Here is a 91,142-nt window from a genome sequence, read left to right as displayed (position 1 = left end):
CTCACAATGACGCCCTTGCCTCCGGCTCGGGGTTAGCACCACCTCTTCCCCCAGGGGACTTTCACCCCCAAGCAATCGCCCATGCTGGGCGCACATACGCCGAGGGCCGTCGCACCGAGTCGGTGCGACGGCCCTCGTTTCACGTGAAACACCTCACTGCGGATGTTTCACGTGAAACACCCCGTGGAGACAGCTATCCGGTTGATCATCCGAAGATGCCGCCATTGCCATTACCTCTGGTATTGCCTGGATCTTCGGATTCCGTGGGTGAGGACGTCACCCCGCCGTCTGTGCCGCCGGTCTCGGTTCCGCCCGTTTCGGTCCCGCCGGTGTCCTCGCACTCGAAGGTGCCAAAGGGGCCACAGGTCTCGCTCGCGGAGGGCGAGGGAGTGGTCTCCGTCTCGCTGGGCTCCGTACTGGGCTCGGGCTGCTCCTCTTCGGACTCGGTGGGCGTCGGGGTCACGCTCGGGGTCGGAAGGTCGTTGACCACCACACCGATGGGCTCGGCCTCCGGGAACTTCTCGGGCTCCGTGTCCTTGAGCGCCTGCTCCATGTAGTCGTGCCAGACCTCGGCCGGGAACGAGGCACCGTGGATGGTCTTCTGGCCACCCGTGCCGTACATCTCCAGGAACGGACGACTCTTCTTGGTCTCGTCGTCGTCCATGCGGTACATGCTGACCGCGGTCGACAGCTGCGGCGTGTACCCGACGAACCAGGCTGACTTGTTGCCGTCCGTCGTACCGGTCTTACCGGCCACCTCGCGGCCGTCGAGCTGGGCCGAGGTACCGGTTCCGTCCTCGACGACGGTCTTCAGGACGTCGGTGACATTGTCGGCGACCTGCTCGGTGAAGGCTTCCTTGGTCTCGGACTTGTGCTTCCAGACGCTACCCCCCTCGTACTCGACCTCCCTGACCGAGAACGGGTCGTTCTGCTTCCCGCTGGTCGCGAACGTCGCGTACGAGCCGGCCATGCGGATCGCGCTGGGGTCGGAGATGCCGATGGAGAAGGACGGGAAGGTGGTACCCGTCAGGCTGTTCGGCCTGAGTCCGGCGTTTTCTGCCGCCTTCTTCACCTTGTCCAGACCGACGTCCATACCGAGCTGTACGAAGGCGGAGTTCGCCGAGACCTTCATGGCTTCACGCAGGTCGATCTGATAGTTCGGCGGAGTGCCGTACGACGCGTCGTCGTCGTTGGTCTGGAGCCACTCCTTGCCCTTGTCGTTCTTCCAGATACTGCCGTCGTAAGTCTTGATCTTGAGTTTGTTCTTGCCGCTGTAGAAGCTGTCCGGCGAGACCTTGGTGCGTTCGTCCTGGGCCTGGGACTCCCCGAGGTCGGGGTCGCGCTTGCCGTCCTGCATGGCGGCGGCCAGAACGAACGGCTTGAACGTCGAGCCGACCGCGGCACCGGTCTCGTCCGCGTTGTTGGTGAAGTGCTTGGTCGCGGACTCACCGCCGTAGATGGCGACGATGGCACCGTCCTTGGGATCCACGGAGGCCCCGCCGAACTGGACGTGCGTGTCGGTCTTCGGCCGACGCTTCACGTCGAGGTTCTCTTTGCGGACCTTCTTGACGGCCTTCTCGAGCTCGTCGACCTTCGTCTTGTCGAAGGTCGTGTGGATCTCGTAGCCGCCCTGCCGGAGCTGCTCCTCGGTGATGTCGGTGTTGTTGATGACATAGCCCTTGGCGAGATCGACGAGATAGCCGATCTGACCGCCCAGCTCGGAGCTGGACCGCGGGTTCTGGAGCTTGGGCAGATCCTTGTACTCGGCTCGCTCCGAGGCCGACAGGTGCCCGTCCTTGACCATCTCGTTGAGGATCCAGTTCGTGCGATCCGTGGCCCTCTTGGTGTTGGCCTCGCGCGTGGCACCCGGATCGATCGCCGTCTGTCCCGCGGGGTCGTAGTACGTGGCTCCCTTCAGCACAGCCGCAAGGAAGGCGCACTCGTTCGCCTTGAGGTCAGTCGCGTCCTTGCCGAAGTACGAACGCGCCGCCGCCTGGAGGCCATAGGAGCTACGGCCGTAGTAGGCGGTGTTCAGGTACCCCGCCATGACCTCCTCCTTGGGCTCGGTGCGGCCCACCTTGATGGAGACGAGGAGTTCCTTGAACTTCCGGGACACCGTCTGCGACTGGTCGTTCAGCATCGCGTTCTTCACGTACTGCTGGGTGATCGTCGAGCCGCCCTGCGTCTCGCCGCCCTTGGCCATGTTGAAGAGCGCGCGGCCGATACCCACGGGGTCGATGCCCTTGTCGGTCTCGAACTTCTTGTTCTCCGCCGACATGACGGCGTACCGCATCGCCTTGGGGATCTGCTCGTACTTGATGTTCTGACGGTTGGTCTCACCGCCCGTGGACACCATCGGCTTGTTGTTGGCCCAGTAGTAGACGTTGTTCTGCGCCTTCGCGGCGGCAGCGACGTCCGGCACGCCCACCATGGCGTACGCGATGCCTGCCACGGCCATGAGGCTGCCGCAGAAGCCGATGAACGTACCCGTCACGAGCTTCCACGAGGGCACCCAACGTGCCCATCCGTACTTGCCCGCGCGCGGATAGTCGATGATCCGCTTCTTGTAGGGGTCGGGCCCACGCCCTCTGCCCCGCCCAGGGCCGTTCGGCCCACCGGGACCACCACGCCGGCCGCCACCACCGTGGCCGCCGTGCCCTGCACCGTCGGCGGCTCTGCGCCTGCCACCGCTGGTGCTGCCTCTCTGTGCCGCCCGTCGAGCCTCGGCACGGCTGCCGAACGGGCGATCCTCACCTCCCGAGTCATAGGAGTCGGAAGGAGACCCTGTGGCGCTCCGCGGCGCCGCACGGCGGCCGGAGGACGACCCGGTCTGGCCGCGTCGGGCCGCGGCACGTCCGCCGCCCTGCGGCTGCGGCGGTTTGCGACGGTGCTCGCTCATCGAACGATTACTCCTCGGGCAGGCGCACCTGAGCGCGCCTGGAAACGGCGGCTGGTTTCCGGTCCCCCCGAAGTACGGATGCGGTCGTTCTTACATTCATCCGTACCGCACCGAGGACGAGGACGTCCCCATGCGTCACTCGGTTCCCGGTGGTTTGCATGGCGCACAGACTACGCACCGTCAAAACCTCCCTAGCACCGAAGTTCATCCCAAATCAGGCAACTTGCTTCCTACGAATCAGTGATGTGACCCCGTTCACGATGCCCCCTCTTGTCGCCTGCGACGGACCGATCTATCGTTCAGATGTATCGAGTCGATACATCAGCTCGGCATAAAGACCGTCACGGCAAGACCGCGGCAGAGAGGAGGCGACGATGAGCCGGCGTTCCGGGATCCTTGAGTTCGCCGTCCTCGGCCTGCTCCGCGAGTCCCCGATGCACGGCTATGAGCTGCGCAAACGCCTCAATACGTCACTGGGTGTGTTCCGTGCGTTCAGTTACGGAACGCTTTACCCCTGCCTCAAGACGCTGGTCGCCAGCGGCTGGTTGATCGAGGAGCCGGGGAACACCACCGAGGACGCGCTCGCGGCGCCACTCTCAGGGCGTCGCGCCAAGATCGTCTATCGGTTGACGGCCGAAGGTAAGGAGCATTTCGAGGACCTGCTCTCACAGACGGGTCCCGACGCGTACGAGGACGAGCACTTCGCCGCTCGCTTCGCCTTCTTCGGCCAGACGTCACGGGACGTACGGATGCGGGTCCTCGAGGGCCGCCGCAGCCGTCTCGAGGAGCGCCTGGAGAAGATGCGTGCCTCTCTGGCACGCACTCGGGAGCGCCTCGACGACTACACCCTTGAGCTCCAGCGCCACGGAATGGAGTCCGTGGAGCGCGAAGTGCGCTGGCTGAACGAGCTCATCGAGAGCGAGCGGGCCGGACGGGACCAGCGGCGTCCCGGATCCGACGGCTCCGCTCAGCACGACAGCACATCTGGGGAGTCGGGCGGCCTGCCCCGGCCCGGGGACATTCCCGGGCCGGATCCGTCCGATGACACTGCCACGTGAAGTCCCCTCGGGGCTTCACCGAGTACACACAGGGAGCAACCGGAATGGGTTCGGTTCGCGTAGCCATCGTCGGCGTGGGCAACTGCGCCGCCTCGCTGGTGCAGGGCGTCGAGTACTACAAGGATGCCGACCCGGCGTCCAAGGTGCCCGGCCTGATGCACGTCCAGTTCGGCGACTACCACGTGGGTGACGTCGAGTTCGTCGCCGCCTTCGACGTCGACGCGAAGAAGGTCGGCCTCGACCTCTCGGACGCCATCGGTGCCAGCGAGAACAACACCATCAAGATCTGCGACGTCCCGAGCAAGGGCGTCACGGTCCAGCGCGGTCACACCTACGACGGTCTCGGCAAGTACTACCGCGAGACCATCGAGGAGTCCGCCGAGGCCCCGGTCGACGTCGTCCAGATCCTCAAGGACAAGCAGGTCGACGTCCTCGTCTGCTATCTGCCCGTCGGTTCCGAGGACGCGGCGAAGTTCTACGCCCAGGCCGCCATCGACGCCAAGGTCGCCTTCGTCAACGCTCTGCCGGTCTTCATCGCCGGCACCAAGGAGTGGGCGGACAAGTTCACCGAGGCGGGCGTCCCGATCGTCGGTGACGACATCAAGTCGCAGGTCGGCGCCACCATCACGCACCGTGTGATGGCGAAGCTGTTCGAGGACCGCGGTGTCCGTCTCGAGCGCACGATGCAGCTCAACGTCGGCGGCAACATGGACTTCAAGAACATGCTGGAGCGCGACCGCCTCGAGTCCAAGAAGATCTCGAAGACGCAGGCCGTCACCTCGCAGATCCCGGACCGCGACATGGGCGCGAAGAACGTCCACATCGGTCCCTCGGACTACGTGGCCTGGCTCGACGACCGCAAGTGGGCGTACGTCCGCCTCGAAGGCCGTGCCTTCGGTGACGTCCCGCTGAACCTGGAGTACAAGCTCGAGGTCTGGGACTCGCCGAACTCGGCCGGTGTCATCATCGACGCCCTGCGCGCCGCGAAGATCGCCAAGGACCGTGGCATCGGCGGCCCGATCCTCTCCGCGTCGAGCTACTTCATGAAGTCGCCGCCGGTCCAGTACTTCGACGACGAGGCCTACGACAACGTCGAGAAGTTCATCAAGGGCGAAGTCGAGCGCTAAGACGCTTGATGTGCCGCTCTGTTGAGGGTCCCCGGGTCGCAAGCCCGGGGACCCTCCTCGTATGTGAGGCTGTGCCCCATGGCTGTCGTGCGTGACCTGCGCGTCCTCCTGCGCTTCGGGAACTTCCGGCGTCTGCTCGCCGTCCGGCTGTTGTCACAGGGTGCCGACGGCGTCTATCAGGTCGCGCTCGCCACGTACGTCGTCTTCTCACCGGAGAAGCAGACCTCGGCGCCGGCGATCGCCTCCGCGATGGCGGTCCTGCTGCTCCCGTACTCCCTCGTCGGCCCCTTCGCCGGCGTCCTGCTGGACCGCTGGCGGCGCCGCCAGGTCTTCCTGTACGGGAACCTGCTGCGGGCGGCGCTGGCCGCCCTGACAGCCGTCCTCATGCTGAGCGGCGTGCCGGACTGGCTCTTCTACGTGTCCGCTCTGTGCGTGACCGCCGTCAACCGGTTCGTCCTGGCGGGCCTGTCCGCCGCACTGCCCCGTGTCGTCGACTCCGAGCGCTTGGTGATGGCCAACTCGCTGTCGCCCACGGCCGGAACGCTCGCCGCGACCGTCGGCGGCGGCCTCGCCTTCGTCGTCCGCCTGGTCGCCTCGGACTCCGATGCGGCGGTCGTTCTCGTCGGAGCGGCCCTCTACGTGTGTTCCGCGCTCGCCTCGCTGCGCCTGGCACCGGAACTTCTCGGTCCCGACCGGGAGTTGGTACATCCGCGGTTGAAGGCGGCACTGGTCGGCACGGCACGCGGCCTGACGTCAGGCGTACGTCATCTGGCCGAGCCCGCACGACGGGAGGCCGCCCGGGCCCTGGCCGCGATGACGCTGATGCGGTTCTGCTACGGCGCCCTGACGGTCATGGTGCTGATGCTGTGCCGGTACGCCTGGTCGTCGGGCTCGGACGACGACGGGCTCGCCCTCCTGGGCCTGGCCGTGGGGATCTCCGGAGCGGGCTTCTTCGCCGCGGCGGTCCTGACCCCGGCGGCGGTCGGCCGACTCGGGCCCAGCGGCTGGATCATCGCCTGTGCCGGATCCGCCGCGGTCCTGGAGCCGGCGCTCGGGCTGCCGTTCGCCGAAGTCCCCATACTGGTCGCGGCCTTCGTCCTCGGTCTGACCACCCAGGGCGCGAAGATCGCCACGGACACCGTGGTCCAGTCGTCCGTCGACGACGGCTTCCGTGGCCGGATCTTCGCCGTCTACGACGTTCTCTTCAACGTGGCTTTCGTCGGCGCCGCCGGGGTGGCCGCTCTGATGCTGCCTCCTGACGGCCGCTCAGTCCCGCTGGTGGTCACGGTGGCCGTTATCTACGGGGCGGTTGCTGCAGCTATGGCCCGCTTTGAACGGCAGTAAGTGTCACATCAATGCCACAGAGCCCCTGTGGGCTACAGAGTTGTCAGTGGCGGCCGGTAGCTTACGTGCGTCTTATTTCGCGCCACGCGCTCCTACGTCCAAGGGGGACCCTCAAAGTGACCACTCCGCCACCCCAAGGCCAGAACCCGTTCGCACAGGGGCAGCCGCCTCAGGGCCAGAACCCCTACGGGCAGCCCCCGAGTGGGAACCCGTACGGCCAGCCGCAGCCCGGAGACCCCCAGCAGTCCCCGTCCCCGTACTTCAACCAGGGAGCACCGGTTCCGCCGCCGGCCGCTCCGGCGCGTAGCGGCTTCAAGAAATACCTGCGCTTCATCATCCCGGTGGCCGCGCTGTCCATAGCCGCCGGCACCTATTTCTTCGGTGGCGACGACGCCACGAAGCTTCAGGCGGGCGACTGCCTGCGCAACACGGGCTCCGACTCCAACGCCACGGTCGAGAAGCTCGACTGCAGTGACTCGAAGGCCACCCACAAGGTTCTGGCGAAGAAGGACGGCTCCAGCCTGGCGCAGCTCGCCTGCCAGTCCGTCCAGGGCACCACTGCCGCTCTCTCCTGGCAGGAAGGGTCCGACTCCTTCGTGCTCTGCCTGGCGGACAACAAGTAGGAGCGGTACGGACGCGAGGGGCGTTGTTTCACGTGAAACAACGCCCCTCGGCATGTCCGGGTCCAGGAGAGCGGGTCATGTTTCACGTGAAACATGACCTCACCACACGTCCTCAGCTCTGTGCGGCCCACCACTCCTTGAGCGCCGACACCGCTGCGTCGTACTCCATCGGCCCGTTCTCCAGACGCAGTTCCAGCAGGAACTTGTAGGCCTGCCCGATGACCGGGCCGGGCGCGACTCCCAGGATCTCCATGATCTGGTTGCCGTCGAGATCGGGCCGGATCGAGTCCAGCTCCTCCTGCTCCTGAAGCTGAGCGATGCGCTCCTCCAGGCCGTCGTACGCACGGGACAGCGCGGTAGCTTTCCGCTTGTTGCGCGTCGTGCAGTCCGAGCGGGTCAGCTTGTGGAGGCGGTCGAGGAGCGGGCCCGCATCCCGCACGTACCGGCGGACCGCGGAGTCCGTCCACTCCCCGGTGCCGTAGCCGTGGAAGCGCAGGTGCAGCTCGACCAGACGCGAGACGTCCTTCACCAGCTCATTGGAGTACTTGAGCTCGGTCATCCGCTTCTTGGTCATCTTGGCGCCCACCACCTCGTGATGGTGGAAGGAGACCCGCCCGTCCGTCTCGAAGCGACGCGTGCGCGGCTTGCCGATGTCATGCAGCAGGGCGGCCAGGCGCAGGGTGAGGTCGGGACCGTCCTCCTCCAGTGCCATCGCCTGCTCCAGGACGATCAGCGTGTGGTCGTAGACGTCCTTGTGCCGGTGGTGCTCGTCCCGCTCCAGACGCAGCGCCGGCAGCTCGGGCAGCACCCGGTCGGCGAGCCCGGTGTCGACGAGCAGTGTCAGCCCCTTCCGCGGGTGCGCGGACAGGACCAGCTTGTTCAGCTCGTCGCGCACGCGCTCGGAGGAGACGATCTCGATGCGTTCGGCCATGGCCTTCATCGCCGCGACGACGTCCGGTGCCACCTCGAAGTCGAGCTGCGCGGCGAACCGCGCGGCCCTCATCATCCGCAGCGGGTCGTCGGAGAAGGAGGCCTCGGGTGTGCTCGGAGTCCGCAGAACACGCGCGGCAAGATCGTCGAGCCCGCCGTGCGGATCGATGAACTCCTTCTCGGGGAGCGCCACGGCCATCGCGTTCACCGTGAAGTCACGGCGCACCAGGTCCTGCTCGATCGAATCACCGTACGAGACCTCGGGCTTGCGCGAGGTTCGGTCGTACGCCTCCGAACGGTAGGTCGTCACCTCGATCTGGAAGCTCTGGCTGACGTCCCCGACGCGGGCGTCCTTCTGCCCGCCGACCGTGCCGAAGGCGATCCCGACCTCCCACACGGCGTCCGCCCAGGGCCGCATGATCTTCAGTACGTCCTCGGGCCGGGCGTCGGTCGTGAAGTCCAGGTCGTTGCCGAGCCGGCCGAGGAGGGCATCCCGGACCGAGCCGCCGACCAGGGCAAGGGAGAACCCGGCCTCCTGGAAACGGCGGGCGAGCTCATCGGCGACGGGGGACACCCGCAGCAGTTCGCTCACCGCGCGGCTCTGCACCTGGTTCAGGGCACTGGGATTGTCTTCGTTGGCGTTCGGCACAACAGAAAAGGGTACGTGGCCCGGACCCCCGCGGACGCCTCCATTAAATGTGCATCGAAGCCTTCTCCCATCCCTGCGGAGACCTCACCACTGATAGGCGGACATAGTGGGACAGCATGGTCTCGTTCCCGATCTTGTGGACCGGACCGCGGCACTTACCCTCAGCGCGCATCGTTACCATGCGTGGACGCACATTCCGACGACCACTGACGACGACGAGGGACGGGCGAGCGCGTGGCCGAGGCGGCAGACTTCCAGGGGATGACTCCCTCACCTGCCCGCCGCTGGCTGCGGCGCACCGGAGCGCTGCTGGCCGCGGCTCCCCTGCTGGCCGGCTTCTGCCAGCTGCCCGTGGCGCCGTCCGCGCACGCGGCCGAGCGAAGCGCCGCAGCGGAGGTCTCCGGCTCCCGTACGGTCGATGTCTCCCTGGACACGCTCAGCCCTCGCGTGCCCTCCGACGGGGACAAGCTCACCGTCTCTGGCAGGATCGTCAACAAGGGCAAGCAGACGATCACCGCCGCGCACGTCGGTCTCCGGGTGGGCCCGACCATGGACGGCCGCTCGGCGATCGACGACGCCGCACAGAGCAACCCGTACGCAGGCACGGACGTCGGCGGCAAGTACGTCGCGAAGTTCGCCAAGCTGGCGCCGGGTGTCCCGCAGACCTTCAGCATCTCCGTCCCCGTCGACAAGCTGCCCCTCTCCTCCGACGGCGTCTACCAGCTCGGTGTCACGCTCACCGGCCGGACCGCCGCCGCGGCGTACGACCAGATCCTCGGCATCGAGCGGACCTTCCTCCCGTGGCAGCCCGACGCCGCGGACACGAAGACCCGGACCACATACCTCTGGCCGCTCATCTCCACCTCCCACATGACGGCCGAGACGGGTTCGAACGAGCAGCAGACCCCCGTCTTCAAGGACGACGACCTGGCCGCGGAAATCGCCCCCGGCGGGCGCCTGCAGCAGCTCCTCGCGCTCGGCAAGAACCTCGAGGTCACGTGGGTCGTCGACCCGGATCTGCTGGCGTCCGTCGACGCGATGACCCGCAGCTACCGCGTCCAGGTGAACGGCTCCAGCACGACGACCACGGCGGGCACGCACCAGGCGGTGGCCAAGCAGTGGCTCTCCGAGCTGGAGAACACGGTCGAGAACGAGGAAGTCGTCGCCCTTCCCTTCGCCGACCCGGATCTGGCGTCACTGGCCCGCAACGGAAAGACCGCCACCGGGTCGCTCAGCCGTCTCAAGGACGCCACCACGGTGGCCGCGACGACGGTGGAGTCGATCCTCCACGTGACGCCCAGTACGGACTACGCCTGGCCCGCGAACGGCGCGATCGACCCCTCGATCGTCAAGGTCGCCACCTCGGCCGGCGCCGATACGGTGATCTCCCGCAGCGACAGCCTCAAGGAGACCGGAAGTCTGCCGTACACGCCTTCCGCGGCGCGTCCGATCGGCGGCGGCATCACCGCGGTGGTGTCGGACGCCCGTCTGTCGACGGCGTTCCAGGGCGACATGACGGTGGCGGGCAACTCCACGCTCGCCGTGCAGAGGTTCCTCGCCCAGAGCCTGATGTTCTCGCTGCAGGTCCCGGCCAAGCAGCGCAGCGTCGTGGTCGCACCGCAGCGCATGCCCACCGCCAGCCAGGCCCAGGCGATGGCGCAGGCGCTGACGGCGCTCCAGGACGGAAACTGGTCGCAGTCGGCGGACCTGTCCGCGGCCACCAAGGCCAAGCCGGACGCGGGCGCCACCACGCGGGTCCCGTCGGCTGCCTCGTACCCCTCGTCGCTGCGGAAGCAGGAGCTGCCGCAGACTGCCTTCGATCAGATCGAGCGCACGCAGGACGACCTCGACAGCTTCCAGGTGATCCTCGCGGACAAGTCCCGCGTGGTCACCCCTTTCGGACGGGCCATGGACCGGTCGATGTCCACCTCCTGGCGCGGCCGTAGCACCGATGCGACGCTCTACCGCGACGGTGTGGAGGCGTACCTCACCCGGCTCACCGAGAGCGTCGGACTGATCGACAAGTCCGAGGCGAAGCTGTCGGGCCGCAGCGCCACGATCCCCGTCACGGTGCAGAACAACCTCGTCCAGGGTGTCGACCGCCTGACGCTGCGCCTGACCTCGACCCAGCCGAGCCGCCTCAGCATCGGCGACGGCGCCTACGACGAACAGCCGGTCGCGGTCTCGGGCGGCCACAGCCAGTCGGTGAAGTTCACCACCAACGCCCACGCCAACGGCCGGGCGAGAGTCGTCGCCCAGCTGTTCACGGAGGACGGCCGGCCGTACGGTCCCGAAGTCGCCTTCGACGTGAAGGTCACCGAGATCACCGCGACGGTGATGCTGGTCATCGCCGGTGGTGTCCTGCTGCTCGTGCTCGCCGGATTCCGGATGTACACCCAGCGCAAGCGCGCGGCCGCCCGCCAGGCCACGCACGAGTCGGAGAACGCCCAAGCGGACGGCGAGGACGAGGACACTCCCGAAGCATCCGCAGCCGAGTCGGGGGCACACGAGCCGGAGCACCCGAGTGACCGTTCACCGGACACCGCATCGGAAATCACGGACCCGTCCGGCACTGGTGAGAGAGTGGACCGTTGAGCGATGTCGCGGCCGGTGGGCCCGGGGACGATGAGGTGGGGTAACCATGAACGCGCCGTACGACGGTGACCGCGGTCAGGGCGCGGGCGGCTCCGGCCACCACGACGACCCTCCGCAGGGCCCGCCGGAGCCCGGCGAGGTGCCTCAGCAACCCGCACCCGACGTGTACCTCCAGGACGCCTACGCCCAGGATCCCTACCGGGCGCAGGATCTCGCCGCCCAGGACCCTGTCACCGAGGCCCTCTACGACCGCGCCGCGCATCCCCCACCGCCGCCCGGCACCTACCAGCCGCAGCCCCCGCTCTACGCTCAGCCGCCCCAGTCCCCGTACGCCCCCGACCCGCGCGTGTGGGCCCAGACCCCTGCCCCCGAGCCGGAGGGCCCCACCCAGTACCTCCCGTACGGCGACGACCCCCGTACGACCCAGTTCGTGGGCGTCGACGACCTGGTGACCCAGGCCGGCGAGCAGCGCCACGAGCCGGACGCCTTCGCTCATCTCTTCCGGGACCAGCAGCAGGGTGGCGCCTATCCGCCCGCGGGTGGTCCGCCCAGCGTGCCCTCTCCCACGCCGGAACCGGCTCCGGCTGCCGAGCCGCCTTCGACGCCCCCGCCCGCACCCGCTCCGGCGGCCGCGAAGAAGTCCGGTGGCCGTGCGTCCGGCCTGCTGAAGTCCAGTGCGGTCATGGCGGCGGGCACCATGGTGTCCCGCCTCACGGGCTTCATCCGCTCCGCGCTGATCGTCGCGGCGCTGGGCGTGGGCCTCCTCGGCGACACCTTCCAGGTGGCCTACCAGTTGCCGACGATGATCTACATCCTGACCGTCGGTGGCGGCCTCAACTCCGTCTTCGTACCGCAGCTGGTGCGCGCGATGAAGGACGACGAGGACGGTGGTGAGGCGTTCGCCAACCGGCTGCTGACCCTCGTCGTCGTGGTTCTCGGCGCGCTCACCGCGCTCGCGGTGCTCGCCGCTCCGTTCCTGGTGCGCGTGCTGTCGACGCCGGTCGCCAGAGACGCGGCGGCCAACGACGTCGCTGTCACCTTCGCCCGCTACTTCCTGCCCACGATCTTCTTCATGGGCATCCACGTGGTGATGGGCCAGATCCTCAACGCGCGCGGAAGGTTCGGCGCGATGATGTGGACCCCGGTCCTCAACAACGTCGTCATCATCGTGACGCTCGGACTGTTCATCTGGGTGTACGGCACCGCGGAGAACTCCGGCATGGAAGCCGCGACCATTCCGCCGGAGGGCGAGCGGCTGCTCGGCATCGGCGTCCTGCTCGGCCTCGTCGTCCAGGCCCTCGCGATGATCCCGTACCTCCGGGAGACCGGATTCCGGCTGCGGCTGCGCTTCGACTGGAAGGGCCACGGGCTCGGCAAGGCCGCGATGCTCGCCAAGTGGACGGTGCTCTTCGTCCTCGCCAACCAGGCCGGCGCGATCGTCGTGACCCAGCTGTCCACAGCGGCGGGCAAGGACTCACCGGTCGACGGCACCGGCTTCGCGGCCTATGCCAACGCCCAGCTCATCTGGGGTCTCCCGCAGGCCATCATCACGGTCTCCCTGATGGCCGCCCTGCTGCCGCGGCTCTCGCGTTCGGCCCATGAGGGCGACAGCGGCGCGGTCCGCGACGACATCTCCCAGGGCCTGCGTACGACCGCCGTGGCGATCGTCCCGATCTCCTTCGGCTTCGTCGCGCTCGGCATCCCGGTGTGCACGCTGATGTTCGGCTCCTCCGGGACCAGCGAGGCGACGAACATGGGCTACATGCTGATGGCCTTCGGCCTGGGCCTGATCCCGTACTCCGTGCAGTACGTCGTGCTGCGCGCCTTCTACGCGTACGAGGACACCCGGACCCCCTTCTACAACACGGTCATCGTGGCCGCCGTCAACGCCGGGGCCTCGGCACTCTGTTTCTTCCTGCTTCCCCCACGCTGGGCGGTCGCGGGCATGGCCGCGTCGTACGGTCTTGCCTACGCGATCGGCGTCGGGGTCGCGTGGAGCCGGCTGCGCAAGCGTCTGGGCGGCGACCTGGACGGTGGCCGAGTCCTGCGCACATACGCACGGCTCGGTATCGCGTCGGTGCCGGCCGCGCTGCTCAGCGGTGCGGCCTGCTACGGAATCGGCCACACACTGGGACAGGGCGTCGGCGGCTCGTTCGCCTCCCTGCTCGGCGGTGGTGTCGTACTGCTCGGTGTCTTCTACGTCGCGGCGCGGCGGATGCGCATCGAGGAGCTGAACGGAATGGTCGGCATGGTCCGCGGGCGCCTTGGGCGCTGAGACAGGGGTAGGCGCACAACCATCGTGCGCGACCGCGTGTCGTGCATAGGGGCGGACTGTGGGCACAATTGGCTTTGGCGTCGGACAGCGCGCAATGGATGGGGAGGCAGGAACGACGGTGGTGGAACGGAGCACGGCTGCCGTCGACGTGGCAGACAACAGCGGCGACGAGCCGCTGACCGCGAAGGCGGACCAGTCCACGGCCGACGGGGTGGCCCAGAACCGGGAGCGGGACACGGACAGCTCGGAGAGCGAAGAGGAACAGGGGAGCGGGGGGAACGAGAGCCCTGGCAGGACCTCGCCGCCCGAGCTGCACAGCGGTCACAAACTCGCCAGACGCTACCGCCTGGAAGAGTGCGTCACCCGTGTGGACGGTTTCAGCAGTTGGCGTGCGGTGGACGAGAAACTCCGCCGCGCCGTCGGTGTGCACTTGCTGCCCGCCGACCATCCACGAGCGCGCTCCGTCCTGGCGGCGGCCCGTTCCTCCGCCCTGCTGGGCGATCCGCGGTTCGTCCAGGTGCTGGACGCGGTCGAGGAGAACGACCTCGTCTATGTGGTGCACGAGTGGCTGCCGGATGCCACGGAGCTGACAGCGCTCCTGGCCGCCGGCCCGCTGGAGGTGCACGAGGCGTACCAGATGGTCAGCCAGGTGTCCCAGGCGATGGCCGCCGCACACCGCGAGGGGCTGGCGCATCTGAAGCTGACCCCCGGCGCCGTGCTGCGCACCTCGTCCGGACAGTGGCGTATCCGCGGCCTGGCCGTGAACGCGGCGCTGCGCGGCATCAGCTCCGACACCCCACAGCGCACGGACACGGAGGCGATCGGCGCGCTGCTGTACGCCACGCTCACCCAGCGCTGGCCGTACGAGGACGACGCCTACGGCCTCTCCGGACTGCCCAAGGGCGTGGGCCTCATCGCCCCCGACCAGGTACGCGCAGGTGTGCACCGGGGCCTTTCGGAGCTCGCGATGCGCGCGCTCGTCAACGACGGCGCGACCGCTTCCCGCCAGGAGCCTCCATGCACCACGCCGGAGGAACTGGTGAAGGCGGTCGGCGAGATGCCTCGCATCCGGCCGCCGGAGCCCGCGTTCACGGCGCCGCCGGACTACCAGCGCACGACGTACCAGCAGGGCAACTACGGCCGCCCCGCGTCCCACCCGGGGGCCACCCAGCCGGTACCGACTCCCCTGCCTCCGCTGCAGACACGTACCGGCAAGGCACTCAAGTGGGCGGTGTCCGCCCTTCTGATCGCCGCACTCGGTCTCGGCAGCTGGCAGCTCGCGGACGCTCTCATGGACCGCGGGAAGTCCGACGACACGGGCAACACCAAGACGACGGACGGGAACGACAAGAGCGGCGACAACGCGAAGCCGGTCAAGCCGATCACCATTGAGGGCGCCGAGGAGTACGTCGCGAAGGGTGCGGCCCAGGCGGCGGGGGACGTGGCCAATACCTACGACGGCGACAGCTCGACGTACTGGCGGAGCAAGAGCTTCCTGGACGGTCCGGAGATGAACCCGGCATTCAAGCCCGGCGTCGGCATCGTCTACGACCTCGGCTCGAAGCAGGAGATCTCGGCCGCCTCGATAGGACTCCGGTTCAGCGGTAACCACACGACGGTCTCGCTGTACGCGACGGATTCCATGAGCTCCTCGACGTCGCTGAGCTCGATGCAGAAGCTCGGGACCCTGACCACGAGCGGGTCCACCGCGAAGGTGAAGACCGACAAGAAAGTGAAGACCCAGTACGTGCTCGTGTGGTTCACTGCGCTGCCGTACGCACCCGGTGACCAGTTCAGCGACGCCGGGTACAAGCAGGCCGTCACCGATGTGAAGTTCACCGGCTGAGCATCCACCGGAGGGGGAGGGGGTTCGATGGCGGACGGCGCCGGATTCAGCGAAGTGAGCGATCAGGACCTCCTCGCCCGTCATGTCGAGGGCGATCCCGACGCCTTCGGGGAGATCGTGCGGCGTCACCGTGATCGGCTCTGGGCGGTGGCGCTGCGGACGCTGGGCGACCGCGAGGAGGCCGCTGACGCCGTCCAGGACGCCCTCGTCTCCGCCTACCGGGCCGCCCACACCTTCCGGGGCCAGTCGGCCGTCACAACGTGGCTGCACCGGATCACGGTGAACGCCTGCCTGGACCGCGCCCGCAAGGCGGCTTCCAGGAAGACGTCCCCCGTGGACGACACGGAACGCCTCGAACAGCTCCTGGAGCCTCACGAGTCGGCCGCCGCTCCGGCCGAGCGCAACGATCTGCATCGCGAACTGCTGGAGGCACTGGGCACTCTGCCTCCCGACCAGCGGGCAGCCCTCGTCCTGGTGGACATGCAGGGCTACCCCGTAGCGGAGGCGGCCGGCCTGCTCGATGTGCCGACGGGCACGGTCAAGAGCCGCTGCGCGCGTGGCAGAGCCAGACTTCTCCCGCTGCTCAAACACCTGCGTACGGACAGCGGGAGCGACAGAGCGAGCAAGAAGTCGGGTGAGGGACGGAACCGCACGCAGGGGGCATCCGTCCCACCCGCAGCGGGAGAACACGATGGACCAAGCGATTCAGCTGCTGTGAAGGGCGGAGGTGGGCGAGCGTGACATCCACGACTGACAAAGCCGGGCACCCGGACGTCGAGGAGATCTCCGACCTCGCCGAAGGTCTGCTCCCTCCCACCCGCACGGCGGACGTGCGACGGCACCTGGACGACTGCACGCTCTGCGCCGACGTCTACGACTCGCTGGAGGAGATCCGAGGCCTGCTCGGCACGCTCCCGGGCCCTCCCCGCATGCCCGACGACGTCGCGGGACGCATCGACGCCGCTCTCGCCGCTGAGGCCCTGCTGAATGCCACGGTTCTCGAAGACGACGCCACAGGCGCCCTCGCGTCCGTCGGCGCTGCGCGCCCCCTGCCCGATGAGGGCGACGACGACGGCAGGCATGTTTCACGTGAAACATCGGCTGCGGGGGAACGCCCCGCGGGACGCCCCCGCGCGGCCACCGGCCCGGGCCGCGCTAACCGCCCGCGTCGTGCACGCCGCAGGACTGCGGTCCTGAGCGCCATGTTCACGGCCGCCGCGCTGGGACTCGGCGGACTGCTGTTCCAGTCGCTGGGCAACAACGCCTCTGACAATGATTCCCCGTCGGCCTCCCCCAATCAGAGCGACTCAGCGAATACCTTCGCCGAGGGCAAGCTCAAGGGCCAGGTCGCGGATCTTCTGAGTAAGGCCGACAAGAAGAGGGACGGCGGCCCTCGCACCTCCAACCCGTACGGCACCCAGTCCACTGAGGAGCCGCACATCTTCAACACGCCCTCGGCCTCGGTTCCCGGGTGCATCACACAGGGAATCGGTCGCGACGCGGAACCGCTCGCCTTCAAGGAAGGTTCCTACGAGGGCAAGGAGGCGTATCTCGTGGTCCTGCCCGACGCCTCCGACACCACGCGCGTCACGGCCTACGTCGTGGATTCCGCCTGTGTGGACAAGCCGTCGATCTCCGCCGGCAAGGTTCTGCTGGAGCACACCTACGCGCGGAGCTGAGCCGGTCCGGCTCCGCCGCGGACCGTCCTGAGCACCGCTGTGCCATCCCTGGCGTCCCCGCGCGGTGACGCGTCTTCGTGTGCCCGGACACAGTGGGAATGCGCGCCCCTTAGGATCCGTTGGGTGGGGTGAGGGTTCTGAGAGAAGCTCCCACCAGTCGTACGAAGCAGTCTCCAGAGACGAGGAATCAATCCGTGAGCGACGTCCGTAACGTGATCATCATCGGCTCCGGGCCCGCCGGCTACACGGCGGCGCTCTACACCGCGCGCGCGTCGCTTAAGCCGCTGGTGTTCGAGGGCGCCGTCACCGCAGGCGGTGCGCTCATGAACACCACTGAGGTGGAGAACTTCCCCGGCTTCCAGGACGGCGTCATGGGCCCCGAGCTCATGGACAACATGCGTGCGCAGGCCGAGCGCTTCGGTGCCGAGCTGGTACCGGACGACATTGTCGCGGTCGACCTCAGCGGTGAGATCAAGACGGTCACGGACACAGCGGGCACTGTGCACCGTGCGAAGGCGATCATCGTCACCACGGGTTCGCAGCACCGCAAGCTGGGTCTGCCCAAGGAGGACGCGCTATCCGGACGTGGCGTCTCCTGGTGCGCGACCTGTGACGGCTTCTTCTTCAAGGACCAGGACATCGCCGTGATCGGCGGCGGCGACACCGCCATGGAGGAAGCGACCTTCCTTTCCCGGTTCGCCAAGTCCGTGACAATCGTCCACCGCCGCGACACCCTGCGTGCCTCCAAGGCGATGCAGGAGCGTGCCTTCGCCGACCCGAAGATCAAGTTCGTCTGGGACAGCGAGGTCGCCGAGATCCAGGGCGACCAGAAGCTCTCCGGTCTGAAGCTGCGGAACCTGAAGACCGGCGAGACGTCCGAGCTGCCCGTCACCGGCCTGTTCATCGCGATCGGCCACGACCCGCGCACCGAGCTCTTCAAGGGCCAGCTCGACCTGGACGGGGAGGGCTACCTCAAGGTCGAGGCACCCTCGACCCGCACCAACCTGACGGGTGTCTTCGGCGCCGGCGACGTCGTCGACCACACCTACCGTCAGGCGATCACCGCGGCCGGCACCGGCTGCTCCGCCGCCCTCGATGCCGAGCGCTTCCTCTCCGCCCTCGCGGACGGCGAGGCCGCCGCGGAGCCCGAGAAGACCGCTGTCTGACCTCCTCCATCCCGCCCCACCGCACCAACCAGTTAAGGAGCCCGCCGTGGCCGGCACCCTCAAGCACGTGACCGACGATTCCTTCGAGCAGGACGTTCTCAAGAGCGACAAGCCCGTCCTGGTGGACTTCTGGGCCGCCTGGTGCGGGCCGTGCCGCCAGATCGCTCCGTCCCTTGAGGCAATCGCCGCCGAGTACGGCGACAAGATCGAGGTCGTCAAGCTCAACATCGACGAGAACCCGGGTACGGCCGCCAAGTACGGCGTCATGTCCATCCCGACCCTGAACGTCTACCAGGGTGGCGAGGTCGCCAAGACCATCGTTGGTGCCAAGCCGAAGGCCGCTATCGTGCGGGACCTCGAGGACTTCATCGCCGAGTAGTTCGACATACCGCCCTCTGCAGGCGGCGATGTTTCACGTGAAACACGGATGGGCCAACCCGGACGGGTTGGCCCATCCGCATGTATGGCCGATGGCGCAGACTCCGCGTCGACTGACTGGGAGCGCCCCTACAGCGGACGCAGTACCGGCTCCTTCTGTACCGCCCCCAGCAGACGGTCGAGTGCCAACTCCACGTCTTCCTTCCAGGAGAGCGTCGTACGCAGCTCCAGGCGCAGTCGCGGGTACGTCGGGTGCGGCCGGACGGTCTTGAATCCCACGGCCAGGAGATGATCGGCGGGCAGGACGCAGGCTGGCTCCTTCCAGCGGGCGTCCCCAAAGGCCTCGATCGCCTTGAAGCCCCGCCGGAGCAGATCCTTGGCGACCGTCTGCACCATCACACGTCCAAGTCCCTGCCCCTGAAAGCCCGGCGTGATGAAGGCCGTCATCAGCTGGACCGCGTCAGGGGAGACCGGGCTCGTGGGAAAGGCTGTCGCCCGCGGCACATAGGCGGGCGGCGCGTAGAGCACGAAGCCCGCCGGTACGTCATCCACGTACACGACCCGGCCGCAGGATCCCCATTCGAGCAGGACGGCGGAGATCCACGCCTCTTTCTCCAGCTCGGGTGTTCCTGCCTTTACCGCGGCCTGACCGCTGACTGGGTCCAACTCCCAGAAGACACACGCGCGACAGCGCTTGGGAAGGTCCTGAAGGTTGTCCAGCGTGAGCGGTGCGAGCCGGCGCCCCATGAAGGCAGTTCCTCACTTTCCTCGCTCGCAGCGTCGCGAGCGGCTGTCAGAGCGCTCCGTTCCCTGAGCAGGCTGCCGACGAACCCGCCGACCGCGCCGAGCCCCAGGCCCGCGCTCACCAGTCCGGTCCGGCTCACCGTTCGCATGGCCCCTCGCCTCCCCATAAAGGTGCTGCCAGGTGGATGCGCCATACCCGAACGCATCGTATCCACGATGCGATTCCATCGATACCGCCTGAAAGCAAAGAGCGGGCCGTGTTCCGGTACACACCGGACAGGGCCCGCTCCACTGGTCGGCCGGTCGAAATCGACCGGTCGACCCAGGCCTCAGGCTTCTGTCTCCTCGGAGTCGTCGTCCAGGAGGCTCTTCTGTAGAACCGGTCCCTCACCCGGGGCGAGCGAGCCGAGGATCCGCTCAAGGTCATCCATCGAGGCGAACTCGACGGTGATCTTGCCCTTCTTCTGACCGAGGTCGACCTTCACCCGAGTCTCGAAGCGGTCCGAGAGACGGGTCGCGAGGTCGCTCAGCGCCGGGGAGAGCCGCGCGCCGGCTCGCGGCCCCTTGGAGCGTGTGGCCGACTGCGGCCGTGAGCCCATGAGCGTGACGATCTCCTCGACCGCTCGCACCGAGAGCCCCTCGGCCACGATCCGGTGAGCCAGGCGGTCCTGCTCCTCCGAGTCGTCCACGGAGAGCAGGGCTCGCGCATGTCCGGCGGAGAGCACCCCGGCGGCCACGCGGCGCTGAACCGACGGCGACAGCTTCAGCAGACGCAGGGTGTTGGAGACCTGAGGACGCGACCGCCCGATCCGGTCGGCCAACTGGTCGTGCGTGCAGTTGAAGTCCTTGAGGAGCTGGTCGTAGGCGGCCGCCTCTTCCAGCGGGTTCAGCTGAGCACGGTGCAGGTTCTCCAGGAGCGCGTCCAGGAGAAGCTTCTCGTCATCCGTGGCCCGCACGATCGCCGGGATGGCGTCCAGCCCCGCCTCACGGCAGGCCCGCCAACGCCGCTCACCCATGATGAGCTCGTAGCGCGCCGGACCCAGCTGCCGTACGACGACCGGCTGGAGAAGGCCGACCTCCTTGATGGAGGTGACGAGTTCAGCGAGAGCGTCCTCGTCGAAGACCTCACGGGGCTGGCGCGGGTTCGGGGTGATGGAGTCGAGCGGCAGCTCGGCGAAGTATGCGCCGACGGGTGCCGACGGAGCCTCCCCGAATACGCTCGCCGACGGCTCCTCTGTTTCATGTGAAACATGGGCCGACGGAAGTGCGGCCACCTTGGCCGCCGCCACGCCGCGCTCAGCGGTGAGCACGGGCACGGCTCCCGGCGATGTGGACGCGCCGCCCACCGCGGGTGGTGCCGCCTTCTCTCCTGTCGGTGCAGCCGGGATCAGTGCGCCGAGACCACGGCCCAACCCCCTCCGTCGCTCGCTCACTGGATCCCCTCCACCATGCTCTGTTCGTTGTGTGCGCCCAGGTGGGCATGCTGCGCGTCGTACGCCACTCCGACTCCGCGCAGCGCGATCTCTCGTGCCGCCTCCAGGTAGGAGAGGGCACCGCTCGACCCCGGGTCGTAGGTCAACACCGTCTGACCGTAACTGGGGGCCTCGGAGATACGGACCGAGCGCGGAATGCTCGTCCGCAGCACCTCATCGCCGAAGTGACTGCGCACCTCGTCGGCGACCTGGGACGCGAGGCGGGTCCGGCCGTCGTACATGGTGAGCAGGATCGTCGATACATGCAGGTTGGGGTTGAGGTGGCCCCGCACCAGATCGACGTTGCGCAACAGCTGGCCCAGGCCCTCCAGCGCGTAGTACTCGCACTGGATCGGGATGAGCACCTCGGCACCGGCCACGAGAGCGTTGACCGTCAGGAGGCCCAGCGAGGGCGGGCAGTCGATGAGGATGTAGTCCAGCGGCTGCTCGTACGCCTGGATCGCCCGTTCCAGCCGGCTCTCTCGTGCCACCAACGACACCAGCTCGATCTCCGCACCGGCGAGATCGATCGTGGCAGGTGCGCAGAAGAGACCTTCGACATCAGGTACTGGCTGGACGACCTCGGAGAGTGGCTTGCTGTCGATCAGCACGTCGTAGATGGAAGGAACTTCGGCGTGATGGTCAATGCCCAGCGCGGTGGAGGCATTGCCCTGGGGATCGAGGTCGACCACCAGGACGCGCCCACCGTGCAGAGCGAGCGAAGCGGCAAGGTTGACCGTGGTCGTTGTCTTGCCCACCCCGCCCTTCTGGTTGGCGACCACCATCACGCGGGTTTGATCAGGCCGTGGCAGGCCCTCGCCGGCGCGGCCGAGAGCCTCCACCGCCAGTTGGGCAGCACGACCGATGGGAGTGTCGTCCATCGGGGGCGGTGTTTCACGTGAAACATCCTCCCCCATCGACTCGGTACGGGGACCGGGGACCGGATCGGTCATCGGTCCCGCGATGTTGGCGTCGGACCGCAAGGATTCACTCTCCTCGACTTCAGGCTCGCAATGAACAGAGCCTCCCATGTCTTCGGGGTCGTGAACCAGCGAGGCCCGTTGTTCTGTGGAGAAATCCACCTCTGTGGACAACTCCGTGCCCTCTTCGGGGGACGCGTGGCCGCCACGAGAGGGTCTTTTTCCGAAGGATCCCAGGGATCCAAGAGGGTTTCGGTCGCGGGGTTCGGCCGCGGCGCGTCCGCGACTGATGATGCCGTGCAGCAGTGAGCGACGTTTCACGTGAAACACGATGCACAGCGCGTGCGACCGTGACGGCGCGACACTCCGGCATGCGTAGGTTTGGCAGCTTGTGTGGAGTACGTCTCGTCGTCAGGACGGATCAGTCAACGAAACCAGTCAACAAGCCCCGCCCCGACAACACACGTCCCGAAATGGGTCGCTCCCCTCGGGAAACGGTCAGCGACGCCTCCGGGTTCGCCCCGTCCGGGCCGCCTTCGCCCGCTTGGCCGCGAAGCGCACGCCGCCCGGGCTCTCACCGACCTCGACGCGCACCACCGTGGCGAGAGGATCCACCACACCTTCACCGACGTGAAGCACGGAGATGTCCACGGCGCCCAGCTTGCTCAGGGCGGCCCCGGCGTTCTTGACCTCTTCCTCCGCGGTGTCGCCCTTGAGGAGAAGCATCTCGCCGTACGGACGCAGCAGCGGCACTCCCCAGGCCGCGAGGCGGTCCAGTGGCGCCACGGCCCGCGCCGTCACCACGTGGACCGGAGGCAGCTTGCCAAGGACCTCCTCGGCGCGCCCACGGACGACGGTGACGTGGTCGAGACCGAGCAGTTCGACGACCTCGGTGAGGAAGTTCGTCCGGCGCAGCAAGGGCTCAAGGAGCGTGATCTTCAGGTCCGGTCGGACGAGGGCGAGCGGGATACCGGGCAGTCCGGCACCGGAGCCGACATCGCACACCGTCACGTTCTCGGGAACGACCTCCGAGAGCACCGCACAGTTCAACAGGTGCCGTTCCCACAGGCGAGGCACTTCACGGGGGCCGATCAGACCCCGCTGTACTCCGGCGTCCGCCAGCAGTTCCGCGTAACGAACCGCGTCCGTGAAGCGATCGCCGAATACCGCCCGGGCCTGCTCGGGCGCAGGGGGAAGCTCCGCTGCCTCCGTCACGGGGAACCGTCCTTCCGTACCGCTTGAGCGCACTGCGCGCTGACTACCAGGACTATCAGGAACCATCGGGGACTATCAGGCTCACAAAGTTCGGCCCCGCCTGCGAACACAGACGGGGCCGGAGAACGACGTGCTGGTTCAGGCGGGGAGCACGACGACGAAGCGCTGCGGCTCCTCGCCCTCGGACTCACTGCGCAGGCCCGCGGCCTTGACCGCGTCGTGTACCACCTTGCGTTCGAAGGGGGTCATCGCCTTCATCTTCACGGGCTCACCGGAGCTCCTGACCTCGGCCGCGGCCTTCGCGCCCAGCTCGGAGAGTTCCTCGCGCTTCTTGGCGCGGTAGCCCGCGATGTCCAGCATCAGCCGGCTGCGGTCCCCGGTCTCCCGGTGCACGGCCAGCCGTGTGAGCTCCTGAAGGGCTTCCAGGACCTCACCGTCGCGGCCGACCAGCTTCTGCAGGTCACGGCCGCTGGAGTCGCTGATGATCGAGACCGCCGCGCGATCGGCCTCGACGTCCATGTCGATGTCGCCGTCGAGATCGGCGATGTCCAGCAGACCCTCGAGGTAGTCGGCCGCGATCTCGCCCTCCTGCTCCAGGCGGGTCAGGGTGTCGCCACCCTCAGGGGCAGCGGAGGTGGTGCCTTCCGTCACGGGATGGACTCCTTCTTACTTCTTGGACGGGGACTTGGGCCGCTGCGGGCCCTTGCGCTGTCCGGACTGGGCCTTGCTGCGGGTGCCACCGGACGCGGACTTGCCGCCCGTCGGCTTGGGGCCGGGCTTGGCGTCCTCAGGTTCGTCGGACTTGCTGAGTGAGGTCTTCGGCGCGGACTCGTCCGCCGCCTTCGGGCCGCCATGAGCAGCGCTCGACTGACGCTGGGACTTGCTCTGCCGCTTGGGCTGCTGGCGCTTGGGGGCGGCGGCGCCCGTCGCCGGGGTGCCGTCCTCGGTCTCGACCACTGTCGAGGCCTCGCTCTTCACCACCGTGCCGTCGGCCTGGGCCGCCAGGCCCGCCTTGCTCAGACCGTTGATGAACTTGCGCTCGAAGTCGTTGCGGTCGCGGCCCTTGGCCACGATGGCCTTGACGATGGCCTTCTCACCGCGGCCACGCGTCTTGCCGTGGTGCGTGACGCGCTTGTGCAGGCGCTCCAGGTAGGAGGCCTGAGCCTTGGAACCCGGCGTCGGGTTGTTGTGGATGACGTACATCTGCTGGCCCATGGTCCACACGTTGGTGGTCAGCCAGTAGACGAGGACACCGACGGGGAAGTTGATGCCGAAGACGGCGAACATGATCGGGAAGACGTACATCAGCATCTTCTGCTGCTGCATGAACGGCGTCTTCACCGTCGTGTCGACGTTCTTCGTCATCAGCTGGCGCTGCGTGTAGAACTGCGAGAACGACATCAGGACGATCATGATCGCCGTGACGACGCGCACGTCGGTGATCGAGGAGCCCAGTTCCTGGACCTTGGCGCTGCTGTCCGTGAACTTCGCGGCCAGCGGAGCTCCGAAGATGTGCGCCTTCTGCGCGCTCTCCAGCAGCCGGTCGTTGATCACGCCGATGGTGTCGTTCGACGCGATGCTGTTGAGCACGTGGTACAGGGCGAAGAAGAACGGGGACTGCGCCAGGATGGGAAGGCACGAGGAGAGCGGGTTGGTACCCGTCTCCTTGTACAGCTTCATCATCTCTTCGGACTGGCGCTGCTTGTCGTTCTTGTAGCGCTCCTGGATCTTCTTCATCTCGGGCTGGAGCGTCTGCATCGCCCGGGTCGCCTTGATCTGCTTCACGAAGAGCGGGATCAGGCAGATACGGATCAGGATCACCAGGGACACGATGGACAAGCCCCAGGCCCAGCCCGTGTCGGGGCCGAAGATGGCGCCGTACACCGAGTGGAACTGGACGATGACCCAGGAAACGGGTGTCGTGATGAAGCTGAAAATACTGGCAATCGTGTCCACTAATCAGGCTCCTTGAGCATGGGACGGGGTCTCGGCGGCCGGGCTCGAGGGATGGTTGGACATACCGTGCCCCTCGGTGGCCGGTTCGGCGGCGGAGGTCCCGCCCTTGCGTGCACGCCAGGCGTTACGCAGCATTTCGTGCCACCGCGGACGCTTGCGCGGCGGGACATGGTCCACACCGCCCAGCGACCACGGATTGCACCGCAGGATGCGCCAGGCGGTGAGTGCCGTTCCCTTGATCGCACCGTGACGGTCGATGGCTTGGTACCCGTAGTGGGAACACGACGGGTAGTACTTGCACACCGGCCCGAGCAACGGGCTGATGGTCCACTGGTACAGCTTGATGAGAGCCAGCAGCGGGTACTTCATCGCGCGCCCCCTCCCAGTAGCCGCTCCAGGGCGGCGTCCAGGTCTCGGGCCAGCTGTGCATGGTCGGCGTCACCCGCACCGGGCAGCGCTCGTACGACTACCAGGCTACCGGGGGTCAACAGAGCCACTCGGTCACGCATCAGATGGCGAAGCCGACGCTTCACCTTGTTGCGTACGACGGCCCCGCCCACGGCTTTGCTGACAACGAAACCCGCACGCGTCGGGGGAGCGCTCTCCCCAGGCGCGTGCGGGTCCGGTGCACCGCTACGTAGATGGACGACAAGGAGCGGGCGTCCGGCCCGGCGTCCTCGGCGTACCGCGGTCGCGAAGTCCTCGCGCCGCCTCAGCCGATGCTCGGTAGGCAGCACGACGTCATGACCTGTAAGTAATCAGGCGGACAGGCTGGCGCGACCCTTGCCACGACGGTTCGCGAGAATCGCGCGGCCGGCGCGGGTGCGCATCCGCAGGCGGAAGCCGTGGGTCTTGGCGCGACGACGGTTGTTCGGCTGGAAGGTGCGCTTGCTCACTCGGGGGCTCCAGAAGAAATCGGTAGTTTCGGGGTGCCGTCTTGGCTGTCACCGTGCGCCCACGAGTAGCTCGCTTACGCCCGAGTGCACCGCTTCCCGATCACTCTTCGCGATCTGTGCCCATCGGAGGCAGGCGGCAGCAGCCATCGACAACTCGACCTGGTTACGGTACGCGCGGCTACGCCATCCGGTCAAACCAGCGCTGCCCGGGAGACACTATCCACAGCCTGGGGACAACAACTTGAACCGCATGGGTCGCCCTGACTACCGTGGCTGGACTCCGGTTCGTTCCCTTCTCCCCGCTCCATCTGGTTCGTGCCGTCCGCCCCAGCTGCTTCGTTCCACCCGCCCACCCGAGCTTCAACCCAATCCGTCCCAGGAATCACACGTTCGTGGGACCCGTGAGAGAGCGTGCCCTGTGGCTGACGTACCTGCCGATCTTGCCGCAGTGTGGCCACGAGTATTGGAGCAACTTCTCGGTGAGGGGCGTGGGCAGGGTGTCGAGACGAAGGACGAGCACTGGATCAAGCGCTGCCAGCCGCTGGCACTCGTAGCGGACACCGCGCTGCTCGCGGTCCCCAACGAGTTCGCGAAGGGTGTTCTGGAAGGGCGCCTGGCACCGATCGTCAGCGAGACCCTGAGCCGCGAGTGCGGCCGCCCGATCCGTATCGCGATCACCGTCGACGACTCCGTCGGCGAGAGTCCGGCCCCGCCGGCCCCGCCCGCCCAGTCGCAGCAGCGCTACGACGAGCCCGAGCGCCCCTCCGCACAGGGCCGTGACGGATACAGGGGATACGGCCGCCACCGCGCGGACGACCACATGGACGACCACCCGCAGGGCCGTCCCGACCAGCAACAGCCCCGTGGGGACCAGCTCCCGACCGCCCGTCCTGCGTACCCCGACTATCAGCGCCCCGATCCCGGGGCCTGGCCGCGGCCCTCGCAGGACGACTACGGATGGCAGCAGCAGCGGCTCGGCTTCCCGGACCGGGACCCGTACGCGTCGCCCTCCCAGGACTACCGCCAGCAGCCGCCGGACCGCTCTCCCTACGACCAGCAGCGGTCCGACTACGAGCAACAGCGACCCGGGTACGACCAGCCGCGCTCCGACTACGACCAGCGCCCGGACCGCCGCGACCGCCGTCCCGAGCCGCCGTCGCAGCCCGGGACCGGGCATGTCCACCGCGGCGGACCCGTCGGCTCGAATCTACCCGCCTCCAGTGGTGCCCCGGGCCCGCTTGCCGCGCAGCCGGCGCCCGCGGCCGGTCCCGGCGAGCCCACCGCGCGTCTCAACCCGAAGTACCTCTTCGACACGTTCGTCATCGGCGCCTCGAACCGCTTCGCGCACGCCGCCGCGGTCGCCGTCGCCGAGGCGCCCGCCAAGGCGTACAACCCCCTCTTCATCTACGGGGAGTCGGGGCTCGGCAAGACGCACCTGCTGCACGCGATCGGGCACTACGCGCGCAGCCTCTACCCGGGCACGCGCGTGCGCTACGTAAGCTCGGAGGAGTTCACCAACGAGTTCATCAACTCCATCCGCGACGGCAAGGGCGACAGTTTCCGCAAGCGGTACCGCGAGATGGACATCCTGCTCGTCGACGACATCCAGTTCCTGGCGGACAAGGAATCGACGCAGGAGGAGTTCTTCCACACCTTCAACACGCTCCACAACGCGAACAAGCAGATCGTGCTCTCCAGCGACCGGCCGCCCAAGCAGCTGGTGACCCTGGAGGACCGGCTGCGGAACCGTTTCGAGTGGGGCCTGATCACCGACGTGCAGCCGCCCGAGCTGGAGACGCGTATCGCGATCCTCCGTAAGAAGGCGGTGCAGGAGCAGCTCAACGCCCCGCCCGAGGTGCTGGAGTTCATCGCGTCCCGCATCTCGCGGAACATCCGTGAACTGGAGGGCGCGCTGATCCGGGTGACGGCCTTCGCGTCGCTCAACCGGCAGCCGGTGGATCTCGGTCTGACCGAGATCGTCCTCAAGGACCTGATCCCCGGCGGCGAGGACTCGTCCCCGGAGATCACCGCGCCCGCCATCATGGCGGCGACCGCCGACTACTTCGGTCTCACCGTGGACGACCTGTGCGGCTCTTCGCGCAGCCGCGTGCTGGTCACCGCACGCCAGATCGCCATGTACCTGTGCCGTGAGCTGACCGACCTCTCCCTGCCGAAGATCGGCGCCCAGTTCGGCGGCCGCGACCACACGACCGTCATGCACGCGGACCGGAAGATCCGCGCGCTGATGGCCGAGCGCCGCTCCATCTACAACCAGGTCACCGAACTCACGAACCGCATCAAGAACGGCTGACAGCCACGGCGGTACCACGCCGAAGGCGCCCCGGGACACGCTCCCGAGGGCGCCTTTCGTCGTTCCGGCGCCCATCCACCGGCATTCCGGAGCGTGCCCAGACATCGTTCGGCATGCCTCCGAAGGCGGCTCCCGCTTCTCTCACACGCCTTCCAAGGGCTCTCGTACCGCCTTCGTTCGGCCCCCAGCCGCCCCCATCGGCCCTCGTACGCCCTTCCCGGCCGCGCCCGGAGTCGCTCCGCCGACACCCGAAGACCATCCGTTGTTCGAATACGGGCCCTGGTTACGGCCGCCCTCCACAGATTTGGGGACTTTCTCGCGTCCACACCCTGGGGACTGGGAGGTTGTCCAGATCGTGTCCACAGGGTGTGCTGCTGAAAGGGCATCAGACCAGGTCAACCGGTTGTGGATTCGTGGACGAACGATCTCCACAGACTGTGGACGACGAAAAGATCCACAGGGTGTGCAGAAAGTTGTCCACCGGCGGCCCCACAGGCTGGGGGCGGTTGTCCCCAGCGATCCGAGGCTTCTCCACACCGCTGTCCACTGTTCGGCAACGCGACGCGCCTTCTCACCGTGTCGAGTGAAAGGCGTCACACGAAGGTGCCGGGTTGGGCTGTGGGGAACGTGGGTAAACCTGGGGACGCCGCTGGGGAGAAGTGCCCCGAGTCTGTGTATCGAGTGTGCAGAACTTTTCCCCGTCCACAGCGGACCCCGGTTGTCCACCGCCTCCACCCACAGGGCCGGTGGACAAAAAACCGCCTCTGACCTGCGAATACGGGGTTATCCACGGTATCCACAGCCCCTACTACTACTCCCAACTAGAGAGAGTCTGGGAATCGATTCGAAGAGGGGGCTGTGCACAACTCGAGCCCGGCGCCTCAGCTGCCGCTCGGAACGACTTGACCCCGAGGGGCACCGACTGTCAGCGCGGTGCGTCAGACTGTTCCCCGGTGTCCTTCCCATGACCGGGCTGAGCGACACCGAGTCAGACGACGAAGGCAGCAGGGCGAGAGCGCCGGCAACAGACGGAGGCGGCAACGGTGAAGATCCGGGTGGAACGCGACGTACTCGCGGAGGCAGTGGCCTGGGCGGCACGCAGCCTCCCGGCCCGTCCGCCGGCGCCTGTGCTCGCCGGCCTTCTGCTGAAGGCCGAGGAAGGCGCGCTGAGCCTCTCCAGCTTCGACTACGAGGTCTCGGCACGGGTGTCCGTGGACGCCGAGATCGACGAGGAAGGCACGGTGCTCGTCTCCGGCCGCCTGCTCGCCGACATCTGCCGCGCTCTCCCCAACCGGCCGGTGGAGATTTCCACAGACGGTGTACGGGCGACGGTGGTCTGCGGCTCCTCGCGCTTCACCCTGCACACACTGCCTGTGGAGGAGTACCCGGCACTGCCGCAGATGCCGTCGGCGACCGGCACCGTCCCCGGTGAGGTCTTCGCCTCCGCCGCGGCCCAGGTGGCCATCGCCGCGGGCCGTGACGACACGCTGCCCGTCCTCACCGGTGTGCGCATCGAGATCGAGGGCGACACGGTCACGCTGGCGTCCACCGACCGCTACCGCTTCGCGGTCCGTGAGTTCCTGTGGAAGCCGGAGAACCCCGAGGCGTCCGCGGTGGCCCTGGTGCCCGCCAAGACGCTCCTGGACACCGCCAAGGCCCTCACAAGCGGCGACAGCGTCATCCTGGCGCTGTCCGGCTCCGGTGCGGGCGAGGGTCTGATCGGTTTCGAGGGCGCGGGACGGCGGACGACCACGCGTCTGCTGGAGGGCGACCTCCCGAAGTACCGCTCGCTGTTCCCGACGGAGTTCAACTCCATCGCCGTGATCGAGACCGCCCCCTTCGTGGAGGCCGTCAAGCGCGTGGCCCTGGTCGCCGAGCGGAACACCCCGGTGCGGCTCTCCTTCGAGCAGGGCGTGCTGATCCTGGAGGCCGGTTCCAGCGACGACGCACAGGCTGTGGAAAGGGTCGACGCCCAGTTGGAGGGCGACGACGTGTCGATCGCCTTCAACCCCACGTTCCTGCTCGACGGCCTGAGCGCCATCGACTCCCCGGTCGCGCAGCTCTCCTTCACGACGTCCACCAAGCCGGCGCTCCTCAGCGGCAAGCCCGCCCTGGACGCCGAGGCGGACGAGGCCTACAAGTATCTGATCATGCCGGTGCGGCTCAGCGGCTGACGAAGGCCGCAGGTGGGGGCGTACGTCTGAGCGGCTATGCCCACAGGTGTGCAGGAGCGTCCGGGTTTAGGCTCGGACGCAGGTACGAAAGTGCCCTCCTGCCACATCGCTAGTGAAGGAACAACCTGATGGAGCTCGGTCTCGTCGGCCTCGGCAAGATGGGCGGCAACATGCGCGAGCGCATTCGCCGCGCAGGCCACACCGTCATCGGATACGACCGCAATCCGGCCGTCGCCGATGTCCACAGCCTCGAGGAGCTTGTGGGCAAGCTCAAGGGTCCGCGTGTGGTGTGGGTGATGGTCCCGGCCGGTGCGGCGACCCAGTCGACGGTCGACGAACTCGCCGAGCTCCTGGAGCCCGGCGACGTCGTCGTGGACGGCGGCAACTCGCGCTGGACGGACGACGAGAAGCACGCCGGGGAGCTGGCGGCCAAGGGCATCGGCTTCGTCGACTGCGGCGTCTCGGGCGGCGTCTGGGGCCTGCAGAACGGCTATGCGCTGATGTACGGCGGCGACGCCGAGAACATCGCCAAGGTCCAGCCGGTCTTCGACGCCCTCAAGCCCGAGGGGGCGGCCGGCGTCGGCGCCGTCCACGCCGGCAAGGTGGGCGCGGGCCACTTCTCGAAGATGGTCCACAACGGCATCGAGTACGCGATGATGCAGGCCTACGCCGAGGGCTGGGAGCTCCTGGAGAAGGTCGACTCGGTCACCGACGTGCGCGAGGTCTTCCGCTCCTGGCAGGAGGGCACGGTCATCCGTTCCTGGCTGCTCGACCTCGCGGTCAACGCGCTGGACGAGGACGAGCACCTGGAGAAGCTGCGCGGTTACGCACAGGACTCCGGCGAGGGCCGGTGGACCGTGGAAGCCGCCATCGACCACGCGGTGCCGCTGCCCGCGATCACCGCGTCGCTGTTCGCGCGGTTCTCGTCCCGGCAGGACGACTCCCCGCAGATGAAGATGGTCGCGGCGCTGCGGAACCAGTTCGGCGGCCACGCGGTCGAGAAGAAGTGAACCCGCCGAAATGAATCCGTCGAGTAGCCGGAAAAAGTAATCCACAGGTCCGCACCGCGGATCCACAGCCCTGGGGGAGGTCGGCGAACGACCATGCACGTCACGCATCTGTCGCTGGTCGACTTCCGCTCGTACGCCCGGGTCGAGGTCCCGCTCGACCCGGGCGTCACCGCGTTCGTGGGGCCCAACGGACAGGGCAAGACCAATCTCGTCGAGGCGGTCGGCTATCTCGCCACCCTCGGCAGCCACCGCGTCTCGTCCGACGCGCCCCTCGTGCGGATGGGCGCCGACCGGGCGATCATCCGGGCCAACGTCCGGCAGGGCGAGCGTCAGCAGCTTGTGGAGCTGGAGCTGAACCCCGGCAAGGCCAACCGCGCCCGCATCAACAGGTCCTCGCAGGTCAGACCCCGTGACGTACTCGGCATCGTACGAACCGTGCTGTTCGCGCCCGAGGACCTCGCGCTGGTCAAGGGCGATCCGGGCGAGCGCCGGCGCTTCCTCGACGAGCTGATCACCGCGCGCTCCCCGCGCATGGCGGGTGTGCGCTCGGACTACGACCGCGTCCTGCGGCAGCGCAACACACTCCTGAAGTCGGCCGCACTGGCCCGTCGCCATGGCGGCCGCACGATGGACCTGTCCACGCTCGACGTGTGGGACCAGCACCTCGCGCGCGTGGGCGCCGAACTGCTCGCCCAGCGCCTCGACCTGGTCGCCGCGATCCAGCCACTGGCGGACAAGGCGTACGAGCAGCTGGCGCCTGGCGGCGGTCCCGTGGCCCTGGAGTACAAGCCCTCCTCGCCCGAGATCACCGGCCACGCGCGCGAGGAGCTGTACGAGCAGCTGATGGCCGCGATGGTCGAGACGCGGAAGTCGGAGATCGAGCGGGGCGTCACCCTGGTCGGACCGCATCGAGACGAACTACTGCTCAAACTTGGCGAGCTGCCCGCGAAGGGATATGCGTCACACGGCGAGTCCTGGTCGTACGCGCTGGCGCTGCGCCTGGCCTCGTACGACCTGTTGCGGGCCGAGGACAACGAACCGGTGCTGGTCCTCGACGACGTGTTCGCCGAGCTGGACACCCGTCGCCGCGAACGCCTCGCCGAGCTGGTCGCCCCGGGCGAGCAGGTGCTGGTGACGGCCGCGGTCGACGACGACGTACCGGGCGTACTGGCGGGGACGCGGTTCGCCGTGTCCGGGGGCACGGTGGAGCGCGTATGAGCGAGAACACACCGGAGCCGAAGCCCGAGCCGGCGAAGGGCCCCGAACCCTCCGGCGTCGACCTCGCGCGCGTGGCCCTGCGCGCCGCCAAGGAACAGGCACGCGCGCGTGGGGACGCGGCGCAGCAGAAGAAGCAGGCGCGGCGCGGCGGTCTGCGCTCGGGCGCGCGTGCCGACGGGCGCGACCCGATGGCGCTCGGCTCCGCCATCAACCGGCTGATCACCGAGCGCGGCTGGGAGGCCCCGGCCGCCGTCGGCGGTGTCATGGGCCGCTGGCCTGAGATCGTCGGCGACGACCTGGCCAACCACTGCGTACCGGAGAAGTACGACGAGGACGAGCGCGTGCTGATCGTGCGGTGCGACTCGACGGCCTGGGCGACCAACCTGCGGCTGCTCGCTCCGCAGCTGGTCGCACGCCTGAACGAGGACCTCGGGCACGGCACGGTGAGGCTGATCAAGGTGCTCGGCCCCAGTGGTCCCGTCCAGCGTTTCGGCCCCTTGCGCGCCCCTGGCAGCACGGGCCCCGGTGACACCTACGGGTGAGCCAGACCGGACGGTACGCCGTTCGTAGCGGGGGGTTGACACCTCGAAGCGCTGAGTGGCGCTCTGCGCCTCTTTGGGCCCGGGTCCGCATATGGGGAGTCGGTGGAGACCGGTTCAGGGCGGCACATGCGGACTCAGGTACCGGCAAACCCCCATCACTGTCGGCGCTACCGGTAGACTGGAGGCTAATCCCGCCCCACTTGTGGGACGCACCGAGCAACGCTGACTAAGGCTTACCAACGCAACACGCCGCAGCCGCTCCGGCCACCCGCCGGGAGCTTGGCTTGTGCTGTGCCAGAAAGGGCGCTTCGTGGCCGATTCCGGCAACCCCAACGAGAACATCCCGTCCATCGACGCCGGCGCGAACGGCGGGGCCACCACCTCGAACGGCGAGGTCACGGCCTCGTACGACGCCAGCGCCATCACCGTCCTCGAGGGTCTGGACGCGGTCCGCAAGCGACCCGGCATGTACATCGGCTCGACCGGTGAGCGTGGCCTGCATCACCTCGTGTACGAGGTGGTCGACAACTCCGTCGACGAGGCGCTGGCCGGGCACGCCGACACGATCGAGGTCACGATCCTCGCCGACGGCGGCGTCCGCGTCGTCGACAACGGCCGAGGCATCCCGGTGGGCATCGTCCCCTCCGAGGGCAAGCCCGCCGTGGAGGTCGTCCTGACCGTGCTGCACGCGGGCGGAAAGTTCGGTGGCGGCGGCTACGCGGTCTCCGGCGGTCTGCACGGCGTGGGCGTCTCCGTCGTGAACGCGCTGTCCACGAAGGTGGCCGTGGAGGTCAGGACCGACGGATACCGCTGGACGCAGGACTACAAGCTGGGCGTCCCGACCGCCCCGCTCGCCCAGCACGAGGTCATCGAGGAGACCGGCACCTCGGTCACCTTCTGGGCCGACGGGGACATCTTCGAGACCACCGACTACTCCTTCGAGACGCTCTCGCGGCGCTTCCAGGAGATGGCGTTCCTCAACAAGGGTTTGACCATCAAACTCACTGATGAGCGCGACTCGGCGAAGGCCACGGCGGGTGCCGACGAGGCCGGTGCGGACGAGATCCAAGAGGTCAAGACCGTCACGTACCACTACGAGGGCGGCATCGTCGACTTCGTGACGTACCTCAACTCCCGCAAGGGAGACGTGGTGCACCCCACCGTGATCGACATCGAGGCCGAGGACAAGGAGCGCATGCTCTCCCTCGAGGTCGCGATGCAGTGGAACAGCGGCTACAGCGAGGGCGTGTACTCCTTCGCCAACACCATCCACACGCACGAGGGCGGTACGCACGAAGAGGGCTTCAGGGCCGCTCTGACGGGTCTGATCAACCGGTACGCGCGCGACAAGAAGCTGCTGCGCGAGAAGGACGACAACCTCACGGGCGACGACATCCGCGAGGGTCTGACGGCGATCATCTCGATCAAGCTCGGGGAGCCGCAGTTCGAGGGCCAGACCAAGACCAAGCTGGGCAACACCGAGGCGAAGACCTTCGTCCAGAAGGTCGTCCACGAGCACATCAGCGACTGGCTGGACCGCAACCCGAACGAGGCCGCGGACATCATCCGCAAGTCCATCCAGGCGGCCACCGCGCGCGTGGCGGCCCGCAAGGCCCGTGACCTCACCCGTCGCAAGGGGCTCCTGGAGACGGCGTCCCTGCCCGGCAAGCTGAGCGACTGCCAGTCGAACGACCCCACCAAGTGCGAGATCTTCATCGTCGAGGGTGACTCCGCCGGCGGCTCGGCCAAGTCCGGCCGGAACCCGGAGTACCAGGCGATCCTCCCGATCCGGGGAAAGATCCTCAACGTCGAGAAGGCGCGGATCGACAAGATCCTGCAGAACCAGGAGATCCAGGCACTGATCTCCGCCTTCGGCACCGGAGTCCACGAGGACTTCGACATCGCGAAGCTCCGCTATCACAAGATCATCCTGATGGCGGACGCCGATGTCGACGGCCAGCACATCAACACCCTGCTGCTGACCTTCCTGTTCCGCTTCATGCGGCCGCTGGTCGAGGCCGGGCACGTGTTCCTGTCGCGCCCGCCGCTCTACAAGATCAAGTGGGGCCGGGACGACTTCGAGTACGCGTACTCGGACCGCGAGCGCGACGCCCTGATCGAGCTCGGCCGCCAGGCGGGCAAGCGCATCAGGGAGGACTCGATCCAGCGCTTCAAGGGTCTCGGTGAGATGAACGCCGAGGAGCTGCGCATCACGACCATGGACCAGGAGCACCGCGTCCTCGGTCAGGTCACGCTCGACGACGCGGCCCAGGCCGACGACCTGTTCTCGGTCCTGATGGGCGAGGACGTCGAGGCGCGCCGCGCGTTCATCCAGCGCAATGCCAAGGACGTCCGCTTCCTCGACATCTGAGTCGGTCTCAGCTGACCGCGCCAGAAAGGATCTTCACCAGCAATGACCGACGAGAACCTTCCGATCACCCCTGAAGAGGGCGAGATCGCCCTGCGCGTCGAGCCCGTCGGGCTCGAGACCGAGATGCAGCGCTCGTACCTCGACTACGCGATGTCCGTCATCGTGTCGCGCGCGCTGCCCGACGTACGGGACGGCCTCAAGCCCGTCCACCGACGCGTCCTGTACGCCATGTACGACGGCGGCTACCGGCCCGAGAAGGGCTTCTACAAGTGCGCCCGCGTCGTCGGCGACGTCATGGGCACCTACCACCCGCACGGCGACTCCTCGATCTACGACGCGCTGGTCCGCCTCGCGCAGCCGTGGTCGATGCGGATGCCGCTCGTGGACTCCAACGGCAACTTCGGCTCTCCCGGCAACGACCCGGCCGCCGCCATGCGGTACACCGAGTGCAAGCTGAAGCCGCTGTCCATGGAGATGGTCCGCGACATCGACGAGGAGACCGTCGACTTCACGGACAACTACGACGGCCGCAACCAGGAGCCGACGGTTCTGCCGGCGCGCTTCCCGAACCTGCTGATCAACGGCTCGGCGGGCATCGCGGTCGGCATGGCGACCAACATCCCGCCGCACAACCTGCGCGAGGTCGCGTCCGGCGCCCAGTGGTACCTGGAGAACCCGGAGGCCTCGCACGAGGAGCTTCTGGACGCCCTGATCGAGCGCATCAAGGGCCCCGATTTCCCGAGCGGCGCCCTTGTGGTGGGCCGCAAGGGCATCGAGGAGGCGTACCGCACGGGCCGTGGCTCCATCACGATGCGCGCGGTCGTCGACGTCGAGGAGATCCAGAACCGCCAGTGCCTGGTGGTCACCGAACTCCCCTACCAGGTCAACCCCGACAACCTCGCGCAGAAGATCGCCGACCTGGTGAAGGACGGCAAGGTCGGCGGCATCGCGGACGTCCGCGACGAGACGTCGTCCCGCACGGGCCAGCGCCTCGTCATCGTCCTGAAGCGGGACGCGGTCGCCAAGGTCGTCCTGAACAACCTCTACAAGCACACCGACCTGCAGACGAACTTCGGCGCGAACATGCTGGCGCTGGTGGACGGCGTACCGAGGACCCTGTCCCTGGACGCGTTCATCCGGCACTGGGTGACGCACCAGGTCGAGGTCATCGTCCGGCGTACGCGCTTCAGGCTGCGCAAGGCCGAGGAGCGCGCGCACATCCTGCGTGGCCTCCTGAAGGCCCTGGACGCTATCGACGAGGTCATCGCGCTGATCCGGCGCAGTGACACCGTGGAGATCGCGCGAGAGGGCCTCATGGGCCTCCTGGAGATCGACGAGATCCAGGCCAACGCGATCCTCGAGATGCAGCTGCGCCGGCTGGCCGCTCTGGAGCGTCAGAAGATCGTCTCCGAGCACGACGAACTCCAGGCGAAGATCCGCGAGTACAACGAGATCCTGGCCTCGCCCGTGCGTCAGCGCGGCATCATCAGCGAGGAACTGGCCGCGATCGTCGAGAAGTTCGGCGACGACCGCCGGTCCAAGCTGGTCCCCTTCGACGGCGACATGTCCATGGAGGACCTGATCGCCGAAGAGGACATCGTCGTCACCATCTCGCGCGGCGGCTACGTCAAGCGCACCAAGACGGACGACTACCGCTCCCAGAAGCGCGGCGGCAAGGGCGTACGCGGCACGAAGCTCAAGGAAGACGACATCGTCGACCACTTCTTCGTGTCGACGACGCACCACTGGCTGCTGTTCTTCACCAACAAGGGCCGCGTCTACCGCGCGAAGGCGTACGAACTCCCGGACGCCGGACGTGACGCGCGTGGACAGCACGTCGCCAACCTCCTGGCATTCCAGCCGGACGAGGCGATCGCCGAGATCCTCGCGATCCGCGACTACGAGGCGGCGCCCTATCTGGTGCTGGCCACGAAGGGCGGACTTGTGAAGAAGACGCCCCTGAAGGATTACGATTCACCGCGTTCGGGCGGCGTCATCGCGATCAACCTCCGTGAAACAGAGGACGGTTCCGACGACGAACTGATCGGTGCCGAACTCGTTTCGGCAGAGGATGATCTGCTTCTGATCAGCAGGAAGGCCCAATCGATCAGGTTCACGGCGACGGATGACGCGTTGCGTCCCATGGGCCGTGCGACCTCGGGTGTGAAGGGCATGAGCTTCCGCGAGGGAGACCAGCTGCTCTCGATGAATGTTGTTCGACCCGGTACGTTCGTGTTCACTGCCACAGACGGTGGGTACGCGAAGCGGACCGCTGTTGACGAGTACCGCGTCCAGGGTCGCGGTGGCCTGGGTATCAAGGCCGCCAAGATCGTCGAGGACCGTGGCTCGCTCGTCGGCGCGCTGGTGGTCGAGGGGACCGACGAGATCCTCGCCATCACGCTGTCGGGCGGTGTGATTCGTACGCGAGTCAACGAGGTCAGGGAGACGGGCCGTGACACCATGGGCGTCCAACTGATCAACCTGGGCAAGCGCGATGCCGTCGTCGGTATCGCTCGAAACGCCGAGGCCGGTCGCGAGGCCGAGGAAGTCGACGGCGCGGTCGACGACTCGGACGAGGTCGAAACGGTCGCCGGTACGGACGAGGGCGAGCCGTCCTCGGACGAGTAGCGCGAGGAGTGAGTCATCGTGAGCGGAGCCACGGGCGCCGGTTCGACCGGTACGGAAAAGGACGGCGGCCGTGGCCCCGCCACTGAGTCGACCGACTCCCATGACTCTCATGGATCCCAGGGGGGAACTGTGACGGACACCAGAGGCCCGCAGACGCCGCAGTACGCGGCGGGCGCGGCCCCAGGCTCGCCGGTGCCTCCGGGCCCGGCGCCTTCTCCGGGGCAGGGACCAGCCCCGGGCCCGGCGGCTCCGGTGGGGGGCCACACGCCGCCTCCCGTGGGCCAGCCTGCTCCCGTGGGCGCGGCGCCGCCGCCTCCGGGATCGCCGCTGCCGGGGGAACGGCAGCCGCAGCAGACCGCTCAGCCGTACCACCCGCCGCAGGCGTACCCGGCACAGCAGGCGGCCGCCGGCGCTGTCCGCAGGCCGCGCACCGGCGCCCGTACGACGCCGCGCACGCGCAAGGCGCGGCTGCGGGTGGCCAAGGCCGACCCGTGGTCGGTGATGAAGGTCAGCTTCCTGCTCTCCATCGCGCTCGGCATCTGCACGATCGTCGCGGCCGCGGTCCTGTGGATGGTCATGGACGCCATGGGCGTCTTCTCCACGGTGGGCGGCACGATCTCCGAGGCCACCGGCTCGAACGAGTCCAACGGCTTCGACCTTCAGTCCTTCCTGTCGCTGCCGCGTGTGCTCATCTTCACGTCGATCATCGCGGTCATCGACGTCGTCCTTGCCACCGCGCTCGCCACCCTCGGAGCGTTCATCTACAACCTCTCCGCGGGCTTCGTCGGCGGTATCGAGCTGACGCTCGCCGAAGACGAGTAAAACGTTGTCGTAACCGCTTCCTGCTTGGAGCGCATCCCTTGTCGGGGATGCGCTCTCACGCTGCCCGGGGATGCGCTGCCAGGCTGTCCGGGCAGGCTGGAGCGGGGCTCGGATACCGATTTTGGGACTGACCCCGTCGTGCGCTAATCTTCAGAGGTCAGCGCGCGGGACATACACCGCAGAGCGCGGCGGGGCTATAGCTCAGTTGGTTAGAGCGCATCCCTGATAAGGATGAGGCCACAGGTTCAAATCCTGTTAGCCCCACACTGCGAAGACCCCCAACCAGTCCTGGTTGGGGGTCTTGTCGTGTGCCCGGTGTGTACGCAAGTTCGCCCCGGACGTGAGGTGTGCAAGAGGTATTCGAGGAGACGTGAACGACGTCTACGTAGAGGCCGAATTACGTGAAGAGGGTCTACGTAGGGGCCTGTTCGTCGGTGCTCGGCCTACGTCCGGTCGGTGCAGGGAGCGGCGGAGTCCGCCGCGGGCTCCTCCTCGTCGGAGGTCTCGTCCGTGTCCGCCGGCGCGCGGTGGCGGCAGCTCGGCGAGGAGCCGTGGGCCTCGGCGCGGATGCGTTGCTTCATGGTGGGGGGCAGGGAACGGGCGTACGCCCATGCCCAGGCGGCCGTCGCCGGGAGCGTCACGGTCGCGGTGCTGTTGCGCGGGCTCGCCGGCTGCTGTACCGGTGTGGCCGCGCTCGCCGTCGTGACGAGTCCGAGCGTCGTGCACAGTGCGATGAAGGCGGTGATGACCGCGGTCCACAGCTTCATGACCCTGATCTTGGCCATGGCCCCTCACTTTCGGGTTGGGCGATTTGCGTACTTTCCTCATGATGTGTATGGCGGCCGTGAAGTGGTGGACCCGCACCCGTGGCGCGTCGATCTTCCGATGAACACCACCCGGATGGACCCAAGAATCCAGAAAAGCGATGAAGAGAAGTAAAAGTCACTGTGTGTGGTGACTTCTCACGTTGCGAAAGGAGCGCCGTCGTCCGGTTCTACTGCTGTGTGCCGTGCGGGAGTTGGCGGCCGACGCAGGTCACCGATCGGTATCGGCCGGTGTGTATAGTCGGGCGGCAGAAGTCCCCTACGCCAAGGAAAGACGAGGTCGCGCGGTGAAGAAGCTTCTCCTGGTCGCACTGGCCGCCATCGGCGGGCTCCTCGTGTACCGCCAGATCCAGGCGGATCGCGCCGAGCAGGATCTGTGGACGGAGGCGACCGACTCCGTGCCCACGGGTTCGTGAGTATCGACGACAGCCTTAGTACAGACCCCGGCCGCCTCGCGGTCGGGGTTTTGTGTTGCCGGAGCGGGGTCGGGGGCAGGGCCGGGACAGCGCGTTGTGGACGTCAGGCGTTGTGGACGTCAGGCGTCGAGGACGTCACAGGAAGCGCTTGCGTGGCTGAACAAGGGGTGGCGCGGCGGCCGGAGGGGCAGGATGGTCGAGGCTTCACGGACGTCCGGGACAGCGTCGGGACAGCGCCGACACCGGTCCGCGGACGCGCGGTGAGTGACGATCCGGTGCTACGGCGAGGGGTGGCGCGTGATGGGGCGGCGCACGGGACGGTGGCGCGGCCGTACGGTCCTGGCCGGGGCGGCGGCGCTCTTCGCGGCCGTGTCCTCGGCGGGACCGGCGACGGCGGCCGGCACTCCCCCTCCGTACCGCTTCGCCGCCGGCGCCGAGCGGATCGAGGGCGCGACGACGGCCAAGGATGCCGTACGGCTGACGCCCGGCACGATCTACCGGAGCACCCTCCGCGACAAGGGGAAGCTCTACTACGGGCTGCGGCTCGACGCCGTGTCCACCGACTATGTGTCGGTCACCGCCGTCCCCAAGGCGGGCACGAAGGCCGTGTACTCGGACGGCATCAAGGTGTCCATGCAGGACCCCGACGGCCACAAGTGCTTTTCCGGGGACGCCGGTGCCGCACGGTTCGGGCCCACCGAGACCCCGCGGCCGATCACCGCATGGGCCTCGCGCAGGGCCGGCCCCGGCACGTACACCTGCAAGAGCGCGGGGGCGTACTCCGTGCTCGTCGAGCGCATCGGCGGAGCCGGGTCCTCGCCGGACGACTGGGAGCTGGAGCTTCGGTACGTGTCGGAGCCCGCGCTGAAGAAGACCGCTTCGACGACCGCCCCCGAAGTGTGGGACTCCGCGTCCCCGCAAGCGGTCGACGGCCTTGCCAGGACTCGTAGGGGCGGTACGAGCTTCAACGAGGCGCGTTCCCTGGAACAGGGCGTCTGGAAGGACGAGATCCAGGCCGGGCAGACGCTCTTCTACCGCGTTCCCGTCGACTGGGGGCAACAGCTCTACGCCACAGCCGAACTGGGCTCGGCGAGCGGCGACGGGTTCCTGGGCAACGCCCTCGGCCTGTCGCTCTACAACCCGGTGCGCGCCTTCGTGGACGACGCGGGCACCGGATACGACGGCAGGGCGAAGTCGGCCGCGCTGGAGCCGCTGCCCCCGGTCGCCTACGAGAACCGGTACGACGTCGACGACCAGGTGAGCGGAATGCGGTTCGCGGGCTGGTACTACCTGGCCGTGAACCTCGGTGCGGAGATGGCGGGCAAGTTCGGCGACGGGCCGTTCGACCTGACCCTGCGCGTGCGGGTGAGCGGTACGGCCGGGGCACCGGCGGTGTACGACGGAACCGCCGTGCCGCCCGACGTGTTCGACGTGACCGCGGGGGACAGGGCCGAGGCGTCGAACGGCGCCGCTGCGGCCGGTGACGGGGGACCGGACGGGAACACCGCGATGAAGGCGGTGGCCGTGGGCGGGATCGGCGCGGGGACCGTGCTGGTGCTGGGGCTCGTCGTGTGGACCGTGGTCGCACGGAGGCGGGCGGTGGCGGTCGGAGCGGCGTTGTCCGGAGCGGGGGCGCCCGGAGGCGGGGGTCCAGGAGGCGGGGGTCCCGGAGAGGGGTCGGTGCCTGTGCCGTACGTCGAGGGTTCGGACGCGCGGTCGCGGGAGTACGGGCCGCCGCGAGCCTGGTAGCCGGCGTGGTCCACGTAGTCCGCGGGTGGCTCCTGGTCTGGCCGCCACGGGTGCTTCCCGGTCCGGCTCAGATCTGCGTCAGTGCCCAGAACCCGACCGCGAAGCAGGCCAGCGCGAGCATGAGCACCGGAACCGCCACCATCGCGGGCGGCCCGGGCCGCCGCTGCGCCCGCCTCGCGCGATGCCGCGCAACGGGCTGCGGCTGAGGTGGAACCCGAACGTCTTGAGCGGTGTATGAAGCAGTAGAGGCGAATTCGTACGGCTGGGGCGGCGACGCAGGGGTCGTGGCCGAGGAGTGAGCGGCCGAGGGGTGCGGAGTCCGGGGGGAGAGCACATGAGTGGGTTCGTACGGCAACGACGGGGAGTACGCGGGGTTCGGGAGCGCGAGCGACGTGGGGGGAGTGGAGGGCTGCTCGGGCTGGGGATGCGCCTTTCCCTGTGGGTGGGGCTGTGGCTGAGAGTGGGGCCCTGGCTGGTGGGGCTGTACGGGAGAGGTGGTGGTCCGGGGCGGAGGCGGGGGCGGCAGGGGGAAGTCTCCGGTGTCCGGCACCGCGGGGGACTGCGGGGGGACGGGCGCGGTCGAGGGCGGTGGTGGTACGTCGCCGGGAATCGGACGGGACGGTACGGCGCCGGTGTAGGGGTGGGGAGGAACAGCGTCTGCGGGAGGCATCGGCGGGACGGCACCCGTGCGCGTCTGGGGCCAGGCCGTATCTGTGTGGGCATCCGGAGACACGCCACCGGGGTGTGCCTCGGGAGACGTTCTCGGCTGGGGGGACACGGTGCCTGCGGGGGCCTCGGACGGAGCGGTGCTCCCGGATGGCGGCGCCGCACGGCCCTCCGTGGCTGTCCGAGCACCCGGAGGCGCGGCACCGGACTGCTGCGACGGTGTCGAGGCGCTCGGGCCGTGCCGCTGAGGCGCGGTGTCGTGAGCCTGGGCGCCCGCGGACGCGGTAGTGGTCGTCAGAGGGCCCTGCGGGCCGAACTCGGCCGGAAGCGGGCCGAGTTGGTCGAAGATCTCGATCAGCTCGTCGTCGGGGCCGGGCTCGGGGAGGAGTTCCCTGGCCGCGGCGAGCGCCTTGCGCGCCCCCGTGGCGGTGCGGAACCGCGCCTGTGGGTCCGGTTGGAGCAGAGAGGCCACGATCTGCCACAGCGGCTCGGGGATCCCCTTCGGGGCGCCCGGTGTGCCGTGGGTCGTGAAGTGGTCGACCAGCGCCTTGGCATCGGGCTTGGCGCCCTCCAGGAGATAGAGGGCGACCAGGCCCACGGCGAAGAGGTCGGCGGGGAAGTCGGGTTCCGAGCCGAGCAGCTGCTCGGGCGCGAAGTAACCGGGCGTCCCCACCACGTAGTTGGTCTCCGTCAGGCGGGGCTCGCCCAGCCGCATCGAGATGCCGAAGTCGGACAGGCGCAGCCGCGGACGGCCTGTTCCGGTCGCCTCGAGGAGGATGTTGGCGGGCTTGATGTCACGGTGCACGACTCCCTCCGCGTGCACCGCGGCGAGCCCCGCCAGCAGCTGGTCGAGCAGGGTGCAGACGAACGCCGGCGGCAGGGGACCGTAGTCGCCGATCAGGTGGACCAGCGAACCGCCACCGACGAGGTCCATGGTGAACAGGACCTTGTCGTCGTCGGCTGCCCAGCTGGCGGGCGCGAGCACATTGGGGTGGTCGATCCGCAGTGCCTGCTCCCGCACGAAGCGCAGCAGCGAGTGCGCGTCGCTCTGCTGGAGCACCTTGGCGGCCACATACCGGCGTCGCCGGTGGTCCCAGGCGCGCCAGACCGCACCGACTCCCCCGCGTCCGATCGGGTCGACCAGTTCGTACCGGCCGGCGAAGACCTCACCCATGGTCGTGCGTCGCTCCCCCTTCGGCGGTCGGTACGGCGGCCCTTCCGAGGTGCCCGGCTGCCTGGCCTCCGGTGACCGGCAGGCCCAACAGGACTGCGGCTACCGGGTGTTCGGCGGCCGGGCGATGTGCTCAGCTCTGGTGGGACTGGTAGTGGGCGACCGCGTCCGAGGTGCGGCCGGCTCCGTACACCCGGAGGAACTCTGCCAGTTCCGGGTGGGTCGGGGCGAGAGTGTCGGCCGCCTCGATGATGTCCCCCGCGGCAGCGACCGAACGCAGCAGTGACTGGATCTCGCGCACCACACGCTTCACCGTGGGTGCACCCCCCGAACTGGTCGTCGACTGCGTGGTGTTGCTGAGCACCGAGCCCCCTTGCGACTTCTTGATCTCGTCCATGCGCTCGGTGGCCTCGGCAGCGCTCACACTGCCGTCCGCCACCTGTCCCGCGAGGTCTTGCAGCAGTTGTACGCGCTGAACCACCGCGGGGTTCCCGATCTTGGCGCGCTGGCCGCTCATCAGCTGCGACAGCATGGGCGCCGACAGGCCGAGTACTCCGGCGAGGCGGGCCTGATTGAGCCCCAGGTCATCTATGAGCCTACGGAAGAGCGCCCCCAACGGCTCTCCGTACCAGTTCCGCTGCAGCTCCCGGGCTCTTGCGGTTGCTTCCTGCTGTGCGGCGTCCATTCGCGTCTCCCCATCGCTTCCCCAAGTACCGTGGTTCGCTGTAGCGAACCACGTCGAGCATCTTACGGAGAGTGGTCGTTCGCGGGGACCCCCAATCTTTTTGCGGGATACCCGGGGTGACCCGGTACTCTGGTCTGCGGCGCTGCTCAGAAGGGGATCCTTCAGTCAGATGCCTCCCTTACGGGGCCTTAGCTCAGTTGGTAGAGCGCTGTCTTTGCATGGCAGATGTCAGGGGTTCGACTCCCCTAGGCTCCACACGAAGAACCCCCTTTGACCAGCTTATTCGCAGGTCAGAGGGGGTTTTCTCGTGCCGTGGGGCGCGTCGGCAGGGAGGCGTGGATCCGTTTCCCGGGGGACTCCTGGAGTGTCTTGGCCGTCCTGCGGTGGCGTCGTGGGCGCCGCCTGACACAGTCCGTTGAATCTTTCGGTATCGCGTCCTTCAGAGGCGGTTCCGCGCTGCGGTGGGCTCGTCAACGGGTGTGCGGTGGCTGGGAATTGCCCGCCCGCCCTGTGGTGACGTGACCTCGTCAAGCTCGCTGGTCCTGCCCTCCTTGAGGGCCGGAGCGCCACAGGGGGTGTGCGCGGTGACGTGTGTCACAAGGTGAGGGTCGCGATGTTTGCGATTGTTTGCGCAAAGAGATGCCCGGTTCGAGGGTGCCGCGGTCGCTGTGCAGGTGGCCGAGGTGGCGTGAGGGTGGCGCGCAGAAGTCGTGAAGGCTTGCGTGAGCTGCTGTGAACGAAGAATCGTAATCAGAACACTGCGCTCCGTTAAGAAAGTCTGTGCGGGTGTTGCACACCTGGCCCGTTGCAAACGTCATCGTGAACGGAGGGCGTAAAAGAGGCGCCCTCCCGAGGCCGCCAGAAACGCCACGAGGCCTCGCCTTCTGTAAGGAGAGGCAAAACCGCACGTGAATCTGGACGTTGCCGACGATGTGATCCTGGCGGTGCTCGCCCTGCGGGTGTTCGGCCGTGACGTGCTCGGTCTGCTGCGCCGCGTGGCCGCGGCCGGAGTTCGGGCCGGCATCAGCGAGATGCGGCGCGAGGGCGGTACGGAGGGACAGACGTGAGCCAGGAACTTCCCCGAACCGCGACCGGCGCCCGGCCGATGCGGAAACTGCCGCTGGATTTCGAGGCATTCCACCGGATGTACCGGCCGATCTACGTCCACTGGGCGGAGATCCGGCTGGGCAGCAGGGCCGATGCCGAGGAGGCCGTCGACACGGCCTTCGAGAAGTTACTCAGGGCCTGGTCCACAGTCCTGACCAAGGAGAACCCGACGGCGTACGCCTGGCGCGTGCTCAGGCACACCACCATCGACTTCTCCAGGGCCCGGGACCGCCGTCCCGCCCTCATCGGCGAGGCCGCCTTCGAGACGGTGGCGCTCAGCCAGGCGGTCGACCCCATAGGCCAGTTCGAGGAGAGCCTCAGCCTCTACGAGGCGATCGGACAGCTGCCGCCGCGTCAGATGGACGTCATGCTCCTGCAGTTCGGCCAGGGGTTCACCGTGGAGGAGGTGGCGGCCGCACTCGGGATCACCCCGGCCGGCGTACGCTCCACCGTCCGGCACGCAAGGCGACGGCTGGAGCACGCGTACGGGGTCAAGAGGCGACTTGAGGCCACGCGGTGTGAGAGTGCCGCACCGGGCGAGGGCGGATGCGAGGGCGCCGCGCTGAGCGAGAGCGAAGAAGGGCATGCCGATGACATCGCACATTGACGAGCTGCTCGCCCGCGCCAGGCTGCGCCGCGAGCCCTACACCCGGGCCGACATCGACGCGGCCCTCGCCCGCCTGGCCGCCCGAGCGGCTGTTCGGCGGGACACATCCGAGGAACCCCGCTGCCCCCCGCCTCATACCCGCAACGCCTGCGGGTCGGCAGGCGCAGACGCGGCAGACGCAGACCCGTGCGACACAGATCCGTGCGACGCAGACGCGGTCGGCGAGCGCGTCCTCGGCAAGAACTCGGGTGCGAGGGGGGCAGCCGACGAGACCCCGGCCGACGAACACTCCCCGGACAGCGGACAGGCCCGCGAGGGATCGAGGCTCGAAAGCTCCGCCGCCGACGATCTCCAGACCCTCTGCGAGACCGTGATCACCCACACCGGAGCCCTCGCCGACCTCCGGATCTTTCTTGCCCGGGCGCTGCCCGAACCGTCCGGGGCCCGCGTTCTGGGGTGCATGCTGCAGCTCTCCGAGCGCGAGGAGTCCGCCCGATTCTGGTGGCAGTACGCCGCCGGGGCCGGCGACCCCGCCGCCAGTTACTGCCTCTATCTGCACCACCGGGCCCTGGGTGAGCACGGAGCAGCCGACTGGTGGCACACCCAGCACACCCAGACCGACGCCGTGGCCGACACAGAGACCGGACCCGAGGTCGAGATCACTACCACGCTGCGCATCCTCCGCGCGCTCAAGCCGGACGACTCGCCCGTGCCCGAACCGGTCAACGCCGTCCTGCACTACGTGCCCGCGGCCGTCGCCTATGTGGACGACGACCTGGACCTTCCCCTCCCCGACCCCGACTTCACCGACCGCGTCAGGGCACTCACGGCACTCACGGCCACGTCCTCCGCCTCTTCGACTCCAGCCGCACGGGTGGGCGGCGGTACGGCGGAAGCCCCCCGCCGCACCCGCAAGCGCAAGCCTCTGCCGGAACGCAGGCGCCCGCGCCGCACCGCGACCGGCTCCACGTAGAGCCCAGTTCCACGACAGGCCAGTTTTCGCAGCAGGCCGGTTTCACGACAGGCCGGTTTCACGTGAAACGGGACCGGGCTGGTTCCACGTGAAACGGGGTTGGTTCCACGTGAAACATCGTGGGGGCAGGAGACATCAGGCCTCCTGCCCCCACGATGTGAAGTCGTACGGCGTGATGTCCTACGGCCGTACGGCTGCGTCAGCCGCGGTCCTTGTGCTCCGCGGCCTCCGCCTCGGCCTGCTTGGCCTGGACCTCGGGGTCGAGCTCGTCCTGAGCGTTGCTGTCGACCGAGGTCAGGTGGCCGCCCTCCGGGACCTCCGTGGCGGCGGGCGGTTCGACCAGCCAGTCGGGGTTGGCCTGCTTGTCCCACCACTTCCAGGCGGCGAAGGCACCACCGGCCAGGATGCCGAGCACGGCGAGACCCTTGGCGAGGCGGCCGACCCTGGCCCGCCGCTCCTGCTTACGGACCAGCTTCTCCACCTGCTTGGCCGAGACTTGACCGCGCAGCGCCGCCAGCGCCGCCACACTGCGGGACGTGGCCTCGTCGCGGACGGGGCCGGCCGCGACCCTGGCCTGCTCGATCCTCGGCCGGGAGTAGTCCGCCGCCTGCCGCGCGGCCTTGCGGGTGCGGACAGCTGCCTCGTGGGCGGCCTGGTCGACCTTCGGCGGCACATGTGTCCGCGCCTGCTCCAGACGCGGGGCGAGATGGGCGTCGTACTGTGTGCGTGCCTGTTCAGCGGCCTGGAGCGCGGCGGCCGACACCTTCGGCGCGAGCCTGACGCGTGCTTCGTGCGCATACTGCGTGGCGCGGTCCCTGGTCGTGTCGGCGTAGGGCGCCACCACTTCCGCGGCGTGCCGCACGCTGTCCTTCGCCGACTCGGCCGCTGCGCGCACGCTGTCCTTGCGGGTCACGGGATCCTCCTCCTCGGTGGCGTACTTAGGGGCTTGGGGCCATCCCCCAGCAAGTCACAGTTCACCTTTCCACCCTTATCCGGATCATGCCTGCCGGAGAGCTCCGGGGCATGCGAGGTCGGGCATCCGGGTCATGAGAGACGACTCCGGGCGTACTCGGGGCAATAACTGATCAATACGGTGCAACGGGAGCTTGCCACGACAATGTCACGGATCCCTGGACTGCGCGCCGCTTTGGTGCGAAGCGGTTGAAGCGGCTCGGAGCGGCGGTGACGCAAGACGAGGGGCGCGGTCCGTGCGAGGATCGGGGAGTCACAAAGGACAACGGAAGGCAGATCGTGGCTGAGCAGCTTTACGCCACCCTGAAGACCAATCACGGCGACATCGAAGTGCGGCTCCTGCCGAACCACGCGCCCAAGACGGTCCGGAACTTCGTCGAACTCGCCAAGGGCGAGCGTGAGTGGACCAACCCGGCCACGGGTGCGAAGTCCACGGACAAGCTCTACGACGGCACGGTCTTCCACCGGGTGATCAGCGGATTCATGATTCAGGGCGGTGACCCGCTGGGCAACGGCACCGGCGGTCCCGGCTACGAGTTCGAGGACGAGTTCCACCCCGACCTCGGCTTCGACAAGCCGTACCTGCTGGCCATGGCGAACGCCGGCCCGGGCACCAACGGCTCCCAGTTCTTCATCACCGTCTCCCCGACGGCCTGGCTGACCCGCAAGCACACCATCTTCGGTGAGGTGAGCGACGGGGCCAGCCAGAAGGTCGTGGACGCCATCGCCTCCGCGCAGACCAACCCGCGCACCGACCGCCCGGTCAGCGACGTGGTCATCGAGTCGGTCGTCATCGAGACCCGCTGAACCGAGGGTCCCGGAGGGAATCGAGGCCCTCGGAGGAAACCGAGAGAGGTCTCCCGGAGGGAACCAAACGCCCCGCCCATCCGTAAGGATGAGCGGGGCGGTGCGTTGCGTACCAAATGCGTACAGAGGATGAGGGGATCCCGATGGACCAGGCGCCAGGCAGCCCGCAGGAACCACAGGGTGCCGCGAGCCTGCCCACCTGCTACCGGCACCCGGACCGGGAGACCGGCGTCCGCTGCACGCGCTGCGAGCGCCCCATCTGCCCCGAGTGCATGATCAGCGCCTCGGTCGGCTTCCAGTGCCCGGAATGCGTGCGGAACGGCTCCGGCACGGGCCATGCCCCCAACGCCGCCCAGCCCCGCACCCTCGCCGGCGGCACGGTCACCTCGGATCCCCGGCTGATCACCAAGATCCTCGTCGGGCTCAATCTCGCCGCCTTCCTGGTCCAGCAATCCGTGGGCGAACGCTTCACCGACAGCTTCGACCTCATCGGCCGGGCCTTCGTGCCGATCCTCGGAAGCGTCGAGGGCGTCGCCGAGGGGCAGTGGTACCGGATGGTCACGGCGATGTTCCTGCACGGCAGCTACATCCACATCGCCTTCAACATGCTCAGCCTGTGGTGGATCGGCGGCCCTCTGGAGCAGGCCCTCGGCCGTGCCCGCTTTATCGCCCTGTACGCGGTGTCCGGCCTCGCCGGCAGCGCGCTCACGTATCTGATCGCCGAGCCGAACCAGCCGTCGCTCGGCGCTTCCGGCGCGATCTTCGGCCTGTTCGGCGCGACCGCCATCCTCATGCGGCGGCTCAACTACGACATGCGCCCGGTGATCGCCCTCCTGGTGATCAACCTGATCTTCACCTTCGGGTGGAGCAACATCGCCTGGGAGGCCCACATCGGCGGCCTCGTCGGCGGTGTGGTGATCGGCTACGCCATGGTGCACGCGCCCCGCGAGCGGCGGGCCCTGATCCAGTACGGCGTGTGCGCGCTGGTGCTGATCGCGGTTGTGGTCATGACACTGGTGCGGACCGGCCAGCTCACCTGAGCCGAGCCGCCTGGTCCGGAGTAGCCGAGCCACCGGGGTCCGCAGAGCCGAGCCGCCGGGCCCACCCGAGCCGAAGAGCCCGGCCTGCCTGAGCCGAATCGCTCCGCCCGTCCGAAAGTCAAGCCCGACCCGCCCGAGAATCCCGTGCGAGCTCACGTTGTCCACAGACCGTGGCGGATCTTGTGCATGCTGTGCAGGAACAAGTGTGCCCCCTGTCCCTGACCTGGGTTTCCCCAGGCGGGACAGGGGGCGAACGCACTTGCGGATACCGGTAGGTCAGTCACACCGGCGTCAACACCGGATGGGTTATCCACAGATCTTCAGACCTATCCACACTGTGGAAACCCTTGTGGATAACTCAGTGGACAACTTGGGCCACGGCTTGCGGACACAGGCTCGTAGAAGCCCTGGTACAGGCTCCCGACACCTTATGGCCGCGTTACTTCCACTGCGTGGAAACGCCGAATCCCGCCGCGATGAAGCCGAAGCCCACCACGATGTTCCAGTTGCCCAACGCGTCGATCGGCAGCGACCCGTCCGTCACGTAGAACACGACGATCCAGGCGAGGCCGATGAGGAACATGGCCAGCATGACCGGGGCGACCCAGGCACGGCTGTTCAGCTTGATGTTGGTCGCCTGCTTCGCCGGGGGTGGCGTGTAGTCGGCCTTCTTGCGGATACGTGACTTCGGCACGAGGGTCTCTCCTGTCGATGCGCTGCGTGGCCGCGCAGGGAACGTGGGCTGGCTCCGGGGCAGCGTACAAGGGGACTCTTAGCGCTCCCCCGGGCGTCCGTTAGCGTAGTGCTTCCGCGGCGCCGAAGGAGATAAGGGTACGTTGAGCAATTCTGCCGACTCTCCCCAGCCAGGATCCAGCCCTGGCGCAATCCGGCGTTTCCGGCCGGTGCGGGTGCTGACCGTGGCCGTGTTCGCCCTGGCCGGGCTGATCTTCTTCACCAGCTTCAACACGGCCAAGGGCACCAATATCCGTACGGACGCCTCGCTGCTGAAGCTCTCCGACCTGATTCAGGAGCGCAGCCACAAGAACGGGCAGCTCGACGAGAGCAACGGATCGCTGCGTGAGGACGTCGAGACGCTCGCCGAACGGGACAACGGCAGTACGAAGGCGGAGGAGGCCAAGCTCGCCGCCCTGGAGAAGAACGCGGGCACCCAGAAGCTCAAGGGCGAGGCCCTCACGGTCACCCTCAACGACGCGCCCCCCAACGCCACCGCCAAGCTCCCCGGCTACCCCGAGCCGCAGCCCGACTACCTGGTCATCCACCAGCAGGACCTCCAGGCCGTGGTGAACGCCCTGTGGCAGGGCGGCGCCAAGGGCATCAAGGTCATGGACCAGCGGCTGATCTCCACCTCCGCCGTCCGCTGCGTGGGAAACACCCTGATCCTCCAGGGCCGCGTCTACTCGCCCCCGTACAAGATCCAGGCCGTCGGTGACCCGGAGAAGCTCCAGAAGGCCCTCTCGGCGTCCAAGGCGATCCAGAACTACATGGTGTACGTCAACGTCTACGGGCTCGGCTGGAAAGTCGACGAGGACGGGACCGTGACTCTTCCCGGCTACTCGGGCACAGTGGATCTCCACTACGCGAAGCCTGTGGAGTAGCAGCCCGTGGGGTAAGAGCCCATGGAGTAGTGGAGCCGCTGCCGCTGGGGGACCTTGTGTCGGTGCGAGTGGTCGTCAGGACGTTCAGCGAGCTGTGCATCACCGTAGGCACCGTGATCGTGCTCTTCGTGGTGTACGTGCTGTTCTGGACGGGTGTGAAGGCCGACACCGCGATGGACGACCAGATCGCGCAGCTCCAGGAGCAGTGGGCGAAGGGTTCCGTGGCGGCCGGGCCCAAGGAGCCGAGTTCCACGGGAACGGGCGCACCCGGCACGAGCCCCGACGAGCCGGCCCCGTACAAGGACGGCAAGCCCTTCGCTGTGATGTACATCCCGCGGCTTGGTTTCACGTGGAACAAGCCCGTGCTCGAAGGCACGAGGACAGGCACCCTCAAGAAGGGGCTCGGCCACTACGCGAGCACCGCCCAGCTCGGACAGCCGGGGAACTTCGCCGTCGCCGGCCACCGGCGCACGTATGGGGACCCGTTCAAGGATTTCCCCAGGCTGCGGCCGGGTGACTCCGTGGTGCTGACCGACGGGACGACCTGGTTCACGTATCGCATCGACACGAAGCCGCACAAAACATTGCCCAGTGACATAGCGGTCATTGACCCCGTACCGAAGAAGTCGGGGTACACGCGTGCGGGCCGGTATCTGACGCTGACGACCTGCGAGCCGGAATGGGGCCACAGCCACCGGCTGATCGTCTGGGCACATCTTGACTCGACCCAGCCTGTAGAGGCTGGGAAACCGGAGGCCCTACGCCGTTAGTCTGGTCCGGTACGGCGTGAGTCTGGTGCCGTGGCGCGACGGAAGGGACGGCATGTACGGCTTTATCTGGCGGCATCTGCCGGGGAACACGTGGATCAAGGCACTGATCTCTCTGGTGCTGGTCCTCGCGGCGGTCTACGTGCTCTTCCAGTACGTCTTCCCGTGGGCCGAACCGCTGCTGCCCTTCAACGATGTGACGGTGGACAACCAGTGAGCGCGCGGATTCTCGTCGTCGACAACTACGACAGCTTCGTCTTCAACCTGGTCCAGTACCTCTACCAGCTCGGCGCCGAGTGCGAGGTCCTGCGCAACGACGAGGTGTCGGCGCTGCACGCACAGGACGGCTTCGACGGCGTACTGCTGTCGCCCGGCCCCGGCACGCCCGAAGAGGCCGGAGTCTGCGTCGACATGGTCCGGCACTGCGCCGAGACCGGCGTCCCCGTCTTCGGGGTCTGCCTCGGGATGCAGTCGATGCAGGTGGCGTACGGCGGCGTGGTGGACCGCGCGCCCGAGCTGCTGCATGGCAAGACGTCGCTCGTCGAGCACGAGGGCAGGGGGGTGTTCGCGGGGCTTCCGTCGCCCTTCACCGCCACCCGCTACCACTCGCTGGCCGCCGAGCCGAAGACCGTCCCTGTCGAGCTGGAGGTCACGGCCCGTACGCACGACGGAATCATCATGGGGCTCAGGCACCGTGAACTCCTGGTCGAGGGTGTGCAGTTCCACCCCGAGTCCGTGCTGACCGAGCACGGTCACCGCATGCTGGCCAACTGGCTGGTGGAGTGCGGAGACCAGGGAGCCGTCGCCAGATCGGTCGGGCTCGCCCCGGTGGTGGGCAGGGCCACGGCGTGACCGCCCTGCGCCCCGAGCGCGACAGTGCCGCCCCGTACGGCGAGGACGCCGTGTACGGGGGCGCTGAGGTGTTTGAGGCGCCGGGCGCCTTCGAGGGGGCGGCGGCCTTCGAGCCGTCCCGTGACTTCGGGGCACCGAATGCCGATGCCCGGCCAAGCGGTGATGCCCGGCCGGGCGGTGCGATGCGGGCCGCCGTCGACGGGCTCGCCGACCCGCTCAGCGACCCTCTGCCGGGGCAGCGGCCGCCCGCGGCGCCCGAACAGGAGTGGTACGACCCCCAGAACCCCCAGAACCCCCAGGGCTATTCGCAGGACTGGAGCGTCGGGCAGACCGCCTCCTCGTACGCGGACCCGGTGCGCCGCGCGCACACGGACCCCACGCACGGGTACGCCGAACCGGGGCAGCCGCCGTCGTATGCCGGTCCGCAGCCGCAGCAGCTGTACGAGCCCCAGAGGTCGTACGAGCCGCAACCCCCGTACGGGGCGGAGCAGCGACCGTCCTATGGAGGGGCGCCGCAGACGTCGTACGACGGGGCATACGCCCAGCCCGACCCGCTGGGTCCGACGAGCCAGCCGAATCAGCCGAATCAATCGAATCAGCCGAACTCGACGGGCCCCCTGAGCGCTACCGGCCCGATGAGCCCGGCGGGTTCCCAGGCTCCGGCGTACTCCGCGCCGTACGAGCAGCCGCCCCTCGTCGACGACGAGACGGTCGGGCTGCGTATAGCCGATGTCGAGTCCATATCGGGGATCCCGACGCCCCGATCCGCTGAGCGCGCCGTACCGCCCGCAGGGGCCGGCGGCGGCGCTGGGGTGCCGGGCGGGGGCCGTGCGGCCCGTCGCAAGGCCTCCAGGCGCCATGGGCGGCACGGTGGGGCCGGTGGGGCACAGGAGGGGCAGGAGGCCCAGGAGAGCGGGGCGGCGTCCGGAGCGCCTCTCTCCCGCATGGAGGCACGGCGTGCGGCGCGGGCGCGGAAGCCGGGCGCGGCCGTGATGGCCAGCCGGGCGATCGGCGAGGTGTTCATCACCACCGGCGTACTGATGCTGCTGTTCGTGACGTACCAGCTGTGGTGGACGAACGTCCGGGCGCACGCCCAGGCGGGCAACGAGGCGAGCAGCCTCCAGGACGACTGGGCCAACGGCAAGCGGAACCCGGGGGTGTTCGAGCCGGGCCAGGGCTTCGCCCTCCTGCACATCCCCAAGCTCGATGTGGTCGTGCCGATAGCCGAGGGCACCGACAAGAAGCGGGTGCTGGACCGCGGCATGGTCGGCCACTACGCCGAGGAGGGCGTGAAGACGGCGATGCCGGACGCCAAGACGGGCAACTTCGGTCTTGCCGGGCATCGCAACACCCATGGCGAACCGTTCCGCTACATCAACCGCCTGAAGCCGGGCGACCCGATCGTCGTGGAGACGCAGGACAAGTACTTCGTGTACAAGATGGCGTCGATCCTGCCGGTGACACCGCCGAGCAACACGTCCGTGCTGGACGCGATCCCCAAGGCGGGGGGCTTCACCAAGGCGGGCCGCTACATCACTCTCACCACCTGCACCCCAGAATTCACCAGCAAGTACCGGATGATCGTCTGGGGCACGATGGTCGAGGAACGATCACGGGACAAGGGCAAGCCGGACGCTCTCGTCGACTGAGACACCGGGGCGACCGGCTACCGCACGCTTCACGACATCCCGAGCTTCACAACGTCCCAAGCTTCATCCTGAGCGTCAGAACATCCCGAGCTTCACGACATTCAAAGATTCCTGAGAGACCAGACGGGGCAACGCAGTGGCAGCGACGACCGACCACGAAGAGCACACGGACGCCCGGGCGTCCTCGCCCGCGCCGCGGCGCCGCGGCGGCCGGATCGCGGCGGCCGTCAGCGTCTTCGGTGAACTCCTCATCACGGCGGGTCTGATCCTCGGCCTGTTCGTCGCCTATTCGCTGTGGTGGACGAACGTCGTCGCGGACCGTGAGGCCGACAAGCAGGGCGACAAGGTGCGCGACCACTGGGCGGAGGACCGCGGCCCGGTCGGTCTGGACACCAAGGACGGCATCGGCTTCCTGCACGTCCCGGCGATGAGCAACGGCGAGGTGCTGGTCAAGAAGGGCACCTCCACGAAGTCCCTCAACAACGGCATCGCCGGCTACTACACCGACCCCGTCAAGTCGGCCCTCCCGCAGGACAAGAAGGGCAACTTCTCGCTGGCCGCCCACCGCGACGGCCACGGCGCCAAGTTCCACAACATCGACAAGCTCAAGAAGGGCGACGCGATCGTCTTCGAGACCAAGGACGACTGGTACGTCTACAAGGTCTACGCGACCCTTCCCGAGACGTCGAAGTTCAACGTCAAGGTCCTCGCGCCCGTCCCCAGGGAATCGGGCAGGAACAAGGCGGGCCGCTACATCACGCTCACGACCTGCACGCCCGTCTACACGTCCCGCTACCGGTACGTCGTGTGGGGCGAGCTGGACCGCGTGGAGAAGGTCAACGACGAGCGGACGCCGCCGCCGGAGCTGCGCTGAGCGCTCCGCGGGACGCGGTGATGACCCGGGCCGCCTGTTGGCCGGTCGCACCCGCGCGGCAGAGCCGCTCCCGGTAGGGACACGGCCCCGCACCCCGTAGGGACTCACCCCGTAGGGGCACAGCCCCGCACCCCGGAGGGGCGAGGTCCCGCACCGCACCTCGCAAGGCCATGCAAATGGGGGCTTGTACTGCTCGACCGAGCAGTACAAGCCCCCATTGACGTTGACCGGCGGTCCACCAAGCGGTCCGCCGTATCCGGGGCCGTATCCGGGTCAGTCCTCCTCGCGGAAGGCCACCCCGTTGGCGCCTGAGATGAGGCCGCCGTTGCCGTTGCCGCCGTTGTTCTGCTGCCCGGCGTCGACCGTTCCGAGGTTGACCCTGTCGCCGGCCTTCACCTGCTGGCCCTCCTGCGGGTTGCTGGCGAAGACGATGGCGTTGTCGTCCTGCGACCCCTGGATGTTGCCGAGCTGGAGCTGGTTCTGCGCGAGAACCTGCTTGGCCTGGGCGAGGGTCATCTGGGTCACCTTCGGCATGGCGAACTCCTCTTCCTCCGCCGCCTTGCCGATCTGGATGTTCACCGTGGAGCCCGGGTCGGCCGAGGAGTTGGCCGTGGGCGACGTGGCGACGACCTTGCCGACGAGATTGTCGTCGTCGGTCTCCACATCGGTGCAGTTGCCCTTGAGGTCGTTCTGCTCCATCCGCGCCTTGGCGTCGTCACAGCTCAGGCCGCTGACGTCCGGAACGGTGGACTGCTCCTTCTCCTTGGCCACGGTGAGGGTGATCGTGGAGCCCTTCTCCACCTCGTCGCCCGCCGTCGGGTCCTGTTCGAGGACCGTGCCGGGTTCCTCGCTGGACTCCTTGGTCTCCGTCTTGACGGTGAAGCCGTACTTCTCGTCCTCGAGCTTCTCCGTGGCCTCGTCGACCGGGTCGTCGATGACGTTCGGCACCGCGACCTTCGGCGCCCCCGTCGACACCGTCAACGTGATCGTGTCGCCCTTCTTGACCTGCGACTCCGCCCTCGGGTTCTGGGCGCAGACACTGTTCTTCGGGGTGTTCTCGCAGGGCTTGGAGTCGATCTTCAGCTCCAGCTCGCGGTTGGTCGCCAACTTCTCGGCCTCGGACTGGGTCTTGTTCACGAAGTTCGGCGCCGGGAACGCTTCGTCGCCCGACCCGCCCTGTCCGGTGAACGCCCACTTGCCGATGAGGATCGCGCCGACCAGCACGAGCAGACCGGCGACGACCAGCAGGATCGTCGAGGTGTTGTTCTTCTTCTGCTGACGTCGGCGCCCGGAACGGTCGTCGTAGCCGTAGCCGCCGTCGTCCGGGTTCATCGGGGGCAGCATGGACGTGGCCTGCGCGTCCGTGGAGCGCAGAGCGGTGGTGGGCCGGTCGTCCGGGTAGCCGCCGTAGCCCACGGAGCCCATGGCCGCCGTGGCCGCGACGGGCTGGCCGTCGAGGCAGGCCTCGATGTCGACGCGCATCTCGTCGGCGGACTGGTAGCGGTAGTCCGGGTCCTTGGTGAGCGCCTTCAGGACGATGGCGTCCATCTCGGGCGTGATCTCGGGGTCGAAGACGCTGGGCGCCTGCGGCTCCTCGCGCACGTGCTGGTACGCGACCGCGACCGGGGAGTCCCCGATGAACGGGGGGCGGACCGTCAGGAGCTCGTACAGCAGACAGCCCGCGGAGTACAGGTCGGAGCGGGCGTCGACCTGCTCGCCCTTCGCCTGCTCCGGGGACAGGTACTGCGCGGTTCCTATGACCGCCGCGGTCTGCGTCATCGTCATGCCGGAGTCGCCCATGGCGCGGGCGATGCCGAAGTCCATGACCTTGACCTGGCCGTTGCGCGTCAGCATGACGTTCGCCGGCTTGATGTCGCGGTGGACGATTCCGTTGCGGTGCGAGTACTCGAGCGCCTGGAGGATGCCGATGGTCATCTCCATGGCGCGCTCGGGCAGCAGCTTGCGCCCGGAGTGCAGCAGCTCTCGCAGCGTGGACCCGTCGACGTACTCCATCACGATGTACGGGATGGAGATGCCCTCGATGTAGTCCTCACCCGTGTCGTACACGGCGACGATCGCGGGATGGTTGAGCGAGGCGGCCGACTGGGCCTCCCGGCGGAACCGGGCCTGGAACGACGGATCGCGCGCGAGGTCCGCTCGCAGCGTCTTCACCGCCACCGTGCGGCCGAGCCGGGTGTCATGGGCGAGATGTACCTCCGCCATGCCACCACGGCCGAGCACGTGGCCCAGCTCGTACCGGCCGCCGAGGCGACGCGGCTCTTCCATAGCTACCTACCAGCCCTCTCCGACGGTCCTGACCACACCACGTGTGGTCCGGCGGTGTGCTGTCCGGGCATACCGTACCCGGCTCGCCTTGACTGACCTGGCCACAACCGTCACCCGATACAGGACCGGTATCGCAACGTGCACCGATGTGAAGGGGACGTGAGCGGGGTCACTTCTTGCTGTCGATGACTGCCTTCATCACGTCCTTCGCAATCGGTGCCGCGAGACCGCCGCCGGAGATGTCGTCACGGTTGGCGCTCTCGTCCTCGACGACCACGGCGACGGCGACCGGGGAGCTGCCGTCGTCGAGCTTCGCGTACGAGATGAACCAGGCGTAGGGGTTCTCGCTGTTGTCGACACCACGCTGGGCGGTACCGGTCTTGCCGCCGACGGTGACGCCGTCCTCGTTGATCTGGCCCTTGGTGCCGGTGCCCTCCTTGACGACCGTCTCCATCATCGACTGAAGGATCTGGGCGTTCTTCTCGGACAGCGGCTCGCTCATCTTGGAGGGCTCGGTCTGCTCGATGACGTCGAGGCCCGGCGCCTGGAGCTTGTCGACCATGTACGGCTTCATGAGCGTGCCGTCGTTGGCGATGGCCGAGGCGACCATGGCCATCTGCAGCGGCGTCGTGGCCGTCTCGAACTGGCCGATCGAGCTGAGCGCGGTCTGCGGCTTGTCCATCTCCTCGGGGAAGTTGGAGGCGCTGGAGCGGATCGGCACGAACTGCTCCTCGTTGAAGCCGAACTTCTTGGCCTCCTCCAGCATGTCCTCCTTGCCGACGTCGACGCCCAGCTTGCCGAAGACGGTGTTGCAGGACACCCGCAGCGCCTCGCGCAGCGTCGCGTTCTTGCAGGGGATGTTCCCCTCGTTCTTCAGCTCGGTGGTGGTGTCCGGCAGGGTGTACGGCAGCGGGGAGTCGGTCTTCTCGTCCGCGCTGGTCACGATGCCCTTCTCCAGCGCCGCTGCCGCGGTGACCACCTTGAAGGTGGAGCCGGGCGGGTAGATCTCGCGCAGCGCCCGGTTGAGCATCGGGTTGTCGGGGTTGTTCTTCTTCTGCAGCTTCTCCCAGGCATTGCCGTCGGCCTTGAGGGAGTTACCGGCGAACGACGAGGGGTCGTACGAGGGAGTGGAGGCCAGCGCCAGGATCGCGCCGGTCTCGGGGTCGATCGCGGCGACGGCACCCTTGCCCTGCTTCAGCAGACCCTTGTACGCGGCCTTCTGCGCGGCGGCGTTGAGCGTGGTGACGACGTTGCCGCCCTCCTGCTTCTTGCCGGTGATCATGTCGAGGGTGCGGCGGAAGAAGAGCCGGTCGTCGTTGCCGGTGAGGATGCCGTCCTCGATGCTCTCCAACTGCGTGGCGCCGAAGGCCTGCGAGGCGTAACCCGTGACGGGGGCCCACATCGCGCCGTCCTTGTAGGTGCGCTTGTACTCGAAGTCGTTGAAGTCGTCGCCGCTGGTCTTCGTGGACCCGGTGATCGGGTTGCCGTCGACGATGATGTCGCCGCGCGGTGTGGCATAGCGCGCTATGGCGACGCGGCGGTTCTTCGTGTCCTTCTTCAACGTGTCGGCCTGGACGTACTGGATCCAGTTGTCGCGGATGAGCAGCGCGAGGACGAGGAGCCCGCAGAAGATCGCGATCCGGCGCAGGGGCTTGTTCACGGTCGGACCACCTGGGTCATCTCGGCGTCGGGGTTGGGAGCGGGGGCCGGCGCGGGGCGGCGGGCGGTGTCGCTGATTCTGATCAGGATGCCGATGAGGGCCCAGTTGGCGATGACGGAGGAACCGCCGTACGCCAGGAAGGGCATCGTCATACCGGTCAGCGGGATCAGGCCCATGACGCCGCCGGCGACCACGAAGACCTGAAGGGCGAAGGCGCCGGACAGGCCGATGGCGAGGAGCTTGCCGAACGGGTCACGGGCCGCGAGCGCCGTACGGACACCGCGCTCCACGATCAGGCCGTACATCAGCAGGATCGCCATCACGCCGGCCAGGCCCAGCTCCTCGCCGAAGGTGGCGAGGATGAAGTCGGAGTTGGCGGCGAAGCCGATGAGGTCGGAGTTGCCCTGGCCGAGCCCGGTGCCGAGGGTGCCACCGGAGCCGAAGGCCCACAGGGCCTGCATCGACTGCTCGGTGTGGCCCAGGACGCCTTCCTGGCTCAGCTCGTACTCGCGCATCGGGTCGAGCCAGGCCTGGACGCGCTGCTGGACGTGCGACTCGAAGGAGGCGACACCGACGGCGCCGGCCGCGGACATCAGCAGACCGAACACGATCCAGCTGGTCCGCTCGGTGGCCACGTACAGCATGATCACGAACATGCCGAAGAACAGCAGCGAGGTACCCAGGTCGGTCTCGAAGATCAGGATCAGGATGGAGAGCGCCCAGATGACGACGATCGGGCCGAGGTCCCGCCCGCGCGGCAGGTAGAGCCCCATGAAGCGGCGGCTGGCCAGGGCCAGGGCGTCGCGTTTCACCATCAGATAGCCGGCGAAGAAGACCGCCAGGGCGATTTTCGCGAACTCACCGGGCTGGATGGTGCCGAGGCCGGGAATCTTGATCCAGATCCTTGCGCCGAAGACGTTCACGCCGAGGCCTGGGACCAGCGGGAGGAGCAGCAGGATCACCGCGGCGACCATGGAGATGTAGGTGTAGCGCTGCAGGACGCGGTGATCCTTGAGGAAGATCAGCACGACCACGAACAGGGCGACGCCCAGCGCGGAGTTCAGCAGCTGGCGGGGGGCCGCCTCGAAGAAGTTGTCGCTCTGCTGCAGCCGTTGCGACTGGTCCAGGCGCCACACGACCGCCAGGCCGATGCCGTTGAGCAGCGTGGCCAGCGGCAGCAGCAGCGGGTCCGCGTAGGGCGCGAACTTCCGGACGACGAGATGGCCGACGCCCGCGAGCAGGCCGAGGCCGAGGCCGTAGCTCAGCAGCCCGGGCGGCACCGAGTCGTTCATGGCCAGACCGACGTTGGCGTAGGCGAACACCGCGATGACCACGGCGAACACCAGCAGCGCGAGCTCGGTGTTGCGTCGGCTCGGTGCTCCGATCGAGCCGATCGTGGACGTGTGGTGCGTCGACGGGTTGGAAGTGCTGCTCATCGTGTGACAGGGCCCCTCACGGCTGCTTACTGCTTACCGCACAGCGAGACCAGCTTCTGCTCTTCGTCGGAGAGGCTGGGGCCGGGTGTGGGAGTGGGTGCGGTCGTGGACTTGGACGGGTCGGGCGATGTTGTACCGGACCCCGACGGGGTCGGCGTAGGTGTCGCCTTGGACGCGGCAGAGGTCCTTGTGGTTCCCGTGACACCGCCGGCCTCGCCCTCACCGGTCTTCGCGTTCTCCTTGCTGTCTGCCTCGCGGCGCTCGGCGTCCTTCTTGCACGCGGACGCCTGGGTGGCCAGCTCCTCGATCTTCGAGCGGGCGTCGGTCAGACCGCCCTCGGCGATCGTGGCCTTGACCTGCTTCTGCTGGTACGGCGGCAGGTACTTGAGTTCGATCTCGGGGTGATCCTTCTCCACCTTCGAGAGCGAGACCCAGGCCAGGTCCTGGCTGATCCCCTGGTACAGCGCGACGTGCTCGTCGTTGGCGCCGACGTAGTACTGCGTCTGCGTCCAGCGGTAGCCGCCGTACAGTCCGCCGCCGATGACGCCGAGCGCCAGCGCGATGTAGAGAGATCTCTTCAGCCACTTCCGGCCGGAGCGCGGCTTGACGAAGTCGTCGTCCGAGTAGCCGCCGAAACCGCCGGTGGGTACGTAGCCGGTGGTGTCGCCGCTGCCGGGCGGGCCGAACTCTCCGCCGCCGCCCTGCCCGGGCACCTGCCGGCCGAGGCTGGAGGCGCGGCCGGCGGGCGTCTGCATGGCGCCGTTGTCGTGCAGCTGGTGCTGGTTCTCGGCGACCGCGCCCACGACGACGGGGGTGTCGGAGAGCTGCCCCGCGAGGGTGTCCCCGCCGTCGATGTCGAGGACGTCGGCCACGATGACCGTGATGTTGTCGGGGCCGCCGCCGCGCAGCGCCAGCTCGATCAGCTGCTGCACCGTCTCCTGCGGGCCCTGGTAGCTGGCGAGGGTGTCCTCCATCGTCTGATGGGAGACGACCCCGGACAGCCCGTCGGAGCAGATCAGGTACCGGTCGCCGGCGCGGACCTCACGGATGGAGAGGTCCGGCTCGACATGGTCGCCACTGCCCAGCGCGCGCATGAGGAGTGACCTCTGCGGGTGGGTGGTGGCTTCCTCCTCCGTGATGCGGCCCTCGTCGACCAGGCGCTGCACCCACGTGTGGTCCTGCGTGATCTGCGTCAGCACGCCGTCCCGCAGCAGATACGCGCGGGAGTCACCGACGTGTACGAGGCCGAGCCGCTGCCCGGTCCACAGGAGCGCGGTGAGGGTCGTTCCCATGCCTTCGAGCTGGGGGTCCTCCTCGACCATCATCCGGAGCTGGTCGTTGGCGCGCTGAACGGCCGTCCCGAGCGAGGTGAGAATGTCGGAGCCCGGCACGTCGTCGTCGAGCGCGACGATGGTGGAGATGACCTCGGAGGAGGCCACCTCACCGGCGGCCTGGCCGCCCATTCCGTCCGCGATCGCGAGCAGCCGGGGACCGGCGTAACCGGAGTCCTCGTTGCCCTCGCGGATCATGCCTTTGTGCGATCCGGCGGCGAAGCGCAGTGACAGACTCATGCGCACCTCGCCCGTCGGCTCCGGGTACATCCGCACGGTGCCCACCCTCCGGTCGGGAGCGTGCCGGGGTCCGTCGTGTGGACCGCCGCTGCCCGCTCGCTCCGCTCGCGCTCATTCATGATGTAGCACTACTTCCGCAACTCGATGACGGTCTTGCCGATGCGGATCGGCGCGCCCAGCGGGATCGGCGTGGGAGTCGTCAGTCGGTTCCGGTCGAGATACGTGCCGTTGGTGGACCCGAGGTCTTCGACGATCCACTGGCCGTCACGGTCCGGGTAGATCCTGGCATGCCTGCTGGACGCGTAGTCGTCGTCCAGCACGATGGTGCTGTCGTGTGCACGTCCCAGGGTGATGGTCTGCCCCTGCAGGGCGACCGTCGTGCCCGTGAGGATGCCCTCGGAGACGACCAGCTTGGTGGGGGCGCCGCGGCGCTGACGGCCGCCGCCGCTCGGTGGTGCCGCCTGCTGGCGCTGCTGCGGCGGCGCGGCTTGGCGCGCGTTCTGCTGCGGCCGGTTGGCGTCCCTGCGCGAGCCGCGCTGTGTGACGCGCGTTCCGAACAGGTCGCTGCGGATGACCTGCACGGCCACGATCACGAACAGCCACAGTACGGCCAGGAAACCCAGCCGCATGACCGTGAGGGTCAGCTCTGACATTGCCCCCGCTTCACCCTTCGGCTTGCCGGTAAATGATGGTGGTGCTGCCCACGACGATCCGCGAGCCGTCGCGGAGCGTAGCGCGGGTGGTGTGCTGCCCGTCCACCACGATGCCGTTGGTGGACCCGAGATCCTGGACGGTCGAGGGCGTTCCGGTCCGGATCTCACAGTGCCGGCGCGAGACGCCGGGGTCGTCGATCCGCACGTCGGCTTCGGTGCTGCGACCCAGCACCAGAGTCGGGCGGGAGATCTGATGGCGGGTGCCGTTGATCTCGATCCAGTGCCGCGTACGTCCACCCGGCTGCGGGGCCGCGGCGGGCCGCTGGCCCGCGGGTGCGGCGCCCGGACGGCCGCCGGGGGGCGGCGCGGCAGGCATGGGAGGAGCGGCTGCGGGCGGGTAGCCGTAGCCACCTGCCTGGCCGCGGGCTGCCGCCGGGGGCGGGCCCGCGGGTGCGCGCTCGGGAGTGGCCTGCTGGTTGGCGGAGGAGGCGAGCGTACGGCTGCGGACCCGGTACAGGCCCGTGTCCAGGTCGTCCGCCTTCTCCAGGTGCACCTTGATGGTGCCCATGAAGGTGTAGCGCTGCTGCTTGGCGTAGTCGCGCACCATGCCGGCGAGCTCGTCGCCGAGCTGGCCGGAGTAGGGGCTGAGCCGCTCGAAGTCGGGCGTACTCAGCTCCACGATGAAGTCGTTCGGGACGACGGTCCTGTCGCGGTTCCAGATCGTGGCGTTGTTGTCGCACTCGCGCTGGAGCGCTCCCGCGATCTCCACGGGCTGGACCTCGGACTTGAACACCTTGGCGAAGGTGCCGTTGACCAGACCTTCGAGACGTTGCTCGAACTTCTTCAGGACTCCCATGGGGCACCTCCTCCTTCGTCGTTGCCCTGGTACTGCTTACTGATCGTATCCACGCGCCGGGAAATCGGCTGGTTCCCCCTGTCGGCCCGGTCGACAGAAGTCGACGCCCACTGAAGTCCCCTCCCGAGGTTCCCTCGGAAGCCCCTCTTCGAACTCCCCCCGGGCACTCCGTATGAGAAGGATCGTAGAGGTGGCGTCCCCACAGTGTCCCGCACCCGACTGTGGACCCTGGCCCCCTCCTGGGGAGATGGCCTGGACCGGTACGAGGTTGATACGTGAACCGGTTCTCGTTGATACGTGGAGAGTGGGGACGGAGGGATCCGGGGTGCCGTCCGAGGCGGTCCCGCAGGTGATGAGGCGGTGCAGCGGGGCTGATGAGGGCCGCCGCGGAGGTCCGCTGCCCCACCGCCGCCCCTCGGAAACGGATGTGAATCCACCCCATCCAGCGTGCTAATCTTCTGCATGTCGGCAGGCGCTCACCCACTCGGTGAGAGACGGGCGACACACCCAATGCGCGGGTGGCGGAATAGGCAGACGCGCTGGATTCAGGTTCCAGTGCCCGCAAGGGCGTGGGGGTTCAACTCCCCCCTCGCGCACCACCACGGAGCACCGACGAAAGTGCTCTGGTTGCACCGACGAAACGGGCCCATCGTGATCACGATGGGCCCGTTTCGGTATGCCTGGGCAGGCCAGGGTCGGTGTGATGGTGCTTACATGCATGACTGCCCGGCGGCTGGTGGGCCGCCGGGCAGTCGGCTTTTTGAGGTTGTTGATCTCTTAGCGGGCTATCGAAGTGTGGGCAGACTCACTCGTTGGGCTCGGTCTCTTCCGGCCTGGTGTCGTAGCCCTTGGGGGTCCAGGTGCCCAGGGGCTTGGGCTTGCGGCGGAGGGTAGGGCGGCGATGGGGGCGGTTGCGTTGAGGGCGTCGGCGTCGGCCCAGGCGGTGAGTTTGCGGCGGTTGGCGTGGGCGAGCTGGAAGGCCAACAGGATCGTCTGGGCGGCGATGCCGCGGATGCGGCGGGTGCCGGGTTCTTCGAGGCGTTCGCGGAGGGCTTCTTTGGCGTAGCCGTTCATGCCTTCGATGCTGTTGCGGAGGCGGAAGTAGACGCGCTGCCAGGTCTCGGAGCCGTTCTGGAGGGGTTGCCAGAGGGTGGCGCCGGTTTCGGGCGGGATGGTGATCGTGCACTGCTTGCAGCAGGCAGTGGGGCCGGCCGGGCCGGGTTCGGGGTCGATCAGGGGGAGGTGGATACCGCGTCCGAGGGTGTAAGCCTTGAGGGGGCACTGGGTGCCGTTGGCTTCTGCGGGGCACATCATGCGGCGGTGTCCCTCGGCGTCGGGACGCTGCTTGGGCATGAAGAGGTAGGCGGTGCGGGCGCGGATGCGGTCGATCCAGGTCGGCTTGTCGATCCTCTCGGCGATCAGATCCTTGGTGGCGTCCGTGAGTGATTGGGGCATGGAGGGGCAGTACCAGTTGCCTTCGACGAGCTGGGCGCCGCTGGAACCGGCTTGGACGCCGAGCTGATCCTTGGCGTAGTCGTAGACGGGCTCATAGCCCATGGCGCGGATACGGAGCTGGAAGTTTTCGGGCTTCTGGTCGTTGTAGGCGCGGGTCCGGCCCATGACCAGGGGTGGGCAGCCGAGGGGATCCTGGTGCGTGCGAGAAAGTTGGTGACGGTGTTGGTGCCGCGGGCGTGGCTCTCCGGGCGGAAGAGGTAGCGGGCTTGGCTCGGGCGCGAGGCCCGCGTGGTGGCTTCGATGAGGACCGGGGCCCAAGCGGTACGGCGCAGAACGGTCCTGGTGCGGGAGCCGCGTACGCCGACGGCGACAGCCCCATTGAGGGCCTCGCGGACGTCGTGCGTGCGCAGCGGGATGACCTCGGGTGAGTCCAGGGCGCAGCCGAAGCCGAGGGCCAGCAGGGTGAGCAGGCCGAAGCGCAGCTCGTCGGTGGGCTGGGCGCGGGCGTTTGCGTACAGCTGGGCCTGCTCGGGCTGCGTGTAGGGGCGGGAGGACTCCTCCATGTGCAGGCAGCCGGTGGCCAGGTACCCCTCGATCGCCTCGCGGGTGAGCAGGTGCTCGGCTCGGGTAGGTCGTCCCGTTGCGTACGCGTGGGCGGCGGCGTGGGCCAGGGCGCCGAGCCAGTCGCGGGCTTCCTTCGGCGTGGTGGGTTTGGCCTTGGTCACCGTGCGGCGGCAGTCGGGACCGATGCGCTCCCAGACCGGGCCGGGGAGTCGGGGCCGGTACCGCTCGATCGCGTCCATCGTGACTCTCCATCAGGAATAGACCCCAGGCGGGGTGATATTCCAATAGCATTCGATGGGCGGGATGGCCGCTGTCATGCCAGGAGGTCCGGATGGTGACACTCTTCGCTGTGTCACAAGGAGACAAGCGCAGCGCAAGCCAGTTGGGTACGTCATCGAGGGTGCCTGGCCGGTCGCCGTGCTCGAAGACCACCACGGGGCGCAGGTCGCCGCGCGCCTGAAGAGGGTGCTCGACGCGCACGGCTGGACGATGGTCGAGGCGTCCCCGGCGCACCGGTGTCGATCGGCTGACGATCGCCACGCTCGAGAAGGTCCTGGATGTGAACCTGTGGCCAGGAAGAAACCCGGGCAATCCGCCAGAAAAGGTAGAGTGATTTCGCCTCGGATGTGCCTACGACGCACGCGGCGACCACCGGCAGGCCCTGAATCCCCTCCACCAGGCGATGACCGAGGCGAGGCGCCGCGACTGGGCGCACAACGGCTGACCGCCCGCGTGCTCGAAGCCACCGGCATAGCCTTCGAACATCTCGGTCAGCGCGCCAAGGCTGTTCACGCGCTCCGAGAAGCTGTCGGAATCCTGCGGCAACAAGGAACCGGCCCGGTCGAAGCCCGTGTTCTCACGCGACTTGCTGACATGGCGGAACGGGCAGGAAGCGCGGAACGGACGGCCATCCGCGACTGGCACACGCCCGCCGCCGAGTTCTACGTGGCAGCCGGATCCCCTACGGCAAGCGCACCGAGGGACCGGGCGCAGCAGTACTCCCGGCAGGACCTGCTGTCGGGCTGAGCCGGGTGGGGCAGGGGCCTGCGAACGCGATCGTGGCCCATCTCACCCGTATGGAACACCTCTGATTGATATTCCAATAACAGCCGGGGAGTGTGGCTGGCGTGACGTCCTCTCACACGCTCTCCCCCGCCGTCGTCCGCCCGGTCGTCATGGACCTGGTGGCGCACTGACTCCTGCTGCTGCCCGATGGGTTTCGACGCCCGAACGGCTGGTCCGTCCCAGCTGGCCCCGTACACACGGGTGAGCCCTACCGCCAGCCCGCGGTGCGCTACCTGCGGCACGAGGGCGCTCTGCCCCGCCTGCGGATCGCACTGGTCGACACCGCCGCGCACGGAACCGCTCTCGCCGTCGGAGGCCGGGCCGCCGCCGTCATCGGCACTGGCCTGCGGTGCTCCTACCCGGCGCAGAACGCACGGCTTCAGCAGGAGATCGCCGAGCGGGGGATGCTGATCTCCCAGTTCTGGCCGGACGCTGCGCCCTCGAAGGTCTCGTTCCGCGCGTAACGCTGTGATGAGTGGTTACAGTCTCGCCACTGTGGTGGTCGAGGCGGCGTACCGCAGCGGGGCTCGCATGCAGGCCCGCCTTGCTCTGGAGCACGGTCGACGGGGCTTCCTCATGCGCTCTCTGATGACCCACGAATGGGCACGTGAGTACGTGACCAGGCCCAACACAACCGTCATCGACGGCCCTGACGACGTCTTTGACGAACTCGACTCTCTCGTCCCCGCCACGGGCGAGCTCACCTGGGCGGAACCGGCGGATTCGGGTGGCAACCGTCGTCTGGCTGTCCGACCACTACGCCAACTTCCTCGTCCACCCCCTGCTGTCCGGCCCAGGCGTCGCCGACGCCGTGGTACCGGTGAGCCTGGCCCTCAAAGGCGAGCAGTACGCCAACGAACCATGGCGCTACAAGAACACCGCAGGCCCTCAGCATCGGTACCTCCGCATGGGCCTGGCCCCCGTGGCGTTTCCTCGCCCTGCACAAATCCTGCATCGCGGACCGCTGCGCCGTACCAGCTTCGATGTCGTCACCACCGGGCCCAGCACCAGCGGTCGGGCGGACCATCCCCTGCACACCATGGTCGGGGCCACCAACGGCTGCCACCACGACTTGCTCACATCGGCACCGGACACGCTCACCCTCGGCCGTACCGCATCACCTGCGCGCTACACCTCGTCGACGCTCTGGGGCGAGAAAGTTCTGCTCATCGACGACACCTGGACCACCGGCCAGCATGCCCAGTCGGCTGCGGCAGTCTTGAAGGCCGCCGGCGCGGGGAGCGTGGCCATCGTCGTCCTCGGACGGCACGTGAACATTTCATACGGCGACACCGCCCCGTTTGTCGAGCAGGCGAGGCTGCGCCGCTTCACCTGGGACGTGTGTGCACTGCGGTCATGGAGCCACAGCGAAATAGCGCGAAGCGCGAAGCCTTGCACCGGCTCCGATTCGATGGGTGACCGAGTGGCAGGTGAGGCACTGACCCGCACTCGCTTACACGGCGGAGGTGTTTCACAATGGCAGCGGAGCCGGTGCTCCGCGGAGTGGCCGGAAGTGAGCCCGGGAAGTTCCCGCCGGACGGCGGGGTCCCGGGCTCGCGCCTTCCTCACCCTGCGCGTCAGCCGTCGTCAGCGGTGATGCGTATGACCTCGACCGCATGCCGGACGGTGCGGAAGTAGCCCGGCGTGCCGGTGCGTGCCGCGACGTAGGCGCCGGCCACGGAATCTGCAGCCCAGAGCAACGGCTCGCGCGGCCCGGGCTCGTGGAACAACCGCAGGGCGGACCCGATCGTGCCGCTTGAACGCAAGTAGGCGATCGCCTTGTTGTCGCGTCCGTTCTGCTTGGCCTCCCGGCTTTCGGCGACGAGCCGTGTCACCCCGCGCAGGTCGAGTTCCCACGCCATGCGCGCGAGACACTTACGACGACGACGCTCGGACGCTTCGCCGGGACGGCCGTCCCGTACGACGATCAGGTGCTGGGCGTCGAGTGCAGCGATGCGCTCGATGAGGAACGCGCGACGCCGGAGGGACTCGCTGTGCCAGTGCAGTTTGCGCTGGCCGGGAGCGCGCAGGGACAGCATGGTGGCGCGGGCGGGCTCCAGGGTCCTTGGCTGGACCAGTGTCACGGCCAGGAGGTAGGTGTCGGGATCCGCTTTCCGGTCGGACTCCGACTCGTCCATGAACGCGAGAGGCCCCGGCGTGGGCCGGGCGGTCGGGTGGAACATCGCCGCGAAGTCCTCCAGCGGTCAGGCCTCGCTCTGTTCGAGTTCATCGCGCAGGTCGTCCAGGGTGCGACCGTCGGCCAGACGCCACGTGATCCAGCCGTTCGCCTGACTCTGCGTCACCGCGAACGCGGCCTTCGACGGCGAACGGAACGGCGTCAACTTGCCCTCGACCGTAAGAGTGCCGTCCGCATGGACCGTTGCCGTCGCCGATCGGTTCGCACGCGGCTGGTGAAGGTGCAGCCGAGTGCCGGGAGCCAGGAGCCCCGCGTGGAGCAGGGGGGCGAGTGGACCGGTCGGCCGCGGCGCCTCGGCCTGCGCCACGGGTTCGTCGCTCGCGCTGACGGTGAGGGTGAGTTCGATGGTGCCGTCTGCGCCGGCTTCGGCGAGCTTGGTGAGTAGATCGCCGGGCAGGTGGAGTACGACGGTGGGCATGCGACCTCCGTGATCACTGGGAGCGCTCTTCTGCTGAACACTGATGATGACAGATGAACTCAGTGAAGACGTGGTGTATTCCCAGCACTACCAACGGGTCAGGTCGAACGCCGCCAAGCAATAGGGATCCACGGCGTCCGAAGGGCTGTACTGCAGTTGATCGCCGGCGATGAGCGCGGTCGACACATCGAGGCCCACGACGTTGGGCAGACCCTCGCCGGTCACCTACAGACGCGCGCTGTGCTGGTCGAGGAGGAGGAAGCCGAGCAGACGGAATCCCTTGTCACATCGGATCGCGCGGACCATCCGGCGGTCCGGCTTCCGAGAGGTGAAGGCATGCTGGAGCAGACGCCGGGCGTATACGACCAACTCGTCCGTGTGGAGGCAGAACTGACGGGTACATTCGAGGATCTGGAACGGGCTGAGAGAGTCTTCGGCCGCCAACCCTGGTGGATCGTCCGCCGCCCGGCGAGCGCCGGCTTCGCGGCGGTCCACAATCAGGAACACAGGGGCTGGTACGTGTTCGAACTGTACGTTCCGGATGGTCCGGCCCGTCGGGCCGCGCGCGTGGCTGGGGACGAGGTCCAAGCGGTGGCCGACCGGGCGGGGATCCCTTTGTATGTCGAAGACAGGGATCCGCTCCGCCGCTCCCACCAGCCAAGGCCCGTACGGTACGAGTGCAGGGTCGGCCGGACCGACGGGCAGCGATGGCGACTGCAGCTCTCGGAGTGGGCGCGGCGCCTCGGCGCCCACGACACGGGCCGCGTTGTGACCGCCAACGAGGAGGTGGTCGTACGCCGGCTTCCCGAGGGCACGGCGCGGGCTCCGTACCTGGGAGTGGGGTCGCGGCACGGAGGTGGCGGGGACATGACGGAGGTTGCCATCGGACGGGCCCGCGTGACGGGGACGGTCGCGATGTACGCCGTCCTTGTGTGCGGCGTCCTTGCCGTGACGCTCACCGCGTGGTGGCTCACACTGCTCCTGCCGGCCTGCGTGGCTGCGGGCGTGACCATCTATTACGCGCTCCGCAGGATGGACGGACCGCGGACAACCGCCGTCATCGTCACGATGGTGACGTGCTGGGCGTTCCTTGCCGGGATGGGGATCTGCGTGCGCTGGGGCGCCGACCAGGCTGGGGAAGTCGTTCTCGGCGTCGGCGGAATCCTCTTCGTAGGAAAGGGGTTGCGCCTCCTCCTGCGTACCTGGAGCAGCAGGAGGATCCTGCTGACCCTGTTGATCGCTCTCGTTCCGGTTCTGCCGCCGTGGATGCTCGGCCTGGGCACGGTCAGCCACGCGTTCTACGCGGTCGGGTTCGGCATCCCGTCCGAGAACGTGGCGGTCCCGGACGCGCTCCACGTACTGGCCGCGCTCTACGTGTTCAGCGTGATGCTGGTCGTTCTTCTCGTGGCGCTGGCCTGCTGGGGATATCTCAGGCACGGTTGCCCGTGGCTGCTCGACCGCGGCGTTGCAGTGATGCTCGCGGCGAGCGTGGTGGCGGCGGGAGGCATGGTCTGGCTGTCCGCCGTCACAGACCCCGCGGTCGATGCTGCGAGCGCGGCGAAGGCGGACTGGTCCGGTGGCCGCGTCCCCGGCCAGTACTGGGGTATCAAAGTCCGCCCGGTGTGCATCACTCCGGTCGTCCCGCTCGGTGAACTTGCGGTGGACGGAGGAGAACTGAATCCATCCCGGGTCTACGCCTCCTTCGGCACCGTGGACGGTTGGGTGACGCTTTGGGACGCCCGGACGGGGGACGACTTCTCGGTGCCGGCCGACCATGTGCGCGCCGTGCCGGCGGGTCCGGGAGAGCCCGGTGACGCGATACCCAGGTCATGCGACGGCCGTGGTGTCTGACCAGGAGACGAAGCCTTCTCCTGCACAGGACTGCCGTACCTCGCGGAGGCGCTGCTCCAGTCACCCACTCAGCCGAGCCTCAAGTCCCACGTCGACGTAGGCCACGGCTCCAGCGTTGTGCGTCAGAGGTCGTGTGTCAGCGGGGGAAGGATTCGTCGGGCGAGGTGCGGTCTGTCTGGGTGTCGACGAGCAGGTCGATGCCGCAGAGCCGGCCGAGGTCGTGTGCCGCCGCCGTGAGCGGAGCGCGCAGCGCAGAGAGTTCGGTGCGCATCTTCGCGGTCTTGTCCCAGAGCTGCTCGTGCCGGATGGAGCTCACGCCTGCCGGTCGGGAGGCTTCGTGTTGTTGCAGTTCTGTGTGCCAGGTGGTGAGGAAGGGACGCAGGTGCTCGTTGATGAGACGGGAGGCGATACCTGGCAACGCGACCGGGGTGTTGCACTCGGCAGCCATCTGGTGCAGGGACTTTCGGGTTGTGGCGAAAAGCGTGTGCAATGAGGTGAGCGCCTCGCGCAGGGAACCCTCGCCGGGCGGCAACGGCTGGACGCCGACGCGGGTGACGAGCTCGATCTGCAGATCGAAGGCGGCAGCGCGTTCCACGGGGCTGGGTCCGCGCCCCGGTTCCGGGGTGATGACCGGTCCGGGTGGAGCCGGGTGCTTCTCTGAGCTGGTGCGGGCGGTCGGTGTCGTGAGGGAGTGGAGCAAGACGCGGCGTAGGTCCTCTTGACGTGCGGTGTCGTCGTCACGGCGACGTACAGTGCGCGCGAGGAGCGGATGTACGGTCCAGGAACCGTCGTGTGCGGTACCGGGACTCAGGGAACCGGTGCCGAGCAGTGCGTCGATCGCGTGGGAGACGAGTGACGAGGTCTCCCATGGGTCGTACTCGGGCAGTGCGCCAAGAACCTCCTCCATGTCCTTCGGGGACAAGGGCGCCGGGCAGGCGACGGCCAGCAACCTCAGCACGTCGGTGGTGGGCGCGTGTCCGGTCAGCGAGTGAGGCAGGAGAGCTGTGGTGAGGGGGCCGTTGAGGATGTCTGGGCCGGGGGCGTACAGACGGTTACGGGTGTGGACGAAGCCGGTGGCGGCGGCCAGTTCGGCGAGGATGTCCAGGGCTTGTGGATGTCGGCCGACGTCATGGACCAGCGACGTGGCGGCGGCCAGCTCGCCTTCGTTCCGCGGACGGTCGCGGGCGGTGAGCAGGTGCAGACTGTCCGGGGTCGGTAGCGGCGGGACGTCGATGACCTCCGCGAACGCGGTATAGCGCAGGGAACGGGTGGTGAGCAGCGTCGAAGCGAGCAGGTGGGGCCCGCGCATCAAGTGCAGCTGCCCATCGGCCAGACCGTCGGGGAGCCCGTCGACGACCCAGAGGCAGGGTGCGCCCTGCTCGCCGAGAAAGACGGCCAAATGGCTGAGCAGCGAGGGAAGTTGCTGGTCGGGCATGTTCAGGCCGAGTGCACCGGTCACGGTTGCCACCTGCTGCGCGTAGGTGTCCATGACGGTTGAAGGGTCCTCGCCCTGCAGCGCGTGGAGATCGAACCAGAAGATGCCGCCTGTGAACGCCGAGCTGAAACGGAGTGCGTACTCCTGGGCCAGGAGCGACTTGCCGATGCCCGGCATCCCCCGCAGCTGGGCTGTACGCCCTGAGCCGGTGCTGCTCGGCGCGACGAGCGGAGAATGGTGGCGGTGCAGTGCGGTGTGGACGTGCCACTGTTCGGTGAAACGGCCCGTGAAGCGGGATGAGCCGGTGCGGGCCGGTGCGGGAAGCCAGGATGCCGGTGGAGTGTGGACGCCCGCGGGAGACCAGGAGCCGCTCATCGGTGCAGGTAGCTGTGCGGTGTGCGAGGCAACCTTGGTCGCGAAGCGCTCCAGTGCCTCCGGTGTCGCGGGCCACGGCCAGTGGCGAGCGTCACGCAGTTCCACAGGCTGTACGTGGTCGGCACTCGTATCCGGGTTGACGACGAGGACGCGCTTGCGTGGGTCGCCTTCCCGCTGCCCGGCCAGGTACGCGTAGGTGAGCTCCCACTGGCAGGCGCGTCGGCGGGGATAGTCCGTCGAGTAGACGGCCAGCAGCGCCTTGGAGCGGGCCAGTGCGGTCGTGATCGTGGCGGTGATGGAGGCGAAGTCATCGACAGCCGTCTCGTCGACGAACACACGCAACCCGTGCTCACGCAGCGCCGACGCGAGGACTCCGGCTTGCTGGGCATCAGATCGGCTGTAACTGACGAAGACATCCCACCGGGATTCCGCTTCGACACCGCTCGGGTTCGCGGTGAGGGCCGGAATCGTCATGCGGTGGTCCCCGTCATTCGCATAACCCCGAAATCAGCGGGGGGGGGGGCGTTGTTGCATGGTCGCTCGCCCATGACAGTGGGCGGCTGGGGCAGGGCAAGGATCGTCACGGCCTCATGATGCGCCATCTGGCGGCGGGAGAGGGGAAGCGCCGTGGGTGGGCCCGGACTGTCGTTGGTCCGGAACACCGGAAATCGGTGGGACATCCGGCCTGCCCGCGTCCATGGTGGGCCGAGTCGGCCGATCCGAGCGGCGCAGGTGTCGCTCGGGGTCTCGCAGGCCGGCGATCCTTCCCAGGGCGACGACATACTCGCGCAGTCGCACCTGCAGTTCGCGCAGTTCCTCACGGAAGGCGGCGTTCTCCGGCCAATCGGCCTCTCCGTTCCTCCCCGCTTCTGACTCTTCCCAGAGCCGCAGTCTTGGGTGCCACTTCGACAGGAAGGGAGCCAGCTCGAAGTTGAGGATGTCCAGGACGATCTCGTGGACGGAGTCACCCCTGAGAGGCGGAGGTGGCGCGGTGCCGGACTCGATCGGCTCGCGGTACAGATCGAAAAGGTTCTTGAGGGACGTCAGGGCCTCACGCAGATTCCCAGTGCCGTCCTCGAGCGGCCGCGTGGCCACCCGGGTCGCGGCCTGGAAGAACATGCGCAGGGCCGCCTGCCGCATGTCGGTGTTCGCAGTGAACGTGAGCACATTGCCGGCCAGGCTCAGCTGGACCTCGGTGAGCTGCGCGGACCTCCGGTACAGGTGCGCTCCCAGGACGACGGCGACACCAGCCAGCGCGCCGACGACGACCGACAGAAGCTGGCCGCCAGTCTGGCTGATGGCGAACGCGGCGATGCCGACGACCGCGCCTATGACACCGGCCAGCACGGCTCTGGCTGCAATCCGAGCGCCAGGGCCTGTGCGCCAGGTGTTTATTGTCGCCATGGTCTGTTACCCGCCTTGCCCCAGTCTCGGTTGTCTCGGATCCGTGCCCCTGCGCTCTGTGAACTCGTCATGATGGTAAGGCTGTTGAGGCACGTGGTCGGCTTCGGCATGAACAGGGCGAGATGCTGGTCGTGCCTTGGAGTAATCAGTTGGTCCGCTGGTCGGCCTGAGAGGGGTACACGGCGTCCGAAGGGTTGTACTGCAGCTGATCGTCGGCCATAGCGTGGGCAGAGCTGGCTGATATTGGTGTGCCGAGCTGGAGTGCAGACCGATACATGGGCCGTTCGCCGGCATCGTCGCGGAGGTGGCGCACGACCTTGTCGAGCGATGCAAGGACGTCCGCAAAGGCACCAAGGCGTTCGTTCACGAGGTCAGGCAGTTCGACGTTTGGCTGGACATCCTTGACCCTTCCCGGACCCGACGCCACCCCTGAACCTCTGTCCGAGCCTCTGGCCTGGGCGGTGGGAAAAGCGACGGCACAGCGCGGGAACCGATCTCCTGTCGGGGGCCTACTTCGTATGGGCTGGGTCCTCGCTGGGGCGGGGCCGGGGAGGCGTCGCGCGGTGCGTCGATCCGGCCGGGCGACTGTCCGCCGGGTGCCGGGCTGGTCGCCCGGTCCACCTGCTGGCACCCAGGCGGGATCGAAGAAACGAATGCGCAGGTCAGCGCATGATTCCATGATCACTAAGGTCAGTGAACCCTTCTATCTGGCAGAACCGTGATCGGAGCAATCAGGTTGTTGCCGCTCGGAAGAGGCGCTTGGCCGAAAGGGATTTGCTCACGGTCGCGCTGTCCGGATCCAGGTTTTCCGCCGTTGCTGCTGCCGCTGCACTCGTGCTGATGGCGCCCACGGTGGCCGAAGCCGGCGCTGTCGGGTCGACGCCCGTTCGTACCTTCGAGTACAGCGTCGGCGGTATGGCGATGAAGGTTCCTACCGGCTGCATGTTCACCCACATCATCCGAGGCGGCGGGAGGAAGATCACCTATCAGAACGCGGGCGTCGACTGCGGGTTTGTCGCTGCGCTCGGCAGCGGCTTCTGCAACTGGCGGATCGACTTCACGTATGCCAACACCAGCAACAGGACGTACCGGACGTCGCGTGTGCGAACGCACCCCGAGTGCAAGATCGACCCGATGCGGAACAACTCTCCTCAGGCGCTGCCTCGTTATGGACAGGCGTGTGCGCATCTGTACGTCAACGGGGTGCGTCGGGTGAGTCAGTGCCACCACATCACGAAGTGAGCCGTTCATGATTGATCAGCAGACGGGCCGGGACCGGGCTCGGGATGTGCGACTGCGGTGGGCCGGGGTCGCGGCGTTCGTCGGGGGGCTGGTGGTGACGCTGGTCTTCTTCGGCTTCTTCCCCGGGCTCCCGCATGTCATCGACTGGGGGGCGATCGTCGTCGCCGTTCTTGTCGGAGCGCTCGTCCGGTGGGGTTGTCAGGCCTGGATGAAGCAGAAGCAGGGCGGCACGAGTCGGTGAAGCGGCAGGATCCTTGGCGGGATTGAGTCCCTTCGGCTCTGCGGCGTGCGGCTCGTGCGGGCAGGGCCTAGGGTGCCGGTCCGGCTGAGTGGTGGGAGTGGGCTCTGTGAAGGTGATCCTCTTTGGGGCGACCGGGATGGTCGGGCAAGGGGTTTTGCGGGAATGTCTGCGGGACTCGGGTGTGGAGAGTGTGCTGGTGGTCGGCCGGTCGGCGGTGGGGGGCTCGCATCCGAAGCTGCGGGAGGTCGTGCGGGCCGATCTCATGGATCTCGGCGGGCTCGAGGGTGAGCTCTCCGGCTACGACGCCTGCTTCTTCTGCCTCGGGGTTTCGTCGGCGGGTATGAAGGAGGACGCGTACCGGAAGGTCACGTACGACCTCACGCTCGAGGTGGCGCGTTCGCTGGGCCGCTGGAATCCGGGGCTGACCTTCTGTTACGTGTCCGGGCAGGGGACCGACGGCTCCGGGCGGGGCCGTGTGATGTGGGCGCGGGTCAAGGGGGAGACGGAGAACGCGCTGCTCGCCCTGGACGGTGTGGAGGCGTTCATGTTCCGGCCGGGGCTCATTCAGCCGCTGCACGGAATCCGGTCGAAGACCCGGGTGTACCGGGCGATGTACGCGTTGACCGGGCCCCTGCTGCCCGTCCTTCGGAAGCTGGCGCCCCGGCGGATCACCACGACCGAACAGGTGGGCCTGGCGATGATCGCGGTGGCCCGGGACGGGGCGGCGGAGCGGGTGCTGGAGACGGACGGGATCAACCAGGCAGCGGCGGGCGCTTAGGGTGCCTCTCGCGGTGAATGGGGCTCCTGAGGTGTGATGGGTTGCCCAGGGGTGAATTGGGTCTCCTGGGGATGCCCATCAGTGAAAGTGCCCTCTCCGTAGAAGAAAGCGCCCTCTCCGTAGAAGGTGGAAAACGGTCGTGCGGCGCCGCTTCGGGCCCCTTGGGCGCCGTACGACCGGGGTGCGTGGTCACGTGGTGAAGCGTCAGGCCGCCTTGGACGTGAGCTGGTCGGTGAGGGTCCTGGCCTTGTCGGCCGCCTCCTTCAGGGCCTTGGCGCGGGAGGCCTCGAAGAGCGGGATCAGCTCGGACATCGCCGGGTTGTGCGGGGCCATCGTCAGCTCCGGGACGATGAATTCGAGGTCCAGGGCAAGCATGTCCTTGAGGATGGCCTCCAGATAGTTCTGCACGTACTCGTAGCCCTCGCGCGGGGTGCCCGGCGCGTAGGAGCCGCCGCGGCTGGCCACGACGGTGACCGGGGTGCCCTTGGCGGACGGGGTGTCGCCCGCGGTACGGCCGATGAGGATCACGTTGTCCAGCCATGCCTTGAGGGTCGACGGGATCGAGAAGTTGTACATGGGCGCGCCGATCAGCACGGCGTCCGCCTGCTCCAGCTCTTCGATGAACTTCACGCGCGCGGAGAAGGCGGCGGCCTGCTCCGGGGTGTGCTCGGACGGGTCGGCGAAGCCGGCGCTGTGGGCGTCGGCGGAGATGTGCGGTACGGGGTGCGCGGAGAGGTCGCGGTAGATCACCGTGCCCTCCGGGTGCTGCTCCTCCCAGGTCTTGCGGAAGGCGTCCGTGACGGCGCGGGACGCCGAGGCGGGGCCCGGGAAGACGGACGAGTCCAGGTGCAGCAGGGTGGCCATGAGTTCTCCAGTGAGGGTGGTTCGCCGATGTGGTTCGCCGATGTGGTTCGACGGAGCGTGGTCCGACGGGTCCGACGGGTCCGACGGGTGCGCCGAGGCAGCGCTGTGCTCTTGGCAGCCAGGGCACGGTGCGACCCGTCGCCCTTGGCTGCGTTTCTGTTCGTAACTATGAATAACACAGTCACTTACTTTTTTTCATCCCCTCACGGGAGGCCAGTACCCTGAAGGCATGGCGCTCCAGGAAAACCACGACGCTGCGTCGTGCAGGCGGGTGGACAACGGAATCACCCAGGTCTTCCAGGTGCTCGGAAAGCGCTGGACGGGCCCGATCGTGGCCGTTCTCCTGCCCGCCCCCGTCCACTTCGCCGACCTGCGCCGTGCCATCCCCGGCATCAGCGAGCGCATGCTCTCCGACCGGCTCACCGAGCTGGCGACGGTCGGGCTGGTGGTGCGCGAGGTCGACGACGGGCCGCCGCTGCGGGTCTCCTACCGGCTGACGGAGGCGGGGGCGGCGCTGGAGCCCGCGCTGGGGGAGCTGGGCGCGTGGGCGAAGACGTATCTGGCGGAGGACGGGCGCTGTCAGGAGCAGTTCCGGCGCTAGCACCGCCTGTTGGCCGTCTCGGCGCTGAGCTGGGGTGTTTTCCACAGGTGCGGAGTTGTCCACAGGGGCTCACAAGGATCGGCGCCGGGCGGTACGGTCGTCTCGAAATTGATGTTCGTGCGCGGGGGGAGGCGGTTCGGGTGAGCGAGACCGGTGGTGTGGTGGCCGGGGCGGCAAGGGTTCCGGCGGTGCGCGGGTTCGCACGACTGTCCGGGGAGGGCTCGGCCAAGGGGCAGGGCTCGCCGAAGGATGAGGGCAAGGCACTGCGAGGCAGCGTCCCGCGCAGTGCCCACGCCTCCATCGACACGAACGGCGACCGCCCGGACGCGGTGACCGCGGTCGACGCGTCCAACCAGGGCCGGATCTCCGAGCTCACGCCGATACGGGTCGGCCGGATGGCGGCCACACCCTTCGCCTTCCTGCGCGGTTCGGCCGGACTCATGGCCTACGACCTGGCGCGTACGCCGTTGACCGGCATCGGCGCCCAGATCTGCGGCGACGCACACGCGGCGAACTTCGGTCTGTACGGGGACGCCCGCGGCGGCCTCGTCATAGACCTGAACGACTTCGACGAAACGGTCCACGGGCCGTGGGAGTGGGACCTCAAGCGGCTCACGACCTCACTGGTGCTCGCTGCCCGGGAGGCGGGGGCGGACGAGGACACCTGCCGCAAGGCGGCGTACTTCGCGACCGGTTCGTACCGGCGCACCATGCGGCTGCTCGCCAAGCTCCCGGTCCTGGACGCGTGGAACGCCATCGCGGACGAGGAGTTGGTCTCGCACACCGACGCCCATGATCTGCTCGGCACGCTGGAGCGGGTCTCGGAGAAGGCCCGTGGCAACACCAGTGGGAGGTTCGCGGCCAAGTCGACGGAGGTCGTGGAGGGCGGCGGGCGCCGCTTCGTCGACGCCCCGCCGGTGCTGCGACGCGTGCCGGACGAGGAGGCCGCCGGGGTCGCGCGGGCGCTGGAGGAGTATCTGGCCACGCTCTCCGAGGACCGTCTCCCGCTCCTCGCGCGGTACGCGGTGCACGACGTGGCGTTCCGCGTGGTCGGCACGGGCAGCGTGGGCACCCGCTCGTACGTGGTGCTGCTCCTCGACCACCGCGGGGAGGCCCTCGTCCTCCAGGTGAAGGAGGCCCGTACGTCCGTCCTGGTGCCGCATCTGGCGACCGCCGGGCTCGCGGTGCCCGAGGTCGAGCACGAGGGCCGCCGGGTCGTCCTCGGCCAGAAGCGGATGCAGGTCGTCAGCGACATCCTCCTCGGCTGGACGTCGGTCGAGGGGCGCCCCTTCCAGGTGCGGCAGTTCCGCAACCGCAAGGGCAGCGTCGATCCCGCGGCGCTGGCCGCGGACCAGATAGACGACTACGCCCGGATGACGGGAGCCCTGCTGGCGCGGGCGCACTCGCACAGCGCCGATCCGCGGCTCATCGCGGGGTACTGCGGCAAGAGCGAGGAACTGGACGAGGCGGTCGCGACCTTCTCGGTGGCCTACGCGGACCGGACCGAGGCCGACCACGCGGAGCTGGTGGCGGCCGTGCGGGCGGGGCGGATCGAGGGGGAGCTGGGGGTCTGACGGGGCGGCGAAAGCCTGGGGAAGGCGTCCGGGGAAGGCCCCTGGCCAGGCGATTCGAATAGGTGGTTGAGCCGTGGCCTAGGCTGGGCGGGTGACGACCCCGGAAGCTGATCAGCCCCCGACCGAGCCCCTCGCGGAACCGGGCTCCGGTGAGCCGCGCGCCGAGAAGGCGCCGTCTGCCGAGTCGGACACCGAGAGGTCCGCCGAGCCGTCTGTTGAGACGTCCACTGAGGCATCTGTAGAGGCAGTCGCCGAAGCAGCTGCTGCCGAGTCGGGTGCCGAGTCGGGTGCTGAGCCGTTGGTTGAGCCGTTGGTTGAGCCGTCGGTCGAGGCGTCTGCCAGGTCGGGTGCCGACGTGCCGCCGTTGTCGGACGTGGCCGGAGGCAGTGGGACCGAGGGTGGCGAGTCTGCGGACGGTTCCGTCACGGGTGACCGGACGGCGGACGCCCCGGTGGTGGGCGACGAGACGGTGGCTGACGAGACAGCGGGCGACGAGTCGGTAGGTGGTTCGACTGGTGGCTCGCCCGAGGGCGCAGGGTCGGTGGGTGGCTCGACCGTCGGCGACGGGACGGTGGGCGGCTCGACGGCCGGTGACGCGTCCGCCGGTGGCGCCGGTGAAGCCGGAGACGAAGAGCGGACGCGGCCCGAGGCTCGGCTGGAGAGGGCCGTTCGGGCGGCCGAGCAGGCGTTGATCGAGTTCGAGATCGCGGTGGAGACCTTCCGGGTCGAGGTGGAGAACTTCTCCCGGCTGCACCACCAGAAGCTCGGTCCGATGTACTCGCGGCTCGACGAGCTGGACGCGCAGATCGCCGAGGCGCGGGCCGCTTCCACCGGTGACCCGGAGGACGTGCGCAAGGCGCAGGAGGCACGGGCCCGCGTCATGCCGATGCCGGGGATCGAGGAGTTGTTCCACGACTGGCTCGACTCGGACGGGCTGTCCCCGGAGGCCGCGGCCATGCTGACCGAGCAGCCGGTACGGCCGCCGCAGCGGGTCCGGCCGAGCGACGAGGCCCGCAAGCTCTACCGGGAGCTGGTCCGCAAGGCGCACCCCGACCTGGCGCAGGACGACACGGAGCGCGCGCGGCGCGACGAGTTCATCTCCCGGGTCAACGCGGCGTACGGCCGTGGGGACGAGCCCCTGCTCCGGGAGCTGTCCGAGGAGTGGGCCGCCGGTCCCGTGGCCGAGGAGTGGCGCCCGAGCCGCAGCGAGGAGCTCTACGCCCGTCTCGAGTGGCTCGCGCAGCGCAAGGAACTGCTCGCGCTCGTCGCCCGCGACCTGGAGGAGAGCGCGATCGGCGCGATGCTCAAGATCGCGCCGGACGACCCCGACCGGCTGCTGGAGGAGATCGCCGAGCAGTTGCTGGCGCAGGTCAGCGAGCGGGAGGCCGAGCTGGCGGGCCTGCTCGGTAGCGGGGCCTGAGGGCAGACTTCTCCGGTGCTGTCGGCCCTGGGAACAGTGGCCCCCGTCCGTGTACACCGGGGCGAGCTGCGGGAGGGCCCGGTCGGGTAGCGTCGGGGCATGAGTTTCGGAGCTGGTGTGCCCACGGTCGAGGTCTCGGATCTCGCGGACGGTGATTTCCTGCTGGACGTCCGGGAGGACGACGAGTGGCAGGCGGGTCACGCCGAAGGGGCGCTGCACATTCCCATCAGTGACTTCGTCGCACGCTACGGCGAGCTGACCGAGGCTGCGCCGCAGGACGGCAGGGTCCATGTGATCTGCCGCTCCGGGGGCCGTTCGGCACAGGTCGCGATGTACCTGGTCCAGCAGGGCATCGACGCGGTGAACGTCGACGGCGGCATGCAGGTCTGGGCGGCCGCGGGCCGTCCTGTGGTGAACGCGGAGGGGCAGTCGGGGTTCGTGCTCTAGCCGACCCCGGGCGGCCGGGTTTCCCGGCCGCCCGCCTGTCTCAAGGTGCCTCGCTCGCCGCAGTGCCTCGCGCTCAGCCCAAGGGATGCGCCGCCAGCAGGTCGCCCAGCGCCTCCTCGTGCGCCGCCGCCGGGCCGAGTGAGAGTTCGAGGTGCTTGGCCCAGGCGTGGTAGCGGTGCAGGGGATAGTCGGTGTCCGCGCCGATGCCGCCGTGCAGATGCTGCGCGGTCTGCACAACACGGCGTACGCCCTCGGAGGCCCAGATCTTGGCGACGGCGATGTCGCCCGACGCGGGCAGGGCCCCGCCCGCCCCCGAGCTGATCCGCCACGCGGCCTGCCAGAGGGTCGCCTCCATCGCGCGCAGGTCGATGTAGCGGTCGGCGGCCTGCATGGCCACGGCCTGGAACGTGGCGACGGGAAACCCGAACTGCTCCCGCTTGCCGGTGTATTCGCTCGTCATCCCGAGCACTCCTTCGCCCAGGCCGAGCGCCAGCGCGCACGTCCCGGTGGCGAGCAGGTCACGCAGCGACTCCCAGGCTCCGTCGGCGTCGATGACGTCACGGGCGGGAACGCGTACGGAATCCAGACGGAGTTCGCCGAGCCGCTCGCCCGATGTCGAGAACTGCTCGGCGAGCAGCGCGCCTTCGTGGACGCGGGGGACGAGGGCGAGCACGGAGCGGCCGGAGTCGGTGCTCAGCGCGGGTACGAGGACGAAGTCGGCGTTCTGCGCCCAGGGGACGGCCGTCTGCATCCCGTCCAGCACCCACTGGTCGCCCTCCGGCCGTGCGGTCACGGCGAGTTCGGCGCCGTCGTGGCCGGTCCGTCCGTTCGCGGCGACCGTCAGGACCAGCTCACCGCGGCCGGCCCGGGCGAGCAGGTCCGCCTTCAACTCCTCGCCGCCGTACGTCTGCACGGTCACCGCGGCCGCGGTGCTCTCCAGCAACGGCACCCGTGCGAGCACCTTCGCGGACTCGCGCAGCACCAGGCAGAGCGCGACGGCGTCCAGGCCCGCGCCGCCGTGGCGGGCGTCGAGCAGCAGGCTCAGCAGGTCCGCGTCGGCGAGTTTCGCCCACAGGGCCCGGTCGAAGTCGTCCGCGACGGCACCGGCGGTGAGGGCGGGACTCGGTACGCCGTCCGGCGCGACCCCCGCGAACACCGCCCTCGCCGCCTCCACGGCCGCCTGCTGCTCCTCGGTGAAGGTGAAGTCCACGGCCTTGTCCTTCCGGCGGATCCGTTGATCTGGCGGAGCGTCAAGATAGAACAGGTTCTACAAGAAGGGAACGGTGCGGGCGGGTCGGTCCTGCGGTCACCGAAGGGCTCCCGACCGATTGGTCGGTGTGTTCGATTCGGGGAGAGGTGAGGGTCGTAAGGTGTCAACCGCTGTGGATAACCTCGTGGCCTCTGTGACCCATGGGACTGTGCTCGGCGGGCGGGCCTGAGTACCGTGCCGGTGCGACTGTCGCGGGACGGGCGACGGGAATCGGACAGACTTCGGGAACGGGGCGGAATGGACGCGTACGACAAGGGCTCGACCGCCCGGCCCGTGCCGGGCGAGCCCGAGCCCGCGGCCGCCGTCCCCGACAGCCTTCGGCCGGAGGGCCACGAGACCTCGGACGGTCACGACACCCCGGACAACCATGGGTCCCCGGTCGGGCAGAAGCACTCCGGCCGGATCCCCCAGCAGCACGGCGACCAGCAGCCGTACGACGGCCGGCAATACGACGACACAGCCCTCGCCGGTCCCCCGCTTCCCCCTCCCGCCGGTATCTCCGCCCTCTCCCTCCCGTACCAGATCGCCGCCGCGCTCGCGCTCGCCGTCGTCGCGGTCGCCGCCTGTGTGCACGTGGGCATGGTCTTCCTGCACGTCGCGCCGTCGAACACGGTCACCAAGCAGCACGGGCAGGCGATAGACGAGTGGATCTACCCCGAGTTCGAGCAGAACTGGAAGCTCTTCGCGCCCAACCCGCTGCAGCAGAACATCGCGGTCCAGGTCCGCGCCGACGTGCGGAGCGCGGACGGTGACATCAGGACGACCCGTTGGTACGACCTCTCCGCGCTGGACGGTGCCGCCATCGACGGCAATCTGCTGCCCAGCCACACCCAGCAGAACGAGTTGCGCCGGGCCTGGGACTTCTTCGTGGCCACGCACGACAACGCGAACCGTCCGAACGGCCTGCGCGGCGCCCTCTCCGAGAAGTACCTGCGCCGCATTGTGGTCCTGCGCCTCGACCGCGAGCAGGCCGGCGGCCGGGGCGCGGTCGTGCAACAGGTCCAGGTCCGCTCGCGTACGACCAACGTGCCGCCTCCGAAGTGGAGCCAGGAGCAGGTGTCCGACAAGCCCATCGTCCGCGTGCTGCCCTGGTGGCCGGTCTCGGAGGCCGACCGGGCGGCCGGGACGCGGCCCGGGGAGTCCACGGGGACGGAGGCGAGCGCCCGATGAGCGACCTCGGCCACGACCCGACGGGCAACCATGACCGCGGCCCCGCCCCGACGGGCGCCCCGACCAGCACCCCCGACCACCATCAGACGAGCGCCCCCGACCACCCCCACCCGAGCAGCCTCGGCCGTGAGCGGACGCGCAGCCTCGGTCGGGAGCGGCTTGCCGGCCGGATAAGCCGGTTCGACCGCAGGCACCGCCTGGACCGGACCCTCGCGCACGCCATCACGCGCGTCACCGGCGAGGCCCTCGGCCCGTACCAGAGCGCCGTGATCCGCATAGGTTTCGCCGGGACCTGGCTGCTGTTCCTGCTGCGGGAGTTCCCGCACCGCGAGGAGATGTACGGGCCCGACGGCCCCTGGAGCTGGGATCTCGCCCAGCAGCTCATCGCGAGCAACCACGCCTTCACGGCCCTGATGTGGGCCGACGGCCAGGTCTGGTTCGGGATCGTCTACGCGTTCGCCGTACTGTCCAGCCTTCTGCTGCTGCTCGGCTGGCGCACCCGGACCATGTCCGTGCTCTTCATGGTCGGCGTGCTCTCCCTGCAGAACCGCAGCATCTTCATGGGGGACGGCGGCGACAACGTCATCCACCTCATGGCGATCTACCTGGTGCTCACGCGCTGCGGCCGGGTCTGGTCGCTGGACGAGCGGCGGGAGCGCCGGGCCCGGGACGCACGCGCGCGTGGAGCGTGGGTCGGCCCGGACAGGGCCGGTCCCGCCCTCTGGACGGTGCTCGGCCTCGTCCTGGCCGCGGCCACGCTCGCGGGGAAGATCGACGGCGGCTTCCTCGGCGGCTGGCGGACGGTCTACTGGGGGCTGTGGGCCGTACAGGGCCTGTGGTGGCTGGCCGGCCGGTACGGCCGGAGCGTCCAGCCCCGCATCCTCCTCGACGTAGTCGCCAACCTCGTCCACAACGCCGCACTCTTCGTGATCATGGCCGAGGCGTGTCTGATCTACGCGACCGCCGGCTGGTACAAGATCCAGGGCACGCGCTGGCAGGACGGTACCGCCGTCTACTACCCCCTGCACCTGGACTACTTCTCCCCCTGGCCGGCCCTCTCCGATCTGCTGTCCGCGAGCGGCGCGCTGATGTTGCTGGTGACGTACGGGACGGTGATCGTGCAGGTCGCCTTCCCCTTCACGCTCTTCAACCGGCGGGTGAAGAACGTCCTGCTGGCCGCCATGATCACCGAGCACGCCGTGATCGCCGTCGTGCTCGGTCTGCCGTTCTTCTCGCTCGCGATGATCGCCGCCGACGCCGTGTTCCTGCCGACGTCCTTCCTGCGCCGCGTGGGCGGATGGGCGGCACGCGCGCGTGGAGGGCTGTTTTCGCGCCTGGGCCGTACGCGCATGCTCCCGGGGCCCCGCAAGGAGCCCGCGCGCACCCCGGGGACGGCCGAGACGGCCGAGACGGCCGAGACGGCCGAGCACCCGCACGTAGGCTTCACCGCATGACGGACGATCCCCGTGACCTCGATGCCGTCGACACCCGCGACCCGGATCCCGTGAGCGCCTGGCGTCGGCTCGTCGGCACGTCCGTGCTGCTCGACGGCTTTCACGCCCTCAAGCACGCCGTGCGCTTCCGGGCCGAGATCCCGGTGGCGGTCACCGCCGACCGGCGGGCCGCGCTCGCCCTCGCCGACGACCTGGCCTCGGACGTATGGGACACGCTGGACGCCCTTCTGGCGGAGGTCCCGCAGGCCGCGTACGAAGCCCTCGTCCCGCGCCCGCACCCCACCGCCGTGGCCGCCCTGGCGGTACGGCCCGAGCGCGACGCCAATCTGCGCGTGCTGGCCCGCACGCCTCGCATCGCGCCCGTGGTCGTCCTCGACCAGCCGCGCAACCTCGGCAACGCGGGCGCCGTGATCCGGCTCGCGGCCGGTTTCGGCGCGACGGGGGTCGTTACCACCGGCACGCTCGATCCGTGGCATCCCACGGTCGTGCGCGCCGGGGCGGGCCTGCACTTCGCCACGGCCGTCGAGCGGCTGACCGTGGACGAGCTGCCCGCCGGGCCGGTGTTCGCCCTCGATCCCGAGGGCGAGGACATCCGGTCGCTGAAGCTCCCGGACGATGCCGTCCTCGCCTTCGGCTCCGAGCGCAGCGGGTTGTCGGGCGAACTGCGCGCCCGTACGGACCACTTGGTCTCGCTGCCGATGCGGCCCCAGGTCTCCAGCTACAACCTCGCCACCAGCGTGGCGATGACGTTGTTCCACTGGAGTGCCTCGTAAGCACGGGCGCCCATCAGGGGCGCGGGGAACTGCGCGACCAGCCACAACGGTCCGCAGTCGCAAGATGTCCCGCGCCCCCGGGCGAATTTCATGCCTCCCGGCGAACCTCCACCACCCGGAACCGGTTGGCCACGAACGCCCCGTCGCACAGGGCGGCGTTCGCCGCCGGGTTGCCGCCGGACCCGTGGAAGTCCGAGAACGCGGCGGTCTGGTTGACGTAGACCCCGCCGGTCAGGTTGAGCGAGAGCTGGGCGCACTCCTCCAGGCAGGCCTCCTGGACGGCCTCCTCGACCTCCTCCGAAGTCGTGTACGCGCCCACCGTCATCGCGCCCTTGTTGCCGATGGTCCGGCGCAGCAGCGCCACGGCGTCCGCCGCCGAGTCGACCGCGACGGCGAAGGAGACGGGGCCGAAGCACTCGTTCATGAACGCGGCCTGGTCGTCCGGCTTGGCGCCGTCCAGTTTCACGATCAACGGGGTGCGCACGACCGCGTCCGGGAAGTCGGGGTTGGCGATCTCCCGTGAGGCGAGGGCGACTTCGCCGAGACCGGTGGCCGACTCCAGGCGGGCCTTCACGTCGGGGTTCACGATCGCGCCGAGCAGGCCGTTCGCCCGGGCGTCGTCCCCGAGGAGTCCGCCGACCGACTTCGCGAGGTCGGCGACCACCTCGTCGTACGACCGGGGGCCCTCCTCCGTACGGATGCCGTCGCGGGGGATGAGGAGGTTCTGCGGGGTCGTGCACATCTGGCCGCTGTAGAGGGACAAGGAGAAGGCGAGGTTCGACAGCATCCCCTTGTAGTTGTCGGTCGAGTCCACGATCACCGTGTTGACGCCGGCCTTCTCCGTGTAGACCTGCGCCTGACGTGCGTTGGCCTCCAGCCAGTCGCCGAACGCCGTCGAGCCCGTGTAGTCGATGATCCGGATCTCCGGGCGTGTCGCCAGGGTCTTGGCGATGCCCTCGCCCGGGCGCTCGGCGGCCAGTGCCACCAGGTTCGGGTCGAAGCCGGCCTCGGCGAGCACCTCGCGGGCCACCTGGACGGTGAGCGCGAGCGGCAGCACCGCGCGCGGGTGGGGCTTCACGAGCACCGCGTTGCCGGTGGCCAGGGAGGCGAACAGGCCCGGGTAGCCGTTCCACGTCGGGAAGGTGTTGCAGCCGATCACCAGCGCGACACCGCGCGGCACCGGCGTGAACCGCTTGGTCAGCGCGATCGGGTCGCGCTTGCCCTGGGGCTTCGTCCACTCGGCGTTGTCGGGGGTGCGGACCTGCTCCACGTACGCGTACGCCACCGCCTCCAGGCCGCGGTCCTGCGCGTGCGGGCCGCCCGCCTGGAACGCCATCATGAAGGCCTGGCCGCTGGTGTGCATGACCGCGTGCGCGAACTCGTGGGTGCGGTCGCTGATCCGCTTGAGGATCTCCAGGCACACCACCGCGCGCATCTCCGCGCCGGCGTCGCGCCACGCGCGCTGCCCCGCGCGCATGGCGGGCAGCAGCGTGTCGACGTCCGCGTGCGGGTACGTGACGCCCAGCTCGATTCCGTACGGCGAGACCTCGCCGCCCACCCAGTCGTCGGTGCCGGGCTGGCCGAGGTCGAGACGGGAGCCCAGGAGGGCGTCGAAGGCGGCCTTGCCCGCCGCCATGTCCAGGCTGCCGTTCTCCCCGTACGCCTTGGGGTGTTCGGGGTGTGGCGACCAGTACGCGCGCGTGCGGATCGCTTCCAGCGCCTGGTCGAGGGTGGGCCGGTGCTGTTCGATCAGCTGGTGCGCGGTGAGTTCGGCGGCCATGAGGGACCAACTCCTCGTCTCGCGAGCTCTCCGTCGAGCTCACGACCTGGGCAGGAACGGGCGGACAGAGTTAGAGTAACCGAACGATCGGTCGGGACAAGGGGGTCCGCTGAACCTGTGGACAACCCCGTGCGGGAGGATCGCGAGCATGACAGCACTCGACCTCGCCGGCCCCGTGGCCGTCGTCGGTACCGGCACCATGGGCCAGGGCATCGCTCAGGTCGCGCTCGTCGCGGGCCACCCCGTACGGCTGTACGACACCGTGCCGGGCCGTGCACAGGCCGCGGCCGACGCGATCGCCGCCCGCCTCGACCGGCTCGTCGAGAAGGACCGGCTGACCGGCGCCGAACGGGACGCCGCCCGCGCCCGTCTGCGCCCCGCGGAGAGCCTCGCCGACCTCGCCGACTCCGGCCTGGTCGTCGAAGCCGTCCTGGAGCGCCTGGACGTCAAACAGCAGCTGCTGCGCGAGCTGGAGGACGTCGTCGACGACGACTGCCTGCTCGCCACCAACACGTCCTCCCTGTCGGTGACCGCGATCGGCGGCGCCCTGCGCAACCCCGGTCGTTTCGTGGGGCTGCACTTCTTCAACCCGGCGCCGCTGCTGCCCCTCGTGGAGGTCGTCTCCGGGTTCGCGACCGACGTCACGTCGGCCACGCGCGCGTACGAGATGGCCCGCGCCTGGGGGAAGACCCCGGTCGCCTGCGCCGACACCCCGGGCTTCATCGTCAACCGCATCGCGCGGCCCTTCTACGCCGAGGCCTTCGCGGTCTACGAGGCCCAGGCCGCCGACCCCGCCACGATCGACGCGGTCCTGCGCGAGTCGGGAGGCTTCCGGATGGGCGCCTTCGAACTGACCGACCTCATCGGCCAGGACGTCAACGAGTCCGTCACGCGCTCCGTGTGGGAGGCCTTCTTCCAGGACGTGCGGTTCACGCCCTCGCTGGCCCAGCGCAGGCTCGTCGAGTCGGGCCGCCACGGCCGCAAGTCGGGGCACGGCTGGTACGACTACGGGGACGAGGGCGAGCGTCCCGAGCCGCACACCGCCGAAAAGGTCCAGCCGCCCGCGTACGTCGTCGCCGAGGGCGATCTGGGCCCCGCGTCCGAGCTGCTCGCACTGATCCGCGAGGCGGGCATCCAGGTCCGCGAGGACGAGGAGGACCACGGCACCCGGCTGGTGCTGCCGAGCGGCGGCCAGCTGGCCCTGGCGGACGGCCAGACCGCCGTCGAGTTCCGTGATGTCGTCTACTTCGACCTCGCGCTCGACTACCGCAGGGCGACCCGGATCGCCCTGTCCCACTCGCAGGACACCCAGACCCAGACCCTCGCCGAGGCCACCGGGCTCTTCCAGGCGCTCGGCAAGGACGTCAGCGTCATCGGGGACGTGCCCGGCCTGATCGTCGCCCGCACGGTGGCCCGCGTCGTCGACCTGGCGCACGACGCCGTCGCCAAGGGCGTGGCCACCGAGGAGGACATCGACACGGCGATGCGCCTGGGCGTCAACTACCCGCTGGGACCCTTCGAGTGGAGCCGTCGGCTGGGCAGGAGCTGGGCCTACGACGTCCTGGACGACCTGCACATGCGCGACCCCTCGGGGCGCTACGCGCCGTCCCTCGCGCTCTACCGCCACGCGTACGCCTCCGAGAAGCGGGAGGGCACCCCATGACCACCGCCAAGCGCGACACCTACACCCCTGAGACGCTGCTCTCCGTGGCCGTGCGGGTCTTCAACGAGCGCGGCTACGACGGCACCTCCATGGAGCACCTCTCCAAGGCGGCCGGCATCTCCAAGTCGTCGATATACCACCACGTCACCGGCAAGGAGGAGCTGCTGCGCCGGGCCGTCAGCCGGGCGCTCGACGGCCTCTTCGGGATCCTCGACGAGGAGCACGCGCGCGTGGGGCGTGCCGTGGAGCGTCTGGAGTACGTCACCCGGCGCATGGTCGAGGTCCTCACCTCCGAGCTGCCGTACGTGACGCTGCTGCTGCGCGTGCGCGGCAACACCGACGCCGAGCGGTGGGCCCTGGAGCGGCGCCGGGACTTCGACCACCGGGTGGCCGAGCTGCTGAGAGCGGCGGCCGCCGACGGGGACGTACGCGGCGACGTGGAGTTCCGGCTCGCGACGCGGCTGGTCTTCGGGATGATCAACTCGATCGTGGAGTGGTACCGCCCCGACGGGCGGGGCATGGGCGAGCGCGAGGTCGCCGACGCGGTGGTGCGGCTGGTCTTCGGGGGACTCCGGCAGGAGGACTGAGGCACAAGAAGGACCCGAGGCCGCCAAAGGCACAGGTCACCCCTGCGGCTCCAGGTCCTCCTCCTCGAACACCAGCAGGGTGCGGGTGCTGAGCACCTCGGGAATGGCCTGGAGCCGGGTGAGCACCAGCTCGCGCAGCGCCCTGTTGTCGGGCGTGTGCACCAGGAGCAGGACGTCGAAGTCCCCGCCCACCAGCGCGATGTGGGAGGCCCCCGGGAGTGCCGTCAGCTGCTCGCGCACGGTGCGCCAGGAGTTCTGCACGATCTTGAGGGTGATGTACGCCGAAGTGCTGTGCCCCGCGCGCTCGTGGTTGACGCGGGCCCCGAAGCCGCGGATCACGCCGTCCTCGATGAGGCGGTTGATGCGCGCGTAGGCGTTCGCGCGCGACACGTGGACGCGCTCGGCCACGGACCGTATCGAGGCGCGGCC

At 68.6% G+C, this 91,142-nt stretch carries 79 protein-coding genes, 3 tRNA genes and 1 pseudogene (1 of these 83 running past the window's edge); 50 read left to right on the top strand and 33 right to left on the bottom strand.

Annotated elements, in window-relative coordinates; genetic code table 11:
* Positions 1–205: 205 nt before the first annotated feature.
* Positions 206–2,899: a transglycosylase domain-containing protein gene (locus ACIBEI_RS20945; protein WP_398890825.1), complete on the bottom strand. Its 2,694-nt coding sequence runs from the start codon at positions 2,897–2,899 to the stop codon at positions 206–208.
* 374 nt (positions 2,900–3,273) lie between these two features.
* Between ACIBEI_RS20945 and ACIBEI_RS20940 the strand changes: the two genes are divergently transcribed.
* From ACIBEI_RS20940 to ACIBEI_RS20925, 4 genes are all read left to right on the top strand, one after another.
* A complete protein-coding gene (locus ACIBEI_RS20940; protein WP_398890823.1) occupies positions 3,274–3,957 on the top strand; it encodes a helix-turn-helix transcriptional regulator in 684 nt (227 codons plus the stop codon).
* A 44-nt stretch (positions 3,958–4,001) separates the two neighbouring features.
* On the top strand, positions 4,002–5,084 hold the full coding sequence (locus ACIBEI_RS20935) for an inositol-3-phosphate synthase (RefSeq protein WP_269648822.1): 1,083 nt from the start codon (positions 4,002–4,004) through the stop codon (positions 5,082–5,084).
* Positions 5,085–5,162: 78 nt separating this feature from the next.
* Positions 5,163–6,428 (top strand): MFS transporter, encoded by a 1,266-nt coding sequence (locus ACIBEI_RS20930; protein ID WP_398890821.1) that lies wholly within the window; start codon positions 5,163–5,165, stop codon positions 6,426–6,428.
* A gap of 116 nt (positions 6,429–6,544) precedes the next feature.
* The gene (locus ACIBEI_RS20925) at positions 6,545–7,051 is read left to right on the top strand and encodes a hypothetical protein (RefSeq protein ID WP_266761464.1); all 507 of its coding nucleotides are present in this window, start codon (positions 6,545–6,547) and stop codon (positions 7,049–7,051) included.
* Between the two features lie 112 nt (positions 7,052–7,163).
* On the opposite strand, the gene ACIBEI_RS20920 is transcribed toward ACIBEI_RS20925, so the two are convergent.
* Positions 7,164–8,630, bottom strand: coding sequence for a CCA tRNA nucleotidyltransferase (locus tag ACIBEI_RS20920; RefSeq protein ID WP_398890818.1), 1,467 nt, complete (start codon positions 8,628–8,630; stop codon positions 7,164–7,166).
* 234 nt (positions 8,631–8,864) lie between these two features.
* On the opposite strand from ACIBEI_RS20920, the gene ACIBEI_RS20915 reads away from it, so the two are divergent.
* The 7 genes from ACIBEI_RS20915 (at position 8,865) to trxA (ending at position 18,570) form a co-directional block, all read left to right on the top strand.
* Entirely contained in the window at positions 8,865–11,225 is a 2,361-nt protein-coding gene (locus ACIBEI_RS20915) for a DUF6049 family protein (RefSeq protein ID WP_398890816.1), read from the top strand.
* 46 nt (positions 11,226–11,271) lie between these two features.
* Positions 11,272–13,500, top strand: a complete 2,229-nt coding sequence (gene murJ / locus ACIBEI_RS20910; RefSeq protein ID WP_398890814.1) for a murein biosynthesis integral membrane protein MurJ — start codon at positions 11,272–11,274, stop codon at positions 13,498–13,500.
* Between the two features lie 118 nt (positions 13,501–13,618).
* Complete coding sequence (locus tag ACIBEI_RS20905) at positions 13,619–15,346, top strand: protein kinase family protein (RefSeq protein ID WP_398890812.1); 1,728 nt, start codon at positions 13,619–13,621, stop codon at positions 15,344–15,346.
* A 27-nt stretch (positions 15,347–15,373) separates the two neighbouring features.
* A complete protein-coding gene (gene sigM / locus ACIBEI_RS20900; RefSeq protein ID WP_398890810.1) occupies positions 15,374–16,087 on the top strand; it encodes an RNA polymerase sigma factor SigM in 714 nt (237 codons plus the stop codon).
* Positions 16,084–17,025: an anti-sigma factor family protein gene (locus tag ACIBEI_RS20895; RefSeq protein ID WP_398890808.1), complete on the top strand. Its 942-nt coding sequence runs from the start codon at positions 16,084–16,086 to the stop codon at positions 17,023–17,025. Before sigM ends, ACIBEI_RS20895 begins: the two co-directional genes overlap by 4 nt.
* Positions 17,026–17,219: 194 nt before the next feature.
* Positions 17,220–18,191 carry a thioredoxin-disulfide reductase gene (gene trxB / locus ACIBEI_RS20890; RefSeq protein WP_398890806.1) on the top strand — a complete coding sequence of 324 codons (972 nt, stop codon included), beginning with the start codon at positions 17,220–17,222 and terminating at the stop codon, positions 18,189–18,191.
* 46 nt (positions 18,192–18,237) lie between these two features.
* On the top strand, positions 18,238–18,570 hold the full coding sequence (trxA, locus tag ACIBEI_RS20885) for a thioredoxin (RefSeq protein WP_143641354.1): 333 nt from the start codon (positions 18,238–18,240) through the stop codon (positions 18,568–18,570).
* A 128-nt stretch (positions 18,571–18,698) separates the two neighbouring features.
* On the opposite strand, the gene ACIBEI_RS20880 is transcribed toward trxA, so the two are convergent.
* The 9 genes from ACIBEI_RS20880 to rpmH all read right to left on the bottom strand — a co-directional run bounded on the left by ACIBEI_RS20880 (position 18,699) and on the right by rpmH (position 25,772).
* Positions 18,699–19,316: a GNAT family N-acetyltransferase gene (locus ACIBEI_RS20880; protein WP_189841525.1), complete on the bottom strand. Its 618-nt coding sequence runs from the start codon at positions 19,314–19,316 to the stop codon at positions 18,699–18,701.
* A gap of 326 nt (positions 19,317–19,642) precedes the next feature.
* The gene (locus ACIBEI_RS20875) at positions 19,643–20,746 is read right to left on the bottom strand and encodes a ParB/RepB/Spo0J family partition protein (protein WP_398890803.1); all 1,104 of its coding nucleotides are present in this window, start codon (positions 20,744–20,746) and stop codon (positions 19,643–19,645) included.
* Positions 20,743–21,816, bottom strand: coding sequence for a ParA family protein (locus ACIBEI_RS20870; RefSeq protein WP_359715738.1), 1,074 nt, complete (start codon positions 21,814–21,816; stop codon positions 20,743–20,745). The genes ACIBEI_RS20875 and ACIBEI_RS20870 overlap by 4 nt, the downstream gene beginning before the upstream one ends.
* Before the next feature lie 387 nt (positions 21,817–22,203).
* Positions 22,204–22,920, bottom strand: a complete 717-nt coding sequence (rsmG, locus tag ACIBEI_RS20865) for a 16S rRNA (guanine(527)-N(7))-methyltransferase RsmG (RefSeq protein ID WP_398890801.1) — start codon at positions 22,918–22,920, stop codon at positions 22,204–22,206.
* Between the two features lie 138 nt (positions 22,921–23,058).
* On the bottom strand, positions 23,059–23,571 hold the full coding sequence (locus tag ACIBEI_RS20860) for a R3H domain-containing nucleic acid-binding protein (protein WP_055611477.1): 513 nt from the start codon (positions 23,569–23,571) through the stop codon (positions 23,059–23,061).
* A 15-nt stretch (positions 23,572–23,586) separates the two neighbouring features.
* On the bottom strand, positions 23,587–24,876 hold the full coding sequence (yidC, locus tag ACIBEI_RS20855) for a membrane protein insertase YidC (RefSeq protein ID WP_398890799.1): 1,290 nt from the start codon (positions 24,874–24,876) through the stop codon (positions 23,587–23,589).
* A 3-nt stretch (positions 24,877–24,879) separates the two neighbouring features.
* Positions 24,880–25,245, bottom strand: coding sequence for a membrane protein insertion efficiency factor YidD (yidD, locus tag ACIBEI_RS20850; protein WP_055611475.1), 366 nt, complete (start codon positions 25,243–25,245; stop codon positions 24,880–24,882).
* On the bottom strand, positions 25,242–25,613 hold the full coding sequence (gene rnpA, locus ACIBEI_RS20845; RefSeq protein WP_398890797.1) for a ribonuclease P protein component: 372 nt from the start codon (positions 25,611–25,613) through the stop codon (positions 25,242–25,244). Before rnpA ends, yidD begins: the two co-directional genes overlap by 4 nt.
* A gap of 21 nt (positions 25,614–25,634) precedes the next feature.
* On the bottom strand, positions 25,635–25,772 hold the full coding sequence (rpmH, locus tag ACIBEI_RS20840) for a 50S ribosomal protein L34 (protein ID WP_006381191.1): 138 nt from the start codon (positions 25,770–25,772) through the stop codon (positions 25,635–25,637).
* Between the two features lie 418 nt (positions 25,773–26,190).
* Here rpmH and dnaA point away from each other — a divergent pair, with 418 nt between their 5' ends.
* The 9 genes from dnaA (at position 26,191) to ACIBEI_RS20795 (ending at position 39,112) form a co-directional block, all read left to right on the top strand.
* The gene (gene dnaA, locus ACIBEI_RS20835; RefSeq protein WP_398890795.1) at positions 26,191–28,083 is read left to right on the top strand and encodes a chromosomal replication initiator protein DnaA; all 1,893 of its coding nucleotides are present in this window, start codon (positions 26,191–26,193) and stop codon (positions 28,081–28,083) included.
* Between the two features lie 1,043 nt (positions 28,084–29,126).
* Entirely contained in the window at positions 29,127–30,257 is a 1,131-nt protein-coding gene (gene dnaN, locus ACIBEI_RS20830) for a DNA polymerase III subunit beta (protein WP_055611472.1), read from the top strand.
* Positions 30,258–30,385: 128 nt separating this feature from the next.
* Positions 30,386–31,267 (top strand): phosphogluconate dehydrogenase (NAD(+)-dependent, decarboxylating), encoded by an 882-nt coding sequence (gene gnd / locus ACIBEI_RS20825; protein ID WP_398890792.1) that lies wholly within the window; start codon positions 30,386–30,388, stop codon positions 31,265–31,267.
* A 93-nt stretch (positions 31,268–31,360) separates the two neighbouring features.
* The gene (gene recF / locus ACIBEI_RS20820) at positions 31,361–32,485 is read left to right on the top strand and encodes a DNA replication/repair protein RecF (RefSeq protein ID WP_398890790.1); all 1,125 of its coding nucleotides are present in this window, start codon (positions 31,361–31,363) and stop codon (positions 32,483–32,485) included.
* The gene (locus ACIBEI_RS20815) at positions 32,482–33,027 is read left to right on the top strand and encodes a DUF721 domain-containing protein (protein WP_398890788.1); all 546 of its coding nucleotides are present in this window, start codon (positions 32,482–32,484) and stop codon (positions 33,025–33,027) included. The genes recF and ACIBEI_RS20815 overlap by 4 nt, the downstream gene beginning before the upstream one ends.
* A gap of 286 nt (positions 33,028–33,313) precedes the next feature.
* Positions 33,314–35,398: a DNA topoisomerase (ATP-hydrolyzing) subunit B gene (gene gyrB, locus ACIBEI_RS20810; protein WP_398890786.1), complete on the top strand. Its 2,085-nt coding sequence runs from the start codon at positions 33,314–33,316 to the stop codon at positions 35,396–35,398.
* Positions 35,399–35,440: 42 nt separating this feature from the next.
* Positions 35,441–38,026 (top strand): DNA gyrase subunit A, encoded by a 2,586-nt coding sequence (gyrA, locus tag ACIBEI_RS20805; protein ID WP_398890784.1) that lies wholly within the window; start codon positions 35,441–35,443, stop codon positions 38,024–38,026.
* Positions 38,027–38,044: 18 nt separating this feature from the next.
* Complete coding sequence (locus ACIBEI_RS20800) at positions 38,045–38,848, top strand: DUF3566 domain-containing protein (RefSeq protein WP_398890782.1); 804 nt, start codon at positions 38,045–38,047, stop codon at positions 38,846–38,848.
* Between the two features lie 190 nt (positions 38,849–39,038).
* Positions 39,039–39,112: transfer RNA gene (locus tag ACIBEI_RS20795), tRNA-Ile, on the top strand.
* Between the two features lie 179 nt (positions 39,113–39,291).
* Here the strand turns inward: ACIBEI_RS20795 and ACIBEI_RS20790 are convergent.
* Positions 39,292–39,633, bottom strand: a complete 342-nt coding sequence (locus ACIBEI_RS20790; RefSeq protein ID WP_398890780.1) for a DUF6344 domain-containing protein — start codon at positions 39,631–39,633, stop codon at positions 39,292–39,294.
* Positions 39,634–39,959: 326 nt separating this feature from the next.
* Here ACIBEI_RS20790 and ACIBEI_RS20785 point away from each other — a divergent pair, with 326 nt between their 5' ends.
* Together ACIBEI_RS20785 and ACIBEI_RS20780 are read left to right on the top strand one after the other, a co-directional pair.
* Positions 39,960–40,088 carry a DLW-39 family protein gene (locus tag ACIBEI_RS20785; protein ID WP_003999697.1) on the top strand — a complete coding sequence of 43 codons (129 nt, stop codon included), beginning with the start codon at positions 39,960–39,962 and terminating at the stop codon, positions 40,086–40,088.
* 300 nt (positions 40,089–40,388) lie between these two features.
* Positions 40,389–41,837, top strand: coding sequence for a hypothetical protein (locus ACIBEI_RS20780; protein WP_398890778.1), 1,449 nt, complete (start codon positions 40,389–40,391; stop codon positions 41,835–41,837).
* 67 nt (positions 41,838–41,904) lie between these two features.
* On the opposite strand, the gene ACIBEI_RS20775 is transcribed toward ACIBEI_RS20780, so the two are convergent.
* Both ACIBEI_RS20775 and ACIBEI_RS20770 read right to left on the bottom strand, forming a co-directional pair.
* On the bottom strand, positions 41,905–43,677 hold the full coding sequence (locus ACIBEI_RS20775; RefSeq protein WP_398890776.1) for a protein kinase: 1,773 nt from the start codon (positions 43,675–43,677) through the stop codon (positions 41,905–41,907).
* Between the two features lie 130 nt (positions 43,678–43,807).
* Positions 43,808–44,359 (bottom strand): hypothetical protein, encoded by a 552-nt coding sequence (locus ACIBEI_RS20770; protein ID WP_055613072.1) that lies wholly within the window; start codon positions 44,357–44,359, stop codon positions 43,808–43,810.
* A 182-nt stretch (positions 44,360–44,541) separates the two neighbouring features.
* Between ACIBEI_RS20770 and ACIBEI_RS20765 the strand changes: the two genes are divergently transcribed.
* The 4 genes from ACIBEI_RS20765 (at position 44,542) to ACIBEI_RS20750 (ending at position 47,046) form a co-directional block, all read left to right on the top strand.
* Positions 44,542–44,614, top strand: a tRNA-Ala gene (locus tag ACIBEI_RS20765).
* A 653-nt stretch (positions 44,615–45,267) separates the two neighbouring features.
* Positions 45,268–45,426: a hypothetical protein gene (locus tag ACIBEI_RS20760; RefSeq protein WP_398890774.1), complete on the top strand. Its 159-nt coding sequence runs from the start codon at positions 45,268–45,270 to the stop codon at positions 45,424–45,426.
* Positions 45,423–46,073, top strand: coding sequence for an RNA polymerase sigma factor (locus ACIBEI_RS20755; RefSeq protein WP_398890772.1), 651 nt, complete (start codon positions 45,423–45,425; stop codon positions 46,071–46,073). Before ACIBEI_RS20760 ends, ACIBEI_RS20755 begins: the two co-directional genes overlap by 4 nt.
* Positions 46,057–47,046, top strand: coding sequence for a hypothetical protein (locus tag ACIBEI_RS20750; RefSeq protein ID WP_398890770.1), 990 nt, complete (start codon positions 46,057–46,059; stop codon positions 47,044–47,046). Before ACIBEI_RS20755 ends, ACIBEI_RS20750 begins: the two co-directional genes overlap by 17 nt.
* 199 nt (positions 47,047–47,245) lie before the next feature.
* On the opposite strand, the gene ACIBEI_RS20745 is transcribed toward ACIBEI_RS20750, so the two are convergent.
* Positions 47,246–47,959, bottom strand: a complete 714-nt coding sequence (locus tag ACIBEI_RS20745) for a DUF5324 family protein (RefSeq protein ID WP_398890768.1) — start codon at positions 47,957–47,959, stop codon at positions 47,246–47,248.
* Positions 47,960–48,297: 338 nt separating this feature from the next.
* On the opposite strand from ACIBEI_RS20745, the gene ACIBEI_RS20740 reads away from it, so the two are divergent.
* On the top strand, positions 48,298–48,825 hold the full coding sequence (locus tag ACIBEI_RS20740) for a peptidylprolyl isomerase (protein ID WP_143641373.1): 528 nt from the start codon (positions 48,298–48,300) through the stop codon (positions 48,823–48,825).
* 143 nt (positions 48,826–48,968) lie between these two features.
* Complete coding sequence (locus ACIBEI_RS20735) at positions 48,969–49,865, top strand: rhomboid family intramembrane serine protease (RefSeq protein WP_398890765.1); 897 nt, start codon at positions 48,969–48,971, stop codon at positions 49,863–49,865.
* Between the two features lie 439 nt (positions 49,866–50,304).
* On the opposite strand, the gene crgA is transcribed toward ACIBEI_RS20735, so the two are convergent.
* Entirely contained in the window at positions 50,305–50,559 is a 255-nt protein-coding gene (gene crgA / locus ACIBEI_RS20730) for a cell division protein CrgA (protein ID WP_055613069.1), read from the bottom strand.
* Positions 50,560–50,701: 142 nt separating this feature from the next.
* Here crgA and ACIBEI_RS20725 point away from each other — a divergent pair, with 142 nt between their 5' ends.
* The 6 genes from ACIBEI_RS20725 (at position 50,702) to ACIBEI_RS20700 (ending at position 55,623) form a co-directional block, all read left to right on the top strand.
* Positions 50,702–51,481 (top strand): DUF881 domain-containing protein, encoded by a 780-nt coding sequence (locus ACIBEI_RS20725; protein WP_398890763.1) that lies wholly within the window; start codon positions 50,702–50,704, stop codon positions 51,479–51,481.
* Between the two features lie 62 nt (positions 51,482–51,543).
* Positions 51,544–52,251: a class E sortase gene (locus tag ACIBEI_RS20720; protein WP_398890761.1), complete on the top strand. Its 708-nt coding sequence runs from the start codon at positions 51,544–51,546 to the stop codon at positions 52,249–52,251.
* Positions 52,252–52,267: 16 nt separating this feature from the next.
* The gene (locus tag ACIBEI_RS20715; protein ID WP_186001365.1) at positions 52,268–52,465 is read left to right on the top strand and encodes a hypothetical protein; all 198 of its coding nucleotides are present in this window, start codon (positions 52,268–52,270) and stop codon (positions 52,463–52,465) included.
* Positions 52,462–53,100 (top strand): aminodeoxychorismate/anthranilate synthase component II, encoded by a 639-nt coding sequence (locus ACIBEI_RS20710; protein WP_398890759.1) that lies wholly within the window; start codon positions 52,462–52,464, stop codon positions 53,098–53,100. Before ACIBEI_RS20715 ends, ACIBEI_RS20710 begins: the two co-directional genes overlap by 4 nt.
* A 437-nt stretch (positions 53,101–53,537) precedes the next feature.
* On the top strand, positions 53,538–54,749 hold the full coding sequence (locus ACIBEI_RS20705; protein ID WP_398890862.1) for a class E sortase: 1,212 nt from the start codon (positions 53,538–53,540) through the stop codon (positions 54,747–54,749).
* A 136-nt stretch (positions 54,750–54,885) separates the two neighbouring features.
* The gene (locus tag ACIBEI_RS20700; protein WP_398890757.1) at positions 54,886–55,623 is read left to right on the top strand and encodes a class E sortase; all 738 of its coding nucleotides are present in this window, start codon (positions 54,886–54,888) and stop codon (positions 55,621–55,623) included.
* A 273-nt stretch (positions 55,624–55,896) separates the two neighbouring features.
* Here the strand turns inward: ACIBEI_RS20700 and pknB are convergent, their stop codons facing one another.
* The 6 genes from pknB to ACIBEI_RS20670 all read right to left on the bottom strand — a co-directional run bounded on the left by pknB (position 55,897) and on the right by ACIBEI_RS20670 (position 64,085).
* Positions 55,897–57,909, bottom strand: a complete 2,013-nt coding sequence (gene pknB, locus ACIBEI_RS20695; protein ID WP_398890754.1) for a Stk1 family PASTA domain-containing Ser/Thr kinase — start codon at positions 57,907–57,909, stop codon at positions 55,897–55,899.
* Positions 57,910–58,078: 169 nt separating this feature from the next.
* Complete coding sequence (locus ACIBEI_RS20690) at positions 58,079–59,569, bottom strand: peptidoglycan D,D-transpeptidase FtsI family protein (RefSeq protein WP_398890752.1); 1,491 nt, start codon at positions 59,567–59,569, stop codon at positions 58,079–58,081.
* The gene (locus tag ACIBEI_RS20685) at positions 59,566–61,005 is read right to left on the bottom strand and encodes an FtsW/RodA/SpoVE family cell cycle protein (RefSeq protein WP_398890750.1); all 1,440 of its coding nucleotides are present in this window, start codon (positions 61,003–61,005) and stop codon (positions 59,566–59,568) included. Before ACIBEI_RS20685 ends, ACIBEI_RS20690 begins: the two co-directional genes overlap by 4 nt.
* A 26-nt stretch (positions 61,006–61,031) precedes the next feature.
* Entirely contained in the window at positions 61,032–62,606 is a 1,575-nt protein-coding gene (locus tag ACIBEI_RS20680; protein WP_398890860.1) for a Stp1/IreP family PP2C-type Ser/Thr phosphatase, read from the bottom strand.
* Positions 62,607–62,704: 98 nt separating this feature from the next.
* On the bottom strand, positions 62,705–63,229 hold the full coding sequence (locus ACIBEI_RS20675; protein ID WP_398890748.1) for an FHA domain-containing protein: 525 nt from the start codon (positions 63,227–63,229) through the stop codon (positions 62,705–62,707).
* Between the two features lie 10 nt (positions 63,230–63,239).
* A complete protein-coding gene (locus tag ACIBEI_RS20670) occupies positions 63,240–64,085 on the bottom strand; it encodes a DUF3662 and FHA domain-containing protein (RefSeq protein WP_190230799.1) in 846 nt (281 codons plus the stop codon).
* 512 nt (positions 64,086–64,597) lie between these two features.
* Here ACIBEI_RS20670 and ACIBEI_RS20665 point away from each other — a divergent pair.
* Positions 64,598–64,684: transfer RNA gene (locus tag ACIBEI_RS20665), tRNA-Leu, on the top strand.
* 178 nt (positions 64,685–64,862) lie between these two features.
* Here the strand turns inward: ACIBEI_RS20665 and ACIBEI_RS20660 are convergent.
* From ACIBEI_RS20660 to ACIBEI_RS20650, 3 genes are all read right to left on the bottom strand, one after another.
* Positions 64,863–65,540 (bottom strand): hypothetical protein, encoded by a 678-nt coding sequence (locus ACIBEI_RS20660; protein WP_398890746.1) that lies wholly within the window; start codon positions 65,538–65,540, stop codon positions 64,863–64,865.
* Positions 65,504–66,343, bottom strand: coding sequence for a hypothetical protein (locus ACIBEI_RS20655; RefSeq protein ID WP_398890744.1), 840 nt, complete (start codon positions 66,341–66,343; stop codon positions 65,504–65,506). Before ACIBEI_RS20655 ends, ACIBEI_RS20660 begins: the two co-directional genes overlap by 37 nt.
* A gap of 391 nt (positions 66,344–66,734) precedes the next feature.
* Positions 66,735–67,028 carry a hypothetical protein gene (locus ACIBEI_RS20650; protein ID WP_398890742.1) on the bottom strand — a complete coding sequence of 98 codons (294 nt, stop codon included), beginning with the start codon at positions 67,026–67,028 and terminating at the stop codon, positions 66,735–66,737.
* Between the two features lie 365 nt (positions 67,029–67,393).
* Here ACIBEI_RS20650 and ACIBEI_RS20645 point away from each other — a divergent pair.
* Together ACIBEI_RS20645 and ACIBEI_RS20640 are read left to right on the top strand one after the other, a co-directional pair.
* Positions 67,394–67,700: pseudogene (locus ACIBEI_RS20645) on the top strand (DNA-processing protein DprA); the annotation flags it as partial.
* Positions 67,701–67,896: 196 nt separating this feature from the next.
* On the top strand, positions 67,897–68,766 hold the full coding sequence (locus ACIBEI_RS20640; protein WP_398890869.1) for a hypothetical protein: 870 nt from the start codon (positions 67,897–67,899) through the stop codon (positions 68,764–68,766).
* Here the strand turns inward: ACIBEI_RS20640 and ACIBEI_RS20635 are convergent.
* Positions 68,747–69,352: a hypothetical protein gene (locus tag ACIBEI_RS20635; protein ID WP_398890740.1), complete on the bottom strand. Its 606-nt coding sequence runs from the start codon at positions 69,350–69,352 to the stop codon at positions 68,747–68,749. The two genes, ACIBEI_RS20640 and ACIBEI_RS20635, sit on opposite strands and share 20 nt — an antisense overlap.
* A 21-nt stretch (positions 69,353–69,373) precedes the next feature.
* The gene (locus ACIBEI_RS20630; RefSeq protein ID WP_398890738.1) at positions 69,374–69,784 is read right to left on the bottom strand and encodes a DUF4357 domain-containing protein; all 411 of its coding nucleotides are present in this window, start codon (positions 69,782–69,784) and stop codon (positions 69,374–69,376) included.
* Positions 69,785–70,120: 336 nt separating this feature from the next.
* On the opposite strand from ACIBEI_RS20630, the gene ACIBEI_RS20625 reads away from it, so the two are divergent.
* On the top strand, positions 70,121–71,635 hold the full coding sequence (locus tag ACIBEI_RS20625) for a hypothetical protein (RefSeq protein ID WP_398890736.1): 1,515 nt from the start codon (positions 70,121–70,123) through the stop codon (positions 71,633–71,635).
* A gap of 136 nt (positions 71,636–71,771) precedes the next feature.
* Here ACIBEI_RS20625 and ACIBEI_RS20620 read toward each other — a convergent pair whose 3' ends face one another.
* Complete coding sequence (locus tag ACIBEI_RS20620; RefSeq protein ID WP_398890734.1) at positions 71,772–73,919, bottom strand: TIR domain-containing protein; 2,148 nt, start codon at positions 73,917–73,919, stop codon at positions 71,772–71,774.
* Between the two features lie 114 nt (positions 73,920–74,033).
* Positions 74,034–74,792, bottom strand: a complete 759-nt coding sequence (locus ACIBEI_RS20615) for a hypothetical protein (protein ID WP_398890732.1) — start codon at positions 74,790–74,792, stop codon at positions 74,034–74,036.
* Positions 74,793–75,689: 897 nt separating this feature from the next.
* Here ACIBEI_RS20615 and ACIBEI_RS20610 point away from each other — a divergent pair.
* The 3 genes from ACIBEI_RS20610 (at position 75,690) to ACIBEI_RS20600 (ending at position 77,110) form a co-directional block, all read left to right on the top strand.
* Positions 75,690–76,091 carry a hypothetical protein gene (locus tag ACIBEI_RS20610; protein WP_398890858.1) on the top strand — a complete coding sequence of 134 codons (402 nt, stop codon included), beginning with the start codon at positions 75,690–75,692 and terminating at the stop codon, positions 76,089–76,091.
* 7 nt (positions 76,092–76,098) lie between these two features.
* Positions 76,099–76,332, top strand: a complete 234-nt coding sequence (locus ACIBEI_RS20605) for a hypothetical protein (RefSeq protein WP_398890730.1) — start codon at positions 76,099–76,101, stop codon at positions 76,330–76,332.
* A 181-nt stretch (positions 76,333–76,513) separates the two neighbouring features.
* Positions 76,514–77,110: an epimerase gene (locus ACIBEI_RS20600; protein WP_398890728.1), complete on the top strand. Its 597-nt coding sequence runs from the start codon at positions 76,514–76,516 to the stop codon at positions 77,108–77,110.
* Positions 77,111–77,314: 204 nt separating this feature from the next.
* Here ACIBEI_RS20600 and ACIBEI_RS20595 read toward each other — a convergent pair whose 3' ends face one another.
* Positions 77,315–77,974: an FMN-dependent NADH-azoreductase gene (locus ACIBEI_RS20595; RefSeq protein WP_398890726.1), complete on the bottom strand. Its 660-nt coding sequence runs from the start codon at positions 77,972–77,974 to the stop codon at positions 77,315–77,317.
* Positions 77,975–78,203: 229 nt separating this feature from the next.
* Between ACIBEI_RS20595 and ACIBEI_RS20590 the strand changes: the two genes are divergently transcribed.
* The 4 genes from ACIBEI_RS20590 to ACIBEI_RS20575 all read left to right on the top strand — a co-directional run bounded on the left by ACIBEI_RS20590 (position 78,204) and on the right by ACIBEI_RS20575 (position 82,016).
* A complete protein-coding gene (locus tag ACIBEI_RS20590; protein ID WP_398890724.1) occupies positions 78,204–78,575 on the top strand; it encodes a winged helix-turn-helix transcriptional regulator in 372 nt (123 codons plus the stop codon).
* Between the two features lie 140 nt (positions 78,576–78,715).
* Positions 78,716–80,149, top strand: coding sequence for a DUF2252 domain-containing protein (locus ACIBEI_RS20585; RefSeq protein ID WP_398890722.1), 1,434 nt, complete (start codon positions 78,716–78,718; stop codon positions 80,147–80,149).
* Positions 80,150–80,720: 571 nt separating this feature from the next.
* Complete coding sequence (locus ACIBEI_RS20580; RefSeq protein ID WP_398890856.1) at positions 80,721–81,569, top strand: J domain-containing protein; 849 nt, start codon at positions 80,721–80,723, stop codon at positions 81,567–81,569.
* 117 nt (positions 81,570–81,686) lie between these two features.
* Positions 81,687–82,016 carry a rhodanese-like domain-containing protein gene (locus tag ACIBEI_RS20575; RefSeq protein WP_200401672.1) on the top strand — a complete coding sequence of 110 codons (330 nt, stop codon included), beginning with the start codon at positions 81,687–81,689 and terminating at the stop codon, positions 82,014–82,016.
* A gap of 73 nt (positions 82,017–82,089) precedes the next feature.
* Here the strand turns inward: ACIBEI_RS20575 and ACIBEI_RS20570 are convergent, their stop codons facing one another.
* Positions 82,090–83,226: an acyl-CoA dehydrogenase family protein gene (locus ACIBEI_RS20570; RefSeq protein WP_398890720.1), complete on the bottom strand. Its 1,137-nt coding sequence runs from the start codon at positions 83,224–83,226 to the stop codon at positions 82,090–82,092.
* Between the two features lie 297 nt (positions 83,227–83,523).
* On the opposite strand from ACIBEI_RS20570, the gene ACIBEI_RS20565 reads away from it, so the two are divergent.
* From ACIBEI_RS20565 to ACIBEI_RS20555, 3 genes are read left to right on the top strand one after another with little or no spacing between them, the layout of a single operon-like run.
* Positions 83,524–84,456 (top strand): DUF5819 family protein, encoded by a 933-nt coding sequence (locus ACIBEI_RS20565; RefSeq protein ID WP_398890718.1) that lies wholly within the window; start codon positions 83,524–83,526, stop codon positions 84,454–84,456.
* Entirely contained in the window at positions 84,453–85,910 is a 1,458-nt protein-coding gene (locus tag ACIBEI_RS20560; protein ID WP_398890716.1) for an HTTM domain-containing protein, read from the top strand. Before ACIBEI_RS20565 ends, ACIBEI_RS20560 begins: the two co-directional genes overlap by 4 nt.
* Positions 85,907–86,683, top strand: coding sequence for a TrmH family RNA methyltransferase (locus tag ACIBEI_RS20555; protein WP_398890714.1), 777 nt, complete (start codon positions 85,907–85,909; stop codon positions 86,681–86,683). Before ACIBEI_RS20560 ends, ACIBEI_RS20555 begins: the two co-directional genes overlap by 4 nt.
* An 88-nt stretch (positions 86,684–86,771) precedes the next feature.
* On the opposite strand, the gene paaN is transcribed toward ACIBEI_RS20555, so the two are convergent.
* Entirely contained in the window at positions 86,772–88,463 is a 1,692-nt protein-coding gene (gene paaN / locus ACIBEI_RS20550; RefSeq protein ID WP_398890712.1) for a phenylacetic acid degradation protein PaaN, read from the bottom strand.
* 148 nt (positions 88,464–88,611) lie between these two features.
* Here paaN and ACIBEI_RS20545 point away from each other — a divergent pair, with 148 nt between their 5' ends.
* Both ACIBEI_RS20545 and ACIBEI_RS20540 read left to right on the top strand, forming a co-directional pair.
* Positions 88,612–90,126 (top strand): 3-hydroxyacyl-CoA dehydrogenase, encoded by a 1,515-nt coding sequence (locus tag ACIBEI_RS20545; protein ID WP_398890710.1) that lies wholly within the window; start codon positions 88,612–88,614, stop codon positions 90,124–90,126.
* A complete protein-coding gene (locus ACIBEI_RS20540) occupies positions 90,123–90,713 on the top strand; it encodes a TetR/AcrR family transcriptional regulator (RefSeq protein WP_266499321.1) in 591 nt (196 codons plus the stop codon). The genes ACIBEI_RS20545 and ACIBEI_RS20540 overlap by 4 nt, the downstream gene beginning before the upstream one ends.
* Positions 90,714–90,749: 36 nt before the next feature.
* Here the strand turns inward: ACIBEI_RS20540 and ACIBEI_RS20535 are convergent, their stop codons facing one another.
* Positions 90,750–91,142, bottom strand: partial view of an Lrp/AsnC family transcriptional regulator gene (locus tag ACIBEI_RS20535; protein ID WP_383393764.1) — the 3' portion only. Its footprint extends 108 nt past the window's final position; 393 of the gene's 501 nt are visible here — the last part of the coding sequence; its start codon lies beyond the right edge, outside the window — the gene reads right to left on this strand; its stop codon occupies positions 90,750–90,752.

Source organism: Streptomyces sp. NPDC050988 (genome assembly GCF_044456225.1).
Classification (GTDB): Bacteria; Actinomycetota; Actinomycetes; order Streptomycetales; family Streptomycetaceae; genus Streptomyces.
This window is presented reverse-complemented; position numbering and strand designations above follow the sequence as displayed.

Excerpts from the sequence above, each read along its gene's own strand:
- ACIBEI_RS20770 (WP_055613072.1), bottom strand. The coding sequence starts at position 44,359 with ATGGACGCCGCACAGCAGGAAGCAACCGCAAGAGCCCGGGAGCTGCAG.
- gyrA (WP_398890784.1), top strand. The coding sequence starts at position 35,441 with ATGACCGACGAGAACCTTCCGATCACCCCTGAAGAGGGCGAGATCGCC.
- recF (WP_398890790.1), top strand. The coding sequence starts at position 31,361 with ATGCACGTCACGCATCTGTCGCTGGTCGACTTCCGCTCGTACGCCCGG.
- ACIBEI_RS20930 (WP_398890821.1), top strand. The coding sequence starts at position 5,163 with ATGGCTGTCGTGCGTGACCTGCGCGTCCTCCTGCGCTTCGGGAACTTC.
- ACIBEI_RS20815 (WP_398890788.1), top strand. The coding sequence starts at position 32,482 with ATGAGCGAGAACACACCGGAGCCGAAGCCCGAGCCGGCGAAGGGCCCC.
- ACIBEI_RS20635 (WP_398890740.1), bottom strand. The coding sequence starts at position 69,352 with ATGTTCCACCCGACCGCCCGGCCCACGCCGGGGCCTCTCGCGTTCATG.
- ACIBEI_RS20565 (WP_398890718.1), top strand. The coding sequence starts at position 83,524 with ATGGACGCGTACGACAAGGGCTCGACCGCCCGGCCCGTGCCGGGCGAG.
- ACIBEI_RS20685 (WP_398890750.1), bottom strand. The coding sequence starts at position 61,005 with ATGAGCAGCACTTCCAACCCGTCGACGCACCACACGTCCACGATCGGC.
- ACIBEI_RS20590 (WP_398890724.1), top strand. The coding sequence starts at position 78,204 with ATGGCGCTCCAGGAAAACCACGACGCTGCGTCGTGCAGGCGGGTGGAC.
- paaN (WP_398890712.1), bottom strand. The coding sequence starts at position 88,463 with ATGGCCGCCGAACTCACCGCGCACCAGCTGATCGAACAGCACCGGCCC.
- ACIBEI_RS20945 (WP_398890825.1), bottom strand. The coding sequence starts at position 2,899 with ATGAGCGAGCACCGTCGCAAACCGCCGCAGCCGCAGGGCGGCGGACGT.
- ACIBEI_RS20870 (WP_359715738.1), bottom strand. The coding sequence starts at position 21,816 with ATGGGAGGCTCTGTTCATTGCGAGCCTGAAGTCGAGGAGAGTGAATCC.
- ACIBEI_RS20655 (WP_398890744.1), bottom strand. The coding sequence starts at position 66,343 with ATGGACGCGATCGAGCGGTACCGGCCCCGACTCCCCGGCCCGGTCTGG.
- ACIBEI_RS20780 (WP_398890778.1), top strand. The coding sequence starts at position 40,389 with ATGGGGCGGCGCACGGGACGGTGGCGCGGCCGTACGGTCCTGGCCGGG.
- ACIBEI_RS20880 (WP_189841525.1), bottom strand. The coding sequence starts at position 19,316 with ATGGGGCGCCGGCTCGCACCGCTCACGCTGGACAACCTTCAGGACCTT.
- ACIBEI_RS20560 (WP_398890716.1), top strand. The coding sequence starts at position 84,453 with ATGAGCGACCTCGGCCACGACCCGACGGGCAACCATGACCGCGGCCCC.
- ACIBEI_RS20660 (WP_398890746.1), bottom strand. The coding sequence starts at position 65,540 with ATGCCCCAATCACTCACGGACGCCACCAAGGATCTGATCGCCGAGAGG.
- ACIBEI_RS20545 (WP_398890710.1), top strand. The coding sequence starts at position 88,612 with ATGACAGCACTCGACCTCGCCGGCCCCGTGGCCGTCGTCGGTACCGGC.
- ACIBEI_RS20595 (WP_398890726.1), bottom strand. The coding sequence starts at position 77,974 with ATGGCCACCCTGCTGCACCTGGACTCGTCCGTCTTCCCGGGCCCCGCC.
- ACIBEI_RS20790 (WP_398890780.1), bottom strand. The coding sequence starts at position 39,633 with ATGGCCAAGATCAGGGTCATGAAGCTGTGGACCGCGGTCATCACCGCC.
- ACIBEI_RS20620 (WP_398890734.1), bottom strand. The coding sequence starts at position 73,919 with ATGACGATTCCGGCCCTCACCGCGAACCCGAGCGGTGTCGAAGCGGAA.
- ACIBEI_RS20935 (WP_269648822.1), top strand. The coding sequence starts at position 4,002 with ATGGGTTCGGTTCGCGTAGCCATCGTCGGCGTGGGCAACTGCGCCGCC.
- ACIBEI_RS20555 (WP_398890714.1), top strand. The coding sequence starts at position 85,907 with ATGACGGACGATCCCCGTGACCTCGATGCCGTCGACACCCGCGACCCG.
- ACIBEI_RS20625 (WP_398890736.1), top strand. The coding sequence starts at position 70,121 with ATGCTGGAGCAGACGCCGGGCGTATACGACCAACTCGTCCGTGTGGAG.
- ACIBEI_RS20940 (WP_398890823.1), top strand. The coding sequence starts at position 3,274 with ATGAGCCGGCGTTCCGGGATCCTTGAGTTCGCCGTCCTCGGCCTGCTC.
- ACIBEI_RS20610 (WP_398890858.1), top strand. The coding sequence starts at position 75,690 with ATGGCGCCCACGGTGGCCGAAGCCGGCGCTGTCGGGTCGACGCCCGTT.
- yidD (WP_055611475.1), bottom strand. The coding sequence starts at position 25,245 with ATGAAGTACCCGCTGCTGGCTCTCATCAAGCTGTACCAGTGGACCATC.
- ACIBEI_RS20775 (WP_398890776.1), bottom strand. The coding sequence starts at position 43,677 with ATGGGTGAGGTCTTCGCCGGCCGGTACGAACTGGTCGACCCGATCGGA.
- murJ (WP_398890814.1), top strand. The coding sequence starts at position 11,272 with ATGAACGCGCCGTACGACGGTGACCGCGGTCAGGGCGCGGGCGGCTCC.
- ACIBEI_RS20540 (WP_266499321.1), top strand. The coding sequence starts at position 90,123 with ATGACCACCGCCAAGCGCGACACCTACACCCCTGAGACGCTGCTCTCC.
- pknB (WP_398890754.1), bottom strand. The coding sequence starts at position 57,909 with ATGGAAGAGCCGCGTCGCCTCGGCGGCCGGTACGAGCTGGGCCACGTG.
- ACIBEI_RS20680 (WP_398890860.1), bottom strand. The coding sequence starts at position 62,606 with ATGTACCCGGAGCCGACGGGCGAGGTGCGCATGAGTCTGTCACTGCGC.
- gnd (WP_398890792.1), top strand. The coding sequence starts at position 30,386 with ATGGAGCTCGGTCTCGTCGGCCTCGGCAAGATGGGCGGCAACATGCGC.
- ACIBEI_RS20605 (WP_398890730.1), top strand. The coding sequence starts at position 76,099 with ATGATTGATCAGCAGACGGGCCGGGACCGGGCTCGGGATGTGCGACTG.
- ACIBEI_RS20675 (WP_398890748.1), bottom strand. The coding sequence starts at position 63,229 with ATGTCAGAGCTGACCCTCACGGTCATGCGGCTGGGTTTCCTGGCCGTA.
- ACIBEI_RS20630 (WP_398890738.1), bottom strand. The coding sequence starts at position 69,784 with ATGCCCACCGTCGTACTCCACCTGCCCGGCGATCTACTCACCAAGCTC.
- ACIBEI_RS20670 (WP_190230799.1), bottom strand. The coding sequence starts at position 64,085 with ATGGGAGTCCTGAAGAAGTTCGAGCAACGTCTCGAAGGTCTGGTCAAC.
- ACIBEI_RS20735 (WP_398890765.1), top strand. The coding sequence starts at position 48,969 with ATGGACCAGGCGCCAGGCAGCCCGCAGGAACCACAGGGTGCCGCGAGC.
- ACIBEI_RS20750 (WP_398890770.1), top strand. The coding sequence starts at position 46,057 with ATGACATCGCACATTGACGAGCTGCTCGCCCGCGCCAGGCTGCGCCGC.
- sigM (WP_398890810.1), top strand. The coding sequence starts at position 15,374 with ATGGCGGACGGCGCCGGATTCAGCGAAGTGAGCGATCAGGACCTCCTC.